Here is a 110,833-nt window from a genome sequence, read left to right as displayed (position 1 = left end):
CAGCGTCGGTCGATCACCGAGCAGCGAGACGCCAAAAGCGGCCTGGCCATTGGGAGGCGGCACGCCCAGCGCGTCCAGGATGGTGGGAAATATGTCAATCGTGCCCGAAAGCCCGGTGTGCGTTTTGGCAGGAACGCCAGCCCCCGACAGGGAGAAGAAGTTGCGTCGCTCATGCGTGTTCAGGCGATCCGTAACTTTGCTCGGCGCGCTGAGATGGTCGCTTTGCAACGCCAGGACGGTATTGGCCATCAGACCTTCGGCCTCGGCTTTGTGAATGAAGTCCGCGATGAGCATGTTCGTGCATTTCACGGCATGGAGAATGTTGGGGGTTTGTGGAGACAGTCCCGTCTTGCCGATACATTTGTCGGTGAGGTAGCCGTCCATCGCATGCCCACCACTGACGGCGATCGTCAGCGAGAACGGTTTGCCGTCCCGCTGCGCGCGCCGCAAAACGTCAAGGCTCAAATCGAGAACTTCGGCGTCATCGGCGCCAAAGGCGCTGCCGCGCCCGGCGACGGCAGCCACGACTTGGGATCCCCCAAAAAGCGATGAATAGCCATGGGTGGAATAGAATGTCCCCTGGCCGGTGAAGCTGAGCGCCCAACCGGTGACAAAGTTCTGCTGATAGCCCCGCGCCTTCAGGACATCGCCCAGGCAGGTCAGGCCTGGCAGGAACTGCGAATTCTCCTCCAGGTACTGGCGCGTCGTGAAGAACGTTATCAGCAGCGGCGTTCCGCAGTTCGCAGCGACCATCCCTGAGATGGAGTTGTTGGTGTAGGCAAGTTGCACCATGTTGGCCGCCGAAACACCCCGCCTCTCGAATTCGAGTAGCGGCCCCATGACGTCGCCGAACTCCTCGTCCATGTAGGTGCGCTCGGCGCTCTCGATGAAAATATGAATGAGGTTCTTTGGCCCCGCGGTGGCGGACGCTGCTTCTGCCTCCGGCTCTGTCAGAGAGCTGATGTCGACGAACCGCTTGGATAGGAAATCATGCAGCGGGTTGGGGTGGATCGCGGCGGCAATCGGCCGTGTCAGCATCGGGTTTGCCGCCAGGAAGAACGCCATCAGGGCGACATCCAATCCTCTTGTCAGCGTGCCGCGCGCCTTCAGGGCGCCGAGACCGAAAAGAACGACGAGAATGACCAGCATCGTGTTTCCGGTATTCCACAAATAGTCAAAAACGACACCAGGCGTGAGCATCCCGGCGCCGGCATGCATGAACATCGCACCCCAGTCAAAATAGCCAAAAACACTTTCGAGATAGACATAGACAAGGAAGAGAAAGCAGGGAATGAGCGAAAAATAGAGCCTGAACCACCTGCTTTCTCGCTGATCCGCCCTCTTGTCCCGGAGCCCGTCAAGCAAGACAAGCGCGACCAAAACCCCCAGGCCGAGAGCCGCAAGCAGCCCCTTCTCCTGAAAATAGATCAGCGACACAAGCCAGGTGAGCGATCCCACTGTTGTGACGCTGATCAATGACCCGGATACCGAATACCCATTCACGGTGAAGCCGCGCATCATTTTGCACCCGAACGACGCTCTGGGAAGAGAATATCGGGGACCACTTAAAACTATACTAAGACAATACCGAGCCGCCTTGCGTATCCAGCAATCAATTACTTGCGATATCGCTAATATATGCCGCCAAGACTCCATCGACTCTAGACTAGCGAACGAGATGTTTGGAAAAATGAAAAATGATCGGGCGCGGCCGGCGGCCGCCTGACAAGAGCAGGCCAAGCGAGGCGGACCGCTGCGCAGTCAGCGAGAACTGCCGAGCCATCTGAGCTGATCGCGTTCGACACGCGAGCCGGACATCAGCCGCACCAGCCTTTCTGCTCAAGCAGTTGGGCGCTTGGAGCATCCCCGCCGGCTGCCATCACCGGCTCCCGCCGTCTTCTGGGTGGCAGCGGCTCCGCATTGAGCGTCAGCGGATCCGACGGCAGCCCCTTCTTTCGACCTGCGAACCAGGTCTTCGATCAGAAGGACTGCCTTGGCCCCGCTAAACCCTTCTCTCCACCATCATCTTCTTGATCTCGGCGATCGCCTTGGCCGGGTTGAGGCCCTTGGGGCAGGTTTGCGCGCAGTTCATGATGGTGTGGCAGCGATAGAGCCGGAACGGGTCTTCGAGATTGTCGAGCCGCTCGCCCTTGGCCTCGTCGCGGCTGTCGATCAGCCAGCGATAGGCCTGCAAAAGCGTTGCCGGGCCGAGATAGCGGTCGCCGTTCCACCAGTAGCTTGGGCACGAAGTCGAGCAGCAGGCGCACAATATACACTCGTAGAGCCCATCGAGCTTCTCGCGGTCCTCATGGCTTTGCAGCCATTCCTTGGCCGGCTCCGGCGACACCGTCTTTAGCCAGGGCTGGATCGAGGCGTGCTGGGCATAGAAATTGGTGAGGTCCGGCACCAGGTCCTTGACCACCTGCATATGCGGCAGCGGGTAGACCTTGACGGCGCCGGAAATGTCGTCGCAGCCCTTGGTGCAGGCCAGCGTGTTGGAGCCGTCGATGTTCATGGCGCAGGAGCCGCAAATGCCTTCGCGGCAGGAGCGCCGCAAGGTCAGCGTCGGATCAATCTTGTTCTTGATCCACAGCAGCGCGTCGAGCACCATCGGCCCGCAATCGTCCATGTCGACGAAGTAGGTGTCGATGCGCGGGTTCTCGTCATCGTCCGGCGACCAGCGGTAGATGCGGTACTCGCGCAGATTGGTGGCGCCCTCCGGCTTCGGCCAGGTCTTGCCCTGCTGGATCTTCGAGTTCTTGGGAAGCGTCAGTTCGACCATTACCTGCGGTCCTTTCGGATGACGAGCTTCAGCCCGGACCAGATTTCATTGACGGCGGCGACCTTGACGTCAACAAGGTCGCGCTTCAGCGCCTCGGCGCGGACAACGCCCTCGGTGACGTCGGTGGCCACCTTCGATGCCTTCTTTGGCCAGGACACCCAGACCATGCCGTCGCGCTTGATCGCCGCCTCGACATCGCCGAGGCGATCCTCGATCTCGGCACGCTGCCGGGTGAAGGCATGGACGGCGTCATACTTCAGGGTCGTTCCCGAAATCCGCGACCAGTCTGCCAGCCGGTCGACTTGAGCGAAGTCCATGGATTCGGCGAGATCGCTGAGGTCGTCGGGGAGCGCGATGAAAGCGGCGGTCATGCCGTGCTTCAGGCCGAGCTTGGCCGGAAGGGGCGTGCCGGAATATCCCGAGGCCGCCAGCGCCATCGTCAATACACCCTGGCCTTCGGCGCGATCTTGGCGAGGCTGATGCCGCCGTCCTTTTCCGCCAGCTGCGGCTCGGTGTGCACCGGCCGATAGGAGAGCGTCACCTTGCCGTCTTCGCTGAGCCGCGCCAGCGTGTGCTTGCGCCAGTTGGCGTCGTCGCGGGCGGAAAAATCTTCCCGCGCGTGCGCGCCACGGCTCTCCTTGCGCGCCGCGGCGCCGTGGACCGTGGTGATGGCGTTGGCCATCAGGTTTTCCAGCTCCAGCGTCTCGACCAGGTCGGAGTTCCAGATCATCGAGCGGTCGTACACTTTGATGTCCTTGAGCTCGCTCCAGATCTGCGAAATGCGCTTGCAGCCACTGTCCAGCGATTCCTGCGTCCGGAACACCGCCGCATCTTCCTGCATAGCCTTCTGCATCTTCTCGCGCAGCACCGCCGTCGGCGTCGAGCCATTGGCGTGGCGAAGCCGGTCGAAGCGGTCCATGATCTTTTCGACCGAGGCCTCGTTGGGCGAAGGGATCGCCGAATTGCGGTCGATCACCTGGCCGGCCCGGATCGCCGCCGCGCGGCCGAACACCACCAGGTCGATCAGCGAGTTCGAGCCGAGCCGGTTGGCGCCATGCACCGAGGCGCAGCCGGCTTCGCCGACCGCCATCAGGCCGGGCGACACCTTGTCCGGGCTCCTGGCCGTCGGGTTGAGCACTTCGCCCCAGTAATTGGTTGGCACGCCGCCCATATTGTAGTGCACCGTCGGTAGCACCGGGATCGGCTCCTTGGTCAGGTCGACGCCGGCAAAGATCTTTGCCGATTCCGAAATGCCCGGCAGCCGCTCATGCAGGACGGCCGGATCAAGGTGGTCGAGATGCAGGAAGATGTGGTCCTTCTTCGGGCCGACGCCGCGGCCCTCGCGGATTTCCAGCGTCATGCAGCGCGAAACGACGTCGCGCGAGGCAAGGTCCTTGGCCGACGGCGCGTAGCGCTCCATGAAGCGCTCGCCCTCGGAATTGACGAGATAGCCGCCCTCGCCGCGCGCGCCTTCGGTGATCAGGCAGCCGGCGCCATAGATGCCGGTCGGGTGGAACTGCACGAACTCCATGTCCTGCAGCGGAAAGCCGGCACGCGCCGCCATGCCGCCACCGTCACCGGTACAGGTATGCGCCGAGGTGGCCGAGAAATAGGTGCGGCCATAGCCGCCGGTCGCCAGCACCACCATCTTGGCCGAGAAGCGGTGGATGGTGCCGTCGTCGAGATTCCAGGCGACGACGCCGGTGCAGGTGCCGTCCGGCTCCATGATGAGGTCGAGCGCGAAATACTCGATGAAGAACTGCGCATTGTGCTTCAGCGACTGGCCGTAGAGCGTGTGCAGCATGGCATGGCCGGTGCGGTCGGCGGCGGCGCATGTGCGCTGCACCGGCGGGCCTTCACCGAAATTCATCATCATGCCGCCGAACGGCCGTTGATAGATCTTGCCCTCTTCGGTGCGCGAGAACGGCACGCCGTAATGTTCGAGTTCATAGACCGCGGCGGGCGCCTGCTGGACCATGTATTCCTGCGCGTCGATGTCGCCCAGCCAGTCCGAACCCTTGACGGTATCGAAGAGATGCCATTGCCAATTGTCGGGACCCATATTGGCAAGCGAAGCGGCAATGCCGCCTTGCGCCGCCACAGTGTGCGAGCGCGTCGGGAACACCTTGGTGATGCAGGCGGTGCGCAGGCCCTGTTCGGCCATGCCGAGCGTGGCGCGCAGGCCGGCGCCGCCGGCGCCGACGACCACCACGTCGAACTTGTGGTCGACAAAGGTGTAGCCTGCCATGTTGGCTTGTTTTGCGTCCTTGGCCAACTCAGCCTCCGAATGTCAGCTTGAGCAGGGCGAAGATCGAGGCGACGCCGACCGCTATTGTGAAAAATGTGTTGAGCGCGATCAGCGCCAGCTTCATGCCTTCGCCATGCACGTAATCCTCGATGATCACCTGCATGCCGAGCCGCATATGGGTGAGCCCGGAGACGAGCACCAGGGCCATCACCAGCGCCACGAACGGATTGGCAAGGGCTGCCCGCACATGCTCATGGTCAGCGCCGTTGAGCGCGATCAGGAAACCGACGAAGAACAGCGTCAGCGGGATGTTGGCGATCGCGGTCAGGCGCTGGCGCCAGAAATGTCCGGTGCCCTCGCGGGCGGAACCCAGGCCGCGAACCTTCGCCAGCGGCGTGCGCATGTCGGAGTTGTTGCCGCTCATGATCAGGCCCCTCGCGCCATGTAGCCGGCGATCCAGATCAGCAGCGTGAGCAGGATCGAGCCGACCAGCGTCGCCCAGGCGATCTTCGAGGCCGTGTGCTTTTCGAGACCGGCGCCGGTGTCCCAGACCAGATGGCGCACACCACCCAGCATGTGATGCATCAGCGCCCAGGTGTAACCGAACAGGATCAACCTACCGAGCCAGGTGCCGAAGGCCCAGTTGACCCAATCAAAGGTCGCCTGCGAGCTTGCCGCCGCCATCAGCCACAGGGCGACCAGCAGCGTGCCGAAATACAGCGCGCCGCCGGTGATGCGATGGATGATCGACATCGTCATGGTGATCGGCGGCCGGTAGATCGTCAGATGCGGCGAGAGTGGCCGTTCACGTCTGGCAAATTCGCGGGTGGCTGGTGATTTGCTCATGGCTCCCCCAGTTCGACGTCCGGAGCCGCGATGGAAAGCGGCATTTGCCGCCTTATGTATGACTTCGGACAGCCGGTTTCTAATGCTCTTTTTGCACCGCGTCAAAGCCAGAAAATCGTTTTGGAAACGTCATTTAGTCTGACAAAAAGGCAGGCTCGGGCTTCAATCGATTAGGGGCTGATGGCCCGCAGCCGGCTCTGTATCGCTGCAGTGCAGCATACGCTGCTCATTAGCCGTGCGGCCTATCGCTTGCAGGTCTGCGGCGTCGAGCCCCTCTTCATCACCAGCGCCTCACGCCCGTCGATCACGATTGCGTTATGTGTGGCGGCCTCCTGGTAGCGGCTGGACTGGTTGGCGGGCGACGCCGCAAACTCTTCAGTCGCGCCATCCGGCTCGATCACACGCAACGATGAGCCGAGATTCTGAATGGTGATCGCGCTGCCATTGCCGCATCCATAGGTTGCCGTACCCACAGTGGATCGCGGCGCGGTGAGGTCGGTGGTGATCTTGGTTGAAGCTGCCGGGGGCGCCGCGGCTGCGATGGGTTGCTGAGCCGGCGCAGGCGAGACGACAGTATTGGCCGCTTTCGGTGCGCTGCCCTGTGGCACACAGGCAGCAACGATAACGAGCAACGGGAAAACGGACACCCAAATCGGCCGGCGTAGCGCCATATGCTGTCCTCCCGCGCGGCAAACCAGCCGCGATGCTCTGCCAAGATCAAGGTCATCCCGACGCCGGGACGGACACCGGCGCGATGGTGCGGTCAAGCATGGCCGAATGATGGCCACAGGGTTTTCCATCCAGTCGGATATTAACGGATATTAACCATGTTTACCGAGACATCGCCGCGAACCGCGTCAGCCTCTTAACAAAGGTTAAGAAAACGTTAATTTCTGATTCGAGGAGGCTTTCCTCAAGACACGGAGGACGCCATGCGTTCGAATTCGGGCAGATCGCGCCTTGCGGCGTTCATAGTGGCGGCCTCGGTCGTCGGCCTTGCAGTGCCAGCGCTTGCCGGCGCGCGGCACCAGGATCGCGTCTACGCCGATTCCTTCGGCAATCTCGTCATCGACAGCGCCGCCGGCTACAAGCGCATCCTCGTCGGCGAAGGCAGGTTGGCCAAGCAACTGTCCGACTACACCAGCGCCGGCCAGCCCAAGGTGATCTACGAGAACGAAGCCGACGAAATATCGGGCTACGGCGATTGCTACCGGCCGCCGGTGCTGGTGAAGGGCCGCTCCTATATGTACGGTCTCTCCGACGGCGAGATGCCCGAACTCAGCCCCTGCCGCTAGCTTCGATCCCGGCTGACGACCAGTTGCCGGCCGGCCCGACGGAGACGCGCACGCAATCGCGCCCGGCATTCTTGGCCTGATAGAGCGCCTGGTCGGCGCGCCGCATCAGATCGGCAAAGTCTTCGCTCGGATGAAGTTCGGCGACGCCGAAGCTCGCCGTGCAGCGGTTGTCCGCCGGCAATCCGTCGATGGGCAGCGCGCCGAAAGCGCTGCGCGTGCCCTCGGCGAACAGCCGCGCGGCGGCAAGGTTGGTTCCCGGCAGGATGATGGCGAACTCCTCGCCGCCGATGCGGCCGGCGACATAATGCCCGGCGGCGGCTTCGCGCAGGAAGCCTGCGAAAGTCTCGATCACCCGGTCGCCGGACGCATGGCCGAAACTGTCGTTGACGCTCTTGAAATGATCGAGGTCGGCGATGACCAGCGCGACCGGCACGCCTTGCCGCATCGCGCCTAGCACCGCCAGCTCCGCATGGCGGGTGAAGCCGCCGCGGTTGAGCAGGCGCGAAAGCGTGTCCGTCTCCGATTTCGACGTCACTTCGGCGAGCACGTCGCGAACCAGGATGGCCAGCATCAGCAGCGCCAGCGCCAACGCAAAGACAGTGCCGAGCGATTGCGACACCAGCGCGTAGTTGCTTTGTAGATAGGCCTGCGGATTGGCGCCCCAGCCGCCAAGCGCATGCGCGATGAACGGCTTGGAGGCGAACTGCAGGCCGCTGGCCGCCAGAACGGCCATCAATATGCGATCGAGACGGGCAGGCCTTTGCCTCGATGACCAGACGATGGCCAGCCCGATGAATTGCATGACCGCATAGGGAAGCTGGTAGGCCATCATGCGGACCAGCGACTGGCGCGGCAGGTCTTGCACGAAATACACAGCTATGGTGGTGGCGACGAGGAACAACAGCATCGGCTTCCAGGGCGGCGCCACGCCGTATTTGCGGGCAAGCCCGCCATTGAACGCAATGGTGGCGCAAAGGAAGACCGCGAAGGCGGCAACGACCGGGAGCCGCGCGTCACTGAAAGCGGGAATGCTGAATTCGATGGCCGAATAGGCCATGCCCAGCAGATAGCCAAATGCCAGCCAGCGCGCCGGTGCGCGGCCGACATCATGGAAGGCAACCGCCATGAAGGATGCCGCCAGCAGGCCGGCTACCGACAAATTGATCAACAGGATGAAGTTGGCGCCGCTCATGTTCTTCCCGCACCCGCGCCAATAGCTAAGCATCGACGGGCGAAGAAGACGTTAACGCCGGCACGGCACGGCCGGATCAGCCCACCTTGAGCGGCTCCGGCACGAACGCCGTTTCCGGCCGCTCATAGGACAGGCGCACACTGTCGCGGCCGTTCTTCTTGGCCTTGTAGAGCGCGTCGTCGGCACGGCGCATCAGCGGCTCCAAAGCCTCGTCGCCGCTGCGGGCCGCCACGCCGAAGCTGGCTGTCACCTTCGTCCCGGCGGGGAGCCCGTCGACGTGGCCGGCCGAATAGAGCGTGCGCACCGCCTCGGCGAACAGCCGCGCGGCGGCGAGGTCGCTGAGCGGCAGCAGCACGGCGAATTCCTCGCCGCCGATACGCCCGGCAACACCGCGCGTGCCCGCCGCCGACCGAAGCTTGGCGGCGAAGTCGGCGATCACGCGATCGCCCGCCGCATGCCCGTGCACATCGTTGAGCGCCTTGAAATGATCGAGGTCGGCCAGCACCAGCGCGACCGGGAACCGGGCCGAGGCGCAGTGCCGCAGCAGCAGCATGCCTCGCTCCTCGAAGCCACGCCGGTTGAGCAGGCCCGACAGCGGATCGGTATAGGTTTCGGTCTTCAGCGCCTTCATCACGTCGAGGGCCGCGGCGGAGAACAGGCACAGTGCAATGAGCAGCGACAGCAGTGCATGCGATAGCAGCGCGGTCGTCCAATAGGACGAGCCATAGAACCCGTCATAGCCGGTGAAGGGCCCATGCGCGATGACGACGACAAGGGTGCGCACGAAGAAGTTGACGCCCGACAGCAGCGACAGCACGAACAGGATGTTTTCGGTCGGACCGTTGCGGCGCACCGGGCGCAGTTCGGCGGCGACCAGAAGGCTGATCCCGCCGAAAGCGAAATTCATCGCCAGAATGCGCCAGGTGAGATCCGGCGCGACGAACAGGAACCAGCATAGCGACGCCAGGCCGCCGCCTGCCAACACGCCGATCCCCACATAGGGCACCTTGCGGCCATAGCGGTGGACGATGGCGCTGGACAGGCAGCAGCCGGCGATGGTGAAGCAGATGTTCGACGCCAGCTTGGTCAGCGGCATGCCGATCGGCAAGGTGAAATACTGCAGCAGAAAGCCGACCGCCGAGAGACCGTAGCTGATCCCCAGCACGGCCAGATAGGGGCGGTGGCGTTGATAGGACCATAGCACGAGGAACGCGGCGCCGAGCGCCAACGCGATCGTCGGGTTGAGCAGCGCTATGAGCAGACCCGTGTCCAAACGACTGTAATTTCCCCACTTACGTCGGGGAAGACCTTAGAGCGCAAGCCCAAACAAGCGGTTAAGCGAAAGCGAACATGTCGACGAACCGGATGAAAAAGGCCCCGGAGCTGCAAAGCGGTCCAGGGCCTGGTCTGTGTTGAAGCTGGGCGCTCTGGAGTTACTTCCACTCGCGGATGTCGACGAAGTGGCCAGCGATCGCCGCCGCCGCCGCCATCGCCGGCGACACCAGATGGGTGCGGCCCTTGAAACCCTGCCGGCCCTCGAAATTGCGGTTCGAGGTGGAGGCGCAGCGCTCATGCGGCTTCAGCCGGTCGTCATTCATGGCCAGGCACATCGAGCAGCCCGGCTCGCGCCAGTCAAAGCCGGCGGCGACGAAGATCTTGTCGAGGCCTTCGGCTTCCGCCTGTTCCTTGACCAGGCCAGAGCCCGGCACGATCATCGCATCGACATGCGGGCTGACCGTCTTGCCTTCGACCACTTTGGCGACGGCGCGCAGATCCTCGATGCGGCCATTGGTGCAGGAACCGATGAAGACGCGGTCGAGCGTGATGTCGGTGATCTTGGTCCCCGGCGTCAGACCCATATAGTCGAGCGCACGCTGCTTGGAGGTGCGCTTGTTCTCATCGGTGATGTCGTCCGGGTTCGGCACGATGCCTTGCACCGAGACAACGTCCTCGGGCGACGAGCCCCAGGAGACGATCGGCGGCAGCTTGGCCGCGTCGAGCACGATCACCTTGTCGAAATGCGCGCCCTCGTCGGACTGCAGCGTCTTCCAATATTCGAGTGCCGCATCCCAGGCCGCGCCCTTCGGAGCGCGCGGCTTGTCCTTGACATAGGCGAAGGTCGTCTCGTCGGCTGCGATCAGGCCGGCGCGCGCGCCGCCTTCGATCGACATGTTGCAGATCGTCATGCGGCCTTCCATCGACAGCGCACGGATCGCCTCGCCGGCATATTCGATGACATAACCGGTACCGCCGGCAGTGCCGATCTCGCCGATGATGGCCAGGATGATGTCCTTGGCGGTGACACCTTCCGGCAACTGGCCGTCGACACGCACCAGCATATTCTTGGCCTTGCGCTGGATCAGCGTCTGCGTCGCCAGAACATGCTCGACCTCAGACGTGCCGATGCCATGCGCCAGCGCGCCGAAGGCGCCGTGGGTCGAGGTGTGGCTATCGCCGCAGACGATGGTCATGCCGGGCAAGGTAAAGCCCTGCTCGGGGCCGATGATGTGGACGATGCCCTGGCGGATATCGTTCTCGGAGTAATATTCGACGCCGAAATCCTTGGCGTTTTTGGCTAGCGCCTCGACCTGGATGCGGCTTTCCTCGTTCTTGATGCCGAACTTGCGCTCGGGCGAGGTCGAGACATTGTGATCGACCACGGCCAGCGTCTTTTCCGGATGCCGGACTTTTCTGCCGGTCATGCGCAGGCCCTCGAAGGCCTGCGGGCTGGTCACTTCATGGACGAGGTGGCGGTCGATGTAGAGCAGGCAGGTGCCGTCGTCCTGGCGGTCGACGACATGGTCGTCGAAAATCTTGTCGTAGAGGGTGCGCGGTGCGCTCATGTGCGTAAATCCGTCGATATGAGAATGGGAAAGAGCAGACGCCTGACTTTCGGCCCGGCGAAACGACCTGGATAGGTCGGCCTAGGTAAGTCGGCTGGTCAGCGCCCCGGACACGCGCGCGGAGAAGCGCGACGGCAGGCGTTTCCTGTCCTGCAGCACGAACCCCTTGTAGGCCGGATCGCCAAAAAGCTCTTCCATGGCGTGGCTCATACCAATGTTTTGGGTTTTCGGCAATTGCGGCGTTCAGCGCCGAGACGGTTGAGGGGTGTTGGACGGAGTGCTGGCGGTGCCAAGCTGGAACACCCCTCATCCGACCTCGCTTCGCGGGGCCACCTTCTCCCGCAAGGGGAGAAGGGAAGTGGGGTCACAACACTTCAAACACAAAGGTCTTCACCAGCGCGTCAGGCTCGGCGATGGCGTAACACCTAAACCAAGAGCTTTCCTCGACCGGGCGCCATTTCCTCGCCTGCTCCAGTTCGTCGAACACTGCCTGGAAGCCGCCGCTTTCGAACACCTGGTCGCGCACGGTGAAGATGGCATGGCCGCCCTCGCGGGTGATGCGCACCAACTCGTGCAGGCCCGATGCCGGCGCATGGCTGATGGTGAACACGCCGGTCGAAAAGAAGGCGCGGAAATACCCGTCCGGCCATGGCAGCTTCCCGCCCAGCATCGCCTGTTTCAGCTCGCTGTAGGCATTGCGGCTGCCGGCGATCTTCAGCATGTCGTCGGAAAGGTCGAGCCCGGCAATGTCGCGGTAGCCGAGCGCCTTCAGCGACGGACCTGACAGGCCGGTGCCGCAGCCGGCATCGAGCAATGGTCCATCGCCCGCCGGCACATGCCGCGCTACCCAGGCGGTGATCAGGAACGGCAGGAGATAACCGAGCGAGGCGGTCTCGCTGTCATAGGTCGCGGCCCATGCGGCATAGGCCTCTTCAAGCGCTTCCGGCGTGTCGGCCGTATAGACGGAATCCAGCGCCGCGTTGGCTTTATCGACGATCATGGGATCTCCTCAACGAGAATGCTCAGGGATCGTAACGCTGTCTTCGCCGAAAAACTATTCCTCGTGCTGACGGCGTAGCCGCCGTTCCAGCGCCCGCAGCGCCAGCGACAGGCCGACGGTCAGGATGAGATAGATATAGGCGACGATCGAATAGGTCTCGAAGAAGCGGAACGAACCGGCGGCATAGACCTTGCCCATCTGCGTGATGTCGGCGACGCCGAGCACCGAGACCAGCGAGGAATCCTTGACCAGAGCGACGAAATCATTGCCGAGCGGCGGCAGGATGGTGCGGATCGCTTGCGGGAACACGATCAGCCGGAAGCGTTGCGCCCGGCTCAGCCCGAGCGCCTTCGCCGCTTCGATCTGGCCCTTCTCCACCGCCTGGATGCCGGCCCGGAAAACCTCCGAGATGAAGGCCGAATAGCCGATGGTCAGCGCCATGATGGCGCGCCACAACAGCGACACGTCGCGCACCAGCAACTCGCCGAACAGGCCGGCGCTTTGCAGCGGCGCGGTCAGCGCGTTCCAGGCCGCGACGAAGGCCGGCGCACCGGCAAAGGCGATCCAGAATAGAAGCACCAGGATCGGCACGCCGCGGATGATCTCGACATAGAAGCGAGCGATCTGCCGCAGCCAGCGCGAGCCGGACATTCCCATCAGCGCGATGCCGAGCCCAATGGCTGACGCCAGCACAAAGGCGATCACGGTAACGAAGATGGTGATGCCGATGCCCTTGGCGACCGTGGCGAAAACCTGGGCGTAGAGGTTGCTGGTGGCGACGAAGACGGCCACCGCGACCGCGATGGCTATGGCAACGACGAGCCACCAGGGGAAGTCGGCTTTGGAGGTGGAAGCGGGGGGCATCAATGCCCAACGCTGGTGAGCAGCTGCCTTCTTGTCAACCACCCCTGTTCATTGGCGTTTGCGATTAGCGAAACCCGTAGCGACAACAGGGCCTATTGCCCCATCTTGTAGTCAAGAAACCACTTCTTGTTGAGCGCATCGAGGGTGCCGTCGGCCTTGAGCGACGCGATCGCCGCGTTGACCGGCTTGACCAGATCCGAACCCTTCGGGAAGATAAAACCAAAATCCTCGGTGCCGAGCGGTCCGCCGATCAGCTTCAGCTTGCCTTCGGAGGCATCGACATAGCCCTTGCCGGCGGTGCCGTCGGTCAGCACGACATCGACGTCGCCGGACTTCAGCGCCTGCACCGTCGCGCCGAAGGTCTCGAACAGCTTGATGCGCGGGTTCTGCTCATTGCCGTCGAGCACGCTGTAGACGGCGGTGTAGAAGGGCGTCGTGCCGGCCTGCGCGCCGATCAGCCCATCCTTGAAGGCGCCGAAGGTCTTGGCGTCGGTGAAGCGGCTCTCGTCGCCGCGCACCAGCATGAACTGTTCCGAGCGCATATAGGGGTCGGAGAAATCGACCTTCTCCTTGCGGTCGTCCTTGATGGTGATGCCCGTCATGCCGATGTTGTACTGGTTGTCGGAAACCGCCTGGATCATCGCATCCCAGGATGTGTTCTGGTACTCGACGGCAAAATTCAGCCGCTTGGCGATTTCGTTCATCGCATCATATTCCCAGCCGATCTGCTTGCCGGTCTTGGCATCGATGAACTGCAGCGGCGGATAGGCGTTTTCGGTGACCACCACCACCTTCTTGCCGCCGAGGTCGGGCAAAGCCTGCGCGAAGGCGGCAACGGGTGCCAGAACGAGGGCAAGCAGGCTTGCCAGCAGCAGTTTCGATTTGGTCATGACACACTCCCCGGAAATTGAAGGACCCAGACATGGCCGGGCTTGTAGGAAAATCCGGCGCCGACTTTAGCTTTCCGCAAGCGTCATGCAAGACGGTGCGCTGCGTCAGCGCACGTGAAAACGGATTCCGATGCCTGCAATCCCGGGATTCCAGGACGATCCTTGCGATCCGCCGTCAATCGCGGACCGGCGCCGCGGCGCTGGCTTCACGCAAACCGTCGATCAGTCGGGTCAAGGTATGATGCAGGGATTTCAGCTCGTCGCCATCGAGCGGCGAATGGCACCGCATCGCGGCAGACACCGCTTTCGCGCCCTCGCGCAGCGCCCGGCCCTGCTGTGTCGGTTCGACCAGCACGCGGCGTTCGTCGGCGGCATCGCGCCGGCGCGTCACCAGGCCATTGCCTTCCAGGCGCTTGAGCAGTGGCGTCAGCGTTGCCGAATCGAGCCCCAGCGCATCGCCGAGGTCGCCAACGGTGCGCGGTGCATGCTCCCACAGCGCCAGCATGGTCAGATATTGCGGATAGGTCAGGCCGAGCGGCTCGAGCAGCGGCCGGTAGAGCCGCGTCATCAGCCCGCTTGCCGAATAGAGCGCGAAGCACAGATGCTGGTCGAGCTTCGGTATCCCGGCGAAATCCGCCGGGACATCGATGACATCGCTTGTCTGCTTCGTGGTCATGCTGCCTTTGCCGGAAGTGCCCTGGCCGAAAGCGCCACTTCAATGTTGCCTTTGATGGCGTTGGAATAGGGGCAAATCTGGTGCGCCGCCGATACAAGCGCTTCCGTCGCCGCCTGATCAAGACCTTTCGTTTCCGCCGAAAGCGAAACGCCAAGCACAAATCCGCCCTGCGCATTGGTGTGCAGGCTGACATTGGCCGTCACCGAAGCATCCTGCAAGGGCAGCTTCTGCTTGCCGGCGATGAAGCGCATTGCGCTTTCGAAACAGGCGGCATAGCCGGCGGCGAACAGTTGCTCGGGATTGGTCGCGCCGCCCTTGCCGCCCAGTTCCTTCGGCATGGCAAGGTCGAGGCTGAGCAGGCCATCGTCACTCTGGACATGGCCGGCGCGGCCGCCGACGGCGCGGGCTTGGGTGGAATACAATGCAGGCATTACGCTTCTCCATTTAAATAGCACACGATTATTTAGTGTACGATATTAATGGAGTCAATCACCGATTTCCTGCCAAACCCTTCCGGAAACGAAAAAAGGCGGCCGAAGCCGCCTTTTTGAACATGCTCGTCGAAAACCTTATTCGGCAGTGGCTGCTTCCGCTGCCTTGGCGGCTTCGGCTGCCTCGGCGGCGGCCTTCTTCTCGGCGGCGTCCTGGGCGGCCTTCTCGACGGCCAGAGCCTCGGCGGCTGCCACCTTCTCGGCCTCGATGCGGGCCTTCTCGGCGTTCAGCGCATCGCGCTCCTCGTCGTTCAGCTTGCGGGCGCGCACGCCGGTGTTTTCCGAAATACGGGCCGACTTGCCGCGACGATCGCGCAGATAATAGAGCTTGGCGCGGCGCACCTTGCCACGGCGAACGATCTCGACGCCTTCGACCATCGGCGAGTAGACCGGGAACACGCGCTCGACGCCTTCGCCGTAGGAGATCTTGCGAACGGTGAAGTTCTCCTGGAAGCCGGCGCCGGCGCGGGCGATGACGACGCCCTCATAGGCCTGGACGCGGGTGCGGGTGCCTTCGGTCACGCGGACCAGGACGCGCACGGTATCGCCGGGCTGGAATTCGGGAAGCTTGCGCTTGGCTTCGATCTTGGCGGCCTGTTCGGCCTCGAGCTGACGGAGGATATCCATCTCAAAAATCCACTTCTTGTTCTTCCGACAGTCAGAGCGTCCGACACTCGCCTTGCAGTTCCAATGACCGCTCGGCTATGCCCTCTGTCTCCAAGACATTTGTCTTTGAAACATCGGGCAGGGGCGACTACACCGTCATTGTTGACGGGTCCGGCAGATTCTTTCTGGCCGGTACGGGCGGGCACATACAGCTATTTCGCCGCTTTGTCACGCCTTGGCCGCGCATTTTCTGCTTGCATGGCACCATCGTAATCTTGCCGTGCCGGGTTGCGCCGCTCGTTCAGGCTTCCTAAGCCTGAAATAGCACAGTTTTGAGCGGCCGCATTCCATGTCTGTCTTCGACGCAATCCTGCTTTTTCTGGCGGGCTTTCTGTCAGGCGCCGCCAATGCGGTCGCCGGTGGCGGCACCTTCATCACCTTCGGCGCCATGACACTGGTCGGCCTGCCGCCTATCGTCGCCAACGCCACCTCCTCCGTGACACAGTTTCCAGGCTACATCACCTCGACACTCGCCTACTCGGCCGACATCAGGCATTTCTGGCGCGGCGCGCTGCTGCTGTGCCTGATCTCGGCGGTGGGCGCGCTGGCCGGCGCGCTGATCCTGCTGGCGCTCGACAATCCCTCGTTTCGCGCCTTGGTGCCGTGGCTGCTGTTGGGCGCAACCGCATTGTTTGCAGCCGGACCCTGGCTGAAGCCGGCGCCAAAACCCGGCCATGAAGCGGCGGTGGGTTCGCTGGCCGGTTCGCTGGCGCAGTTCGTCACGGCCATCTATGGCGGCTTCTTCGGAGCCGGCATGGGCGTGATGATGCTGGCGACGCTCGGACTGACGCAAGCCGGCGACTACCACCGGCTGAACGCTTTGAAGAACATGCTGGCCATGGTCATCGCCGCTGTCGCGATCGTCGTCTTCGTCTCGGGTGGCGTCGTCGCCTGGCCGCAGGCGATCATCATGATCCCGGGCGGCGCGCTGGGCGGCTATGCCGGCGTCTGGATCGCCAAGCGCGTGCCACAGAACGCGGTGCGCGGCTTTGTCGTCGCCGTCGGCCTGTTCCTCGCCTTCTACTATTTTGCCAAGGGGTGAGCAGCGGCAAGCAGGTCCGGACGCCTCTCGGCTGTCAGTCTCTCTGACTCCGCGCGCCGCCACGCGGCGATCTTCTTGTGATTGCCGGAAATCAGCACCTCAGGAATCTCGCGCCCCTCGAATTCCTGCGGCCTTGTATAGTGCGGGTGTTCGAGCAGGCCGTTTTCGAAACTCTCTTCTTCGCCCGATACAGCGTTGCCCATCACGCCGGGCAACAGCCGCACCACCGCATCGAGCAGCACAAGCGCCGCCGGCTCACCGCCCGAGAGGATGAAATCGCCGATGGAGACTTCCTCTAATCCTCGCGCGTCGATCACCCGCTGGTCGACGCCTTCGAAGCGACCGCACAGGATGACGGCGCCAGGCCCTGCGGCCAGTTCGCGCACACGCGCCTGGTTCAGCGGCTTGCCGCGCGGGCTCATCAGCAGCCGCGGCCGCGGGTCGCCTTCCGGCGAAGCATGGTCGATGGCTTTCGCCAGAACATCGGCGCGCATCACCATGCCGGCGCCGCCGCCGGCCGGTGTGTCGTCGACGGTGCGATGGCGGTCGGTGGCGAAGTCACGGATCTGGACCGCCTGCAGCGACCATGTGCCGGCCTCGAGCGCCCGCCCGGCCAACGACAGGCCCAGCGCGCCGGGAAACATCTCCGGATAAAGCGTCAGCACGCAAGCCGAAAAACTCACCGGTTGCCCCCGGCATCGCTCGGTCCGCGCGGCCTGCCCTTCGGGTCGAAGTCTTCCTCGCGCGGGCCATCACCATCCTCGTCGTCGACCAGCCCGGCCGCCGCCGGATCGACGCGGACGAAACCCTCGGCGATCGACACTTGTGGTACTGCGGCTTGCGTGAACGGGATCAGCACGCCCTTGCGCCCGCCCAATGTCACATCGAGAATGTCGCCACCGCCGAAATTGTGCACGGCGACGACCTTGCCGAGCGCGGCACCCGTGTCGTCCCGGACTTCGAGGCCGACGAGGTCGGCATGGTAGAATTCGTCTTCTTCGCCGTCGTCCGGCAGCATCGAACGGTCGACGAACAGCTCCGTGCCGGCCAGCGCCTCGGCCGCATTGCGGTCGGCAACGCCCTTGAAGCGGACCACGACGACGGTGTTGGCGGGCCTGATGTCGATGATCTGGAAGGCACGGCCGTCCCTGGAATAGAGCGGGCCGTAATCGGCCAGCGCCAGCGGCTCACCGGTGAAGGTCTTCACCCGCAATTCGCCCTTGATGCCGTGGGCGGCGCCGATCACGGCCATCTGGACAGGGTTCTGGGGCTTGCTCATGGCGCGACATCCTTTGGCTTTGCTCTAACGCTCCCCGATTGTCATTTCAATGACGCGCTCTTCACCGCTTCCTAACCCGGCTGCCGGAAAATGGCCGGGCATGCATGAAACAAAGGTCGAAAGCACGCCATGCAGGAATTCCTAATCCCCGCCAAACCCGATCTCCAAGCGGCACGCGAAAGCTGGCTGAAGATGCTCGCGCGAGAACGTCGGCTGTCACCTGAGACGGTGGAAGCCTATGAGCGCGACACGCGCCAGTTCCTGCATTTCCTCACCGGCCATTGCGGCGGCTCGCCCGGCATTTCGGACATCGCCAATCTGCGCCCGGCCGATCTGCGCGGCTTCCTCGCCGCCCGCCGCAACGCCGGTGCCGGTGCCCGCACGCTCGGCCGCGGCCTGGCCGGCATCCGCTCGCTGCTGCGTTTCCTCGAACGGCGCGGCCTTGCCAATGCAGCGGGTGCGGCAGCACTTCGCGCGCCGCGCCAGCCCAAATCGCTGCCCAAGCCGCTGACGGCAAGCGATGCCAAGCATATCGTTTCCATCGAGGGCCAATTGGCGGAAGAACCCTGGATCGCTGCCCGCAACGCCGCCGTACTGACGCTGCTCTACGGCTCCGGCCTGCGCATTTCCGAGGCACTCGGCCTCGCCGGCGCCGATCTGGCTTCGGCGGCCGACACCGTGCTGCGCGTTACCGGCAAGGGCGGCAAGACGCGGCTGGTGCCGGTGCTGCCGGTGGCGCTGCGGGCCATTGCTGAATACCGCCGGCTCTGCCCCTATCACCTCGACCCGAAAGGCCTATTGTTTCGCGGTGCGCGCGGCGGCCCGCTCAATCCGGCCATCGTCCAGCGCGACATGGCCAAACTGCGCTCGGCGCTCAACCTGCCCGATACCGCGACGCCGCATGCCTTGCGCCATTCCTTCGCTACGCATCTGCTCGGCCGCGGCGGCGATTTGCGCACCATCCAGGAGCTTCTCGGCCACGCCAGCCTGTCGACGACCCAGATCTACACCGGCGTCGACACCGCGAGGCTGCTCGAGATTTACGAGTCGGCGCATCCGCGGGCGTGAAGTATCCGGGATTGGACGAAGCCTCTCAGCTTCGTCATCCTAGGGCGAAGCAGGAGCGAAGCTCCGTCGCGCAGACCCTAGGATCCATGCCGTGACCTTAGCCGAAGAGTGCAGCGGAGCAGAGTTCTACACCGTGGCGTCGCTCAGAAGTCGCGGCATGGATCCTCGGGTCTGCGCTGCGTCGCTACGCTCCTTGCTCCGCCCGTGGATGACGAAGAGATGGGCGTTTCCGCTAATTCCCAACGACATTCCATCCATCCACGTAGGCGACTGATCAATAGCTAAATCAATAGCTACTGCGCCTGAACACCGAAACCAGTCCAAGACAATTTCGCAGTGCCGGTTAACCGTTTTGCCGCTTTTCGGTCCTAAGAAAGGACCATGAAACGCGTCATTGCCATCGCCGACCGCGCAGCGTCCGTATCGCTGAAGCTGCTTGTTGCGCTCAACGTCCTGTTTTTCCTGTCTTTCCTCGCTGTCTTGCTGTTCGCGGCCGGCAGGGCTCATGCCGAAATCCCGACCTGCACCGGCGCAGACATGCTGTCGGCCCTGCAGAAGAACGATCCGGCGGCCTACCGCAAGATCGAGACGGAAGCAGCCGGGACGCCGAACGGCAAGGGCTTGTTGTGGAAGCTGGAAAAGCCGGGCGAAAGGCCGTCCTTCCTGTTCGGCACCATGCACATGACCGACCCGCGCGTCACCACCCTGCCGCCGGACGCGCAGAAAGCCTATGACGCCGCCGGCACCATCGTCATCGAAACCACCGACGTGCTCGACAAGCAGAAGATGATGGTCGCGATGCTTAAAGAGCCGGACCTGATGATGTTCACCGATAGCACGACGCTGGCATCGTTGCTGTCGCCGGACGATGCGGCGGCCATGAACACCGCACTCGACGCGCGCGGTATCCCACCGGCAAGCGTTGCCAAGATGAAGCCGTGGATGCTGTCGGCCATGATGGCACTGCCGGCCTGCGAACTCGCCCGCCAATCCGGCGGCGCACCGGTGCTCGACGTCAAGCTGGCGGAGGGAGCAAAGGCTGCCGGCAAGCCGGTGGAAGGATTGGAGACGGCTGAAAGCCAGCTGCGCGCCATGGCCTCGCTGCCACTAGCCTTTCACATGAAGGGCCTCGTCGACACGCTGAAGCTCGGCGACAAGGTCAACGACATCAACGAAACCATGATCGTGCTCTACCAGCGCGGCGACACCGGCATGTTCTGGCCGCTGTTTCGTGCCGCCATGCCAGAGGGGCAGGACGACCCCGCGGGCTATGCGGCGTTCGAGGAAACCATGATCACCAGCCGCAACAAGGTGATGGTCGAGCATGCCGGGCCGATCCTTGCCAGGGGCAATGCCTTCATGGCGGTCGGCGCCCTTCACCTTCCCGGTCCCGAAGGCCTGGTCGAGGATTTCCGCAAGGCCGGCTATACCGTCACACCTGTCGGACTCTAGCTTTACTTGGACAGGATCTGGGCCAGCATCGCCGGAACGACGATCCGGTGAAACGGCATGATGATCGCGAGATAGGTGCGCCCGAGCCAATTATGCGTCTTGACGATCGTCGTTGCGGCCACTTCCTGCCGGCCCATGCCGAGATCCCTGACTTCGACCAGGACCCGGAAATCGAGATGCCAATCGTCGAGGCCAAGCACGACCTTGCCGGGAAGCTGGCTGAGGAGCGGAAATATCCCGATCTTTCCGGCCGGCAACACGGCAGGTTCCAGGCCCGTCTTCAGCCGGAATGGCCTGACGGCAAGATTGCGCAGTGCTATGAGCCTGCCGACCCAGCGCGGCGTTTGCCCCAAAGCCCGTTCGGCGGCGCCGAGAGCGGTCAATGAAAGACCTTCGGTGACCAGCAGATAGCGGTCGGCGAACTGGGCGCCGGCAAGAGCGTCGTGGGGATTCGGGACAATCTGCGCTGTGGAATTCATCGCGGCAAAATCCTCTGAATCGACCGTAGCAGGCACGGGCTTGGCGCGCTGCGTGGCGAAACGACGCCATTCCGGCCGCGGAAAGGCAGGATTGCCCTTGTTTTTGGCGTTTTCCAACCCTAGCGTGAAACCAGTTCAATGATTGCGCGTTGAATGGTGTTGATTGATATTTTTCATCCACGGAGGACACTTTTATGGCGAACGCACCGAATCCAAACGACCCGTTCAATTCGTCCACCAACGCTCCACGGCCAAGTAGCGGCGGCGGCGGTAGTGGTTGGCTGATTGCACTGGTCGTCGTTATTCTGGCGGTTGTCGCGTATTATGTTTTCGGAAGAAGTGGTGAGCATCCGGCACCAGCCGAGCCGCCGGCAGCCAGCACACCGGCCCCCGCGCCCGCACCGGCAGAACCGATGAAGCCGGCCGAACCTGCGCCAGCACCTGCTCCGGCCCCAGCTCCGGCTCCGGCCCCTGCACCAGCGCCCGCACCGGCCCCAGCGCCTGCGCCGGCACCTGCACCGGCCAACTGATCGGCTCGATATCAAATACGAACGGCCCGCTGAAAGCGGGCCGTTTTGTTTTGGGCGATGTCGCTACGTTCGTCATCCTCGGCTTGACCCGAGGATGACGAAGCGTTGGTTGGCTTTAGATGTGGATTGGCTTGAAGAACGTCGCCAGCGCCGCCTCCTTGACCGCTTCCGACATCGTCGGATGCGCGTGGCAGGTGCGGGCGAGATCCTCGGACGAGCCGCCGAATTCCATCAGCACAGCTGCCTCGTGGATCATCTCGCCGGCGCCGAAGCCGACGATATGCACGCCGAGCACGCGGTCGCTCGTCTTGTCGGCGAGGATTTTCACAAAACCGTCGGTGTGCAGCATGGCGCGCGCCCGGCCATTGGCGCTGAACGGGAATTTTCCGACCTTGTAGTCGATGCCGGTCTTCTTCAATTCTTCCTCGGTCTTGCCGACCGAGGCGATTTCCGGGCTGGTGTAGACGACGCTGGGAATGACGTCATAGTTCACATGGCCGGCCTGGCCGGCGATGGTTTCCGCCACCGCCACACCCTCGTCCTCGGCCTTGTGGGCCAGCATCGGCCCGGCGATGACATCGCCGATCGCATAGATGCCGGGGACGTTGGTCCTGAGGTGGCCATCCGTCTTGACCCGGCCGCGTTCGTCGACCTCGACGCCGGCTTCTTTCAGGCCGAGGCTGTCAGCATAGGCGCGGCGGCCGGTGGCAATCAGCACGGCATCGGCCTCGATGGTCTCGGCGGCCCCGCCCTTGACCGGCTCGAAGGTGACGATGGCACCCTTCTTGGCCTTGGCGACGCCGGTGACCTTGGCGCCGAGCTTGAACTCGAAACCCTGTTTCGACAAAAGCCGCTGGAACTGCTTGGAAACCTCGCCGTCCATGCCGCCGAGGATGGTGTCGAGGAACTCGACCACGGTGACCTTGGCGCCGAGCCGCGCCCACACCGAGCCAAGCTCGAGCCCGATGACACCGCCGCCGACCACCACCAGATGGCTGGGAACCTTGTCCAGCGACAGCGCGCCGGTCGACGACACGATCACCTTCTCGTCGATATCGACCTTGACGCCGGGAATACCGGCGACGTCCGAGCCGGTGGCGATGACGATGTTCTTGGTCTCGATTTCCTCGATCTTGCCGTCCTCGCCGGTCACCGAGACCTTGCCGGCGGCGATCACCTTGCCGGTGCCGCGAAAGCTGTCGATCTTGTTCTTCTTGAACAGGAAGGCGACGCCGTTGACGTTCGACGACACCGTCGCGTCCTTGTGCGCCATCATCTTCTTCAGGTTCAGCTTCGGCGCTGATATCTCGACGCCGAGCGTGTCGAAGGAATGACCGGCCTCGGCGAACATCTCGGAGGCATGGAGCAGCGCCTTCGACGGGATGCAGCCGATGTTCAGGCAGGTGCCGCCGAAGGTCGCGTTCTTCTCGACCACAGCAACCTTCAGCCCGAGCTGCGCTGCCTTGATGGCGCAGACATAACCGCCCGGTCCCGATCCGATGATAACGACGTCATAAGCCATGATACTGTCCTTCTGTTTGAGCATGATGCCGAAAAGTGTGACGCGGTTTTCGGATAACATCATGCTCGATCTGCTTGAGAGCGCTCAGCGGCCGCCGCTTACATTCAGGATCGCGCCCGTCGTATAGGACGCGGCGTCGGATAGAAGATAGAGAACCGCGCCCGCGACTTCATCAGCCGTGCCGGCTCTTTTCATCGGCAGTATGTCGCGGAACCGCTCTATCCTGTCCGGCTGCCCGCCAGAGGCATGGATCTCGGTGTCGATGAGGCCCGGCCGCACCGCATTGACGCGGATACCCTCAAGCGCCACCTCGCGGGCGAGCCCAATGGTGAAGGTGTCGATGGCGCCCTTCGAGGCGGCATAGTCGACATATTCGCCTGGCGAGCCCAGTGTCGCTGCCGCCGACGAGATGTTGACGATCGATCCGCCCTTGCCACCGTGGCGGGTCGACATGCGCTTGACCGCCTCACGGGCGCAGAGGAACGAGCCGACGACATTGATGCGCATCATGCGCTCCAGCCGCGCCACATCCATCTCGTCGACGCGCGCCTTGACGTCGACGATGCCAGCATTGTTGACGAAGGCATCGAGCCGGCCATAGGCGCGGTCGACAGCCTCGAACATGGCCACGATATCGGACTCAGCGCCGACATCGCCCTTGACGGCAAAAGCCTCGCCGCCGCCAGCCTTGATCTCGGTAACCAGTGCATTGGCGGCGTCCTGGTTCGAAGCGTAGTTGACCGCCACGCGATAGCTTGCCTTCGACCCGAGCCGGCAGATCGCAGCGCCGATGCCTCGGCTGCCGCCGGTGACCAGCAGCACCTTTTGCGTCCCGCTCATTCCTGGCATCCCTTCAAGGCAAACACATCCCACGGCACTTTCGAAAATCCGCTGCCGCCATAGGCGTTGGACTGCCGCAGCGACGGCCCGAGGTCCGGCAGGATCAGCGTCTTCGGCGCTTCGACACCTTCGGCCGGCAGCAGCCCGATATTGCCCTTGTCATCCGACGTGTAGATGACGCCATGCCAAGGCGTACAGGCGGCAAGCTCCTCGCCGGTGACGTCGCCCTCGGGGCATTTGTACATCAGCGCGCCGTTCGGCCGCGACACGCCCTCGTTCCACATGACGATGCCGTTGAGCACCACATTGTTGTCGAGGATCATGCGGAACGTGTTGGTGACGGTCGCCGAGGTTCTTGTCGGCGTGAAATCGATCTCGCTGCCGCTCTGGGTGTCGCCATAGACGGCAAGCTCGATCGGGCAGGCAGCATACGCTGTGGTGCTGGAGAACAGCGTTGCCAGCAAACCAGCCAGACATCTGATGGGGGGCGACGCGGCGCTTCGCATCAGGGTGACCTACTTGCTCTCGCGGCCATCGGCGTTTTCCAGCACGCCGAAATCGGTCAGCAGCAGCAACGGCTCGCCCGCTGCGTCCAGTCCCCAGAATGACGGATAAAATCCATCACCCCAGCCGCTCCAGAACATGGCGATGTTGAGCGGGTTGCCGGCAACCGGATGATGCATGACGAACCTGTCCTGGTTGGGTGCGAATTCGGCGGCCAGCACGTCGTCATAGTAATTCTCGTCGGCCTTGAGCTTGTCCTGTTCGGCCGACATCAGCGCCATCGCCGTCTTGTCCATGAACGAGCCAAGGCCGGCATCGACGGGATAGCCGAACATTTCGTCGTCCTTCAGCGTCGACACATCCTGGTCTGGCAAGGTCGCCAGTTCCCAGCGAACCGGCATACCAGGGCGAAAGCGAAGGAACGCAGCAGCCACACGGCCCTGCGCCTCGAATAGCGAAACCGGATAACTTCCGGGTTTGACCTTGCGGCTCAATGTTGGCCAGTCATCGCCTGTGACCAGAGGATCGCAGGCCATGATCTCGCCCGTCGGCAATTCGAGTTGGCCGATCGGGGTGACCGTTATCTTCCGCTCCGCCAATTGCGCGTCGCTAAGGGCAAAGATGCCGAGATTGCTGCTCACCTTTGCCGGATTCCATCCGGCGGCGATTGCCAGCGAAGGAACAGCAGTGGACAAGCCAAGCCAGAAAATGCCGCGCCGAAAAGTCCGCTGCGCGCCGCCCGCCGCCCGGCCCAGCTTGAGCCCGAACCGTTCCAGCCATCCGCTCACGGGACGGTCGGCCTTGCTCACAGATCGAGCACCAGCCGTTCCGGATCCTCCAGGCTTTCCTTGACGCGAACCAGGAAGGTCACGGCTTCCTTACCGTCGACGATGCGGTGATCGTAGCTCAGCGCCAGATACATCATCGGCCGGATGACGATCTGGCCGCCGACCACGACAGGCCGGTCCTGGATCTTGTGCATGCCGAGAATGCCCGACTGCGGAGCGTTGAGGATCGGCGTCGACATCAGCGACCCGTAAACGCCGCCGTTGGAAATCGTAAACGTGCCGCCCTGCATGTCCGCCACCGACAGTTTGCCGTCACGTGCGGCGATGCCCAGTCGGCCGATGTCCTTCTCGATCTCGGCGATCGACATCTGGTCGGCATCGCGCACCACCGGCACGACGAGGCCCTTCTCGGTGCCGACGGCGACGCCGATATGGGCATAGTTCTTGAAGATGATGTCGGTGCCGTCGATCTCGGCATTGACCGAGGGGATTTCCTTCAGCGCATGGGTCACGGCCTTGGTGAAGAAGCCCATGAAGCCGAGCTTCACGCCGTGCTTCTTCTCGAACACATCCTTGTATTTGGTGCGCAGCGCCATCACCGCTGACATGTCGACCTCGTTGAAGGTGGTCAGCATGGCGGCGGTCGACTGCGCTTCCTTGAGGCGGCGCGCGATGGTCTGGCGCAATTTGGTCATGCGCACGCGCTCCTCGCGCGACGCGTCGTCGCCCGAGGACGGCGCACGCACGGCAACCGGTGCGGCTTTCGGCGTCTCGGCCGGCTGCGACGGCGCGCCCTTGGAGATGGCGTCGAGCACGTCACCCTTCAGCACCTGGCCACGCTTGCCGGAACCGGAGAGTTGGTCGACCGAGAGATTGTTTTCGGCGATCAGCTTGGCTGCGGCCGGCGCCGGCGGCATGCTGCGCGGCTCGACCGCGCCGGCGTCGCCGGCGATCTTGGCGGTCTCGGCCGCGGCCTGCTTGCCGGTCGCTGCCGCATCAGGCGACGAAGCCTGCGACACCGCTTGCGGCTTGGTAGCAGGAGCCTCGCCACCCGCCGAAATCGATCCCAGCAAAGCGCCGACGCCGACCGTCTCGCCTTCCTTGACCGCGATCTCCGAAAGGATGCCGGCGGCGGCGGCGGGCACTTCCACCGTCACCTTGTCGGTCTCGAGTTCGACCAGCGGCTCGTCGGCGGCGATCGCGTCGCCGACCTTCTTGAACCATTTGCCGATGGTCGCTTCGGTGACGGATTCGCCGAGAGTAGGAACGCGGATTTCGGTAGCCATTGTGCCTGTCCGTTTTCTTTCGGTTCTGTTATTCGCCGAGCGCGTCTTCGAGCAAGGCGGCGAGCTGGGCGAGATGCTTCGACATCAGTCCGGTCGCCGGCGAGGCGGCAGCCGGACGGCCGGTGTAGCGCACCCGCTGATGCTTGGCGTCGATATGCGCCAGCACCCATTCCAGATACGGGTCGATGAACGACCAGGCGCCCATGTTCTTGGGCTCCTCCTGGCACCACACCATCTCGGCATTGCGGAAACGCGACAGTTCGGTGATCAGCGCCTTGGCCGGGAACGGATAGAGCTGTTCGACGCGCAGCAGATAGATATCGTTGATGCCGCGCTTCTCGCGCTCCTCGTAGAGGTCGTAATAGACCTTGCCCGAACACAGCACGACGCGGCGGATCTTGGAATCCTTGGTAAGCTTGATCGCCTGGTTGGGGAGCAGCTGGGCGTCATCCCAAAGCAGCCGGTGGAACGAGCTTTCGCCCGAAATTTCCGGCAGCGTCGACACCGCCCGCTTGTGGCGCAGCAGCGACTTCGGCGTCATCAGGATCAGCGGCTTGCGGAAGTCGCGCTTCAGCTGCCGGCGCAGGATGTGGAAGTAGTTGGCCGGCGTCGTGCAGTTGGCCACTTGCATGTTGTCTTCGGCGCAAAGCTGCAGGAAGCGTTCGAGCCGGGCCGAGGAATGTTCCGGACCCTGGCCTTCATAGCCATGCGGCAAGAGACAAACGAGGCCCGACATTCTGAGCCACTTGCGCTCGCCCGACGAGATGAATTGGTCGAACACCACTTGGGCGCCGTTAGCGAAGTCGCCGAACTGCGCTTCCCACAACGTCAGCGCCTTCGGCTCGGCAAGACTGTAGCCATATTCGAAACCGAGCACCGCCTCTTCCGACAGCATCGAGTTGATGACTTCGTAGCCCGCTTGAGCGGCAGACAGATTGTTGAGCGGGATGTAGCGGGTCTCGTCGCGCTGGTCGTAAAGCACGGAATGGCGCTGCGAGAAGGTGCCGCGTTCGGAATCCTGCCCCGAAAGGCGGATCGGATTGCCGTCGAGCAGGATGGCACCGAAGGCCAGCGCCTCGGCCGTCGACCAGTCGATGCCTTCGCCCGACTCGATCGCCTGGCGGCGGTTCTCGAGGAAGCGGATGATCGTCTTGTGCGCCTCGAAATCCTTCGGCACCTCGGTCAGCTTCTTGCCGATTTCCTTCAGCGTCTTGACCGGCACGGCGGTCTTGCCTCGCCGCTGTTCGTCCTGGTTGTCGGCCGTGCGCAGGCCCGACCAAGCGCCGTCGAGCCAGTCGGCCTTGTTGGGCTTGTAGTGCTGGCCGACTTCCCATTCGGATTCCAGATGCGCGCGCCAGTCGGCCTTCATCTGGTCGAACTCGGCCTGGGTGATGTGGCCCTCGGCAATCAGGCGGTCGGCATAGATCTGCACCGCCGTCTTGTGGGTGCGGATGTTGCGATACATGATCGGCTGGGTGAAGGCCGGTTCGTCGCCCTCATTGTGGCCGAAGCGGCGGTAGCAGAACATGTCGACCACAACAGGTTTGTGGAACTTCATGCGGAATTCGATCGCCACCTTGGTGGCGTGCACCACGGCTTCCGGGTCGTCGCCATTGACGTGGAAGATCGGCGCTTCGATCATCTTGGCGACGTCGGACGGATAGGGCGACGAGCGCGAGAAGCGCGGATTGGTGGTGAAACCGATCTGGTTGTTGATGATGAAATGCAGCGTGCCGGCGACGCGGTGGCCGCGCAGGCCGGACAGGCCGAGGATTTCGGCAATCACGCCCTGGCCGGCAAAGGCGGCATCGCCGTGCAGCAAGAGTGGCAGCACCTTGGCGCGCTCTTCCAGCGGCACGATTTCCTCGCGGCTGCGGCCGAACAGATAATCCTGCTTGGCGCGCGCCTTGCCCATCACCACCGGATCGACGATTTCCAGATGCGAGGGGTTGGCGGTCAGCGACAGATGCACCTTGTTGCCGTCGAACTCGCGGTCCGACGAGGCGCCGAGATGGTACTTGACGTCGCCCGAGCCTTCGACCTCGTCCGGGGCGGCCGAGCCGCCCTTGAACTCATGGAAGATGGCGCGGTGCGGCTTGGCCATCACCTGGGAGAGCACGTTCAGCCGGCCGCGATGCGCCATGCCGAGCACGATCTCCTTCATGCCGAGCTGGCCGCCGCGCTTGACGATCTGCTCCAGCGCCGGGATCAGCGCTTCACTGCCGTCGAGGCCGAAACGCTTGGTGCCCTTGTACTTGACGTCGATGAACTGTTCGAAGCCTTCGGCCTCGACCAGCTTCTGCAGGATCGCCTTCTTGCCGGTGGCGGTGAAGGTGATCTCCTTGTCAGCGCCCTCGATGCGCGCCTGGATCCAGGCCTTTTCCTCGGGATCGGAAATATGCATGAACTCGACGCCGAGCGTCGAGCAATAGGTGCGCGTCAGGATTTCCAGCATCTGCCGGATACTGCCGAATTCGAGCCCGAGGACATTGTCGAGGAAGATCGGCCGGTCGTAATCGACTTCGGTGAAGCCGTAATTTTCCGGCGACAGCTCGTTGTAGTCCTCGAGCGGCTTGGCGATGCCGAGCGGGTCGAGATTGGCGTGCAGATGGCCGCGCATGCGATAGGCACGGATCATCATGATCGCGCGCACCGAATCGCGCGTCGCCTGGTGCACGTCGGCGTCGGAGAGGACGATGCCGTTGGTGACCGCCTTGCCCTTGACCTTCTTTTCCAGATGCTTCTCGACGATGCCCCAATTGCCATCGAGCGCCGACACCAGCTCGCCATTGGCCTGCAGCGGCCAGGATGGCTTGGCCCATGAGGCGCCCTTGGCATTCTTGCGCACATCGCCGGCATCGTCCTTCAGCCCGGCGAAGAACTCCTGCCACTCGGGATTGACCGAGGCTGGATCGTCCTCATAGGCGGCGTAGAGCGCGTCGATGTAATCGGCATTGCCGCCATAGAGGAAAGAGGTGAGCGAAAACTGGTCGTTGGCCTGATCTTGTCTTGCCATTTTTGTCCGCGGAGCCTGGCTCCGTCTCCTGTTTTTGGAGGAGAGTAGGCAGTAGGGGAGTAAGGCAGTAGGGAAAGCAGCCGCGCTCGTCCCGTTCTTCCTATTCCCCTACTACCATACTGCCCTACTCCCTTACTGCCTTAACCCTTGATCGCCTCGACCAAGGTCGTGCCCAGCCTTGCCGGTGAGGGCGATACCTTGATGCCGGCCGATTCCATCGCAGCGATCTTGTCCTCGGCGCCGCCCTTGCCGCCGGAGATGACCGCGCCCGCATGACCCATGGTGCGGCCGGCCGGCGCCGTGCGCCCGGCGATGAAGCCGGCCATCGGCTTCTTGCGGCCACGCTTGGCTTCGTCCTTGAGGAACTGCGCGGCGTCTTCCTCGGCCGAACCGCCGATCTCGCCGATCATGATGATCGACTTGGTTTCGTCGTCGGCGAGGAACATCTCGAGCACGTCGATGAACTCGGTGCCCTTGACGGGGTCGCCGCCAATGCCGACGGCGGTGGTCTGGCCGAGGCCGACATTGGTGGTCTGGAACACTGCCTCATAGGTAAGTGTTCCCGAGCGTGAAACAACGCCGACCGAACCCTTGCGGAAGATGTTTCCGGGCATGATGCCGATCTTGCATTCGTTGGGCGTCAGCACGCCCGGGCAGTTCGGCCCGATCAGCCGCGAGGTCGAGCGATCGAGCCTGGCCTTGACCTTGATCATGTCCATCACCGGTATGCCTTCGGTGATGCAGATGATCAGCGGGATCTCGGCCTCGATTGCTTCGAGGATCGCTTCGGCGGCACCCGCCGGCGGCACATAGACGACGGACGCGTTGGCGCCGGTCTTTTCCTTGCCCTCGGCGACGGTGGCAAAGATCGGCAGGCTCTCGCCTTTCGAGCCGGTCCAGGTCTCGCCACCCTTCTTGGGATGGATGCCGCCGACCATTTTCGTGCCGTGATAGGCCAGCGCCTGCTCGGTATGGAATGTGCCGGTCTTGCCGGTCAGGCCCTGCACCAGCACCTTGGTGTTCTTGTCGACGAGGATGGACATGGGAGCCCTTTTCTAAAAACTGTTGATCGAGGAAGGCTGCGCGGTCACGGTCAGAGCCGCTTCAGATCGGCGACCGTGAGGTCGCTCTTGGCGTTGCCGGTGTTGAGCGTCGTCGCCGGCTCGAACATCAGCACGACAGGTTCTTCGCTGAGCGAGCGCGGGCGATGCTCGACGGCGCGCGGCACGACGATGAACTCGCCGCTGGAGAGCTCCACCGTGCCGTCGCGAAAATCGATGGCGATACGGCCGCGCAGCACGAGGAAGGCTTCGTCCTCATTGTCATGCGCGTGCCAGTCGAAGACGTCGCCGAATTTGGCGATCTTGACCTGAGACTCGTTGACGTCGCCGGCAATGTGCGGATCGAAGACCTTCTTGATCTTTTGATCCGCCGCCTCGACCAGGTTTATCTTGTGCGGAGGCACCAGATCAGCCCTTCACCGCCGCCACGATCTTCTTGGCCGCGTCGTCGAGATCATCGGCCGACACCACGTTGAGGCCGCTGTCGTTGATGATCTTCTTGCCGAGCTCGGCATTGGTGCCTTCCAGACGCACCACCAGCGGCACTTCCAGCCCGACTTCCTTGACCGCGGCAATGACGCCCTCGGCGATGATGTCGCACTTCATGATGCCGCCGAAGATGTTGATCAGGATGCCCTTTACCGCCGGGTCCCTGGTGATGATCTTGAACGCCGCCGTCACCTTCTCCTTGGACGCGCCACCGCCGACATCGAGGAAGTTGGCCGGTTCGGCGCCATAGAGCTTGATGATGTCCATCGTCGCCATGGCAAGGCCCGCGCCATTGACCATGCAGCCGATATTGCCGTCGAGGGCGACATAGGCGAGGTCGTATTTCGACGCCTCGATCTCCTTCTCGTCCTCTTCGGTGGTGTCGCGCAGTTCGAGCACGTCCGGGTGACGGAACAGCGCGTTGTTGTCGAACGACACTTTCGCATCGAGCACGCGCAGCCGGCCGTTCTTCATGACGATCAGCGGGTTGACCTCGAGCAGGCTCATATCCTTCTCGACAAAGGCCTTGTAGAGGATCGGGAACAGGGTGTTGCCGTCCTGTGCCGCGTCGCCGTCGAGCTTCAACGCGCCGTTGAGCGCCTTCAGATCGGTTGCAGTGACGCCTTTTTCCGGGTCGATGGCGACAGTGATGATCTTTTCCGGCGTATCATGCGCGACCGCCTCGATGTCCATGCCGCCTTCCGTCGAAACGACGAAGGCAACGCGGCCGACCGAGCGGTCGACCAGGATAGACAGATAGAGCTCGCGTTCGATGTCGGCGCCATCCTCGATGTAGAGGCGGTTGACCTGCTTGCCGGCCGGGCCGGTCTGCTTGGTCACCAGCGTGTTGCCGAGCATCTCGTTGGCGTTGGCAACGACTTCGGCCACCGACTTCGACAGCCTGACCCCACCCTTGGCATCGGGGCCGAGTTCAGTGAATTTGCCCTTGCCGCGGCCGCCGGCATGGATCTGGCTCTTCACCACATAGAGCGGACCCGGCAGCGCCTTGGCCGCGGCTTCCGCCTCGCTCGCCTTGAACACCGGCACACCTTCGGCCACTGGCGCGCCGAAAGACTTCAGCAGCGCCTTGCCCTGATACTCATGGATGTTCATCTGGATTTGCTCCGGTTCACTTCGAGGCGAGTTGCGGCGCGATCTTGACGCAGGCCTCGGTTAGGCCCTGCACCGTCGCCACCGAACTGTCGAACATCTTCTGCTCGGCCTTGTTGAGGTCGATCTCGATGATGCGCTCGACGCCACCGGCGCCGATCACCACGGGAACGCCGACATAGGTGTTCTTGACGCCATACTGGCCGGAGAGATACGCCGCGCAGGGCAGCACGCGCTTCTTGTCCTTGAGATAGGCCTCGGCCATCTGGATCGCGGAAGCGGCCGGCGCGTAATAGGCCGAGCCGGTCTTGAGCAGGCCGACGATCTCGGCGCCGCCGTCGCGGGTGCGCTGCACGATCTGGTCGAGCTTCTCCTTCGAGGTCCAGCCCATCTTGATGAGGTCGGGCAGCGGAATGCCTGATACCGTCGAATAGCGGATCATCGGCACCATGGAATCGCCGTGGCCGCCGAGCACGAAGGCGGTGACATCCTCGACCGAGACCTTGAATTCCTCGGCCAGGAAATAGCGGAAGCGCGCGCTGTCGAGCACGCCGGCCATGCCGACGACATGGCTCTTGGGCAGGCCGGAAAACTTCTGCAGCGCCCAGACCATGGCGTCGAGCGGGTTGGTGATGCAGATAACGAAGGCCTTCGGCGCGTATTTCTTCAGCCCGGCGCCGACCTGTTCCATGACCTTGAGGTTGATGCCCAAAAGGGCGTCGCGGCTCATGCCGGGCTTGCGCGGCACGCCGGCGGTGACGATGCAGACATCGGCACCCTCGATGCCGGCATAGTCGTTGACGCCGGTAAGCCTGGAGTCGAAGCCATCGACGGGCGACGACTGCGCGATATCGAGCCCCTTGCCCTGCGGGGTACCCTCGGCAATATCGAACAGCACCACGTCGCCGAGGTCCTTGAGGCCGATCATGTGGGCGAGCGTGCCGCCGATCATGCCAGAGCCGATGAGCGCTATTTTGTTGCGTGCCATGTGAGGATGTTTTCCCTTTGTCAGTGACGACGTCTCAAATCCTTAACGACTTGATGGCGGCGTCGAAGAAGAGGCCGGAATGCTGCGGGGGAACCGCGAATTTTCGCCGCACCCAATAGCCTTGGTGCGATATAAATTCAAACGATTATTTCGAGGCCAGCATTTTCAATCGGTTAGAGTGTTTGGGATTTACGTAAACGTCAAAGTTTGTAAGCCGACTTCTGGGAATTTACACAATGAGGATGAAGATCGTAAGGCAATACTCGGGTGATGACGCCCTTGTGATGCGGCACCAAATCTCCCCCTTGAGAGGGAGATGTCGCCAAAGGCGACAGAGGGGGTCGCCGCGCGTGAAGCGCTGGCGCCATCTGTGCCGCGCCCGGTCGAACCAACCTCCTCTGGCCTGCCGGCCATCTCCCCCTCGAGGGGGGAGATCGATCGTCGCGCCAGTTTTGCCAACCGTCAACGATGCAAGAGGGGAACCTACGTCTCTGAGCCTAAGCTTGCGTCTGCTGCGCTTCTGGCGCCGCCTTCGCCTTATGCCGCTCCGCCCAATCCTCCAGCCAGTCGCGGCTTTGCATCTCGATCAGCCGCGATGCCGTGCGCTCGAACTCGAAGACCTCGACGCCGCGTTTGGCCACATAAAGCTTCTGCGGCGGCGCTTCGGCACTCACCACCAGCCGCACATGATGGTCGTAGAGCGTGTCGATCAAAAGGATGAAGCGCTTGGCCTCGTTGCGCTTGCCATCGCCGAGCACCGGGACGTGGTCGATGAAGACGGTCGAAAAGCGTCCGGCAATCGCCAGGAAATCGCGGGCTCCGAGCGGCTTTTCGCAGAGATCGGCAAAGGAGAACCGCGCCGCATCGCCCGCCGCACGCGGCACGACCACGTGCCGGCCTTTGAGCGCCAGCGACGTATGCGCCTCTGGCGCCCCGCGCGTCATGGCTTGCCAGGCCTCGTCGAGCACCTGGGCGGCCGCCGCATCGGCCGGCGTGACATAGACCGGTGTGCGGACTAGCTTTTCCAGTCGGTAGTCCTTGTCGGCATCGAGCGTCAACACCTGTGCATGCCGCTCCAGAGTGCCGATGAACGGCAGGAAAAGCTGGCGGTTCAGCCCGTCGCGATAGAGATCTTCCGGCGCTACGTTCGAGGTGGCGACCAGCACCACGCCGCTGGCAAACAGCGCCGAAAACAACCGCGACAGGATCATCGCGTCGGCAATGTCGGTGACCGAGAACTCGTCGAAGCACAGCACCCAGGCCTGCTCGGCAAGCGCCTTGGCCACGGGCGGGATCGGATCGTCTTCCTTCACGTCGCCATTCTTGCGCGCCTGCCGGTGCTTCTGGATACGGTCCTGTACATCGGCCATGAAGTCGTTGAAGTGGACGCGGCGCTTGCGCCGCACCGGCAGCAAGTCGAAGAACATGTCCATCAGCATGGTCTTGCCGCGGCCGACGCCGCCATGGATGTAAAGGCCTTTGACGGCCTCATGCGTCTCGCGCTTGCGGGCAAACAGCCAGCCCAGCGCGCTCGACTTGTGCGCCAGCCGCTTGGCCGAGATCTCGTCGATCAGCCGATCGAGCGCAGCCGCGATCCACTCCTGCGCCGGATCGCGTTCGATCGCGCCGGTTTCCACCAGATGGTCGTAGCGCTGCCTGACGGTCGCATGGGTCTGGAGGCCGTCACGCAGATGCATCGGTCACGTCATTTGTTTTTATGCATGTCGCTGTCCCGAAACCGGGGCCACTTCTGCGCGACATGCATTCGGAAGGACTAGCCTACCTTGTAAGCGAAATCGGCTGGCCGTTGGAAGTCTGGCCGTCGAATTTCGAGCCGCCCGAAGAATAGAGCCGCGCCAGCGCGCCGCCACTCTCATCATAAAGCGTCAGCTGCTTGCCGGCGACGTTCCACGACTTGATGCCGTCGATCGGGGCCGGGCAATGCAGCGGCCCGGCGCGGAAGCCGGCGCCGAATTTGGTCTGCGGCGTCGCCACCTTGCAGCTCTGGCCGGAAACGCTGACGTTCCAGACACCGGCGACGCTGGCGGCGGTCACGTCCGAAGCGCCGGCCGGCGCCGCGCCGTCCGGCGGCAGCGAGGCTACCTGCGTGTTCGCCGGGGCAGTCGGGAATTGCGACGGGTCAGTGGTGCCGGGCGATGCCGGCGGCGGCAGCTGGTTGCCGGTCACCTTGCCGGCGGGCGCGGCCTCCAGCGGCGCGGGCTGCTGGTCATCCATCGACGAGAAACGTGAGGTCGAACAGCCGCTCGCAACGAGCGCGGCCAGCGATACGGCCACCAGACCGGTTTTCGAAAAAGTCATTCCAACCTCCGTCGGATCCGGCTGGGGGGAAGCCGTCCGCACAATCTCACCCCCACCAAGATGGAGAAGGTGGCGAAATTTCAACCCGATATGGTTAAAATACGGTTTGCGGCAAGATTTGTTGCAAATTTATCGCAATCGCGATGGCATGGGCCGCTTGTCACGCGTCGCCCAAGGACCCCAGTCAACGATCCCAGTCAACACAGTGCTGCCCTGGCATTCGGCGGTCAGATGCTTGCGCGAGCCGGCGTAGCCCCTATGTCTGGTGACGAAACCCTGCTGGAGCCGCAAAATTGGCCGCGAGAAAGACAGCCGCCAATCGCTACTACAGCGGCCCGCCGAGCGACCATTTCGACGGCACATTGTTCTTCAATCCCGACGGCCAGCCGCCTGGCCGTTTCGCCGACCTGCTGAAATGGCAGTTGAATGGCAAGCGCTCGAAATGGCCGGCGACCAATCCAAGCCCCTTTCCGCAGGCAAAACCGACCGCGAAGATCGAAGGCCCCGCGCTGGATGTGACGATGGTCGGCCATTCCACCTTGCTGATCCAGACGGCCGGTCTGAACATCCTCACCGATCCGGTGTGGTCGCTGCGCGCGTCGCCGCTTTCCTTCGCCGGGCCAAAACGCATCAATCCGCCGGGCATCGCCTTTGCCGACCTGCCGCCGATCGACCTCGTGCTGGTCAGCCACAACCATTACGACCATCTCGACCTCGCCACGTTGAAGCGGCTGAAGGCCAGCCACGACCCGCTGGTGCTCGCCCCGCTCGGCAACGACGCCATCATCGAAGCCGCCGTGCCCGGCATGCGGCTGTCGGCGCATGACTGGGGCGACAGGGTCGAGGTCGGTAACGGCGTCGCCCTCCATGTCGAGCCGGTGCATCACTGGTCGGCGCGTGGCGCCCGCGACCGGCGCATGGCGCTGTGGGCCGGCTTCGTCATCGAAACGCCTGATGGCAAGCTCTATTTCGCAGGCGACACCGGCTTCCACGATGGCATCAACTACCGGCTGATGGCTGAGAAACATGGCGGTTTCCGTTTCGCCATCCTGCCGATCGGCGCCTATGAGCCGCGCTGGTTCATGGCGCCGCAGCACCAAAACCCCAGGGAAGCCGTGCAAGGCATGACGCTTTGCAACGCCGCTTTCGCCGCCGGCTGCCACTGGGGCACCTTCCAGCTCACCGACGAACCGATCGACGAGCCGGCGCGGAAATTGGCCGAGGCGCTCGACGATCAAGGTGTCCCGCGCGAGCACTTTCGCGCCTTGCGGCCCGGCGAGGTCTGGACCGTGCCTGAGATCGGGCGCGGCTGACGTCTGCATTGGCCATTTACGGCCCGGTCATTTTCGCAGATGGTCCGCCCGACAGGCAAAGGGGAATGCAGATGAAATCGATCATGGCAGTTCTGATGGCGCTGGCGATCTCGACGCCGTGCGCTTTCGCAGGCGAAATCGGCGACCGCGCCGCGGAAGCCGAAAAACTGCTGCAATCGGGTGACGGCGCCGGCGCGCTGGACAAATTCCGCAGCGCCGAGGAAGCCTTTTGGCAAGCGATGCCGCTGGCCGTCCAGAACGTCAAACAGGTCGATACCGCAAGCGGTTTCGGCATCTACAGCGAGCGCGCCAATCACACCTACAAGCCCGGCGAGAAGATCGTGCTGTACATGGAACCCATTGGCTATGGCTACGGCTCGGACGGCCTCGGCAACAGCATGATCGCGCTTTCCGTCGACATCACGGTGGTTTCCGCAGCCGGCGAGACGCTAGGCACGAGCGAGAAGGTCGGCCGTGTCCAGGTCGCGTCCCGCTCGCACAACCGCGAACTGTTCTTCAAGCTGGACCTCTCCCTTGACGGCTTGCCGCCCGGCAAATACCGCTGCGACTTCCTTATGCACGACGAGAATTCGAACAAGACGGCGCCCTTCACCACCGATATCGAGATCGCCGGCTAGTTTTCGCCGCCAACATGGCCTCGCAACCGACGGGAACTCGAGCGCGGCAGCCGCGTTTTTATGCGGTTTGAAAAATCTGTCGGTTTGCGAGGCATTCCCATGCTCAAATGGATCATCATTCTCCTCATCGTCGCCGCTGCGGCGAGCCTGCTCGGCATGCCGGCGCTGGCAGGTGCCGCCGCCACCGGTGCGCGCATCCTAATCGGCATCGTTCTGGTCATCTTCCTGCTGGTGGTGCTGGGCATCTTCGCCGTCACGTAAGTCCGGCGCCTTCGCCGTGACCAAGCGGCTGCGCACTGGTAATTCCCGCCCGTTTCCGCCATATAGCGCCAAACGGACACGGAATTTTCGGAGCAATGGCCAGCACCGCCCCTTTCGCCAAGATGAACGGCATCGGCAACGAGATCATCGTTGCCGACATGCGTAGCCGTGCCGATCGGGTGACCGCAGCGGCAGCGATCGCCCTGAACGCCGATGCCGCGACCAGCTTCGACCAGATCATGGCGATCCACGATGCCAGGACGCCCGGCACCGCCTTTTTCATCGACATCCTGAATTCCGATGGCTCCAAGGCGCAGGCCTGCGGCAATGGCATGCGCTGCGTTGTCCAGGCGCTTGCCGCCGAGACCGGCCAGAAGACCTTCACCTTCGAGACCGTTGCCGGCATCCTCAACGCGCGCGAACATGCCGACGGGTCGATCTCGGTCGACATGGGCAAGCCGCGTTTCGGCTGGCAGGACATCCCGCTGGCCGAGGAATTCCGCGACACCCGCATGATCGAGCTGCAGATCGGCCCGATCGACGCACCCGTGCTGCACTCGCCCTCGGTTGTCTCGATGGGCAATCCGCACGCCATCTTCTGGGTCGACAACGACGTCTGGTCTTATGAACTCGACCGTTTCGGCCCGCTGCTCGAGAACCACCCGATGTTTCCCGAGCGCGCCAACATAACCATCGCTCAGGTCACCTCGCCTGAAACCATGATCATCCGCACATGGGAGCGTGGCGCCGGCCTGACCAAGGCCTGCGGCTCGGCCTCCTGCGCCGCCGTGGTCGCAGCCGCCCGCACCAACCGGACCGGCCGCAGCGTCAGCCTGCTGACCCCCGGTGGCGGCACGCTGCATGTCGAATGGCGCGATGACGACCACGTCATCCTCACCGGCGCTGCCGAATGGGAATTTTCCGGCAACTTCGATCCGTCGACCGGAACATGGGCCCGCGACACCGAAAGCGCGGCTTGATGTCCGCTCTGTCCAAGAGCCCGGTGTCCAAGGGCATCGACGTCGTCACCTTTGGCTGCCGGCTGAACACTTATGAATCCGAGGTGATGCGGCGCGAGGCTGAAACCGCCGGTCTTGGCGCGCTGGAGGGCGGCGCCGTGATCTTCAACACCTGCGCCGTCACCGGCGAGGCGGTGCGCCAGGCCAAACAGGCGATCCGCAAGGCGCGCCGCGACAATCCGCAGGCGCGCATCATCGTCACCGGCTGCGCCGCGCAGACCGAGCCTGAAAAATTCGCCGCCATGGACGAGGTCGATCTCGTGCTTGGCAATGAGGAGAAGCTGAAAGCCAATTCCTATCGCGCGCTGCCGGATTTCGGCGTCAACGACACCGAGAAGGCGCGCGTCAACGACATCTTTTCCGTCCGTGAGACCGCAGGCCACATGGTCGACGCCATCGAGGGGCGGGCACGCGCCTTCGTCCAGGTGCAGAACGGCTGCGACCACCGCTGCACCTTCTGCATCATTCCCTATGGCCGCGGCAATTCGCGCTCGGTGCCGATGGGCGCCGTGGTCGAGCAGGTCAAGCGGCTCGCCGGAAACGGCTATGCCGAGATCGTGCTGACCGGTGTCGACATGACCAGTTTTGGTGCCGACCTTCCGGGCGCGCCAAAGCTTGGCAGGCTGGTGAAGACCATCCTCAAGCAGGTGCCCGATGTGAAGCGCCTGCGGCTATCCTCCATCGATTCGATCGAGGCTGACGACGATCTGCTCGACACGATTGCCACCGAGCCGCGGCTGATGCCGCATCTGCATCTGTCGCTGCAATCGGGCGATGACATGATCCTGAAGCGGATGAAGCGTCGCCATCTGCGCGATCAATCGATCCGCTTCTGCGAGGATGTTCGCAAGCTGCGCCCCGGCATCGTCTTCGGCGCCGACATCATCGCCGGCTTCCCGACCGAAACGGATGAAATGTTCGAGAACTCGGAAAAAATCGTCGAGGAGTGCGGCCTGACCCATCTCCACGTCTTCCCGTTCAGCCCGCGCGAAGGCACGCCCGCCGCGCGCATGCCGCAGCTCCGCCGCGAGGTGGTCAAGCAGCGCGCCGCCCGGCTGCGCGTCGCCGGCGAGGCTGCGTATATCAGGCATCTGTCGTCGCTCACTGGTACGCGTCAGTCGATCCTGGTCGAACGCGACGGCCTTGGCCGCACCGAGGGTTTTACGCTTGCCGCACTCGGCACGGGCGCACCGGGTGAGATCGTCGAGGCCGATATATCAGGCCACGATGGTATGAGGCTGATCGCGGCGCCCCTTGCCGCCCGCGCCGCCTGAGAAACGCAAAGCATGGCTGGTTTTTTCAAGAAGATATTTTCGTTCGGCAAGAAAGAGGTTGTCGAGGAGCGGGTCGACGAAACCGCTCCGCTGCCGCCGATCAAATGGGAAGCACTCGATGCGCTGAAGCCGGCGGCCGAGCAGGTCGTTCCGGAGTTCTTGAAGCGCGACGAGCCGCAGCCCGAGGCGGAAACGACGCCGACGGTCGAGCCGGAGGTGATTCCTGCGCCGGAACCGGCGCCTGTCGAGGAACCGGTACCTGAGCCGGCGCCTTCAATTCCTGCCGAGCCGGAAATCCAGCCTGAGCCTGCCCCGGTTGAAGAGCCGCAGCCGGTTGAGCCCGAGGTTCCTGCCCCCGAGGTCCCAGCCAAAGAGCCAACGCCGGAGGAAGTCCCCGCCGCGCCCGCGGCGCCCGAGCCAGTTCCCGCACCTGAACCGGAGGAAATTCCTGGACCGGAGCGGCCGGAGGTCGTGCCGCAGCCGGAGAAGCAGCCAGAACCTGCGCCCGTCGAAGTGCCGGCGCCGCCGGTCGAGGCTCCACCGGCAAGGCCGGAACCCGAGATTCCGCCGGCGGAAATCCGAGCTCCCATTCGCCAGCCTCCACCGGTCGAAACGCAGCCGGTCCTCGCCGAGATTGCGCCTGAACCGCAGGCCGCGCCGACGCCCCACCCTCCCCTCGATGGGGAGGGTCGACGCGAAGCGGCGGGGTGGGGTGACAGCACCGGCGCCAGTCACCCCCACCCCCGAGCTGCGCTCGGGACCTCCCCCATCGAGGGGGAGATAAAGCCGGCGCCCGAAGCTCCGCCGGTCGATATCCCGGCGCCCATTCGCCAGCCATCGCCTGTTGAATCACAGCCTGTCATTGCCGAAATCGCGCCCGAACCGCAGGCCATTCCGCAACCTGCTCCAAAACCCGTTCCTGCGCCCGGCAAGGTGACCGTCACCAAGAAGGTCGAGCAGAAGGCCGAGCCCCAGAAGGCGCCGGAGCCGGCGCCGAGGCGTTCATGGTTCCAGCGCATGAAGGACGGGCTTGCCCGCTCGTCCAAGGAGCTCACCGGCAACATTGCCGGCGTCTTCACCAAGCGCAAGCTGGACGAGGAGACGCTGCAGGACCTGGAGGATGTGCTGATCCGCGCCGATCTCGGCATGGAAACCGCCCTGCGCGTCACCGATGCGCTGGCCGCCAGCCGCTACGGCAAGGATGTCTCGGACACCGAGGTTCGCGCCATCATGGCGGCCGAGGTGGAAAAGGTGCTGACCCACGTCGCCATGCCGCTGGAGCTCGATCTCTCGCACAAGCCGCATGTCATCCTGGTGGTCGGTGTCAACGGCACCGGCAAGACCACGACCATCGGCAAGCTGGCCGCCAAGCTCACCGATGGCGGCCTGTCGGTGATGCTCGCCGCCGGCGACACCTTCCGCGCCGCGGCGATCGAACAGCTGAAGATCTGGGGCGAGCGGACGAAATCGCCGGTCATCGCCTCCAAGATCGGCGCCGATGCCGCAGGCCTCGCCTACGACGCCTTCGAAAAGGCCAGGGAAGCCGGCTCCGACGTGCTGATCATCGACACCGCCGGCCGCCTGCAAAACAAGACCGAACTGATGGCCGAGCTCGAAAAGATCGTCCGCGTGCTCGGCAAGCTCGATCCGGAAGCGCCGCACACCGTTTTGCAGACGGTCGACGCCACCACCGGCCAGAACGCGCTCAACCAGGTCGAGATCTTCCGCAATGTCGCCGGCGTCAACGGCCTTGTGATGACCAAGCTGGACGGCACGGCACGCGGCGGTATTCTGGTGGCGATCGCGGCAAAGCACAAACTGCCGGTCTATTTCATCGGCGTCGGCGAACAGGTCGACGACCTCGAACCTTTCTCAGCAAGCGAATTCGCCAGGGCGATCGCTGGAGTGGCGTAGCAAGCATGTCCCAGAAAGTTGCAGACTTTTTGGATCAGATCATGCGTAAGAAAGAGATTCCATGAACCCACCCATTCTCGAACGCGATCCGTCCGACCCGCAAAAACAGAAGAAGGAAGGCGTCAATCCGCTGCTCAAGCTGGTGCTGGAGCTGGGGCCGTTGATGGTCTTCTTCTTCGCCAATGCGCGCGGCGAATGGCTGGTGCAGAAATTCCCTGCTTTGGCCGAATTCGGCGGCCCGATCTTCGTCGCCACCGGCCTGTTCATGGCCGCCACGGCCATCGCGCTGATCGCTTCATGGTTGCTGTTGCGCACCTTGCCGATCATGCCGATGGTGTCGGGCGTCGTCGTCTTCATCTTCGGCGCACTGACGCTCTATCTGCAGGACGACATCTTCATCAAGATGAAGCCGACCATCGTCAACACGCTGTTCGGCGGCGTGTTGCTCGGCGGCCTCTACTTCGGCAAGTCGCTGCTTGGCTATGTCTTCGATTCGGCCTTCAGCCTCGACGCCGAAGGCTGGCGCAAGCTGACCTTCCGCTGGGGCCTGTTCTTCCTGTTCCTGGCCCTTGCCAACGAAGTGGTGTGGCGGAATTTTTCCACCGACGCCTGGGTTACCTTCAAGGTCTGGGGCATCATGCCGATCACGCTTCTGTTCACCTTCAGCCAGATGCCGCTGATCCTGCGCCATTCGCTTGAGGACAAGACCGGGAAAGAAGAGAAGGCCGGGAAATAGAGCCTGCAATTAGGGGGAGAGCCATGGAATTCGTCACCACGCGCGACGAGCTGAGGACGATCTACAAGACGCCGCGACCGACCGACGGCTCGATCCGCAAGGAGCTGAAACTGCTCGATGGCCATTGCCGTTCCTTCATTGGCAAGAGCCCGTTCGTGCTGATCGGCTCGTCCGACGGCGCCGGCAATGCCGACGTGACGCCGAAGGGCGACAAACCGGGCTTTGCCGCCGTGCTCGACGACACCACCATCGCCATTCCGGACCGGCCCGGCAACAACCGGCTCGACACGCTGGAGAACATCCTCCTCAATCCCTCGGTCGGGCTGCTGTTCCTCATTCCCGGCATGAACGAGACGCTGCGCGTCAATGGCGAGGCCCGCATCACCGTCGACGGTGGCCTGCGCGAGCGGCTTGCCGTCGACGGCAAGGAACCGCAAAGCGTTATCGTGGTCACCGTTAAGGCCACCTATATGCATTGCGCCAAGGCCTTCATGCGCTCCGATCTGTGGAAGCCGGAAACCTGGTACGACCGCGCGACGCTGCCGACGCTTGGCCAGATCCTGCGCGACCAGTTGGCGCTGGCCGATTCGGCCGAGGCGACCGACCGCTGGCTGGACGACGGCTACAAGCAGACGATGTGGTAGGCTTTCGGGACCACGATTCGTCCTGACCGGTTCCACACCTTGCTGAACATCCTTGCCATTTCCGGCAGCCTGCGCGCGGCCTCCACCAATTCGGCACTGGTCGCCGCACTGGCGCACAACGCCCCGCCCGGCTGCCGTGTCACCGTCTATGACGGGCTTGGCCGTCTGCCGATCTTCAACCCCGACGATGAGGGCGAGCGGACGCCGCCCGCGGCGTCCGAACTGATCGACGCCGTCACTCAAGCCGACGGCGTGATCATCTCCTGTCCGGAATATGCCCATGGCGTGCCGGGCGGTTTGAAGAACACCCTCGACTGGCTGGTCTCGCGCGACGCCGCCGTCGAGAAGCCCGCAATGCTGGTGCACGCCTCGCCGCGCTCGCTGTTTGCCCGCGCCGCACTGGCCGAGGTCATGCGCACCATGTCGTTCGCGCTTTGCGACGACGTGCTGGAGATTGCCTTGCTCGGCAAGAAGCCGCCTGATGTGGAGGCCATCCTGGCCGAGCCGGAAAACCGGCGGGCGATGCATGATGCGCTGAATGCTTTCGCCGCTTTCATCCGCGCGCGTTGAGCGGCGGCCGCCATACCTTCGAACTAGCCCTTTCGCAGCGTCTCGACATCGGTCTTGCCGACATACCAGTCGCGCGCATTGACCTCCTCGAAGACCACCCAGACATCGTCATTGCCGAGGCCGGTGGCGTCCATGATGGCCGCCGTGACCTTTTTGGCGATATCCGCCTTCTTGCCCGCCGGATCGGCGGCGATCACTTCCTTGACGATACGGATGTTGACGAATGGCATTTTGTCCTCCCGGGGATGTTCGTGCTCGCGACCCACTTCGACGAAACTGTCGAATGATCGTCAGTGCTCTGGTCTCAATAAGTCTTGGCGCCGTTGACCATCAGCCGCACCATGTAGAGCGACGTGGTGCCGGCGATGTAGAGGCAATTCAGCTTGTTGCCGCCGAACACGCAATTGGCGGTGACTTCCGGCACCTTGACCTTGCCGATCAGCGTGCCGTCCGGATCGTAGCAATGGATGCCGTCGGCCGCACTGGTCCAGATGCGTCCGTCCTCGTCGAGCCGAAAGCCGTCGAACAGGCCGGCCGTACAGTCGGCGAAGATTTTTTCGCCGGAGACTTTCTTGCCGCCCTTGCCGACATTGAACACCCGCATATGCGCCGGATTCTGCGCGCCATGCGTGCGGCCGGTGTCGACGACATAGAGCTTGCTCTCGTCGAGCGAGAAGGCGAGACCGTTGGGCCTGACCATGTCGGTGATGACGGCTTCGACCTCGCCGGTGCCGGGGTCGACCCGGTAGACATGGCAGGCGCCGATCTCGCTCTCGGCCTTGTCGCCTTCATAGTCGGTATCGATGCCGTAGCTCGGATCGGTAAACCAGATCGAGCCATCCGACTTCACCACCGCATCGTTGGGTGAGTTCAGCCGCTTGCCCTTCCATTTGGCGGCGATGGTTGTGACCGAGCCATCGAACTCGGTGCGGCTGACGCGGCGGCCGGAATGCTCGCAGGTGACCAGCCGGCCTTGCCGGTCGACAGTGTTGCCGTTGGAGTTGCCGGACGGCTGACGGAAGACGCTGACATTACCGTCGGTCTCGTCGTAGCGCAGCATGCGGTTGTTGGGGATGTCGGACCAGACGACATAGCGGCCGGCGGCGAACCAGGCCGGCCCTTCCGCCCATTGGCATCCGGTGAACAGCTTCTCGACCTGCGCGTTGCCGCTGAACAGGCGCGCGAAGCGCGGATCGAGAATTTCATAGTAGTCTGCGGCCGCCATGCTTTTCCTCCCGGCATCAGTGACACCGGATCAAGCCAGCCGGCGGGACAGAAGGCAATGTGGGTACGCACAGTGTCATGCAAAAAGCCAAGACAGATCACTTGCCGGCTCTACGCATGACGTCAACGCAGCATTAACCGGCTATGCGCTGGGCGCAATGGTGCATTGCAACATCTTCTTTTTGCAACGCACCATTACTATGTCATGCTTCGTATCGATCAAGGGAGGAAGAAACCGCCGCCGAAATGCGGCGCCAAAAGGAACCTTGCTATGATCCTCGACAGTCTCATGACCCGCGCTCGCAACAGCATTGCCAAGCGCAAGCACTACAACCGCCTTGTCGCCGAAATCGACAGCTTTTCCAGCCGCGATCTGGCCGACATGCGCGCCGACCGCTCGGAAATGCTCTACCAGGTCCACAAGCAGATCTACGGCTGAGCCCCAGGTCCGATAAGACGCACCGCCAAGGTGCGTTGAGATTCAGGTCAGGCCGAGACGAAAACGGTGGTTTCCGAGAACCGGAGCGGAGCGTACTTAAGTACGTGAGCACCGGAAGCGCGGGAAGCCGCCGTTTGCAGGCCGGCATCACCTGAATATCAACGCGCCGCCAGCGCCTTGTCTATCTGTGGCAGCAAGAGGTCCCTCGCCGTCTCGGGCGTCAGCGGGCCGACATGCTTGTAGGCGATCTTGCCGTCCTTGCCGATGACGAAGGTTTCCGGCACGCCGTAGACGCCCCAGTCGATCGCCGTGCGGCCGGCTTCGTCGACGCCGATCGCCTGGAACGGATTGCCGAGATCGCCGAGGAACCGGCGGGCGTTTTCCGGCCGGTCCTTGTAATTCAACGCCGCCATGGTGAAACGCTTGTCCTGTGACAGCGCCAGCAGCACCGGATGCTCTTCGCGGCACGGCGCGCACCATGACGCGAAGACATTGACCAATGTGACCTTGCCGACGAAGGCTTTCGAATCGAGCCCCGGCAGGTTTGAGCCCTCCAGCGCTGGCAGATTGGTCTGCGGCGCCGGCAGGCCGATCAGAGCCGACGGCACTTCCGAAACATCGCGCCCCGACAACAGCTGCGACAGGAACAGTCCAGTCAGGCCGAGGAAGATCAACAGCGGCAAAAGCACAAACAGGCGACGAGTGGGTGGCGTCGGCGTTTCCGTTTCGGCGTTCATGGCTTGGCCGCCTTGTCGGAGCGCCGTCGTATGCCGGCCGCTTCCAGTTCGGCGAGTTCGCGCTTGCGCGCCCGCTGGTCTATCAGGATCCAGCCGATCAGCCCGATCAGCACCATGGCGGTGATGCCATAGGCGGCGGTCACGTAAAGTGCGTGCGCGCTCATGCCTGCCGCTCCATCGACATCCTTCTTCCCAACGGAATCCTTCCGCCTCGCTCGATCATGCTTTCCCTTAACGGCGTGCTGGCGGCTTCGCAATCGGCTGCCGCGCCGCGGCTTCCGAACTTATGCGGTCGCCGCGCTGCCGCCCTTGATGTCGCGCAAACCGCGCCTGACGTCACTCAATCCGTTCCGTGGCGCAGCGCCAGCGCCGCCGAGACCGGACCCAGCACGCTAAGAAACAAGGTCAGCGCGGCAAGAATGAGGAAGGGCTGCAGAAACGGATCGGGATTGGCGGTGGCCCCATAGCTCGCCGAAACGCCGAAGATCAGCACCGGGATGGTCAGCGGCAGCACCAGCACCGAGATCAGCAGCCCACCACGAGGCAGCGCCACCGCCACGGCGGCACCGGCGGCACCGATGAAGGTGATTGCCGGCGTGCCGACCAGAAGGGCCAGCGCCGTGGCGCCGATGCCGAGCGGCTCCATGTTCATGAACAGGCCGAGCAAGGGAGCCGCGATGACCAGCGGCAGCACGCTGCCCGCCCAATGCGCCAGGCATTTCGTCAGCACCGTCAGCGCCAGCATATGGCGGTCATTGCCGAGCACCAGCAAATCGAGCGAGCCGTCCTCGCGGTCGGCCTGGAACAGCCGGTCGAGGCCGAGCAGACAAGACAGCAGCGCGCCGATCCACAGGATCGCCGGACCGATGCGAGCAAGCAGCTTCAGGTCCGGCCCGACCCCAAACGGGATGGTGGCGATGACAGCGAGGAAGAAGATGACGCCCGTCAGCGCCCCGCCGCCGGCACGGATGTTGAGGCGGATGTCGCGCAGGAAGAGCGACCACATTAGGATGCGGTCCCTTGTTGAGGCAGGAGTTCCCCCATCACCAACCCCTTCGCGCCATCCAATCCAAGCGGCAGATGCGTCGCCGCGACAATCATTCCGCCATCCGCGCAATGTCTCGTCATCAACCCCGCGAACCGCCCCTCCGAAGCCTTGTCCAGCCCCGCTGTCGGCTCATCGAGCAGCCACAATGGCCGGTGGCTGACCAAAAGCTTGGCGATCGCCGACCGCCGCCGCTGCCCTGTCGACAGATAGCCGAACGGCAGGTGGCCGATGCCGCCAAGCCCGACGGTTTCAAGCGCCTCTTCGACGCCGAGTTGCCCATCGCCGTTGAAGTCGCGCCAGAAGCGCAGGTTCTCCGCCACGCTGAGCGCCGGCTTCATTGCGTTCTGGTGGCCAAGGTAATGACAGGCCGACGCGATCGACGGAAACGCTTCGCCGCCACCTTCAATCTTCACGCTGCCTTCCGCCACCGGCAGCAACCCGGCGATGACCCGCAGCAAAGTCGATTTGCCTGATCCGTTCGGCCCGGTGACAACAAGCGCCTGACCGTCTTCCAGGGCAAAGCCGATGCCGGCAAACACCGTGTCGCCGCCGCGTTCGCCGCCCAAATTTTCGGCGATCAGCCGCATCCCTCGCCTGTCCTGAAAACCATGTGCCGCGGCAGCTGCCGCATCGCACAAATTTGCTTTGCAACTGTCTAGAACTATTCCAGAAAATTCTCTATATGCGGTGCATCCGTGCCAGCGGTCGGCACGGGAACAGAATTAGCGCCGAACCAGCGCACGCGCCGCCTTGAACGGCTCGGGTTGCTTGGGAACGGACAGCGGAAATGGCCGTACCCGCACCTTTGCGCGTGATTGCATGCCATCGGCGTCCGTTCCCTTTCAGGCTGAACAGACAAGGATCGCACGTGTCAAAATCCCTCGACAGTTTCAATTGCCGCCGCACGCTGACCGCAAGCGGCGCCGAGTATGTCTATTTCGATCTCATCGAGGCCGAGAAGAACGGCCTGACAGGCATCGCCCAGCTGCCCTATTCGATGAAGGTGCTGCTGGAGAACCTGCTGCGCAACGAGGACGGCCGCTCCGTCACCAAGGAATCGATCCAGGCGGTGGCCGGCTGGCTGACCGACAAGGGCACCGCCGGCGTCGAGATCGCCTATCGCCCGGCCCGCGTGCTGATGCAGGATTTCACCGGCGTTCCGGCCGTGGTCGACCTTGCCGCCATGCGCGACGCCATGGCCTCGCTCGGCGGTGACCCGCAGAAGATCAACCCGCTGGTGCCCGTCGACCTCGTCATCGACCATTCCGTCATCGTCGATGAATTCGGCACGCCGATGGCCTTTGCCCGCAATGTCGAGCTCGAATATGAGCGCAACGAGGAGCGCTACAAGTTCCTGAAATGGGGCCAGCAGGCGTTCCGCAACTTCCGCGTCGTGCCGCCCGGCACCGGCATCTGCCACCAGGTCAACCTCGAATATCTCGGCCAGGTGGTGTGGACCAACACCGAGGACGGCGAAACCACCGCCTATCCAGACACCTGCGTCGGCACCGATTCGCACACCACGATGATCAACGGCCTTGGCGTGCTCGGCTGGGGCGTCGGCGGCATCGAGGCCGAGGCGGCCATGCTCGGCCAACCCGTCTCCATGCTGCTGCCGGAAGTCATCGGCTTCCGCCTCACCGGCAAGCTCAAGGAAGGCGTCACCGCCACCGACCTCGTGCTCACCGTCACCCAGATGCTGCGCAAGAAGGGCGTCGTCGGCAAGTTCGTCGAGTTCTTCGGCCCGGGCCTCTCCAACATGACGCTGGCCGACCGCGCCACCATCGGCAACATGGCGCCCGAATATGGCGCCACCTGCGGCTTCTTCCCGGTCGATGGTGAGACCATCCGCTACCTCACAATGTCTGGCCGCAGCGAGGATCGCATCGCGCTGGTCGAGGCCTATGCGAAAGCGCAAGGGTTGTGGCGCGACACCGGCTCGGCCGACCCTGTCTTCACCGACCTGCTCGAGCTGGAACTTGGCTCCGTCGTGCCGTCGATGGCCGGCCCCAAGCGGCCCGAAGGCCGCGTCGCGCTCGAAGGCATTCCGGAAGGCTTCGCCAAGGCGATGGAGACCGAATACAAGAAGGCCGCCGAGATCCACAAGCGCTATCCGGTCGAAGGCACCGACCATGATCTCGGTCACGGCGATGTCGTCATCGCCGCCATCACCTCGTGCACCAACACCTCGAACCCGAGCGTGCTGATCGGCGCCGGCCTCCTGGCCCGCAACGCCAACCGCCTCGGTTTGAGGCAGAAGCCGTGGGTGAAGACCTCGCTGGCACCGGGCAGCCAGGTGGTCGCCGAATATCTGGAGAAATCCGGCCTGCAGAAGGAACTCGACCAGATCGGTTTCAACCTGGTCGGCTTCGGCTGCACCACCTGCATCGGCAATTCCGGCCCGCTGCCGGCGCCGATCTCGAAAACCATCAACGAAAAAGGCCTGATTGCTGCCGCGGTCCTGTCCGGCAACCGGAACTTCGAAGGCCGTGTGTCGCCCGACGTGCAGGCGAATTATCTGGCGTCGCCGCCGCTGGTCGTCGCGCATGCGCTGGCTGGCACCGTCACCAAGGACCTCACGACAGAGCCGCTCGGCGAGGACAAGAACGGCAACCCGGTCTATCTCAAGGATATCTGGCCGAGCTCGGCCGAGATCCAGGAGTTCATCGAGAAAAACGTCACCCGCGAGCTGTTCGCCCGCAAATATGCCGACGTCTTCAAGGGCGACGAGTACTGGCAGAACGTCAAGGCGCCGGAAGGCCAGACCTATGCCTGGGACGACAACTCGACCTATGTGCAGAACCCGCCCTATTTCGCCGGCATGACCGCTGGTTTCGGCAAGATCGGCGACATCAAGGGCGCCCGCGTGCTTGGCCTGTTCGGCGACAAGATCACCACCGACCACATCTCGCCTGCGGGTTCGATCAAAGCGGCCTCACCGGCCGGCAAATACCTCACCGACCATGGCGTCGGCGTCGCCGACTTCAACCAGTACGGCACAAGGCGCGGTAATCACGAGGTGATGATGCGCGGCACCTTCGCCAACATCCGCATCCGCAATCACATGCTGGGCGAGAACGGTCGCGAAGGTGGCTACACCATCCACTACCCGTCGAAGGAAGAGGAATCGATCTACGACGCGGCGATGGAGTACAAGAGGGAAGGCGTGCCGCTGGTTGTCTTCGCCGGCGTCGAATACGGCAACGGCTCGTCGCGCGACTGGGCGGCCAAGGGAACGAATCTGCTTGGTGTCCGCGCCGTCATCGCCCAGTCCTTCGAGCGCATCCACCGCTCGAACCTGGTCGGCATGGGCGTCATCCCCTTCGTCTTCGAGGATGGCACTTCCTGGGCCACGCTTAATCTCAAAGGCGACGAGCTGGTCGAGATCGACGGACTGAGCACGATCAAGCCGCGCCAGACGATGATCGCCAAGGTCACCTATGGCGACGGCACGGTGAAGAACGTGCCGATCATCTGCCGCATCGATACGCTGGACGAGCTCGACTACTTCAAGAACGGCGGCATCCTGCAATACGTGTTACGGGATCTGGCCGCGTAGTCCGTTCTTCTAGCTCAAATAACAACGCCGGCCTGACGGGCCGGCGTTTTTTATTGCGTCGGCGAATATTTTGGAGTTGTATTCTCTTCGAGAGAGGGGAATTCCAATGCAGAAATATTTGCGCGTTTTCGCGAGCGGCATCCTATTGTCCGGATGTGCAAGTGGATATTTCATTCCTACACAAGCCGACAGCGCCGTGGACTATGGCCTACTGGTCAAAGGGCTGCGATGCGAGGTGGAAAGCGTCATGGCCTTTGATCGTGGGCAAACGTCACCAAAATACTTCTACGACAGGACCAAGCCGCGCTACGCTTCAATCGCCATACAGATTGACGGACATCTGGACCGTAACGCCGGGATTTCTGCTTCGATCGCCGACCATGGCCTGGGCAAACACGGTATTCTTTCCGCTTCGACAGGGCTTACCGCCTCCACGAATGATGTTGGCACAGTGATCATGGGCGACAGCGTCCTGCCCGACGAGCTTGCTTGCAAGGGCGGCGACAGAACCAAATACGATATGAAGCGGCTTGGCTTGCTGGAGTGGTACAAACACATTTCTGCGAATGTCCAATCGGCGGATACAAGCGGCTATCTGGACGAAATGAAATTTGTCCGCACGGGCACTGTCGTTTTCGGCCCTAACGGAGCATCGGTGGCATTTTTCAACCCTGTCACGGTCACGCCGAGTGCCGGGTTCCAAGTCGCGAGAGTTGTGCAAATAGAAATCGATTTCACCGATCAACCAAAAAAGCCAACAATCGCTCTGGATCAGGGCAGCCTGAACGCACTTGCGGAAATCATTCGAACAGGCGGCAAAAGCGGCGGCGGGAAAAAGAAACATGGCAAGGCTGCGGGGGGCACTGATCTACCTAGCCCCGCAGAGGTGTTGAGAGACGGACAAATTGAGAGACTGGACAAAAGCTTAAACAATATCGACACGTTGATCCGCCTCAATGGTCTATGACGATCCGTTGCGTCTAAGGTTCTAGCGGAATAGGCCCCTATCTGTACTCAGCCCTCGGCTTCCCAAAACGCGCCGCCGCCGCCAGAAGCACGCCGAGCATCAGGCCGTTGAAGATGTGCCAGAGGAAGTGCGTGCCGAGCGGAAAGCTGCCGCAGACCAGTGGATCGATCATCCGGCAGATGACGGACACCACGAAGATCGCCGATCCCGCCAGATTGTACCAGCCGGCGCGATTGCCGCTGGCCGCCACCAGCGCGCCGAAGAAGGCGAGCGCCAGGAACGGCGGCAGATAGCCCGTCGTGCCGTTCGACGCCTGGCGCAGCCAGTCCGGCACGGCGAAGGTTATCGCCCCGGCAACCACATAGAAGACAATGAAGATGGCGATGGCCTTGCCCCATCGCAGGCCGAGGAAGCGACGCAGGTTGAACAGCGTGTAGGCCAGCGTGAAGCCGGCGATCGGCAATACGTCGGCCCAGATCGTGCCCTTGGTGGCAAAGGTGTGGAAGATCGTCGAGCCGATGCCGATCGCTACCACCCACCAGGCCAGCACCTCGGCGAAGGTGCCGGTGCCCAGCCTTCGCACCTCGCGCACGCCCCACAGGCCGGCGGCGATGAAGGCGAGGTTCGTCAGGGCGTTGACCGGCTCGGACCAGAATTCCGGCCCGGTCCGCTCGCAATAGAGGTCGACCGGCGCCAAAAGAGTTTGCCACATCGTGATTGCCGCCCGAATCGGTTTCTATCCTGAAGCGCAAGCCTTCTCCTAGAGCAATTACAGGAAAAGTGTGAAGCGGTTTTCCCGGGAAAAGCGCATAGCGCTTTCCCTTGGAAATTGCGTCAAACCAAAGAGATAGAGCGGTTCGGCGTTTCGGTGAAACGATGAACCGCCCTATCGTGCCGTTGCTGTCGGCTGCAATGGCAAATTTCACCGCAACGTGACTTCCCGTTGACTTCCGCTTCTGCCACATATTTTAGCAATCAAGATAAAGCCGGCACCACCGGCGGGAATCGGAATGGCCATGGCCTCGCGAAAATCATTGTGGCTGGCAGCCTTTGCGCTGGCCTTCTCGGCGTCTGCCGGCGCCGGGTATGCCGGCGAGCCCGACCGAGCCCAGGCCGACAAGCCACAACTCGAAAAACCATTGGGCGTGGTCGAACTGTTCACCAGCCAGGGCTGCAATTCCTGTCCGCCGGCCGATGCGTTGTTCGCCGAACTTGTCGCCAAGGAGGACATCGTCGCGCTCGCCTATCATGTCGACTACTGGGACTATCTCGGCTGGCAGGACACACTGAGCCGCAAGGAGAACACCGAGCGGCAATATGACTATATGCGTGCCTTCGGCAGCCGCTCCGTCTACACGCCGCAGGCCGTCATCAACGGCCGCGTCCACGTCAACGGCGCCAGCCGCGGCGAGGTCGATGGCGCGCTCGCCCGCATGGCCAAGAGCGGCGAAGGCATGCGCGTCGCCATCAAGGTCAGCCGCACCAGCGACCGGGTGATGATCGACGCCGGCGATGCCGGTAGCGGCCCCAGTGACGCCCATGTCGTCATCGTCTATTTCGACCCCCCGCAGACGGTCAAGATCGGTGAGGGAGAGAACAACGGCCGCAAGATGACCTACTGGAATGCGGTCACCGGCATCCAGACCGCCGGCATGTGGCACGGCAAGGCGCAGCGCTACGAACTGCCGATGAGCGAGATTGCCAAGAAGGGCGGCTGCGCCGTGCTGCTGCAGTCGGTCGGCAAGGACGGCATGCCCGGTCCCATTCTTGGCGCTGCGTTCATCCACAAGCCGTAACAGAATCGCTGAAACGATCCCTGCCTTCGTCATCCTGGGGAGAAGCAGGAGCGAAGCTCCGTCGCGGAGACCCGGGATCCATGCCGTGACATCGGCTACGCACGAAATCGGTCCAGAATCGAGAGGCGGCCCGCTTAAGCTGTCCCGTTTGAGACAGCTGGCTATTCTGATGGGCAGCATGCTTCGACAAACGTCGTGGCATGGATCCTCGGGTCTGCGCGTGCGCTTCGCTTCCGCTCCGCCCGTGGATGACGACGTCGCGGTAGCGCGAACCGCTTCTCACCCAATAAAAAACCGACGTCAGCTTGCTTCTGACGTCGGTCATTTAGGTTTTGGGATCGTCGCACCCGGTTCTTCCGAGGAAGAGCCGAGGTTGGTTCGATCCGACGCAGACCCGTGGGCGGGGGGCTTGGGGTTTACGAGCCGGTGCCGGACCGAACCGTCTCAGGCAACGCCGGTAAATTCGTCGGACATTGGGGCATGAGCGCGGATAAAAAAAGGCAGAAATGTGGCGAAGCATCACCAATTCCAACACGGCGTTTCATAAAAGTGACTGGACGTGGCGGAAACAGCGCGGCGCCGCCGTGCTTCGCCGGGTCTTGCAATTCAGCTGCGAACACGCCAACTTTGGCTGGCAAAGATTCATTTTGAAGGATCGAGGCATGACCGATGACAGCGGCGGGACGGGGGATGGTGACGCATCCGCAATATTGATCCCGCTGCACGAGGCGCGACGCGAGCGCCTTGATCAGCCGGTGCGGTTCGACCGGCGCGAGCTGGATCAGATCCTCAGACTCTACGGACGCATGGTCGCCGCCAATGAATGGCGCGACTACGCTATCGATCATCTCACCGACCGCGCTGTTTTTTCCGTGTTCCGCCGCACCAGCGAAGTGCCGCTGTTCCAGATCGTCAAGGATCCGAAACTGGCCCGCAAGCAGGGCGCCTTTGCCGTCATTGCCGCCGGCGGCCGCATCTTGAAGCGCGGCCAGGAACTCGGCCGCGTGCTTGGGATTTTCGACAGCAAGTTGAAAGTGGTCGAGGCCTGAGGGGAATTGGAGCAGGAGAATTGAAGAACTGGAGAATTGAAGAACTGGAGAATTGATGAGTTGAAGAAAAGGCCCGCAACGATATATATAGCCGCTGTTTCTTTTATTCTTCAGTTCATCAATTCTTCAATTCCTCAGTTCATTTCCCTCCAAGGCCCTCGCGGAACTTCCGCTCCGGCAGCGATTCGGGATCGGGCGGCGTCACTGCCCCGCCATTCAGCGACAGCTGCATGAACACCGTGTCCAGCCAGCGTCCGTGCTTGTAGCCGGAGCCTTCCAGGCGGCCTGAATGGCGAAAGCCGAGCTTTTCGTGCAGCCGCACCGAGGCGCTGTCGGGACGGCCATCGCCGATCACCGCGATGATCTGGCGGAAGCCCGCGCCCCGCACCGCCTCGATCAGCTGCTGCATCAGCAACAAGCCAACGCCCTGGCCCTTCGCCCAGGGCGCGATATAGACCGAATCCTCGACGATGAAGCGGTAGGCCGGACGCGGCCGGAAGGCACCGGCATAGGCGTAGCCAAGAACGGCGCCATCCTTCTCCGCCACCAGATAAGGAAATCCGCCGGCCATCAAACTATCGAATCGAGTGCCCATCTCCGCTCGGCTGGGTGGCTCCAGCTCATAGCTCGCCGTGCCTTGAGTCACCGCGTCGGCATAGATGTCCGTGATTCGGTCAAGGTCGGCCACCGTCGCGGGTCGAATCGTAATACTGCTCATAATTTATGCATGCCATTTCTCTGCTCGCAATAACAGCAAAGACCGGCACAAAAGAAAAGGGCGGCCGTTGGGCCGCCCTTTTGGAATTCGATGGTCCAGTCAGATCATGAGCCGGACAAAACCTAGCGGCGATCGCCCATGAACTGCAGCAGGAACATGAACAGGTTGATGAAGTCGAGATAGAGCCTCAGCGCACCCATGATCGCCTTGCGGCCAGCGACATCCGAGGCGTCGCCATCGAAGTACATTTCCTTGATCTTCTGCGTGTCATAGGCGGTGAGGCCCGAGAAGATCAGCACGCCGATCGCCGAAACGGCGAAGGACAGGGCCGACGACTGCAGGAAGATGTTGATGACCATGGCGATGATCAGACCGAACACGCCCATGATCAAGAACGAGCCCATCGCGGTCAGGTCGCGCTTGGTCGTGTAGCCGTAGAGCGACAGCGCGCCGAAGGCCGCTGCGGTGGCGAAGAAGGTCTGCGAAATGCTGGCCGCCGTGTAGACCAGGAAGATCGACGACAGCGACAGGCCGACGAGGCCGGCGTAGACCCAGAACGTCGTCTGCGCCGCCGCAACGCTCATCGACTGGACCCGGAACGACAGGAACAGCACCGCGGCCAGCGGGGCAAAGATCACCACCCAGCGCAGCGGCGAGCCGAAGATCGCGTAGCCGAACGAGGTCAGCATCTCGCCGCTTGGCAGCGTCGCGACAGCCGAAGCCGGATCGGTGGTGGTGGCCAGCATGATCGTGCCGACAGCGGCAAGACCGGTGATGAGGAGGCCAAGCCCCATCAGATTGTAGACCTTGATCATGTAGGCGCGCAGGCCCTGATCGATGTCAGCACCGACGCCGACGCCGGGCACGGCGCGCGTCTGGTAGTTGCGAATGGGATCAGCCATTGTAGTCCTCTATTGCTTCTGCCCCGTCCGGTGTCAGGCCCAGTCGGAATAAATCCACCGGACCCAGGCGCCGCTGGCAGGGCTCCAGCATGCCTGTGGCGAAATATGATGGTTATTCGCGTCAAGAACAAGACCGTAACCGGATGTAACGGTTCGTGAGACAACGAAGTGCCGATTCCTCGGCTTTGCGGACGGCATTCTTACCAAGATTTAATCCAGGGTGGCCGTTGCGGACCTAAGGTCACAGGTTGCGCAGCACGGGTGCTGCCTTCTGGCCAAGCACCCGCCAGGTGCCGGCGAGGCCGATGCCGACCGTGATCACCAGCGAGAACAGAATGGTCGCCACCGCCACCTCGGGCATGAAATGCGACGGCAATGTCATGATGCGCGCGACGACGAACCAGGCAGCGGCACTGCCTGCCGCCAGCGCGAAGATCGCGGTAGCGAGCCCGATCAGCATGTATTCGAGCGAGAAGGCTGATATCAGCGTCCTGCGGGTAGCGCCAAGCGTCTTCAGCACCACCGCGTCATGGATGCGCGCCCGGTTGCCGGCGGCTAGCGCGCCGGCTAGCACCAGCACCGAAGCGATCAGCGCCACGCCGGCCGCGGCGCGGATCGCCGTGCCAAGCTGCCCGACCAGCCGGTTGACGACATCGAGCGCATCCTTGACCCGGACCGACGTCACCGCCGGGAAGGCGCGGGTGACGGCATTGAGGATACGAGCGTCGTCCGCCGTCGAGGCATTCTTTTCGGTCAACGTCGCCATCCAGCCATGCGGGGCGCCTGCGAATGTGTTGGGCGAGAACACCATGACGAAATTGATGCCCATCGTCTCCCATTCGACCTGGCGGAAATTGGCGATCCTGGCCGTGACATTGCGGCCGAGCACATTGACGGTGATGGTGTCGCCGAGCTTCAGCCCGATCTCCTTGCCTTCTTGCGCCGAAAACGAGACCAGCGGTTCGCCGCTATACTTGTCCGGCCACCAGCTGCCCTCGGTCAGCGTCGTGTTTTCCGGCTGCCTGGCGTCATAGGTCAGGCCACGATCACCCTTCAGCACCCAGGCGCCTGCCGCCGGCACCTTCACCTTGTCGACATCGACACCGTTCAGCGCCATCACCCGGCCGCGCAGCATGGGCACCTTGGCCAGCGTTCCCCGCGGTGCCTCCTTGCCGATCAGCGCGGAGAAGGAATCGACATCGCTGCTCTGGATGTCGACGAAGAAGAAGTTCGGCGCCCGCTCCGGCAGGCTGCCGGAGATCTGGCGCCGCAGATTGCCGTCGATCAGCGCCAGCGTCACCAGCAGCGTCAGCCCGAGCCCCAGCGACAGCACCACCGATGGCGTCAATGCGCCGGGCCGATGGATGTTGCCTACGGCGAGCCGCAGCGCGACGAAGCGCACACGCGGGCTCTTCCTGGCCGCCCATTGCACCAGCGCGCCGACCAGGCGCAGCACCAGGAAAGCGAAGATGGTGGCGCCGACGAAGATCGAGGCGATGCGCTGGTCGCCCGAGAACAGAATTGCCAGCGCCGCCAGCAAGAGCGCGATGCCGATGGCCGCCACGACATAGACCGGGCGCGGCAAGCCACGGCCTTCCAGCCCCATCTCGCGAAACAGCGCGGTGGCCGGCACGTCGCGAGCGCGGCCGAGCGGCAGCAAAGCGAAGGCCAGCGTCACCAGCAGGCCGAACAGCGCCGCCATGCCGAGCGCGCCGGGATAGAAGCCGCCTTGCGCCGGCACCGGAATGACGGACTGAAGTGCGGCACTCGCCGCGAATGGCATCAGCGCCCCCAGCACAAGTCCCAGGATGATACCGAGTGCGGCTATGATCAGGATCTGCACGAGGTAGACGGCAAAGACGAAGCCGCCCGAAGCGCCCAGGCTCTTGAAAGTGGCGATGACGCCGCGCTTGCCGTCGAGATAGGCGCGCACCGCATTGGCAACGCCAACACCGCCGACCACCAGCGCCGTCAGCCCGACCAGGGTCAGGAACTGCGAGAAGCGTTCGATGTTGGACGACAGCGCGGGAGCGGCGTTGCTGCGCGTGCGGATCGACCAGCCGGCCTCGGGAAAATCGCTGGCCGCCTGATCCTGGATGGCCTTGAGCCGCGCCTCGTCGGCGTCCGCCGGCAGCCGGATCTTGTAGGCATTCTCGACCAGGCTGCCCGGCTGGACCAGTCCGGTGGCCGCCAGCCCTTCGGTCGAGATCATCAGCCTCGGCGCGAAGCCGAAACCGTCGGACACGGCGTCCGGTTCGGTGACCAGCCTGGCTCGCAGTTCGAAGGTGGCGGTGCCGAGCTTCAGCCGGTCGCCGAGCTTGAGATGCAGGCGCTCGAACAGCAGATCGGGGGCCGCGGCGCCGAAAACACCGAACTCTTCGCCGAACAGTTCCTGCTTCGACAGCGCCGGCTCGGTCTCGAGCGTGCCATAGAGCGGATAGGCATGGTCGACCGCCTTGGCCTCGACCAGCGCCTGGTCGGTTCCGTCGGCGAGACGCGCCATCGAGCGCATGCTGGCGGTTCTGGAAATCTCGCCCAGCCCATCAAGGAAGCCGCGTTCGGGCTGGCTGGCGTCACGCTGGTTGATCTGGAAGCGAAGATCGCCGCCAAGCAGCGTCTGGCCCTGATTGGCGACACCGGCGGTGATCGAACGCGCCACCGAGTTGACGCCGCCGATGGCCGCAACGCCGAGCGCGATGCAGGCGAGGAAGATCAGGAAGCCGGACAGGCCGCCGCGCATCTCGCGCAGCGAAAAGCGGACCGCGAGCCTCAGCGTCTGCGACAATGGCATCAGGCCGTCACCTTGACGGGCGCCTCGATCCGGCCGGACCGCATCGAAACCTGGCGCGAACAGCGTGCCGCAAGGGCCGGATCATGGGTGACCAGCACCAGCGTCATGCCGCGCTCGGCCGCCTTGGCGAACAGCAGGTCGGCGACCTGCCGCCCGGTCGCCTGGTCGAGATTGCCGGTCGGCTCGTCGGCGATGAGAATGCGCGGCGACGGCGCCAGCGCCCGGGCGATCGCCACGCGCTGCTGCTCGCCGCCCGACAATTCGCCGGGATAGTGGGTGACGCGGTCGCTCAAGCCAACCGCCGCCAGCTCGCGCGCCGCCACCGAAAACGGATCGGCGTGCCCGGCCAGTTCCAGCGGCACCGCGACATTTTCGAGCGCCGTCATGTTGGGAATGAGGTGGAAGGACTGGAACACGATGCCAATGTTTCGGCCACGAAACGAAGCAATCTGGTCTTCGCTTTTGCCGTTGAGCAACTCGCCGGCGATTCGAACCGTACCCGAATCGACCCTTTCCAGACCAGCCAGAACCATCAGCAATGTCGACTTGCCGGAACCCGAAGGACCGACGATGCCGGTCGCCTCACCAGCCGCCACATCGAGGCTGACGCCCTTCAGCACATGGACGGAAGAGGCCCCTTCGCCGAGCGTCAGCGATACGTCTTTCAGCGCGATGACGGCTTCTGTCAAAATGAAAGCGTCCTATATGGAGGATGAAGGCTCTGCTTTGCCGGAAGCCGTCGCCGGAAGAATTCCTTGTTCATATGGGGCCTGCCGCATGTCTTTCAAACGCAGTATTGCCGCAGGCTTCATGGTTTTCCTCGCCATTTGCGGCGCCATGTCGTCGGCGCGTGCAGAGCCGTTCAAGATCGTCGGCTTCGGTGACAGCCTGATGGCGGGCTTCGGCCTTGGGCCGGACCAGGGCTTTACCGACAGGCTGCAGGCAGCGCTTGGCACCAAGGGCCATGATGTGACCGTCGCCAATGCCGGCGTCTCCGGCGACACGACGAGCGGCGGCCTGGCGCGGCTCGACTGGTCGGTGCCGGACGGCACGCAGCTGGTCATCCTCGAACTCGGTGCCAACGACATGCTGCGCGGCGTCTCGCCCGACATCACCAAGAAGAACCTCGACGAGATGCTGGGTAGACTGAAAGAGCGCAAGATTGCCGTGCTTTTGGCCGGCATGCGCGCCGCACCCAATCTTGGTGCCGACTACCAGAACGCCTTCGACGCCATCTTTCCGGACCTGGCCGGCAAATATGGCGTTGCGCTCTACCCGTTCTTTCTCGACGGCGTCGCCGGCCAACCGGGCATGCGGCTCGAGGACGGCTTGCATCCGAACGCGCGAGGCGTCGACCAGATGGTCGAACGCATCCTGCCCACCGTCGAGAAGGCCATCTTGGCGGTGCCGGGCGGCTTGTAAGGCGGGACTGGAGCTGTTTCCGTTGGGGAAGCTTTTTAACAAAGACTGTGACCAACAAACATCTTGCCCCGTTTGACTATCGATGATTCGCTATGGGTACAGTTCGATTCGAGGAAGGGAGGCTCTTCATGCCGCGTCTTTTCACCGCCCTCGAAATTCCGCGTGACGCCGCCCTTTCGCTGTCCCTGCTGCGGGGCGGCCTGCCAGGCGCCCGCTGGATCGACGTCGAGAACTACCACCTGACGCTGCGTTTCATCGGCGATGTCCCAGGCCATGTCGCCGACGAGATCGCCAACGCGCTCGACCGTGTCCATCGCCCTTCCTTCTCGCTGGCGCTGTCCGGCGTCGGCGCTTTCGGCCAGAAGAAGCCGCATGCGGTGTGGGCCGGTGCTTCCGCCTCGCCCGATCTTGCCGCCCTTCAGGGCGAGATCGACCGCATCTGCCAGCGGCTCGGCATCCCCGCCGACCCGCGCAAGTTCATGCCGCATGTCACGCTTGCAAGGCTGCGCAATTCGACCCCGTTGGACGTCGCCCAATATCTGTCGGCGCGCGGCAATTTCTCGACGCTGCCGTTCCGCATCGGCCGTTTCGTGCTGATGTCGTCGCGCGATTCGGTCGGCGGCGGCCCCTATATCGTCGAGGAAGCCTGGCCGCTGTCAGGCACGGACGCCCGCACCTCCAGCCTTGTCGCCAGCGCCTCCGACGCCTCGCGGATCATGCGGTAGACCGAAGCGAAGGCTTCCGCACCGTCATAGTAGGGGTCCGGCACATCACCCGCCTTGCCGTGCGCGAATTCCAGGAACAGTTGCACCCGGTCGCGCATGGCTGCCGGCGCCAGCGCTTTCAGATCAGCAACATTCGACCGGTCCATGCCGAGGATCAGGTCGAAGCGGTGGAAATCCTGCGGCGTGACCTTACGCGCCGTCTGCCCGGAAATGTCGACGCCGTGGCGCACCGCAACCGCGATCGAGCGTGGATCGGGAGCGGAGCCGACCTCCCAGCCGCTGGTTGCCGCCGAATCGAGCAAGATATCGTGGCCCAAACCGCGCTCCGCCAGGACGGCTCGAAGGACACCTTCCGCCAGCGGCGAGCGGCAGATGTTGCCGAGGCAGACGAAAAGAATGGAATTTATGGGCTTCGCGCTCATCGATCCGGATTTGTCTTTGTGCATGTCGCTATCCCAAAACCGCAACGCACTTTTGGGCGACATACACTATGGTGAGAGTCATTTTTGGAAATAGCACGGGAAGCTGACATGACGAGAGAGAAACTGGGCAAGGACGCAATCGCCGCCGCGCTGGTCGGGCTCGAAGGCTGGGCACCGGCGGCGGATGGCGCCTCCATCAGGCGCACATTCACCTTCGCGAATTTCTCCGAGGCCTTCGCCTTCATGACCCGCGTCGCGCTTGCCGCCGAGAAGATGGACCACCATCCCGACTGGTCGAATGTCTACAAGACCGTCGACGTGACGCTCAACACCCACGATGCCGGCGGCGTCACCGCGCTCGATATCGATCTGGCGAAGAAGATGAACCGCTTTGCCGGCGGCTGACCCCCGCTATCGCCTCGGGTATCGCCCCGGGTGTTGCGACGTCCACGATGCGGCAGCAAACCCAAATTGGCGCCGGCATCTTGCAGCGGGGGTCGGGTTTCACCACATTTTCGCTCGCGGGCATGCGCCGGGATGCGCATGGGCCCTGCAAGGAGAAACTGATGGCGCAACAATCCGGTTTTGATTTCTTCGGCTTTGGCGGCAAGCTCGGCGACGAGGACGAAGTGCGCGAGAAATTCTGGCGCACGGCCAAGAAGGCCGCGCGGCAGATCCCCTTCATGGAAGAGGTCGTGGCCGCCTATTACTGCGCCATGGACAAGAACACGCCGATGCGCGCCAAGGGCATTCTGCTGGCCGCGCTCGGCTATTTCGTGCTGCCGGTGGATGTCATCCCCGACTTCGTCTTCGGGCTTGGCTTCACCGACGACATCGCCGTGCTCACCGCCGCGATCACCGCCGTCAGCGCCCACATCACCCCGGCGCACCGGCAGGCCGCCAAGGACGCCATCGCCGACAAGGGCTGAACGCGCACGCGAAACGCCGTTGAAGCCGGCTTCCGGCGGCAGCGCAAAAAGTCAAACTCTTGCCGCTTTCGTGGCCTCCAAGTCGCCGAAGGGACGTCGCGCCACCCGCTGTGAGGGCGGCGGCGCGGGAATGGCGGCGGTTTCCTCGGGTGCGGGTCCTTTTCTCAAAGGAAATTCACCGTTTGGTAACCCAGATTAAATCAAAATGAAGCGACGGGCAGGACGCCAAGCCGGCCTGCCGCCGCACCAGTTGGAATACGGGAAAAGCGATGCGCGGATTGATTGCACTAGTTTCGAGCCTGGTCCTGGTGGCCGTGGCAGCGCCGGCACTGGCGCAGTCGGCGACCAAGATCGGCCAGCACAATGCCTGGGGCACCTACAGCTACCAGGCCTCGGGCGGCAAGGTCTGCTATGTCCTGACCGTGCCGACCGACAAGCAGCCGCCGACGCTCGACCATGGCGACATGTTCTTCTTCGTCAGCCAGCGGCCAGGCCAGCAGGTCTCCTACGAGCCGCAATTCATCGCCGGCTACAACTTCCAGGAAGGCTCCAAGGCCACCGTCACCATCGACAAGAAGACCTTCTCGATGTTCACGCGCGGCAAGTCGGCCTGGGTCGAGAATGCCGCCGAGGAGCCGGTGCTGATCGCCGCTATGAAGACCGGCACCGATATGAAGGTGACGGCGAAGTCCGGCCGCGGCAACCCGACCAGCTATGTCTTCTCGCTGAAGGGCATTTCGGCGGCGCTGACGTCGATCGCCAAGTGCAAATAGGCAAAGTGCAAATAGGCAAAGCTTCGTTTTGAGGGAAAGGCCGGGCCGCGAAGCCCGGCCTTTTTTCTTTCAGCCTTGCCCCGGCGCGACTTCCGCCCGCCGCCGCCGGATCGCCTCGGCGATGAAGACCCGCGACAGCGCGTGATAGAGCGGCTCGTGCGAGATCATGCGCGCCGTGCCGTAGCCCAGCATCGAGGCCAACATCAGCGCGATGACATTGTCGTGATTGCCGGTCATCTCCAGGATGATGACGAAGGCCGTCATCGGCGCTTGCACCACGCCGGCGAAATAACCGGCCATGCCGAGCAGCGCCGCCGCCCCCGTGCTGGCGCCGAAGAGAAGGCCAAGCGAACTGCCGATGCCGGCGCCGACCGCCAGTGAGGGCGCGAAGATGCCTCCCGGAATGCCCGAGATCATCGACAGCAGTCCGGCCAGGAACTTTTCGGCAAAGAAGAACCATGGCAGCGGCGTGCCTTCGACGGCGCCCCGCGCCTGCATGTAGCCGGTGCCAAAGGTCAGCCCGCCCGACGCGATGCCGATCACCGCCACCGCAAGTCCGCAGACCGCCGCCACGATCAGGGCGCGCCGCAGCGGCTGCTGTGCGTTCCAGCGCCGGATCCGCCGTGTTGCCTTCAACGCCAGCAGCGAGAACAGCGCGCCGAACCCGCCGCCAATGACGCCGCAGGCGATCACCAGCGGCCACTCAGCGGCAAACGAGATGGTGTCTTTGGCGACGCCGAAATAGGTGTAGTTGCCGAGCAGCCCGAGCGAGGCGAGACCGGCCAGGATCACCGCCGTCAGCACCAGCCCGTTGGTGCGTGCCTCATAGGTGCGGCCCATTTCCTCGATGGCGAAGACGATGCCAGCCAGCGGCGTGTTGAAGGCCGCCGCGATGCCGGCCGCCGAGCCGGCCAGGATCAGGCCGCGCGCCTGCGCCATGCCGCCCCAGCGCGCCACCTGCAGCATCAGTGACGCGCCGACCTGCACGGTCGGACCTTCGCGGCCGATGGAGGCGCCGCAGAACAGGCCGACGATGGTGAGCGCGATCTTGCCGACGACGAGCCGCAGCGACAGGATGTGGCTTCGGTCTTCATCGTCGCGCAGGTGGCGGGCGGCGATCGCCTGCGGAATGCCGCTGCCTTGCGAACCGGGGAAGAAGGCGTACGCCAGCCAGGCGCACAGCACGAAACCGAGCGGCGTGACAAGGAGCGGCAGATAGAAACGCCCGCCCCCTTCGCTGCCGATCATCGCGTGGAACAGGCCTTGCGCCCGGTCGGCCAGCACCGCGAACAGCACGCTGATCAGGCCTATGCAGACGGCGCCGGCCCAGAACACCAGCCGCGGCTGCCAGACGCGCCGCGAGCCCCACATCGCCTGCGTGCGCCGCAGCATGGGATATTTTCGCGATATGCCGGCCATGTCTGTCCTCGGGATGGGATGTTCGGACCTAACATGGCGATGGCTATTTGGGCCAGCCTTAGGGGCGATGGATGAGGGAGCTGCAGTTCGACACCGCCGGTATTCCGTATGGCCCCGCCGGCTTCCATGCCGGCGGGGCAGGTCGACGAGGTCTCACATGGCCATTTTTTCACATTCGGCCTGAGCCTTCTTGGTCGACGTATCGATCATGAAGGCCTTGCCCTTGGCGTCGGTCATCATCATCATGCAGTGCTTGATCGGCTTTGCCATTTTCATCATCTCGGCGCCCATCTTTGCATCCGGCATCATGGTGCCCATGTGCCCGTCCGGCATGATCGCCATCACTTCTCCACCCTTCATCATGGTCATCGTGCCCATCGTGTCTTCGGCAAATGCCTGCGAGGTGGAAAGGCCAACGAGGCCGGCAATGACGGCGAGCTTGATAGAGTTCATTCTGCATACTCCCATTTTGTAGGGGCATGGTTGCCCCCTTCGGATTTCGACGGCGCGATGGGAATCGTTACGCAAACACGACGATGTGATCGGTTCCTTTACGTGGAAAGATAGGGCAAGGCTGCCAGATGGTCGTAGCAGCCTGTCAGCCGGCGTGCATGCGGTTGTATTCCCGCCGCATGACTTCGCCCTCAACCTGTGCTATGCGCCGCGCTTCCTTTCCGGCACGATGCGTGAAATCGGCCGCAAACCGCTTATATCAGTGCAAACCATGACCCTTTCATTTGATCTTACCATTGACGGCGCCCGCGATGCGTTGCGCGCCCGCGCGGCACAGCCCGAAAAGCCGTCGCTGATCGGCCTGACGCGGGTCGAACTCGCCGAGGCTCTGGTTGCATCAGGCACCGTGCCCGAGCGCCAGGCCAAGATGCGTGCCCAGCAGCTCTGGCACTGGATGTATGTGCGCGGCGTCTCCGACTTCGCCGGCATGTTCAACATCTCCAAGGATCTGCGCGCCGAGCTCGACAAGCATTTCACCGTCGCCAGGCCCGAGATCGTCGAGGAGCAGATTTCTTCCGACGGCACGCGCAAATGGCTGTTCCGCTTTCCGCCGCGCGGCGCCGGCCGGCCCGTCGAGATCGAGACCGTCTACATTCCCGAGGAAGGCCGCGGCACGCTGTGCATCTCCTCGCAGGTTGGCTGCACGCTGACCTGCTCGTTCTGCCACACCGGCACGCAGAAGCTGGTGCGCAATTTGACCGCCGAGGAAATCCTCGCCCAGCTGCTCACCGCCCGCGACCGGCTCGGCGATTTCCCCGACCGCGACACGCCCGACGGCGCCATCGTGCCGGCCGAGGGCAGGAAAGTGTCCAACATCGTCATGATGGGCATGGGCGAGCCGCTCTACAATTTCGAGGCGGTGAAAAAGGCGCTGCTGATCGCTTCCGACGGCGACGGTCTTTCCTTGTCGAAGCGGCGCATCACGCTGTCGACCTCCGGTGTCGTGCCGGAAATCTTCCGCACCGGCGAAGAGATCGGTGTCATGCTGGCGATCTCGCTGCATGCCACCAATGACGATTTGCGCGACCTTTTGGTGCCGATCAACAAGAAGTATCCGCTGAAGGAACTGATCGCCGCCTGTCGTGCCTATCCCGGCCTGTCGAACGCCAAGCGCATCACCTTCGAATATGTGATGCTGAAGGACGTCAACGATTCCATCGAGGACGCCAAGGGGCTGATCAAGCTGCTCAAGGGCATTCCGGCCAAGATCAATTTGATCCCGTTCAACCCGTGGCCAGGCACCAACTACCAGTGCTCGGACTGGGAGACGATCGAGAAATTCGCCGACTACATCAACAATGCCGGCTATGCCTCGCCGATTCGCACGCCACGCGGCCGCGACATCCTGGCCGCTTGCGGCCAGCTCAAGTCGGACTCCGAGCGCATGCGCAAGGTCGACCGGCTGGCCCTGGAGGCCATGATGATCGCGGGGCACGGCGAGGCGTGAGCCGCCGCTTCGCCTGGCTGAAACGCCTCGCCGTGATGGCCGTCGGTTATATCGCCGGTGTGCTGACCTCGATCCTGGTGCCCGTGCTGCTGATCGCGCTTCTGGAAGGCATCGAGGACGGGAACTGGTCCATCATTTTCGCATTCGACTGGTTGGGCTCCTTCCCGCTCGCCGTCTTGACCGTGATGATCGGCGCGCTGTTGATCGTCGGCCCCGCGCTCTTTGTCGCCGAATGGTTTTCGCTTCGGGGATGGTTCTACTTTGCCGCCACGGGCGCGATCACCTCGACGGCGTTTGGCGTTTCCATGCCGCGCTCGGCAGGCAGCTTTGTTTTCAATCCGGGTTTTCTCGGTTTTCTGGCCACGGCCGGCATTGCCGCCGGTTCGGTCTACTGGCTTCTGGCCGGGCGCAAGTCTGGCATGCGCCGGGATTTGGGCCGAGATTTGGGATGACCCGCCTCGTCGGCTACCTCGTCCGTTTCACTGTTATCCTGTTCGGCTATGCTGTCGCCTCGCTGGCGGCGAGCGCCTTCCTCAACGTCCTGTTCCTGGCGTCACTTGGCTACACGCCGGAGCACGGGCACCCCACAGCGACGGCTTCCCTGTATTTCTCAATTCCCTTCGTCGCCTTGTTCGTCGCTTATTTCGCCCTGATGCCGGCTTGCGTCGTTATCCTGGTTGCCGAGATCCTCGGCCGGCGCGACTGGCTGTTCTATGCGCTGGCGGGTGCGGTGGTTGCGGCGGTTTTCCTCGGCCTCGTCGACCACAGCGGTGACACCACCTTCGCGGTCAGGGACACCAGCGCCATCATGGCAGTGATCGGCAGCGGCATGGTCGGCGGCATTTTCTACTGGCTCAGCGCCGGGCGCTGGGCCGGAAGCTGGTGGCAGGGCGAGCCAGGATCCGAAGAGGATGGTCGAACAGGATGACGGGCCCCTACTTCGCCTGCGCCGTCAGGATCTTGAGCGCGAAGGCGGAGAACACGCCGGCAAAGAGATAGTCCACCACCCGCGTCACGCGCGGGCTGGCCTTCATCGCCGCCGAGAACCTTTCCGCCGCCAGCACCATCGGCACGGTCACCGGGATCGACAGCACGATGAACATGAGCCCAAGGAAAAACAGCTTTCCCGGTGCGCTCGGATCATGCGCGGACACGAACTGCGGCAGGAAGGTCATGAAGAACAGGATGATCTTCGGGTTGAGCAGATTGACGCCGAGGCCCGCCGCCCAGCTGCGCAACAGCGAAATTTCGGGGCCGGTTTTCTTCTCCGGCGAAAAGGCCGAGCCCCTGGTGATCGCCTGCCAGGCCAGGAAGACGAGATAACCGGCACCAAAAATCTTCAGCACGAAGAAGGCCATCGGCGAAGCGACGAACAGCGCCGAGACGCCGACCACCACCAGCGTGGTGTGGATCAGCGTGCCGCACAGCGCACCCGCCATCGAGGCAAAGCCGGTGGCGCGGCCCTGGCTCAGCGTGCGCGAGACGAACAAGGTCATGTCCGGCCCCGGCGTGATCGCCAGGATCACGGTGGCAATGGCAAACTGGATCAGCGTGGCGGTGTCCGGAATGAACGACATGAGCGGCCTCAGGAGATTGGAGGCGCCTATACAGGATGAGCCGCGACGGTGCCAGACGCAGGAGCGATCCGATGGTCGATCCAGCAGGCGTATGGCGAAGGCGTCAACGGGCGCCCAGCCGCCGTAAATCCTATGCCTGCCTGCTCAGCCGCATCCTGGCGGGTTCCGTAGCGGCAGGCTGATCGTTCCGGACGTCGGGGCCGCCAATAAGCAGGATTTGATCGATCGGCTTGGGCCGGCCGAGGAAATAGCCTTGCGCCTCGTTGCAGCCCTCGACCTGCAGGATGGTGAGCTGGACATGCGTCTCGACGCCTTCGGCGAGCACCGGAATATCGAGGCTGCGGCCCAGCGTCAGCACCGCCCGGATGATCGCCTTGGCTTGCGGGCTTCGCTCGACATCGGCCATGAACGAGCGATCGAGCTTGATCTTGTCGAAGGGAAACGAGCGCAGCGTGTCGAGCGAGGAATAGCCGGTGCCGAAATCGTCGATCGCGATCGTCACCCCCAGCGCCTTGATCTGGCGCAGGACATGCAGCGTGCGCACCTTGTCGGCGACGATCGTCGATTCGGTCAGCTCGAGCTCCAGGCGTTTCGGCGACAGCCCGGTCTCGACCAGGATCTGGTGGACGAGCTTGGCGAGATCGGCATGGGCGAACTGCACCGGCGACAGATTGACCGCGATCTTGTGGCTATTGTCCCACGAGGCTGCCTGGCGGCACGCGGTCCGCAGCACCCATTCGCCGATCGCCATGATCGAGCCGTTCTCCTCGGCAATCGGAATGAATTCGACCGGCGGGATCATGCCATGCACGGGATGGGTCCAGCGCAGCAGCGCCTCGTAGCCGCAGGTGGCGCCGGTCGGGACGGAGGTCTGCACCTGATAATGGAGCGAAAGCTCGCCGCGCTCGATCGCCTGCCGAAGGTCGGTGGCCAGCGCGCGGCGCGCCCGCGCCGTCTCGTCCATGGCGGATTCGTAGAAGCAGACGGCCCGCGTCACATCGTTCTTCGCCCGGTACATGGCGAGGTCGGCATTGCTGACCAGCCGCTCGCGATCAGCCCCGTCGCGCGGATAGACGGCGACGCCGATGCTGGCGCCGGCGGCGATTTCGAAATCGTCGAGCCGCAACGGCTCGAACAGGGATTTCTCCAGCCGCGAGACCAGGCCGAGAAGGTCGTTCTGATCCTTGAAGCGCTTGATCGCGGCGAACTCGTCACCGCCGAGCCTTGCGGCGAATTCGCCCTCGCCGATGAGTTTCGACAGCCTGCGGGCGACGATCTTGAGCGCCTGGTCGCCGGCCGCGTGCCCCCTGAGGTCGTTGATCTCCTTGAAGCGGTCGAGATCGATGACGATGACGGCCGTCATCGTGTCCTTGTCTTCCCGCGCCCGTTCGATCTCATGGTCGAGGCGGTCGTTGAAGGAGACCCGGTTGGGGAGACCGGTAAGGGCGTCGTTGAGGGCAAGATGCTGAAGCCGCTCGAAGCTCTCCAGGCGGCCGCGTTCGTCGATCAGGTAGCTGGCGAAGCCGGTGGCTGCGACGATCAGGCCGACAACGGCAACGGCGACCGCCATCGCCACCAGAATGTCGGGGTTGGTGCCGGTGGTGATGAAGGACAGCGGCGTCACGGCCACCGCCGCCATCGCCGTGAAATGCAGGCCGACGATCGCCAGCACCTGCAGCCCGATGGCGAGATAGTGCGACCAGCGGTATGGCCGACGCACGGCATGGCCGACGGCCACGGCGGAAAACGCCGCCGAAATCACCAGTGAAGCGGCAATATAGGAGCTGTCCCATTCGACGATGCCGGCAACGTGATAGGCCATCATGCCGATGTAGTGCATGGCCGAGATCGCCAGCCCGACGACGCATCCGCCCCATTCCGGGGCAAGACGCCGGCTCTTGTCGGAGGCTAGGGTGAAGCCGGCTCCGGTGCCCGCGATGGCGATGACCAGCGACACCATGGTCAGGACCGGATCGAAGGTGATCGGCGCGCCGGGCTGATAGGCCAGCATGGCGATGAAGTGCGTGCACCAGATCGAGGAGCCGGCGGCAACCGCTGTCAGGAACAGCCAGCCCCGCATCTGCACGCCGGCGGTTTTCCTGGCACGGTCGAAGAGGCCGATCGTCACCCAGCAGCCAGTGACGCACATCAGCGCCGCCAGCAGGACAAGCCACAAATTATGCTCCGTGGCGATACATGATATAACGCGCATCAGGAATGGCCCAAGCCCGAGGGTGCCCGCGACGAGGCAGGCAAGGCCGTCCCGGCACGTCGCCGACACAGCTTGTCGTTATATTAGCGACGGAGCGTGAAAACTTGATTAAATCCCTCCAGCAAATGCAGCCCTTGATTGCAGCCGGTTGTTTCCCCTGTCGGCACCAGCCCTCGCCATGCGCTGGACCAGAAGCCATGCACGCGCGCGTGCTTGCTCGCTTTGCCGTTCCTGCTAAAAGGCCCTCCGACAATCCATGACGCCTCGGCTGGGGCGTCCGCCATCGACGGGGTAAAAATGTCCAAGGCCAAAGACGTCAAGAAAGTCGTGCTCGCCTATTCCGGCGGCCTCGACACATCCATCATCCTGAAATGGCTGCAGACCGAACTCGGCGCCGAAGTCGTGACCTTCACCGCCGATCTTGGCCAGGGCGGCGAACTCGAGCCGGCGCGCCGCAAGGCCGAGATGATGGGCATCAAGGACATCCGTGTCGTCGACGTGCGCGAGGAATTCGTCTCCGACTTCGTCTTCCCGATGTTCCGTGCCAATGCCGTCTATGAAGGCACCTATCTGCTCGGCACCTCGATCGCGCGGCCGCTGATCTCCAAGCATCTGGTCGAGATTGCCAAAGAGACGGGCGCCGACGCGATTGCGCATGGCGCCACTGGCAAGGGCAATGACCAGGTCCGCTTCGAGCTTTCGGCTTACGCGCTGAACCCCGACATCAAGGTCATCGCGCCATGGCGCGACTGGTCGTTCAAGTCGCGTACCGACCTGATCAATTTTGCCGAGCAGCACCAGATCCCGGTGCCGAAGGACAAGAAGGGCGACGCGCCGTTCTCGGTCGACGCCAACCTGCTGCACTCCTCTTCCGAGGGCAAGGTGCTGGAAGACCCGTGGAGCGAGCCGCCGGAATTCGTCCACCAGCGCACCGTTTCGCCGATGGATGCGCCTGATACCGTCACCGAGATCGAGATCGAATTCCTGAAGGGCGATCCGATCGCGCTCAACGGCAAGAAGCTGTCGCCGGCAACGATGCTGGCCGCGCTCAACGATCTCGGCCGCGACAACGGCATCGGCCGGCTCGACCTGGTCGAGAACCGCTTCGTCGGCATGAAGTCGCGCGGCGTCTACGAGACGCCCGGCGGCACGATCCTGATCGCAGCTCACCGCGCCATCGAATCGATCACGCTCGACCGCGGTGCTGCACACCTCAAGGACGAGTTCATGCCGCGCTATGCCGAGCTGATCTACAACGGCTTCTGGTTCGCGCCCGAACGCCTGATGCTGCAGGCGATGATCGACAAGAGCCAGGAAGACGTCGAAGGCACGGTGCGGCTGAAGCTCTACAAGGGCAACGTCATCGTCACCGGCCGCAAGTCGAAGAAGACGCTCTATTCCGACGCGCTGGTCACCTTCGAGGACGATCGCGGCGCCTACGACCAGAAGGACGCTGCCGGCTTCATCCGCCTCAACGCGTTGCGGCTGCGCACGCTGGCCGCGCGCAACCGCAACAAGTAACGCGGATGCGCGGTCTCGGTCGCTGCCTGGCGCCGCTGGTTCTTCTGGCGACGCCGGCGGCCGGCCAGGAGTTCGACCCGGCCTCCGTCGACCTGGCCGGGTTGATCGAGTGCAAGGCAAGCGTCTCCGCCTACAATAATTTCGCCTTCTGGATCAGCGACGGCCCAGTTGCACTGGAAAAGCTCGGTTGGAAGGAAGCCACGTCCGGCAACCTCTTTCTCAAGCAGTACGACTTACCGGAGCCGGTTCGTACCTTCGGGCGCGAAACAAGCTCGATCGTCTTTACCGCGACCGGGCCGATGGCGGTCCTTGACGGGGTTTCGGCACCGGATCTGGCGCATGAATTGGAAATAGTTCCAACGGTGTCGACTGCGGAAAAATTCCTGGGCGAGAAAATCGTCGTCGAAAGCACCGAGGACGCCAACGGCATGAAGATCGAAACGCGCATAGCGCTCAACGTCTCGACTGTTGATTCGCATCCGGGCAAGACGCTGGCAGGCTGCTCCTATGCACTCAATGTGACCGTGAATTGAGAGTGACTGTGAATTGAGACGGGGCCTCGCACAGCTTGGCGCGAGGCAAGTCTTGCTCAATTAAGACCCTGCTAAGACCCTGCATCCGCGCCGCGTTCGGGACCATCAACAAAAAGCCCGGCGCAAGGCCGGGCTATTCTGTCGAACAGAGACTGCTATCCGTTATCAGTCGCCATCGATCGCCGTGGCGATGCGGGCGATCGCCTGCTGATAGACGCTTGCGGAATTCCAGCCGGCAATTGCGCCCATATTCGCGCTCGCGCTCGCGCCGGCACGCCAGCCATGACCCTTGAGGAAGTTGGCGGTGGAAGCCAGCGCAGTGCCCTTGTCGCGCAGGTTTCCGCTGCCGACGCCATACTTCAAGACATTTCCCGGCAGGAACTGCGTGTGGCCAATCTCGCCATGCGCGGCGCCGACCGACGAGGCTGTCAACGCCCCGCGGTCAACCAGCTTCAGGGCCGCAATGGCATGTGGGTAAAAGAAACCCGGACGGCGGCAATCATAGGCAAGCGTCAAAATGGCTGAGACCGTATTCTGGTTGCCCATGGCGGAACCGAACCCGGTTTCCATACCCCAGATGGCGAGCAACACACCCGGCGACACGCCGTAGTTCGCTTCGATCTGGGAAAACAGTGCCGCGTTCGACTTCTTCAGCGACCGGCCCTTGGAAATGATCGCGGCCCCGCCACGGCGCTTCATGAAATCATCCACCGAGCCGCTGAAAGCCTTGTGAATGCCGCGGTCGACGGAGATCGTCTTTGTTGCGTAGCTCGCGCCGGCCAGAGCGGCCAGACCCTTGGGGCCTACACCTTCGGACTTGGCTTCCGCGGCGAACTCCGGCTTCCAAGCCTCGAATCCGGCGCCGGTCTTGCCGCAGCTGGCCGCCGCCTGCGCGCCCGTAGCCAGCGCAAGCACCGCCACCACGGCCGATGCAAACATCTTTCCCTTGGCAAGTAATGCCATGCTTTTTTCTCCTGATTGCCTGAATCACGTCCCGGTTGCGAATTTGCCAGTGAAACGCGCAATTGTCACCGTCCCCCGGCGCTACGCTGGCCAATGAAGGGGAATTTGCCTACGATCAAGTGATTATTGTGGCGGAAACGCAATGGAAGACGTTGATGTCGTGATCATCGGCGCCGGTTCGGCGGGTCTTGCCGCCGCCAGGCCCTGCAGGCGGCAGGCCTTTCCTTCGCCCAGCTTAAATAGCTTCGAGAGATGCGGAACGCCGGCCGGCGGTTGGCGTTGGGCACGTGCCGCCCCACATATGCTGGCTCTGAAGGTTTGAGATCGAGATGAAACTCTTCGACTGCCCGCATTGCGGCCACCGTCTCTACTTCGAGAACGCCCAGTGCCTGAACTGCAGGAGTCTCGTGCTCTACGATCCCGAGCACGCCCGCTTTGCGCTGTCTGATATCGACGGCATCTTCCAGTGCACCAATGCCGACGAATGCGCCTGCAACTGGATGGCCGAGCCGGGACAGGGTTTTTGCCGCGCCTGCGTGCTGAACCAGCTGATCCCCAACCTCTCCGTCGACGGCAACCGCCGCCGCTGGATCCGCGTCGAGGCGGCGAAGAAGCGCGCCATCTACTCGCTTCTGGCCTTCGGCCTGCCGGTGGCGCCCAAGCAGACCCCCGCCGACGAGATCGGCCTGGCCTTCGACTTCCTCGCCGACCCGATCGGCGGCGGCCCCGGCGGCGAGCGCATCCTGACCGGCCACGACAATGGCCTGATCACGCTCAACGTCGCCGAGGCGGACTCGGCCGAGCGCGAGAAGCGGCGTGTCGAGATGGGCGAGAACTATCGCACCTTGCTCGGCCATTTCCGCCATGAGCTCGGCCATTATTACTGGGACCGCCTGATCCGCGACGATCCGCAAAGGCTGGAAGCTTTCCGCGCGCTGTTCGGCGATGAGCGCGCCGACTACGAGCGGGCGTTGAAGACCTACTACGTCAATGGTGCCGCGCCCGACTGGCAGCAAGGCCACATCTCGGCCTATGCCACCTCGCATCCGTGGGAGGACTGGGCCGAGACCTGGGCCCACCACCTGCACATCACCGACACGCTGGAAATGGTCCACGCGCTGAACTTTCCGCTCGGCCGGCTGGAGACAGTGGAGGCCAACGACTTGCCGCAGGGCGACACCGGCGGCGGGCTGCAGGCCGCACCTTCGGAGCCGGCGACCGCGCCCGAGCCTTTCGAAAAGATCCTTGCCCGCTGGCTGGTGCTGTCGGAAGCCTCCAATTCGATCAACCGCTGCATGGGCCTGCCCGACCTCTACCCCTTCGTCATTTCGGACGTCACGGCGCGGAAATTGGCCTTCGTTCACGAACTTCTGACCGGCTTGCCGAAAGAACAGGGAACAAATCGTGAGTTGGCGCAGGCGTTTTAGCGGGAACGCATAAGCCGCTGACCCGTTTTCGCTGGCGAGGGCCCATGAAAACGGAGAGAAACCATGAAATCTCTATTGTTTCCGGCGGTCGCCGGAATGCTGACCGCGATGTCGGGCGCCGCCTTTGCCGACACCGCCGTCTCCGCCGTCACCGATCTCAACGTCCGAGCCGGGCCTGGTCCGCAATATCCTGTCATCGGCGTGCTCGCCGCCGGGCAGTCGGCGACGCTCAATGGCTGCATGGAAAACAGCAAATGGTGCACCATAGCCGAGGCCGGCGGCCAGGGTTGGGTCTATTCCGACTATGTGACGGCTGATTTCGGTGGCAGCCGGGTCGTGCTGACGCAGCGGCGTTCCAGCGTTGCTGTCGTCTCGCCGCCGGAAGACATCGGCAACTACTCGACCGATTATACCGGCGCGATCGTTGGCGGTGAGCCGGTCGAGGACGCCTTCCCCCCGCCTCCGCCCGAAATCAGAACCTATGTCGACACGCATCGCCTCGACCCCGTCTATCTCGACGGCGAGGTGGTGACCGGCGCGACCTTGCCCGACACCGTCGAACTGCGCGAGATTCCGGACTACAACTACCGCTATGTCTATGTGAACGGCCAGCCGGCGCTGATCGATCCACAGACGCGGCGCATCATGTACGTCGTGCGCTGACATGAATTAGCACAGGCGGCCGCCGCGACAGCAGCGACCGCCCGGTGACCTGCAGGCGGTCGATCCGGCAGGGCCACGCATGTCTGGACGTGCGGCGGTCATCCGTGCGTGATTCCTTTGCGAAAATCGATTCCGATTTTCCGGACCATCGGCTAGATCAACAGGCGATGAATTGGGCAAAGGAGCCAGCGTGACGATCGATTCGGCCGCCTTCGAGCGCTATAGGCGCTCGCCGAACGCCAGGACGACGTTGCCGCGCCTTTTCCTCGGAACGGCGATCGTGGTCCTGTTCTGGGCCGCCACGACCGCGGCCGTGCTGTTCTGCGGCACCTACGTTTTCTTCACCTGGCAGGCATCAGCGGCTCCGCCACCAGGCGGGGTAATGCAGGACTTCCTCGCCTCGCCCATCGGCATCCTCACCGCGCTCGTCTCGTTCGCCGGCATCTGGATCGGCCTGTGGGTTGCCATGCGCTGGGTGCATGGCGAGAAGCTATCGGCGCTGATCGGCGTCAGCCATCGTATTTCATGGTCGGGCTTCCTCAAGGGGCTGATCGCGGTGCTGATCACCTCGCTCATATCCGAGATCCTGCTCTATCTGCTGCAGCCGCAGATCGCGCGCGGCACGATCAGCCTGTCGTCCTGGCTGCTGTTCGCGATCCCGATCGCCGCGCTCACTTTGTTGCAGACCTCGTCCGAAGAAATGCTGTTTCGCGGCTATCTGCTGCGCGGCCTGGCCAACCGGTTCAGGAGCCCGTTCATCTGGGCTCTGTTGCCCGCCTTGCTGTTCACGTCGCTGCATTGGAGCACAGGCGCGTCGCCCGCCATCAACGCCTGCGTGCTCGCCTCGATCGCCGCTTTCGTGCTGCTGCTGACGCTTGTCGTCTATGCCACCGGCAATCTCGGCGCCGCCTTGGGCGCTCATCTCGGCAACAATCTGACCGGGTTTCTGCTGATCTCGCATCAGGAGAGCTACAATTCCTTCGCTTTGTTCACCGCCAGGCCGCTCGAAGGGCCGGGCTGGACGACATATGATGCGGTTCTCATCGCCTTCATCGGCATCGCCTGCAGCCTGCTGACGATTGTGCTGCTTTTGCATCCGCGCTCGCCGCTCAGGGTTGCCGCTGAGTTGCCCGACCGGTCGAGCACGGCCTGAATGCAGCCTGGGGACGGCCCGATATGGGCCTTGTCTTGACTCCGTGGCCGATTTCCTGTCTACACGCCCCGAATTCCGCGACGAGTATCACTCCGAGCAAGCCGACCAGGACGCCGAAACCTCTTTGAGGTGAAGTGCTGTAAATCGATCCTGGAGGCCAACACCCGGCAGCGCTGAGCGCCCCCGGGTGCTTTTTGGTTTTGGGCTTTTGCTTGGACACTTGGCGCGAACGCATTACCTCTCGGGTCGAATGAACCGAGATTGAAGGAAGATCGATGTTTGAATCGCTTCAGGAGCGCCTTGGCTCCATCCTGAACGGCCTCACCGGCCGCGGTGCCCTGTCGGAGGCTGATGTCTCGGCGGCGCTGCGCGAGGTGCGCCGTGCGCTGCTCGAAGCCGACGTGGCGCTGGAAGTGGTGCGCTCCTTCACCGACAAGGTGCGCGAGAAGGCCGTCGGCGCCGCCGTGGTCAAGTCGATCAAGCCCGGCCAGATGGTCGTCAAGATCGTCCATGACGAACTGGTCGAGATGCTCGGCGCCGAAGGCGTCGCCATCGATCTCAATGCCCCGGCCCCGGTCGTCATCATGATGGTCGGCCTGCAGGGGTCCGGCAAGACGACCACTTCGGCCAAGATCGCCAAGCGCCTTTCCGAGCGTCAGAACAAGAAGGTTCTGATGGCCTCGCTCGACACGCGGCGCCCCGCCGCGCAGGAGCAGCTGCGCCAACTCGGCGAACAGGTCAAGGTCGCCACGCTGCCGATCATCGACGGGCAGTCGCCGGTCGACATCGCGCGCCGCGCCGTGCAGGCGGCCAAGCTCGGCGGCCATGACGTCGTCATCCTCGACACCGCCGGCCGCACCCATATCGACGAACCGCTGATGGTCGAGATGGCCGACATCAAGAAGGTGTCGAGCCCACACGAAATCCTGCTGGTCGCCGACTCGCTGACCGGCCAGGACGCCGTCAATCTGGCCAAGAGCTTCGACGAGCGCGTCGGCATCACCGGTCTCGTGCTGACCCGCATGGACGGCGACGGCCGCGGTGGTGCAGCCCTTTCGATGCGCGCCGTCACCGGCAAGCCGATCAAGCTGATCGGCACCGGCGAAAAGATGGACGGGCTGGAGGAATTCCACCCCAAGCGCATCGCCGACCGCATCCTCGGCATGGGCGACATTGTCTCGCTCGTCGAAAAGGCCGCAGAAAACATCGACGCCGAACAGGCGGCGGCGATGGCCAAGAAGATGCAGTCGGGCAAGTTCGACCTGAACGACCTCGCCAGCCAGCTTCAGCAGATGTCGAAGATGGGCGGCATGGGCGGCATCATGGGCATGATGCCCGGCATGGGCAAGATGAAGGACCAGATGGCCGCCGCCGGTCTCGACGACAAGATGTTCGGCCGCCAGCTCGCCATCATCTCGTCGATGACCAAGGCCGAGCGCGCCAACCCCGACCTTCTCAAGCATTCACGCAAGAAGCGCATCGCCGCCGGTTCCGGCACCGACGCGGCCGAAATCAACAAGCTGCTCAAGATGCATCGCGGCATGGCCGACATGATGAAGGCGATGGGCGGCAAGGGCAAAGGCGGCGGCCTGATGCGCGGCATGATGGGCGGTCTCGCCTCCAAGATGGGCCTCGGCGGCATGATGCCTGGCGGCATGGGCGGCATGATGGGCGGCGGCATGCCGGACCTGTCGAAGATGGATCCCAAGCAGCTCGAAGCCTTGCAGAAGCAGGCGCAGGCGGCCGGTCTCGGTGGCGGCATGAAAGGCCTTCCCGGCGGCGGTGGCCTGCCCGGTCTGCCCGGCGGCATGAAACTTCCCGGGCTTCCCGGTCTCGGCGGCGGCGGGCTGCCCGGCCTTGGCAAGAAGAAGTGAGGACGCCATGAACGAAGAGAAAGATATGGCCGACGCCCGCACCATCCTGGCCGATTACCGCGCCTCGATCGACAACATCGACGCAGCCCTCATCCACATGCTGGCCGAGCGCTTCCGCTGCACCAAGGCGGTTGGCGTGCTGAAGGCGACGCATGGCCTGCCGCCGGCCGACCCGGCGCGCGAGCAGCAGCAGATCGCCCGGCTGCGCCAGCTGGCGAAGGATGCCCATCTCGACCCGGATTTCGCGGAAAAATTCCTCAACTTCGTCGTCCGCGAAGTGATCCGCCACCACGAACAGATCGCCGCTTCCACTTCCAACGGCGTGACGAAAACCAACTGAAACCCAATCAACGAACTTAGAGTTTTTAGGAGAAAAGAAATGCCCTTGAAGATCCGACTGGCCCGTGCGGGCTCGAAGAAGCGTCCTTACTACCACGTCGTCATCGCCGACGCCCGTTCGCCGCGCGACGGCCGGTTCATCGAGTCGATCGGCTCCTGGAACCCGCTGCTGCCCAAGGATGGCGAACGCGTCAAGGTCGACGCCGACCGCGTCAAGCATTGGCTGGCGCACGGCGCCCAGCCGACCGACCGCGTGCTGCGCTTCCTCGACGAAGCCGGCCTCGTCAAGCGCGATGCCCGCTCCAACCCGAAGAAGGCCGAGCCGGGCAAGAAGGCGCAGGAACGCGCTGCCCTTCTGAAGAAGGCGCAGGAAGACGCCGCAGCCGCTGTTGCCGCCGCCGCAGCAGCACCGGCCGAGGCGGAAGCCGCCACCGCCGAATAAGTTATTTCTCTATCGCATCCAGCAAAACGGCGGGCCCCAGGGCCCGCCGTTTTGCTATGTCGACTTCATTTTTCGAACGCGGCCCGATCAATAGCCGCTCGGGCAGCGGTCGATGTAGACGCGGCCACGGTTATCACGGTAGCGGCATTCGCCACGCTCGCTCGCCCGGCCGATCAGCGCACCGGCAACAGCGCCGACAGCGCCACCAACGACGGCACCCTGAACCGGGTCTCCGGCGACAGCAGCTCCGACCGCAGCCCCGCCCAGTCCGCCGACAGCCGCGCCTTTTTCCGTTTGTGAACAAGCGGCGAGCGGCACCAGCAGGGCCATCAAAAGCATCGTTTTCTTCATTGTCGTTCCTCTCCGATAGGGAAACGCCTCCGCCGCCAAGCGAGTCTCTAACTCGCAACTCGGCGATTTGATCCCAAAGAGATGCCGGCAAAGGATTCAGGTTCCCCAGCAGCGGAACAGCACTCCAATGCATGCGGCTCCCGCCACGGCGCGCTGGCTGGTCGATGCCGTGCTGAACAATAACGGCCAGATCACCCGGTCGTGGCTAAGCCCAGATCGCTTTACCGGATGGGGCAGCTGACGTCACTTTTCGCCGAGACGCTTCAGATTGGCGAGGCCGACCTCGAAATCCTTGCCGATCAGCGTGTCGAAGTTCATGAACAGGCCCATCAGCTTGGCGATGAAGGGCCGGCCGCCTCGCATCGCCCAGGTGACGGCGGTGTTGTCGCCCGACGGCGTCAGGGTGAAGTCGACATTGTTGTTGGCCCTGAACGGCTTCTCAAAATCGAGTTTCAGCGACACCAGCGAGGACGGCACCGAATTGACGATCTCCATGCGCCCCTTGCCGGCCTTGGCGTTGCCCTCCCAGGCATAGGCCGCGCCCTTGCCGCTGTCGGTGCCGGAGAGCGTGCGCTTCATCTGCGGGTCGAGCTTTTCGTAGGGCGACCATGTCGGCCAACGGCTGAAATCATTGATCAGCGGGAAGATCGCCTCCGGCGGAGCCTTGATCGTGGCGGTGCGGGTGACGACGAAATCATTCGGCCGAGTCACGGCATAGAGGAGCACGGCGGCGATGATGACGAGCAAGATAATGAGGATGGTGCTGAACATTTTTCTCTCCCTAAGGCAATTCCAGGAAAAGTGTGAAGCGGTTTTCTGTTCGGAATTGCTTCAAAACAATGAGACTATCGGCTGAACGGGATCAGCGCGCGCACGCGTGGGTCGCGCAGATACAGGCCACCCCACAGGATGATGCCGAGATAGACGCCGAACAGCGTGTGCGAGAACAGCGGATTATCGACGCGGAGATTGGTGGCGATGGCGCCGCCGATATAGGCGGTGAGCAGGATGGCGCCGAGCACCGCAGTGCGCGGCAAGGCGTAGAGCGCCGTCGAGATCAGGCCGATGATGCCGAGCATGCGCGCGACATTCGGATCCGCCGGCCAACCGAGCGGCACCATCGTCTGGGTGACGATGTCGAGCGGCGGCAGCTTGATGACGCCGTCGAAGATCATGAACAGCACGATGACGCCGCTGAGCGCGCGGCCGGTCCACAGAGCGCCCGGCGATACGGGCACGGTTTCGGAAATGCTCATGGTGGTCCCTCCTGATGGTTCGAGCCCTTTTCGCTGGGGTCGAACCAAGGACGCGGCATGAGGCTGCGATCCTACAGGCTGCGGATTCTTTTTGGCGTTGTTCTGCCTACGAAAAATAAAATTTCTCGGCCGGCAGCATTTTCGGCGGCGTTTCGTCCAGCGCCTCGAACACCGAGATCTCGCAGACACGGCAGAGGCCGTCGAGAGCGAGGTCGTTGGCCTCGGTGCCGAACGGGTCCTCGAGTTCTTCCGACAGCGCGTCGAGGCCAAAGAAGGTGTAGGCGATCAGCGCGGTGAACAGCGGCGTCGCCCAGCCGGCGGCGGAGACCAGCCCGAAGGGCAAGAGCAGGCAAAAGATATAGGCGGTGCGCTGCAGAAGCAGCGTATAGGCAAACGGCAAGGGTGTTCCCATGATGCGCTCGCATCCGGCCTGCGCGGCGGCGATTTCCGACAGGCGCTCGTCGAGGATGCGGTAGCCGATCGTATCGATCGCGCCGGCCTTGCGCAGCGCGGCGATGCGGCGGCCCATGCCGCGTACCATCGCATCGGGTGCGTTCGCTGCCTTGGCGACGATCTCGGTTTCGTCACCGATGAAGGCGCGGGCTTGCGGCGCCGCGTCGACCCGCCTGAGCAGCCCGCGCAGAAAGTGGCAGAAGGCGATCGCTTCCATCAGCAGGCCGCGCAATTCCGTCCGGTCGTCGACCAGCCCGGCGGAGGCGCGCGCCAGATTGCGGATATCGAAGACCAATTGGCCCCACAGTTTGCGCGCCTCCCACCAGCGGTCGTAGGCGGCGTTGTTGCGGAAGCCGAGATAGATCGACAGCGCCACACCGAGCAGCGCGAAGGGTGCTGTGCCGGCATTGCCGAAGTCGAGCTTCAGCGCCCGCACGACCACCACCACCAACGCGCCATAGGCTGCAAAGCCAAAGATCTGCGGCAGGATGCGCGGCACCACCGAGCCGCGCATGATGAAGAACAGATGCAGAAGACGTGGGCGCGGGCGGACGATCATCAGAAGCCTTTCGCGGACCGGCGCTGGTCCTCATCTCCTCTATTGTGCGATGCAACAGGCCCGCAAGCCCAGCCGCCAGCGACATCGCCATGTCGTGGGTACAGCGTCGGACTATCGGCACGCGCCGGTCGCGGATATTGAGGAGCAGGTGGGCTGCGGCCCGCTTCTGCAGGCGAGAGAAGACGAATGACCGGCGAAACCGATCTGAAGACACTGCTGGCATCGATGACGCCGGAACTGCTCGCCGGCACCTATGTCTTCGCCACGCTGGCGCCTGGCGTTCCCCAGCCGGAAGGCTTCGAGCCGGTGATGGTGTTTCGCGAGCGCGAGGGCGTGACGCTGATCGTGACCGAGGAGGCGGCCAGCGCAGCTGCACTGACCGCTTCCTTCCGCTGCCGCATGCTGACCTTGAACATCCATTCGTCGCTGGAAGCCGTCGGCTTCCTCGCCGCCATCACCACGCGCCTCGCCGCCGCCGGCATGGGCGTCAATCCAGTCTCGGCCTTCTACCACGACCATCTGTTCGTGCCGGCGGATAGGGCTGAGGAGGCAATGGAGCTGTTGGTTGGGTTGGCGGCTGAGAATCGAAGCTGAGGCTGGTGCTGCCCCTCATCCCCTCTGCCGGGACCTTCTCCCCGTGAACGGGGAGAAGGGGGCTAACGGCCAGAGGCAGAGCCCGCGACTGCGGGCCGCCGGTTGTCCGGCGCCCCCGCGGAGGGCCAGCCGCGTCAGCGGCGGTGCGGCCCGTGAGCGAAAAACAGGTCGGCCGCAGGCCGAGCCCGCGAGCGAGAACTAAGCCGCCTTCTTCTTCGGCTGGATCAGGCCGCGCTCGACCAGCAGCTCAGCGATCTGCACCGCGTTCAGCGCCGCGCCCTTGCGCAAATTGTCGGAGACGATCCACATCGACAGGCCGTTGTCGATGGTCGAATCCTCGCGGATGCGCGAGATGAAGGTGGCGTCCTCGCCGGCTGATTCCAGCGGCGTGATGTAGCCGCCGTCCTCGCGCTTGTCCAAGACCTGGCAGCCCGGCGCCTCGCGCAGGATATCGCGCGCCTCATCGGCGGTGATCGGCTTTTCGAACTCGATGTTGACCGCTTCCGAATGACCGATGAACACCGGCACGCGCACGCAGGTCGCCGTCAGCTTGATCTTGGGGTCGAGCATCTTCTTGGTCTCGGCGACCATCTTCCACTCTTCCTTGGTGGAGCCATCGTCGAGGAAGACGTCGATGTGCGGGATGACGTTGAAGGCGATGCGCTTGGTGAACTTCTTGACCTCGACGCCATCGGCGACGAAGACCGCGCGGGTCTGGGTAAAGAGCTCGTCCATGCCTTCCTTGCCGGCGCCGGATACCGATTGATAAGTGGCGACGACGACGCGCTTGATGGTGGCGAAGTCGTGCAGCGGCTTCAGCGCCACCACCAGCTGCGCCGTCGAGCAGTTCGGATTGGCGATGATGTTCTTGCGCGTGAACAGCGAGATCGCGTCCGGGTTCACTTCCGGCACGATCAGCGGCACGTCCTGATCGTAGCGGAAGGCCGACGAATTATCGATGACGACGCAGCCCTGCTTGCCGATCTTCGGCGACCATTCCTTGGAGACGTTGCCGCCGGCCGACATGATGCAGATGTCGGTGTCGGAAAAGTCATACTGGTCGAGCGTCCTGACCTTCAGCGTGCGGTCGCCGAACGACACTTCAGTGCCCTGGCTGCGCCGTGAGGCCAGCGCCACGACTTCGCTCACCGGAAAGCCGCGCTCTTCCAGTATGTTGAGCATTTCCCGGCCCACATTGCCCGTGGCGCCGACGACTGCAACCTTGAAACTCATCGAAAAATCTCCTGTCCCTCTCCGCTTGGTTTTTGGAGAAACCCGCTGGCCGATGCGGGTTCCGTCCCCCGGGCCGAACCCGGGAGAGGGTGGTTAGGCCAAGGGAATCACACCGTTTTAGTGGTGGTTTTGGCCATAGTTTTGTTGGAACGGGGAGACGTGCCGACCCGCCCGGCCCAATGATGTGCATTGAGGCTGGGGGCATCGAATGCAAGAAGAGCCATCAAAAGGCCGCGCATCTAAAGACGATCCCGTTCGAAGCGGGCTTTTACGCGGTTTGCGTCAAGAGTCAATTGCGATGAGCGCCCTGTTGCCCTGTACAATGGCGGCGGCACGAAGTACGAACGGCATGACTATCCGGCTCATGGAGCGTCCCGACGCCCGCCGAAGACAGGCCCATTGCTGGGCATATAAGAATCCGAATTCCGAAAGAGTAAGATGTCCAACTTCGATGCACTCGTTCCCGCGCTGGCAAAGGCGCTGGAAAAACGCGGCTATTCTGAGCTGACGCCCGTACAGAAGGCGGTTGTGGCGCCCGAACTCGGTGAGGCCGATGCGCTGGTTTCGGCGCAGACCGGCTCCGGCAAGACGGTGGCCTTCGGCCTCGCCTTGGCGCCAACCCTGCTCGGAGGCGCGGAGCGCTTTGGCCACGCGGCGGCACCGCTGGCGCTGGCGGTGGCGCCGACGCGCGAACTGGCGTTGCAGGTGACGCGCGAGCTGGAATGGCTCTACGAGCTGACCGGCGCCACGGTGGCATCCTGCGTCGGCGGCATGGACATGCGCTCAGAGCGGCGTGTGCTGGAGCGCGGCGCCCATATCGTCGTCGGCACACCCGGCCGGCTGCGCGACCACATCACCCGGCATTCGCTCGACATGTCGGCACTCAAGGCGGTGGTGCTCGACGAGGCCGACGAAATGCTCGATCTCGGCTTTCGCGAGGACCTCGAATTCATCCTCGACGCAGCACCCGCCGAGCGCCGCACGCTGATGTTTTCGGCCACGGTGCCGCGCTCGATCGCAACGCTCGCCCAGGGCTACCAGCGCAATGCCGTGCGCATTTCGGCCGCCGGCGAGGAAAAGCAGCATCTCGACATCGAATACCGGGCGCTGAGCGTTGCCCAACCCGACCGGGAAAACGCCATCATCAACGTGCTGCGCTATTACGAGGCCAAGAACGCGCTGGTGTTCTGCAACACGCGTGCCGCCGTCAATCATCTGACCGCGCGCTTCAACAACCGCAACTTCTCCGTCGTCGCACTCTCCGGCGAACTCAGCCAGAACGAGCGCAGCCATGCCTTGCAGGCAATGCGCGACGGTCGCGCCAAGGTCTGCATCGCCACTGATGTCGCGGCGCGCGGCATCGACCTGCCCAACCTCGAACTGGTGATCCATGCCGACCTGCCGACCAACCCGGAAACGCTGCTGCACCGCAGCGGCCGCACCGGCCGCGCCGGGCGCAAGGGCGTCAGCGCGCTGATCGTGCCCAACAGCGCCCGCAAGCGCACCGAACGGCTGTTGCAGAATGCCGGCCTCAAGGCGACATGGGCGAGCCCGCCCTCGGCCGACGACGTGATGCGGCGCGACGACGAGCGCATCCTTGCCGATCCGGCTTTCGACGAGCCGGTGAAGGAGGACGAGCGCGGTTTCATCGACGCGCTGCTCGCCAGGCATGGTGCCGAACAGGTGGCCGCTGCCTTCGTGCGCCAGTGCCGCGCCAGCCGCTCGGCGCCCGAGGACTTGATGGAAATTGCGCCGTTCACGCCATCGCGTGAAAGACCGGCGGGCGAAAACTTCACACGCCGGGACGAAGCGCCCAGCCGCCGAGACGATTTCGGCGACAGCGTCTGGTTCTCGCTGTCGATCGGGCGCCGGCAGAATGCCGAGCCGCGCTGGCTGATCCCGATGCTGTGCCGCACCGGCAGCATCTCGAAGCGCGAGATCGGCGCCATCAAGATGCAGCCGGAAGAGACCTACGTGCAGATCGCGGCGGACTGGGCCGACCGCTTCCTGGCCGCGATCGGTCCCGACCGCAAGCTGCAAGGCAACATCCTGGTGAAGCGGCTGGACGGCACGCCCGATCTGTCGCGCGCCGGCTACCAGCCGCCAAGCCCCGACAAGAAACCGCATCGCGGCAAGGCGCCGTTCGACCCCAACGCGCCGAAGCGCAAATTCGAGAAACGCGCACCGGCTTCAGCCGATCAGCGCCCGGCAGTCGCGCATGAGGCAAAGCCGTGGGCGAAGCCGGGCAAGCCGAAATTCGACGCCACCGGCGCGCCCAAGCACAAGAAGGCGAAGAAGCGGCCCGCCTAAAACCTTGATCGGCTCGACGCACTCGCCTGCAGGCCTGCCTTGATGGCAGCCCAGCTAGCAGCCGCCGGCGTCGGCCGATGCTTCTCCGCGATGCGCTCGACCAGAGAGGATCGCCACGCATGGTCCTGCGCCATCCTGCGGATCGCCGCATACCAGCCTTGCTGATCTTGTGAATCGATCGCCGGCATCAGGCCGCCGGTCGCTTCGATCAGCGACGGCGCTGTCGAGACGATGACCGGAACGCCGAAATCGAGGCATTCCGAGGCGCCGTAGCCCCAGCCCTCGATATGCGAGGGAAAGACGCCGAAGGAAGCGCGGCGATAGTAGCCGATGAGTTCCTCGTCGCTGACCAGCCCGGTGAACGTGACCGACTGGAGGAGCTCGGGATGCGCCTTCAAATAAGCCCGCAGCGGCTCGATCATCCAACCCCAGCGCCCAGCGCAGACAAGCCGCGGCAGCTTGACGCCCTCGTCGAGCGCCTGCTGCCAGATCCGCGCCAGCAGGATGTGGTTCTTGCGCACTTCGATGGTCGAGCAGTAGAGCACGAACGGCTCGTCGGTCTCGATGCGCGAGGTCGTGCCAGCGCGTGATGCCGTCTCGTGCAGGATGGAGGGCATCGGAAAACGATACACGACCGGCGCGGCGACGCCTGCCTTGTGCATATGATCGGTCAGCGTCGCACCAACTTCCTCGGATGCACAAAATGCCGGCGCACCGGAACGCACGAGGTGTTCGAGATATGACCCGTAACGTCTCTCGCGAGGGGTCATACCAACCAGGTCGGGGCGCAGTGTCGGGATGAGGTCGTGGCAAAGAAACGCGAGGCCACCGGCGCGCGCCGAGACGGCGGCTCGGTCATCCCCGGTCAGAATGTGATGGCTGATCAAGACAAGGCCGCGTTCGGTCTCGGCCGCTCGGCTTGGAACGTCCTGGCGCAGGCCCGACCGGATCCTCGCCCGCTGGTACAGGCGATAGGCACGGATCAGCAGCTTCGTCGCCTGATAGGCAATCCCTTTGCGGCCATTGGTCACCGTCTTGGCGAGATGGCGGTCAGCGTCGCGCTTGCCCCATGGTTGCAGCGCCACTGCCTCGAAAGCCTGCGACAGCGCCGTGCGTCTCCCCGGCCACCTCTGGACCTGATGCGGTGAAATCTCGCCCGCCGCGACATGGTCCTGCTCGTAAGGGGCAAGTGGGCGGAACCGGGCTTCATCGGCTCTGAACGCCACCACCTCCACGCAAGGGTCGGGATCCGCCAACGCCGCGTTGATGAGAAAGCTTTCTACCCGTGGGATGCCGGCCAGGCCCTCGCCGGGTGGCCAGAACATCAGGCCGGTGGCATCGATGGCCAGCCTCGGAGGCCTTGCGGCCTCTCTGTCCTCTATCGCGACGCTGGTATCGGAACACTCGGCTGTCATTGTCTGCTTTTGGGTCTGCTTTGGCGACGGCGGTTGTACTTGATGCCTTATGCTTCATCTGCCGGCAAGACGGTAGCCATGCTGCCCGGTATTGCCCATCGGCTCGGCCCTGTGCCACACGTTCGGCAGGGACGTGGCGAGCGGGGGTGGCAAATGCGCGGCGAAGTGCTTCACTATGACGAGGATCAGGGGTTTGGCTTCATCACCGGAGCCGACGGCAACCGCTACACCTTCACCCGCGAGAACCTGCGCCGGGAAACCGCCATGCCCAACGGCACGGCCGTCGAGTTCCAGCCGGGCGGCGGCCAGGCGCGCGACGTCTTTTCGATCGCCGCCCCGACTGCCGCTGCGGCCGCCGCCGACCCCGGCATCGAGGCCGCCCCTGCCCAGGCCGGCGTTCCGCCCCCAGCAGCCCCACCTCCTGCGCAGCATTTCGGTCGGTCTTCCGAGACAGCCGAGCCCAGCGATCTCTGGGGCTATTTCTGGCGTGGCGTGACGCAGAACTATTTCAATTTCGCCGGTCGCGCGCGTCGCAAGGAGTATTGGGGCTACTGCCTATTCTGGACGGTTTGCCTGCTGATCATCGGCGGCATCGGCCTGTACACCGATATGGATATGGGCGGTTTCGACAGCGATATCTCGGGCACGATAACGGTCGGGCTGTGCGGCACTTTCCTGCTGGCGACAATTCTTCCCAGCCTCGGCATGATCGTGCGCCGGCTGCACGACATCGGCCTGTCAGGCTGGCTCTGCCTGCTGATCCTGATCCCGACCATCGGCAGCCTGATCATCCTGGTCTTCGCGCTGATCCCGACGCAGGCCAGGGAAAACCAGTGGGGGCCGGTGCCGGCAGGCGTCAGGGTTTAGTATAGCGTGCATATTGCAATCTATGGCAACCCTGGGTAGTATTCTCATCGCAGCATAGATGGGGGTACGCATGCAGGGCGCGGTGCTTCACTACGACAAGGATCAGGACTACGGCTACATCAATGGAGTTGACGGCAAGCGTTACTTCTTCGTCCGTAACGATGTGACCCAGGGGGCGGCCCTCGTCAGCGGTACCCTCGTCGAATTCCAACCGGATGACGGCACGGCACACAATATCGTCGCCGTGAATTCGACCACAACCTCGTCACCCCCCGGCCAGCCCGGCCGTACCGCCGAAAACCAGCCCACTCGTCCCACGGGACTGTGGGCATACTTCGGGAACACGGTGAGCGTGAACTATTTTAATTTCAACGGACGCGCCCGCCGCAAGGAATTCTGGGCCTTTTGGCTATGCTTTAATCTTGTGCTGGTGGCGCTTCTTGGCTTCGGGATACTCGTCAATTTGGCCATCAACGGCTTCGGCATCAATGCGGGTAGGACGTCGATCGGATTGCTACCCGCCGCTGTCTTCGTCTTGGCATTCGGCCTGCCATGGATCGCGCTTACCGTGCGGCGTTTGCACGATGTCGGTCTGAGCGGCTGGTTTGTCTTGCTCTGCTTCATTCCGGTTATCGGCGGAGCGGGCTTGCTGGTCTTGGGGCTCGTGCCGTCTCACCTGGGCGAAAACCCTTGGGGGCGGATGCCGGCGGGCGTCAGGATTTAGCCGCCTTCAGCGCCTCGCCTGAAAGCCTGAGGAAGACCTTCTGGCCGTGGCGCTCGGCGCCAAGCCGGTCGTAGAAGCGCAGGGCGCCCTTGTTCCAATCTTCGGTGGTCAGGTCGATACGGCCAATGCCGTGGCTGAGGCAATGATCGGCGAGAAAGCCGATCAGCGCCCGGCCGACGCCGGCGTTGCGTATGTTGTCGCGCACGAACAGGTCCTTAAGGAACAGCAGCCGCTCGAGATCGATACCTGGATGCGCGATCGCCACCGACGCCAGGCCGCTGACCTCGCCGTCGACGAAGGCGAGCGCGAAATGCGGATAGGCCGGGCTTTCCTCGCCAAGCCATTTGCGTGCAGCAGACAGGGTCCGGTCGGCATCGAGAGGCGGCTGCCGGTAATGCTCCGCCATCTCGCACAGTATGGCCGCGAGTGCCGCGGCGTCCTCGATCGTCGCCCAGCGGACGTCGACCGCCATGGGGATCAGCTCAGGAATTTGGCGATGATCGCGTCGCCCATCTGAACCGTACCGACCTCGGTCATGCCATCGGACATGATGTCTTTCGTCCGCAGGCCTGCATCGAGCACGGCAGCGATCGCGCTTTCGACACGGTCGGCTTCATCAACCATGCCGAAGGAATAGCGCAGGCACATGGCGAAGGAGGCGATCATGGCGATCGGGTTGGCAATGCCCTTGCCGGCGATATCGGGCGCCGAGCCGTGCACCGGCTCGTAGAGCGCCTTGCGCTTCTTGGTCTTCACGTCAGGCGCGCCGAGCGAGGCCGACGGCAGCATGCCGATCGAGCCGGTCAGCATGGCGGCAATGTCGGACAGCATGTCGCCGAACAGATTGTCGGTGACGATGACGTCGAACTGTTTTGGCCAGCGCACCAGCTGCATGCCGCCGGCATCGGCCAGCATGTGGTCGAGCTTGACGTCGGAATAGCGCGCCTTGTGGGTCTGGGTGACGACCTCGTTCCACAGCACGCCCGACTTCATCACATTGCGCTTTTCCATCGATGTGACGTGGTTCTTCCGGGTCCGCGCCAGCTCGAAGGCGACGCCGGAAATGCGCTCGATCTCGAACGTGTCATAGACCTGCGTGTCGATGCCGCGCTTCTGGCCGTTGCCCAGATCGATGATCTGCTTGGGCTCGCCGAAATAGACGCCGCCGGTCAGCTCGCGCACGATGAGGATGTCGAGACCCTCGACCACCTCCTGCTTGAGCGAGGAGGACGCCGCCAGCGCCGGATAGCAGATGGCGGGGCGAAGATTGGCAAACAGCTCCATGTCCTTGCGCAGCCGCAGCAGGCCAGCCTCGGGACGCACCTCATACGGCACCGCATCCCATTTCGGACCGCCGACGGCGCCGAACAGCACCGCGTCGGCCGCCATCGCCTTCTCCATGTCGGCATCGGAAATCGCCGCGCCATGCGCGTCATAGGCGCAGCCGCCGACCAGACCGTCCTCGGTGGTAAAACCGCTGCCGAGCTTGTCGTTCATGGCTGATATCAGTTTCTTGACCTCGGCCATGGCCTCCGGACCGATGCCGTCGCCGGGGAGCAGGAAAAGATGCTTCGTTGCCATGGAGAAACCGTCCCAGAAAGAATGCGTTTCGATTTGGGGTCTTGCTAAACGCCAAGCGCCGGGCGCGCAAGCCTGCACGCCACAACCATGATCACCGATGCGAGAGAATGTTGATCAGCCGGCCGAACGGATCGCGGACATAGAAGCGCCGCACGCCCCAGGGTTCGTCGGCCGGTCCGTATTCGATGGCGAAGCCGGCCGTCTTCATGGCATCGAGCGCCGCATCGACATCATCGACCTCGATCGAGAGAGCCGGCACCGGCGTTCCGGAGCCGCCTTGCGCCATGAAGCTGACCTGGACATCCATCTTTGCTTGCGAGCCGTAGGTTGTGATCCAGCCGAGGTCCATGAGCATGTCGAGGCCGAGCACGTCCTGGTAGAAGCGCTTCGCCGCGGCGACATCCGATGTCTCGATGTTGGCAACGATGCGCTGGACTTTCATCGTCGGCCTGCCTTTTACGCTGTGCGCCGCAGCGCCGTGACTTCGATCTCGATCTTCATTTCCGGTTTGTTGAGCTGGCAGACGATCATCGTCGCCGCCGGTCTGATGTCACCGAACGTCTCGCCGAGGATCGGGAAGACGATGTCCACGAAGGTCTGATCGGTGATGTAGTAATGCGCCCGCACCACATCGGCCATCTCGAAGCCACCATCATGAAGCGCCTTGCCGATCGTCGCCAGGCAATTGCGTGTCTGCGCCTCGACAGTGTCCGGCATCGTCATCGTCGCATAATCATAGCCGGTCGTGCCGGAGACGAAGCACCAGTCGCCCTGCACCACGGCACGCGAATAACCGGCGGTCTTTTCGAAGGAGGAACCGGTTGAGATGAGTTTGCGCATATGAGGGGCCTTGCTTGGGTTGTCGGCCAGCATTAGCAGGCGGAACGGCGCGGGTCGTGGGCCAAGCCAGGCGAACTGTTATCCCGGAAGCGAAGCGCGAACCTCCGAGATTGGTTGAAGCATCCCTTCCGTCGTCATCCTCGGGTCTGCGCTCCGCTGCGCGTCGCTCCGCCCGTGGATGAAGAAAGCGCGGGGGGCGCCGCGCACCGCTAATGCTTTAATTTGCCGACCCCTGCGCCTTGTCCAGCGCTTCCTTGATATCCGCCGGCCAGCTCGCCACCGCCGGCCAGGCGTTCGGCTCGCCATTGTCGCCGCGACGGGCGAAGTAGAGCTTGTGCTTGGCCGGGTCGACCGCCATGAAGCCGTCGTTACCACCGCAGTCATGCGGCACGCAGCCGCTGGCGTAGAAGGCGCCCGAAGCGGTCTTTTCCGTGCCGCCGCCGACCAGCAGGCTGGTCGCCATGTCGGGCATGTCCTTGCCGAGCAGCTTTTGCGCTTCCTTGTAGACGGCCTCGTTGTGGAAGGCGTCGATGATGTTCTGGTACTTTTCCGGATCGATGTCTTTCCAGTCCGTGCCGGGTTCCGGTATGTAGGTCAGATTGCCCGAGATCGTCAGCCCGTCGGTCGGCGACCATTGCAAAGCCGGCTTCTCATCGCCCGGCAACAAATAGGGCACGAAATAGATGGCGTTGTCGGACACCGCCGAGGGCGGCGCGCCGCAGTCGTCCTGTTCGACCGTCGTGCTCTGGATGGTGCCGCCTTCCGGCTTCCAGACGATCACTGTCGCCGGCCCGCATTGATTGCCGCCGTCGCCGACATCGAACAGCGCCACCTTGACGCCGCCGACCTCGACTATTCTGTCGAAGAAGACGTCATAATTGGTGGCCAGCTGCTTGCCGTCGAAGGCAAGCACCTTCTCACCGTCCTGTTCCGGTTGGGTGATGGTCAGCGTGCCGCCCTCGAAGGGCACAGGCGCCTGCTTGTCGTCATCGGAGGCGTCGGCGGCGTCTGTCCCCTGGTCGGTGGCAGGCTTCTCGGCCGCAGGTGCCGGCTGGGCGGCGGGCGTCTGTGTTTGCGCATAGGCGCCCGCCACCGGCACCAGCAAAAGGGCCAGCCCGCAGGCGCCGGCAAGAAGCGAACGTGTCATGGTGGTCCTCCGTTTCGTCAGATCATAGCCGGCCGAAACCGAAACGCCAGTCCGCGCTCTGCGCAGGAGCCTTCGCGTTTTCGTCATCACCTTCGCGGAATGGTGGCCTAGTTCGGCGAGCCAAGCGCCTTGTCCAGCGCCGCCTTGATGTCGGCGGGCCACGTCTCCACCGCCGGCCAGACATCCATCCTGGGCTTGCCGCTGCTGCGGGCAAAATAGAGTTTGTGGTTGGTCTGGTCGACCGCCATGAACCCGTGGTTGCCGCCGCAATTGTGCGGCGCGCAGCCGTCGAAATAGACGATGTCGGACGCCGTCTTTTTCGTACCGCCGGCGGCCAGGAAACTGGCCGCCAGGATGGCCATGTCCTTGCCGAGCAATGTTTCGGCGTCCCTGTAGACAGCCTCGTTGTGGAAGGCGTCGATCATGTCTTCGTATTTCGACGCGTCGACATCTTTCCAACCCGTGCCAGGGTCCGGCATGTAGGTGAGATTGCCCGAAATCGTCAGCCCGTCCTGGGGCGACCATTGCATCACACGCTTCGAAGCGCCCGGTAAGAGATAGGGGACGAAATAGAGGGAATTGTCGGTCACCGACGCCGGCGCGCCGCAGCCGTCCTGCTCCACCGTGATGCCCTGGACCGTGCCGCCTTTCGGCTTCCACACGATCATCACAGGAGGACCGCAGAGATGGTCGATGTTGCCGTCGCCGACATCGACCAGCGCCACCTTGGCGCCGGCGATATTGACGATCCTGTCGAAGAAGACGTCGTAATTGCTCGCCAGCTTCTGACCGTCGAAGGCGAGCACCTTTTCGCCGTCGGGCTCCTGCTGGGTGACGGTGGTGACCGCCCTCGAACGGGATCGGCGCCTGCTGATCGATGGCAGGCGCCTGCGTCTGGGCATGCAAGCTAGTCGTCGGAAGCAGCATCAACGCCAGCCCGCAGGCGCCGGCAAAAAGCGAGCGTGTCATGACAGGTCCCCGTTCTACCCGAAGCGAAGACCGGCCATCGGTGCGGCCTTGGTACTCAGGCGGCGTCTATCAGGCCCAGGGGCGCTGTTCGGCGTTGCGCTTCTCGAACAAGGCGATGGCGCCGGCCTTTTCCATGGTCAGGCCGATGTCGTCGAGACCGTTGAGCAGGCAGTGCCGCTTGAAATCGTCGAGGTCGAATTTGACCACGCCACCATCCGGTCCGCGGATTTCCTTGGCCTCGAGGTCGACCGACACCGTGGCGTTGGAGCCGCGCGACGCGTCGTCCATCAGCTTCTCGAGATCCTCGGGGCTGACAGTGATGGGCAAGATGCCGTTCTTGAAGCAGTTGTTGTAGAAGATGTCGGCGAACGAGGTCGAGATGACGCAGCGAATGCCGAAGTCGAGCAGCGCCCACGGCGCGTGCTCTCTGCTCGAGCCGCAGCCGAAATTATCGCCGGCAACCAGGATCTGCGCCTTGCGGTAGGCCGGCTTGTTGAGCACGAAATCCGGATTTTCCGAACCGTCGTCATTGTAGCGCATTTCGGCGAACAGGCCGGTGCCAAGTCCGGTGCGCTTGATCGTCTTCAGATAATCCTTGGGGATGATCATGTCGGTGTCGACATTGACGATCGGCATCGGAGCGGCGACGCCGGTGAGCTTGGGGAATTTTTCCATGGCTTTTGCCCGTGTTTTCGTTGCGGGAGGATTTGCTGAGGCACGGTTTACACAAAGCCGGCGGCAAATAAAAGGCAACTGTTTGTGCGCGGTGGCACAAGCCAGCCCGATGGTGCAGTCTGGCGACCATGGCAGAAAACTCGCACGTCCTCTATGCACGCGAAGCCGCGCTCGACATCGACGAATTCCGCCGCGTTCTGATCGAATCCGGCCTCGGCGAGACACGTCCCGTCGATGACAACGTCAGGCTACAGGCAATGCTGTCGGGCGCCAATCTGGTGCTGACCGCACGCCTCGACGTCGAAGGCAGGCCACTGATCGGCGTTATCAGGGCGATGACCGACTTTTCCTGGGTCTGCTACATCTCCGAACTCGCCGTTTCCCAATCGGCGCAGGGGCTCGGCATCGGCAAGGGCCTGATGGACGAGGCCCGCCGGCAACTCGGTCCGTCCGTCGCCATCAGCCTGATCTCCATGCCCGACGCCGTCGGCTTCTACGAACGCATCGGCATGAAGCGCATGGCCGACGCCTTCTGGTTCTCCCGCAAGGGCTGAAGCCTCTCTGGTTAGGGGGACGGGAGAAGCGCGTCTTCCTTCTCCCCCTGTGGGAGAAGGTGTCGCCAGCCTAAATCACATTCAATTCCCGAAACGCCCGTCCTTCCGCGACACGGCCATAGCCAAACGCCGAGCAGTCCACCGTGCGATAGCCGCCATGCACGATCAGCTCGGCCAGCGCCTTGCCGACCGCCGGCGCCTGCTGCAGGCCGTGGCCGGAGAATCCGTTGGCGAAGATGAAATTCCCGACTTCAGGATGCGGGCCGATCACCGCGTTCTGATCCAACGTGTTGTAATCGTAATGCCCGACCCAGGCGCGGGTCGGCTTGATCGCCTCGAAAGCCGGAATGCGGGTCGCCAGCACCGGCCAGATCACCTCCTCGAACAGCGGCCAATCGACCTCGAAATCCCCGGGGGCGGCCGGGCCGTCACCCTCTTCCGGTTCGGCGCCGCCAGTGAGGTAGACCGAGCCTTCCGGGCGCACATAGATGCCAGAGGGGTCGACCAGCAGCGGCATGTCGGCATATTTCTCGCGCGCCTCGAAAACGAAGACGTTGCGCTTGCGTGGCTCGACCGGCAGCGCTAGCCCGGCCATGCCGGCTACCTTGCCGGCATTCGGCCCGGCGGCGTTGACGACGATGCCGGCTTCCAGCCTGTCGCCACTGTCGAGACTGACGCTGGTGACGCGGTCGCCTTGCCGCTCGATGCCAGTGACATAAGCGGTGATGAAATCGATCTTCTTCTGCCGCAGCGCCTTGCGGAACAGCATCAGCATCGCATGCGCGTCGAACCAGCCCTCGCCGCTGCGGCCATAGGCGCCGGCGGTGATGCCCTCGGCCGACAGCCACGGGAAGCGGCGCACCAGCTGGTCTGCGTCCTCCAGCACGATGTCGGCGCCCTCGGCCATCTGCGCCTCGTGATTGCTCTTGAGGATCGGCAAGCCGTTCTCGCCGGCAAGGATGAGATAGCCACCTTCGCGAAAGCCGATATCGGCGTCCGCGCCGAACTCCTCCTTCAGCCGCCGGAACAGCTTTAGCGTGAACTGCGACAGGCGGATGTTTTCCGGGATCGAGAATTGCTGGCGGATCGAGGCCAAGGACAGCGTCGTTGCCGCGTGAGCGAACTGCGGATCGCGCTCGACCAGCGCGATCGAGCCGGAAAACCCTTCCTCGCGCAGGTAATAGGCAACCGAGGAGCCGACGATGGCCCCGCCGATAATGACGATGTCGTAGCGCACGCTTTATGCCCTTTCCGATTTCGAGCCGCTGATCGGGATTCACGCGACCGGCAAAATAATCTCGAAGCGCGTGCCGCGTTCGGAGTCAACCAGCGCGATCATACCATCATGCGCTTTCAGGAGGGCCAGCACGATGCCGAGGCCCATGCCGGTGCCGCCGGTAGAGCGTCGCGTGGTGAAGAACGGTTCGAAAATGCGCGCCCGGTTGCTCGGCGAAATGCCGGCGCCATCGTCGCTGACCAGGATGATCGCCTTGCCGCCAGGGCTCGCCGCAGCAATCGAAACCAGCGTCGCGCCGTGCCTAGCCGAATTGTCGATGAGATTGGCAAGCACGATTGCGGCGTTCTCGGCCGACATGCGCAAGGCCAGATCGCCCCCGGCCTCGACGCGAACCGCCAGCCGGTTGTCGACGGGCAGCAGCGCCAGTGCCGCACCGATCGAGGTGCTTTCGCCGCTCGGCGCCAGGTTTTCGGCGCGCGCCAGATCGAGCAGGCGCCGCACCAGCAGATTGAGCCGCCCGGCATCGGTGACGATGTTGTTGGAAAAACGCCGCCGCTCCGTATTGTCCATCGCCGCGCCGGAATCACGCAGCAATTCGGCCGCGCCCTGGATCGCCGTCAGCGGCGATTTGAGCTCATGCGAGACATGGGTAGCAAAAGTCTGGATGCTGTCGGAGCGCGCCTGCAGTTTTTCGGCCATGTCGAGGAAGGCGGCGGAAAGCTCCGCCATCTCTCGAGTGCCGTGATGGTCGAGCGGTCGGATCGCCGCGCGGTCGCCGGCGGCAATACGCTCCGTGCGATCGATCAGCGCATAGATCGGCCGGCTGACGGTGCGCAGGAAGACGAGGCCGATGAGCAGCGTGCCGCCGAGAATGGCGATGGCCGCCAACGTCACCTTGCCGCGCTCGCCATAGAGATGTTTGATGATGTTGTTGGGCGTCCGCGACACATAGACCACGCCGGCGACCTGGCCATCGACGGCCACCGGCAAGGCGACGAAGACACGCACCCTGGTGCCGCGGCTGACCGAATAGAGCGGCGGCGCCGGCTGGTCGGGGATACGCAGCCTGAGCGCGCTGGCATAGCGGCCGGCAAGTGCGGCGCGCACCTCCTCGACCTCGCCAAGCGACTGCCCAACCTCGTCGCGCCCGGCAATGACAACGCCCCGGGGATCGAGCAGCCGGAAGCCGGCCAGCGTGGTTTTCTGCGTGGCGTCGAGAATGCCGGACAGCCGCGCGCCGATCGCGGCGAAGGCGGGATCGGCGGTGCCTGGCATGGCCGCCGGCCGAGTGGGCAGGACATGATCGGAAGCGAGATCGAGTTGCGGCTCGATCGGCCTGTACAGCGGGTCAGGATTGACGTTTCGGCTTGAATCCCCGCTTGGCCCCGGCATCGGCGCACCGAGTTTTTCCGCGGCAATGCCGGCGTCACGCACATCCTGCGCATAGATGGCGGCGATGGCCGCCCCTTGCGCGATCAGCTCCGCTTCGGTCTGGCGGATCAGCTGGTTTTCGTAGAGCCGGAAGAAGAACAGGCCGACCAGCGGCAAGGCCATCACCAGGATCAGGATGGCGACGACGACCGTGGCGAGGCGAGGCCGCCATTTGCGGCCGATCCATTTGCTCGTCAGCCGCATCGGCCGAGCCGGAAGCCGACGCCATGCACCGTCTCGATGACATCAGGGCAACCCAATGCTGCCAGCTTGGCGCGGATGTTGCGGATATGGCTGTCGACGGTGCGGTCGGCGACATGGATCCTGCCCGCATAGGCGCTGGCCATCACCGCGTCGCGGTCGAGCACATGCGTCGGCCGCGCCAAAAACCCTTTCAGGATCGAGAACTCTATCCCCGTCAGGGCAAGCGGCTTGCCGTCGAAGCTGGCGGCGTGGCTGGCCGGCGCCAGAGCCAGTTTGCCATGCGAAAACTGCCTGTCGTCGGCCGGTTCGGGCACCGCCGGGCGCGCGCGCCGCAGGATGACGTTGACGCGGGCGACCAGCTCGCGCGGGCTGAACGGTTTTGTCACATAGTCGTCGCCGCCCATTTCGAGCCCGAGGATGCGGTCTATCTCCTCGTCGCGCGCGGACAGGAACAGCACCGGCACATCGGATGTGTGCCTGAGCCGCCGGCAGACCTCCAGTCCGTCCATCTCCGGCATGCCGATGTCGAGCACGACCAGGTCGGGTGTGCGCCGTCCGATCGCTTGCAGGGCAGCCGCGCCGTCGGCCACACCTTGCGTCTTCATGCCAGCCTTCTCCAGCGCAAAGCAGATCACCTCGCGGATGTGCGGATCATCGTCGGCGACGAGGATATGATGCGGCATGGATCAGTGGCCCGGCATGTGGGGTTCGATACGGTCAGGAACCACAGGCGGCCCCTTCATGTCGAGAGTGCGCAACAGCCGCCAGTCGCGAAAGCTCCAGGCCCGCCAGTTCTGCTGCAGGGTGCGATACCAGCCTTCGTCGCTGCTGCGCAACCCGACGAGTTCGCGCAAGACCGGATCATTGGCGACGGCCGTCCGGCTCTGATGATCGAGGAAGCGATCGAGCGCCGGAAACGCGCCCGGGCCGAGCGAGCGCAGATACCAGGCGTCGAGGGAAATGCCCTGGCCGGTCATTTCGAACGAATGGTCGACATTGTAATTGGCGATCAGCGCTGCGAAGTTGATGAAACAGCCGGCATAAAGCGTCAGAGATAACGTCAGAAGATTGGCGGACAGCAGCCATTCGTTGGATTTTCCCAGCGCGATGCGGGCAATGATGAGCGCAAGGCCTGATGCCACCAGCCCCATCCAGACGAAGGCGGCGACGCGCCAATAGGTCAGCGCATAGATGCCGATATAGAGGTCGAGCCGCAGGATCGACGAGATGACCAGCATGATGTTCTGCGCCACCCAGGCATAGACCAGACGGCGGATGAGCGGATCGGCCGATGTCTCGCTGCCCGGCCGCAGCGCCGCCAGCACGAAGCCGGCGGCAAGCAACGCGGTGACAACAAGGGGATAGGCGCCGCGATGCGCGTAGGCGGCGTAGCTCAGCCCGTCGGGAAGCGTCACCCCACCCCACAGATAGGTGGCGTCGAGCGCCGTCTGCAGCGCAAACAGGATGTTGAAGACAACAAGCGCGCGAAGGATGGCAGCCTTGCCGAACAGCATGTCCTCGATGGTGGTGACGGTTCTCTCGGCTTGGATGCTGGCGGCCGGCGCCGCGCGCGGGATGCGGCGAATCAGGCGCGGCACCCGTGGCCGCAGAAAAGCCCAGACGCCGGCGAGCACGAACAGCCAGAAGGCAATCCGCGCAAGCTGGATGAGATCGAGCAGTTTCAGAAGGTCGATCAGCGACAACCAATAATCGATGACCGGATTGGCGGCACCGAACAGCGCCAGGAAGACCGCGCCCAGTGTCAGCGGCATCACCCAGACGGCGATGGCGGCGAGGCGGACGCGGCGCCGGCCGAAGCGGCGCGCCGTCTTGCGCCAGCGGATGAAATCACTGGCGAAGCGGAACGGCGCCGCCAGCCCGAACAGCGCGATCTGGCCGGCAATGCGGGCGATGCTGTGCCGCAGCCGCCCGCTCAGCGAAAGCGCGAAAACGACTAGCGCCGCCAGCGCTGTTGACACCGACAAGGCGCTGACGGTCTCGGCGAGCGGCAGCAGCGCGACAAGCAGGGCGATGGGCTTGAGCCAGACCCTGCCATCGCTGAAAGCCGCCGGATGCACGGCGACGACCGCGGCGGCAATCACGAGGGCGAACAGGAAAACCGTGATCCCGGCGGGCTGGCCGTAGAACAGAAAATCCGCCAGCGCGACCAGCAGGGCGGCAACGCCAAGGCGGCTGCAACAGCTCGGTGCGGCGGAGAACAACGCTGTCATGACCTGGCTTTCCTGATGACGTTCCGCCGGATTGCCGGCGGGCTCTTGCGGACAAAGGGGATGAGGATCGCCGTCGGATTCGCGCGCGGCGGATCGGCCAGCCACCAGCCTTCGCTGCGCAGCCGGTGAGGCAGACGGGGTTTTGCTCGCTTTTGCATGCCGCCTGTCTCGCAGGCCGGCGGGGAGATCGCAGGGCGGATCCGAGGAGGTTTTCCGCAAGCGTATGCAGTTTTCGTGCAGAGGCCAGAGCTGGCAGGCCCCCTCTGTCCTGCCGGACAGCGCCCCCCACAAGGGGGAGATCGAGCCTTAATGCACGCGCTTGCCTCCACCAACCACACGCGGCATAGATCACCCATGGAAACCTATCGCCCGCGCCGCTCGGTGCTCTACATTCCGGCATCCAACGACAAGGCGCTGGCCAAGATCGCGCAGCTTTCCTGCGACGCAGTCATCATCGACCTCGAGGATGCCGTCGTCCCGGCGGACAAGATCGCCGCGCGCGAAAAACTGGCCGGCATTTTCGCCAACCGACCGGTTGCCGACCCTATTGGCAAGCGCTGCGAGATGGTCGTGCGCATCAATGCGCTGGCCAGCGAATGGGGCGCCGACGACCTGCTGGCCGCGGCAAGCTGCGAACCCGACGGCATCCTGTTGCCCAAGGTCGACACGCCGCGCGACCTGCTCGAGGCCGGCGATGTGCTCGACGACAATTTTGCCCTCGACAGCGTGAAACTATGGGCGATGATCGAGACGCCCAAGGCGCTTCTCAACATCGGCGCCATCGCCGAACTTGGCCGCGATCCTGCCTCTCGATTGGCTTGTTTCGTTGCCGGAACGAATGATCTGGTCAAGGGCACCGGTGTGCTGGCGACACCGGACCGGCGCTATCTCGTGCCATGGCTGATGCAGATGGTGCTGGCCGCGCGCGCCGGCGGCATCGACATGCTCGATGGCGTCTCCAACGATTTTCGCGACCTCGACGCTTTCGCCCATGAATGCACCGAGGCGGCGGCCATGGGGTTCGACGGCAAGAGCCTCATCCATCCGGCCCAGGTCGAAGCCGCGAACCGTGCCTTCGCTCCATCCAAGGAAGCGGTGGCCGAGGCCCGCCTGGTCAAGGATACGTTCGCGCTGCCGGAGAATGCCGGCAAGGGCGTGATCGCGCTGAACGGCAAGATGGTCGAGCGGCTGCACCTGGCGCAGGCCGAAAAACTGCTGGCGAAGGCCGCCGCCATCGGCGCATGATCAAGCATGATCCCGAAAAGTGGGAACCGGTTTTCTCGGACAAACGGTCCGTTTGTCCAGAGATCATGCTAAACTAAAAATCGGCTAAGGTTATTCACGACAGGACTTGAGACATGAAACTCTACCGCTTTCTGACCGGCCCGGACGACGCCAGCTTTTGCCACAAGGTGACGGCGGCGCTCAACAAGGGCTGGCACCTGTTCGGCTCGCCGACCTATGCCTACGACAAGAAAGCCAAGACGATGCGCTGCGGTCAGGCCGTGGTCAAGGATATCGACGGTCAGGAATACGGGCCGGATACCAAGCTGAGTGATTGGTAGATTTGCAAAGCGCCGGCGCAGGCTGTGTCGAGATTCAGGTCAGGCCGAGTCGAAAATGGTGGTGCCCGAGAACCGGAGCGGAGCGTACTTTTGGGTACGTGAGCACCGGAAGCGCAGGGGACCGCCATTTGCAGGCCGGCCTCACCTGAATATCGGCACAGCCTACTCCGCTGCCTCTTCGATCTTCTCCATGTCATCGTCCGACAGCCCGAAATGGTGGCCGATCTCGTGGATCAGCACGTGGGTGACGATGTCGCCCAGCGTTTCCTCGTTTTCGGACCAGTAGTCGAGGATGGCGCGGCGGTAGAGCGTGATGCGGTTCGGACCCTCGCCGGTCTGCGGATTCCAGCGTTCGGCGATGCCGCGCCCCTCGAACAGGCCGAGCAGGTCGAACGGCGTCTCCAGCGACAGATCGTCCATGATCTCGTCGGTCGGGAATTCGGCGATCTGGATGACGATCTCGCCGGTCAGCTTGCGAAAATCCTCCGGCAGATGGGCGTACGCCTCCAGCGCCAGGAACTCCATTTCGTCCATTGAGGGCGAGAGTTCGTCGTGCCAGGTGCGGGTCTTGTAGATGCGAGCCATGCTTTGTCCTTTGATCCCGGCATATAGGCTTTCACGCCGTGATCGGCAAATGAACGGGCTGATGCGCCTGCACCATCCAGGCGGAGAGGAATAAATTCCCCACGACTCCGCTTGACTCTTCCAGCACCCTCTGGAATCTATAGGAACATAACAGGAACAATTGTGAGTGGAAGCTGACCGTCATGGCGATGACCGCCGTGGCGCGGGAGACTGTTTTTGCCCTGCGCCGCCAGATCGCGAAAATCGAGGGAACGCTGCCCGAGCGCTTGGCTGCGCCGGCTGCCGCGACCTCCGATGCTGACGTCAACACCGATCTCACAATCGTCCGGCGCGGCATTGCCGCGGCGTTGCCGGATGCTTTCCTGCCCATCGGCGTCGAGCGCCTCGATGTCGCCCTGAGCGGCGGTCTGCCGAAGGCCGCCTTGAGCGAAATCCATGGCACGCAAACCCGCGATGCCGGGGCCGTCGCCGGTTTCGCTTTGTCGCTCACCAGCCTGATCCTCAAGCAAACGCCGGGGTTGCCGGTGCTGTGGATCGGCACCACGGAGATTTTCCGCGAGGCCGGTTTTCCCTATGCCCGGGGGCTTCACGGCTCCTTCGGCATCGGGCCGGAGCAATTGCTGTTTTCCGAGGCGCCCCGACTTGTCGATGCGCTGTGGGTCGCCGAGGAGGCGGCCCGGATGACGGCGCTCGCCGCGGTCATCCTGGAAATTCGCGGCAATCCGCAGCGGCTGGACCTGACCGCGACACGCCGGCTGCATGCAAGGGCGCAAGGTGCCGGCCGGCCGGTGTTCCTGCTGCGGCAGGCGGCCGAGCCCGAGCCGACGGCCGCCCCCGTCCGCCTCATCGTCGCCTCGGCGCCGGCCGCGCCGCGCGACACCATCGCCGGGCCGCTCGCCGGCTCGATCGGCCGCCCGGCCTTCACCCTCACCATCGGCAAGAGCCGCACGGCCCTGCCTGGACAATTCACACTGGAGTGGAACCCCGATGAACGCGCATTTGACGAAAGAGCGGGCGACGAAAGAAGGGGCGAGGGAAGACAACGGGCAAAGAATCCTGTCCCTGTGGTTTCCCTATCTGGCCGTGGAAAGGATCCTGCGGCAGCGTCTGGGGCGGTCCTGGCGTTCCCGGCCGTCGGATCACCTGCCGCCATCTCACCCACCGCTCGTGATCAGCCATCGCGACCGCAACGCGCAGCGCATCTCGGCCCTCGACGAGCGGGCTGAAGTACTACACCTGAAGCGCGACATGGGCATCGCCGATGCGCGCGCCATGCATCCGTCGATCGACGTCGTCGAGGCCGATCCAGAGGCCGACCGCCGCTTGCTCGAAGGTCTTGCCGACTGGTGCGACCGCTACACGCCGCTGGTGGCGCTCGACGAGGCAGATGGCCTGTTTCTCGACGTCACCGGCTGCACCCATCTGTTCGGCGGCGAACGCGCCATGCTGGACGACATCCTGTCGCGCTTCTTCCACCAGGGTTTCGATGTCCGTGCCGGGCTTGCCGCGACGCCCGGTGCTGCCTGGGCGGCGGCACGCTTTTGCGGCGACCGCATCGTCGAGGGCGGCGAGGAAGAAGCGCTGCTGGCACCCCTGCCGCTGGCCGCACTGCGCATTGAACTCTCGACCCGCGCCAGCCTGGAAAGCGTCGGCCTGCGCACGGCGGGCGCCGTCATGGCGGCGCCGCGCGCACCGCTCGCCCGCCGCTTCGGCGCCTTGCTGCTCCTGCGCCTCGACCAGGCGCTTGGCCGTCTCGACGAAGCGGTGTCGCCGCGCCTTCCCGTCGCGCCGCTTTCGGTCGAACGCCACCTTGCCGAACCCGTCACCTTGACCGAGGACATCGAACGGCTGGTGGGCATGCTGGCGGCGACTTTGAAGACCGATCTCGAGCGCCGCGGCGAGGGCGCCAGGACGCTGGCGCTGCTGCTCTTCCGCGTCGACGGCGCTGTCAGCCGCATCGCCATCGGCACCTCGCGGCCGATGCGCGAACCCCGGCTGATCCAGCGCTTGTTCCATGAGCGGCTGGCCGCACTCGAACAGGATATCGATGCCGGCTATGGCTTCGATCTGGTGCGGCTTTCGGTGCTGACATCAGCCGCCTTCGACATGCAGCAGGCTGATCTGACTGGTGAAACGATCGATGACGGCGCCGATATCGCGCTGTTTGCCGACCGCATCCGCGCCCGGCTCGGGGAGGGCGCGGTGCTGCAACCGGTCATGGTCGAAAGCCATCTGCCGGAGCGCGCCGTCGCCATGATCCCGTTCACCGAGGCGCCGCGCCGGATCACGCCGCCGAAGAAGCCGGACAGGCTGCAGGCGCCGAAAACCATCTTCCCGCCGGAACGGCCGATCCGGCTGTTCCGCTCGCCCGAACCCATCGATGTGCCGGCCACCGAAATGCCCGAAGGGCCGCCGCTGAACTTCCGCTGGCGGCGCGCGCTCTACCGGGTCACGCGGGCCGAAGGGCCGGAACGCATCGCCGCCGAATGGTGGCGGGAAGCGCCAAGCGACGAGGCGGCATCGACGCGCGACTATTTCCGCATCGAGGATGCCGACGGCCGCCGCTACTGGCTCTACCGGCAAGGCCTCTACGGTGGCGCCTCGCAGGTGCCGCCGCGCTGGTTCCTGCATGGGGTCTTCGCATGAACGCGCTGACCGTCATTCCCTATGCCGAGTTCGGCATCCAGTCGAATTTCTCCTTTCTGCGTGGCGCCTCCAAGCCGGAGGAGCTGGTGGTCGCGGCCAAGCTCCTGGGTTTCTCCGCGATCGGGCTTGCCGACCGCAACACGGTGGCCGGCGTGGTGCGCGCCTGGCAGCAGGCCAAGGTCGAAAAGCTCTCCTATCATCCCGGCTGCCGGCTGGTTTTTGGCGACGGCACGCCGGACATTCTCGCCTACCCCCAGGACCGCAAGGGCTGGGGGCATCTCTGCCGCATGCTCACCCAGGCCAATCTGCGCGACGAAAACGAAAAGGGCGCCACCCTTCTCCAGCGCAGCGACCTGCTCGAATGGGGTGACCTGATGTCGCTGGCGGTCCTGCCCGATCTGTCGGCGGGCGCGGAAGATAGTCTTGCCCTGCTTGGTGAGCTCAAGGACCGCTTCGGCAAAAGCCTGCGGCTTGGTGTTTCGCCCGACTATGCCGGAAATGACCGTTTCCGGATCGAGCAGGCTGCGGCGATGGCCGAGAGCGCTGGCATTCCGTTGATGGCGACCAACGACGTTCTCTACCACACGGCCGAACGGCGCCCGCTGCAGGACGTGCTGACCGCGATCCGCCTCAACACCCCCGTCGCCGAGGTCGGGCTGGAACTGACCGCCAATGCCGAACGCCATCTGAAGCCGCCGATGGAAATGGCCCGCCTGTTCCGCCGGCATCCACAGGCGCTGGCCGAGACCTTGCGGTTTGCGCAAGAGCTGACCTTTTCGCTCAGCGACCTCCAGTACAATTATCCGGACGAGCCGACGGAATCGGGTCTTGGTCCACAGGCTGAGCTGGCGAGACTGGCTCGGGAGGGGGCGGCGAACCGCTACCCGGCGGGAGTGCCGGCTTCCGTGATCAAGCGCATCCAGGAAGAGCTCACTCTCATCGAGCGCCTCAACTACGCCCGCTATTTCCTGACCGTCTACGACATCATCAAATTCGCCCGTGGCCAGGGCATTCTCTGCCAGGGACGTGGGTCAGCCGCCAATTCGGTCATCTGCTTCTGCATCGGCATCACCGAAGTGGGGCCAGACAAGATCGATACGCTCTTCGAGCGCTTCATTTCCGAGGAGAGAAACGAGCCGCCGGATATAGACGTCGACTTCGAGCATGAGCGACGCGAAGAGGTGATGCAGTACATCTATACGAAATACAGCTCCAAGCGCACGGCCCTCGCCGCCGCCGTGATCAGCTATCGCGGCCGCTCGGCGCTGCGCGAGGTCTCCAAGGCGATGGGTCTGTCCGACGATATCAGGGCGTCCCTTTCCGGCTCGATCTGGGGCTGGTCGACCTCGGAGCTTGGCGAGAAGGAAGCTCGCGCCGGCGGCCTCGATCGCACCGATCCGGTGTCGCGGCATGTGATGGAACGCGCCAACGAGATCATGGGGTTTCCCCGCCATCTGTCCCAGCATGTCGGCGGCTTCGTGATCACCAGGGATCGGCTCGACGAGATCGTCCCCATCGTCAAGACGGCGATGGACCAGCGCAAGATGGTCGAGTGGGACAAGGACGATCTCGACGCTGTGAAGATCCTGAAAGTCGACGTGCTGGCGCTCGGCATGCTGACCTGCCTCCAGCGCGCCTTCACCTTGCTCACGGACCACTATCCCAAGGCGCGGGACCCATACGGGCAACCCTATGTGCTGGCCACCCTGCCGGCAGAGGACCAAAATGTCTATGATATGATCTGCCGCGCCGACACGCTCGGCGTCTTCCAGATCGAGTCTCGCGCGCAAATGTCGATGCTGCCGCGGCTCCAGCCGCGCGATTTTTATGACCTTGTCATCGAGGTGGCGATCGTTCGGCCAGGCCCGATCCAGGGCGATATGGTCCATCCCTATCTGCGCCGTCGGCAGGGCAAGGAAAAACCCGAATATCAAAAACCGGAGCTGGAGGCGATCCTCAGCAAGACGCTTGGCGTTCCGCTGTTCCAGGAACAAGCGATGAAGATCGCCATCGTCGCTGGCGGCTTCAAGCCGGGCGAGGCCGATGAACTGCGCCGCGCCATGGCCACCTTCAAGCGCACCGGCACCATCGGCAATTACCGAGACCGTATGATCAATGGCATGGTCGGCAAGGGCTACACGAAGGACTTCGCCGAGCGCTGCTTCAAGCAGATCGAGGGTTTTGGCGAATATGGCTTTCCCGAAAGCCATGCTGCTTCCTTCGCCCTGCTCGTCTATGCCTCCTGCTGGTTCAAGACCTTCTATCCCGACGTGTTCTGCGCCGCGATCCTGAACTCGCAGCCGATGGGGTTTTACCAGCCGGCCCAGCTCGTGCGCGACGCACGCGACCATGGTGTCGACATCCGCGACGTCGACGTCAATTTCTCGGTCTGGGATTGCACGCTGGAGGAATTCCCTTTCGATCCGGCCCGCATCCTCCCTCGCCACGCCGAAATGCGCGGTGTCATCCAGACATATCATGCGGTTCGGCTCGGCTTCCGCCAGATCAAGGGCCTGTCGAAGGAACGCATGGAGGCTTTCGTCGAGCGGCGCGGCTCAGGCTACTCAACCGTGAGAGATGTCTGGCTGCGCTCCGGCCTCGATGTCGACGAGATCGAGAGGTTGGCGCAGGCCGATGCCTTCCGTTCGCTCGGCCTCGACCGCCGCGAGGCGCTGTGGGCGGTGCGCGCGCTCGACGGCAAGAGTGCCGCCGAAAGACTGCCGCTGTTCGACCAGCCGGCGATCCACCTGCGCGAGCTGGAGCCCGAGACGAGGTTGCCCAAAATGCCGCTTGGCGAGCATGTCATCCACGACTACCGCGCGCTTGGCCTGTCGCTGAAGGCGCATCCGGTCGCCTTCCTGCGCGAGCGGCTCGACCGGGCCGGCGTCACGCCCAATGCGAACCTGCCTTCCGTGCGCGACGGCAGGCGTGTCTCCGTCGCCGGCCTCGTGCTGGTGCGGCAGCGCCCCGGCAAGGGCAACGCGATCTTCCTGACGCTGGAGGACGACAAGGCTGTCGCCAACGTCATTTTCTGGCAAAGAACCTTTGACCGATACCGGCCTGTTGTCATGGGAGCACGGTTCGTGAAGGTCACCGGCAAATTGCAGTCGGAATCGGGTGTGGTCCACATCGTCGCCGAGAAGATCGAGGATCTGACACCCTGGCTGACCGTGCTTCTGGAGAAGGTCAGCGAGGCTGCGCCGGCAGCTGTCAGTTCTCCGGAGCGCGCTGCCAGGGTCCCTGATCGCTCCAGCCGCCCCGCGATACAAGACAAGCCGATCCGGCAGGATCTCGCAACGCTGTCGGAAGAAGCGGAGAGGGTCATGCCCAAGGGGCGTAATTTTCAGTAGGCATGGCCATGCCAAGAGCGACACGTCGGCGATCCCTTCGCGCCCCTCAAGCAGGTCCGCTCAGGCGCGGCGGCGGTGGGGCCAGCACGTCCTCCACCGACAGCGTCCGCGCTTCCGAGGGCAGCATGATCGGGATGCCGTCACGCACCGGATAGGCGAGCTTGGCGACCCGCGAGACCAGTTCACCGCGCTCCGGGTCCCAGGCCAGCGGCCCTTTGGTCAGCGGGCAGGCAAGCAGCTCCAGCAGCTTGGGGTCGACATTGGCCTTCTTCCCGTCACGTCCATCCGCCGCCATCGCGCCCTCTTATTGTAAACTCGAACCAAAATCCTCATTCTCGCGTGCCAGCGCCATTTCGGTGATGGCGATCAGCGTTTCGGCCCGTGTCTTCAGGTCGGCCGCTTCGAGCAGCGCCTGTTTTTCGGCCGGCCCGTAGGGCGCCATCATCGACAGCGCGTTGACCAGCATGGCATTTTCGGCCCGGCTGACGCTTTCCCAGTCGGCCTCCAAATCGTTGGCCTGCAGATAGGCGCGAAATGCCTTGAGCAGCGATGGCCGGTCGATCTCGTTGGCCGCCTGATCCTCATCGAGATCGGCGAGGAAAGCCGCCGGCTTGCACTGGCGAAACGGCGTCTTGACTGTCAGTTCGTGGGCGATGCGGAACCGGCACACGCCCTGCAGCGAAATCAGATACCGGCCATCTCCGGTCTCGGAAAAGGCAATGATGCGCCCGGCGCAGCCGACATTGCAGAGCTCCGGCTCGCCGTCGTCGCGCAAGGCGCCGTCGAGACTGGGCTGGATGATGCCGATGAGCCGCGAGCCGGCGATGGCCTCGTCCACCATCTGCAGATAGCGCGGCTCGAAGATGTTGAGCGGCATGCGGCCTCCCGGCAGCAAGAGCGCACCCTCGAGCGGAAAGATCGGGATCGTCGACGGCAAATCCTTGGCGAGCCGATAATGCGCGTTTCCCGCTTGCACCTCATTCCTCCGATCGCGCCACCAGGAAGCGCGTCAATTCCCTTAAAGCGCGTCGCAGGTGACGCGCTTTAGTCTTTGTTTATGCATGTCGTTCTCCCAAAACCGGGACCCACTTTTGGGCGACATGCATTAATCTGGCGCGGTCATCGCCGACGCCAAGCCCGTGCGGCAAAACAGCCGGGCTCAGGAAAACAGCAATGCCGACAATTTTCGGCGCGCGCTAAGCGTCGCCTCGTCGGTCATGCCCCAGGCCTCGAACAGCTGCAGCAATTGCGTCCTTGCGCCATCCTCGTTCCAGGCCCGGTCAGCCTTGATGATGGCCAGCAGATTGTCGGCGGCCGCCGTGCGGTCGCCATTGGCATTCTGGATCATGGCCAGATCGAAGCGCGCCTGATGGTCTTTGGGATTTTCCGCCAGGCGCCGCTCGAACTCGGCCGGATTGCCAAGCGCTGCCGCTTGTGCGGCCAGCGCCATCTTGGCGCGCAGGGCGGCCAGCGGCGGGGTATCTTTCTTGGCTTCCGGCGCTGTTGCCAAAAGCGCCTCGGCGCCTTCCGTGTCGCCGGCCTCGAACAGCAGCTCGCCCAGCCCGGCGATCGCCTCGATCGTCTCAGGCGCCTGCGCCAGGACGGCGTCATAGATGTCAGCCGCGGTCTGCATATCGCCGGCGTCGCGCGCTTCTGTAGCCGCGGCCAGGGCCTCGGCCACCGGCGGCGCGCCATCACCCTTGCCGCCGACCTTGGTGATGAATTCATTGATCTGGCTCTCCGGGATCGCACCCATGAAGCCATCGACCGGCTGGCCGTCCTTGAAGGCGATGACCGCGGGGATCGACTGGATGCCGAGCTGGCCGGCGATCGAAGGATGGTCGTCGATGTTCATCTTCACCAGCTTGACCTTGCCGCCGGCGGCCTTCACCGCCTTCTCCAGCTGCGGCGTCAGCTGCTTGCAAGGTCCGCACCAGGGCGCCCAGAAATCGACCAGCACCGGCTGGCGGCGCGATTCCTGGATGACGTCGGCGGCAAAGGCGGCGGTCGTCGTGTCCTTGATGACATCGGCAGCCGGGGCGGCGGGAACGGCGGGCACATCGCCAAGCGCCACTTTCGCCGGCGCCGGCGCGGTTCCACCATACTGCACGGATGTGGTGTACTGGCCGCCATTGCCGCCAAAGGGGCCGCCAAACGGATTGTTGTCGCTCATCTCTTTAACCCTTCCATGACCCGGCCGGCCGGCAGCCAGGCGCCACATGCTTCAGACCATCTGACTCAAGCCATCCATGTGGCGATCACGCGGAGACTTTCAAGATAGCAGCATCGTGCCCGGTTGCCTCGACGAATTTGATCAGGTCGCTCGCTGCGATCGATGTCGTCGCCTCATTGGTCAGCGGATGCCCATTGATCACCGCATGCTCCATCAAATTCTTGTCGAGCACGAGCTTGACCCTGTTTGCCGTATCGTTGATGACGCCAAAGACCGTGACAGCGCCTGGCGTGACGCCGAGCAGCTCCATCAGCATCTCCGGCTTGCCGAAGGAAACGCGGCCGGCCGCGCCGATCACCTGGTG

Annotated in this window: 115 protein-coding genes (2 of these 115 running past the window's edge); 44 read left to right on the top strand and 71 right to left on the bottom strand. The window is 63.6% G+C overall.

Annotated elements, in window-relative coordinates; all coding sequences use genetic code 11:
* The 7 genes from C8D77_RS14525 to C8D77_RS14495 form a co-directional block, all read right to left on the bottom strand.
* A protein-coding gene (locus tag C8D77_RS14525) for a sulfatase-like hydrolase/transferase (RefSeq protein WP_109665350.1) crosses the window boundary here: on the bottom strand, positions 1-1,518 show its 5' portion. Its footprint begins 123 nt before the window's first position; the window shows 1,518 of its 1,641 coding nt (coding positions 1-1,518); it begins with the start codon at positions 1,516-1,518; its stop codon lies beyond the left edge, outside the window.
* Between the two features lie 484 nt (positions 1,519-2,002).
* Positions 2,003-2,782: a succinate dehydrogenase iron-sulfur subunit gene (locus C8D77_RS14520; RefSeq protein WP_109663877.1), complete on the bottom strand. Its 780-nt coding sequence runs from the start codon at positions 2,780-2,782 to the stop codon at positions 2,003-2,005.
* Entirely contained in the window at positions 2,782-3,219 is a 438-nt protein-coding gene (locus C8D77_RS14515; RefSeq protein ID WP_109663873.1) for a DUF3052 family protein, read from the bottom strand. Before C8D77_RS14515 ends, C8D77_RS14520 begins: the two co-directional genes overlap by 1 nt.
* Before the next feature lie 2 nt (positions 3,220-3,221).
* Positions 3,222-5,057, bottom strand: coding sequence for a succinate dehydrogenase flavoprotein subunit (gene sdhA / locus C8D77_RS14510; protein WP_109663869.1), 1,836 nt, complete (start codon positions 5,055-5,057; stop codon positions 3,222-3,224).
* 1 nt (position 5,058) lies between these two features.
* A complete protein-coding gene (gene sdhD, locus C8D77_RS14505) occupies positions 5,059-5,454 on the bottom strand; it encodes a succinate dehydrogenase, hydrophobic membrane anchor protein (protein ID WP_109663865.1) in 396 nt (131 codons plus the stop codon).
* 2 nt (positions 5,455-5,456) lie between these two features.
* Positions 5,457-5,876 carry a succinate dehydrogenase, cytochrome b556 subunit gene (sdhC, locus tag C8D77_RS14500; protein WP_109663862.1) on the bottom strand — a complete coding sequence of 140 codons (420 nt, stop codon included), beginning with the start codon at positions 5,874-5,876 and terminating at the stop codon, positions 5,457-5,459.
* Positions 5,877-6,118: 242 nt separating this feature from the next.
* Positions 6,119-6,547 (bottom strand): hypothetical protein, encoded by a 429-nt coding sequence (locus C8D77_RS14495; RefSeq protein WP_109663858.1) that lies wholly within the window; start codon positions 6,545-6,547, stop codon positions 6,119-6,121.
* Between the two features lie 261 nt (positions 6,548-6,808).
* On the opposite strand from C8D77_RS14495, the gene C8D77_RS14490 reads away from it, so the two are divergent.
* Positions 6,809-7,171, top strand: coding sequence for a hypothetical protein (locus C8D77_RS14490; protein ID WP_109663855.1), 363 nt, complete (start codon positions 6,809-6,811; stop codon positions 7,169-7,171).
* Here the strand turns inward: C8D77_RS14490 and C8D77_RS14485 are convergent.
* The 9 genes from C8D77_RS14485 to rplS all read right to left on the bottom strand — a co-directional run bounded on the left by C8D77_RS14485 (position 7,155) and on the right by rplS (position 15,754).
* Positions 7,155-8,363, bottom strand: a complete 1,209-nt coding sequence (locus tag C8D77_RS14485) for a GGDEF domain-containing protein (RefSeq protein WP_109663852.1) — start codon at positions 8,361-8,363, stop codon at positions 7,155-7,157. The genes C8D77_RS14490 and C8D77_RS14485 overlap by 17 nt on opposite strands.
* 76 nt (positions 8,364-8,439) lie before the next feature.
* On the bottom strand, positions 8,440-9,636 hold the full coding sequence (locus C8D77_RS14480; protein WP_109663848.1) for a GGDEF domain-containing protein: 1,197 nt from the start codon (positions 9,634-9,636) through the stop codon (positions 8,440-8,442).
* A gap of 160 nt (positions 9,637-9,796) precedes the next feature.
* Positions 9,797-11,206, bottom strand: coding sequence for a 3-isopropylmalate dehydratase large subunit (leuC, locus tag C8D77_RS14475; protein WP_109663845.1), 1,410 nt, complete (start codon positions 11,204-11,206; stop codon positions 9,797-9,799).
* A 364-nt stretch (positions 11,207-11,570) separates the two neighbouring features.
* Complete coding sequence (locus C8D77_RS14465; RefSeq protein ID WP_109663841.1) at positions 11,571-12,206, bottom strand: class I SAM-dependent DNA methyltransferase; 636 nt, start codon at positions 12,204-12,206, stop codon at positions 11,571-11,573.
* A 54-nt stretch (positions 12,207-12,260) separates the two neighbouring features.
* Positions 12,261-13,070 carry an amino acid ABC transporter permease gene (locus tag C8D77_RS14460; protein ID WP_109663838.1) on the bottom strand — a complete coding sequence of 270 codons (810 nt, stop codon included), beginning with the start codon at positions 13,068-13,070 and terminating at the stop codon, positions 12,261-12,263.
* A gap of 92 nt (positions 13,071-13,162) precedes the next feature.
* Entirely contained in the window at positions 13,163-13,960 is a 798-nt protein-coding gene (locus C8D77_RS14455; protein ID WP_109663835.1) for a transporter substrate-binding domain-containing protein, read from the bottom strand.
* A gap of 175 nt (positions 13,961-14,135) precedes the next feature.
* A complete protein-coding gene (locus tag C8D77_RS14450) occupies positions 14,136-14,636 on the bottom strand; it encodes a MarR family winged helix-turn-helix transcriptional regulator (RefSeq protein WP_109663832.1) in 501 nt (166 codons plus the stop codon).
* Entirely contained in the window at positions 14,633-15,067 is a 435-nt protein-coding gene (locus C8D77_RS14445; protein ID WP_109663829.1) for an organic hydroperoxide resistance protein, read from the bottom strand. Before C8D77_RS14445 ends, C8D77_RS14450 begins: the two co-directional genes overlap by 4 nt.
* A gap of 138 nt (positions 15,068-15,205) precedes the next feature.
* Positions 15,206-15,754, bottom strand: coding sequence for a 50S ribosomal protein L19 (rplS, locus tag C8D77_RS14440; RefSeq protein WP_109663826.1), 549 nt, complete (start codon positions 15,752-15,754; stop codon positions 15,206-15,208).
* Between the two features lie 328 nt (positions 15,755-16,082).
* Between rplS and C8D77_RS14430 the strand changes: the two genes are divergently transcribed.
* A complete protein-coding gene (locus tag C8D77_RS14430; protein ID WP_109663824.1) occupies positions 16,083-16,835 on the top strand; it encodes a sulfite exporter TauE/SafE family protein in 753 nt (250 codons plus the stop codon).
* On the opposite strand, the gene trmD is transcribed toward C8D77_RS14430, so the two are convergent.
* Both trmD and rimM read right to left on the bottom strand, forming a co-directional pair.
* On the bottom strand, positions 16,817-17,518 hold the full coding sequence (gene trmD / locus C8D77_RS14425) for a tRNA (guanosine(37)-N1)-methyltransferase TrmD (RefSeq protein WP_109663821.1): 702 nt from the start codon (positions 17,516-17,518) through the stop codon (positions 16,817-16,819). The genes C8D77_RS14430 and trmD overlap by 19 nt on opposite strands.
* Positions 17,515-18,114, bottom strand: coding sequence for a ribosome maturation factor RimM (rimM, locus tag C8D77_RS14420; protein WP_109663818.1), 600 nt, complete (start codon positions 18,112-18,114; stop codon positions 17,515-17,517). Before rimM ends, trmD begins: the two co-directional genes overlap by 4 nt.
* Positions 18,115-18,243: 129 nt before the next feature.
* Here rimM and C8D77_RS14415 point away from each other — a divergent pair, with 129 nt between their 5' ends.
* Together C8D77_RS14415 and C8D77_RS14405 are read left to right on the top strand one after the other, a co-directional pair.
* Positions 18,244-19,182, top strand: a complete 939-nt coding sequence (locus C8D77_RS14415) for a tyrosine recombinase XerC (RefSeq protein WP_109663815.1) — start codon at positions 18,244-18,246, stop codon at positions 19,180-19,182.
* A 381-nt stretch (positions 19,183-19,563) separates the two neighbouring features.
* Entirely contained in the window at positions 19,564-20,634 is a 1,071-nt protein-coding gene (locus tag C8D77_RS14405; RefSeq protein ID WP_109663806.1) for a TraB/GumN family protein, read from the top strand.
* A 2-nt stretch (positions 20,635-20,636) separates the two neighbouring features.
* Here C8D77_RS14405 and C8D77_RS14400 read toward each other — a convergent pair whose 3' ends face one another.
* The 14 genes from C8D77_RS14400 to C8D77_RS14335 all read right to left on the bottom strand — a co-directional run bounded on the left by C8D77_RS14400 (position 20,637) and on the right by C8D77_RS14335 (position 35,566).
* A complete protein-coding gene (locus tag C8D77_RS14400) occupies positions 20,637-21,113 on the bottom strand; it encodes a DUF2867 domain-containing protein (RefSeq protein ID WP_164548533.1) in 477 nt (158 codons plus the stop codon).
* Between the two features lie 300 nt (positions 21,114-21,413).
* Complete coding sequence (locus C8D77_RS37615; protein ID WP_170136740.1) at positions 21,414-21,719, bottom strand: hypothetical protein; 306 nt, start codon at positions 21,717-21,719, stop codon at positions 21,414-21,416.
* 39 nt (positions 21,720-21,758) lie between these two features.
* On the bottom strand, positions 21,759-23,189 hold the full coding sequence (gene lpdA, locus C8D77_RS14390; protein WP_109665348.1) for a dihydrolipoyl dehydrogenase: 1,431 nt from the start codon (positions 23,187-23,189) through the stop codon (positions 21,759-21,761).
* 60 nt (positions 23,190-23,249) lie between these two features.
* Positions 23,250-24,005, bottom strand: coding sequence for an SDR family oxidoreductase (locus tag C8D77_RS14385; protein ID WP_109663799.1), 756 nt, complete (start codon positions 24,003-24,005; stop codon positions 23,250-23,252).
* Positions 24,002-24,511, bottom strand: coding sequence for a hypothetical protein (locus tag C8D77_RS14380; RefSeq protein WP_109663797.1), 510 nt, complete (start codon positions 24,509-24,511; stop codon positions 24,002-24,004). The genes C8D77_RS14385 and C8D77_RS14380 overlap by 4 nt, the downstream gene beginning before the upstream one ends.
* A 9-nt stretch (positions 24,512-24,520) precedes the next feature.
* Positions 24,521-25,219 (bottom strand): DUF4241 domain-containing protein, encoded by a 699-nt coding sequence (locus C8D77_RS14375; protein WP_109665345.1) that lies wholly within the window; start codon positions 25,217-25,219, stop codon positions 24,521-24,523.
* A 95-nt stretch (positions 25,220-25,314) separates the two neighbouring features.
* A complete protein-coding gene (gene odhB / locus C8D77_RS14370) occupies positions 25,315-26,583 on the bottom strand; it encodes a 2-oxoglutarate dehydrogenase complex dihydrolipoyllysine-residue succinyltransferase (protein ID WP_109663794.1) in 1,269 nt (422 codons plus the stop codon).
* Positions 26,584-26,611: 28 nt separating this feature from the next.
* A complete protein-coding gene (locus C8D77_RS14365) occupies positions 26,612-29,599 on the bottom strand; it encodes a 2-oxoglutarate dehydrogenase E1 component (RefSeq protein ID WP_109663792.1) in 2,988 nt (995 codons plus the stop codon).
* Between the two features lie 140 nt (positions 29,600-29,739).
* Complete coding sequence (sucD, locus tag C8D77_RS14360) at positions 29,740-30,642, bottom strand: succinate--CoA ligase subunit alpha (RefSeq protein ID WP_027042853.1); 903 nt, start codon at positions 30,640-30,642, stop codon at positions 29,740-29,742.
* A gap of 50 nt (positions 30,643-30,692) precedes the next feature.
* Positions 30,693-31,064 (bottom strand): cupin domain-containing protein, encoded by a 372-nt coding sequence (locus tag C8D77_RS14355; RefSeq protein ID WP_057145194.1) that lies wholly within the window; start codon positions 31,062-31,064, stop codon positions 30,693-30,695.
* Positions 31,065-31,068: 4 nt separating this feature from the next.
* Complete coding sequence (gene sucC, locus C8D77_RS14350) at positions 31,069-32,262, bottom strand: ADP-forming succinate--CoA ligase subunit beta (protein WP_109663789.1); 1,194 nt, start codon at positions 32,260-32,262, stop codon at positions 31,069-31,071.
* Between the two features lie 16 nt (positions 32,263-32,278).
* Entirely contained in the window at positions 32,279-33,247 is a 969-nt protein-coding gene (gene mdh / locus C8D77_RS14345) for a malate dehydrogenase (RefSeq protein ID WP_109663787.1), read from the bottom strand.
* Between the two features lie 497 nt (positions 33,248-33,744).
* The gene (zapE, locus tag C8D77_RS14340) at positions 33,745-34,944 is read right to left on the bottom strand and encodes a cell division protein ZapE (RefSeq protein WP_109663785.1); all 1,200 of its coding nucleotides are present in this window, start codon (positions 34,942-34,944) and stop codon (positions 33,745-33,747) included.
* A gap of 82 nt (positions 34,945-35,026) precedes the next feature.
* Entirely contained in the window at positions 35,027-35,566 is a 540-nt protein-coding gene (locus C8D77_RS14335) for a protease inhibitor Inh/omp19 family protein (RefSeq protein WP_109663783.1), read from the bottom strand.
* Positions 35,567-35,859: 293 nt separating this feature from the next.
* On the opposite strand from C8D77_RS14335, the gene C8D77_RS14330 reads away from it, so the two are divergent.
* From C8D77_RS14330 to C8D77_RS14290, 9 genes are all read left to right on the top strand, one after another.
* A complete protein-coding gene (locus C8D77_RS14330) occupies positions 35,860-36,879 on the top strand; it encodes an MBL fold metallo-hydrolase (protein WP_109663781.1) in 1,020 nt (339 codons plus the stop codon).
* A gap of 71 nt (positions 36,880-36,950) precedes the next feature.
* The gene (locus C8D77_RS14325) at positions 36,951-37,517 is read left to right on the top strand and encodes a hypothetical protein (RefSeq protein WP_109665341.1); all 567 of its coding nucleotides are present in this window, start codon (positions 36,951-36,953) and stop codon (positions 37,515-37,517) included.
* Between the two features lie 99 nt (positions 37,518-37,616).
* Positions 37,617-37,778, top strand: a complete 162-nt coding sequence (locus tag C8D77_RS14320) for a DUF1328 family protein (RefSeq protein ID WP_082525393.1) — start codon at positions 37,617-37,619, stop codon at positions 37,776-37,778.
* Between the two features lie 95 nt (positions 37,779-37,873).
* Positions 37,874-38,758, top strand: coding sequence for a diaminopimelate epimerase (dapF, locus tag C8D77_RS14315; RefSeq protein WP_109663779.1), 885 nt, complete (start codon positions 37,874-37,876; stop codon positions 38,756-38,758).
* Positions 38,758-40,071 (top strand): tRNA (N(6)-L-threonylcarbamoyladenosine(37)-C(2))-methylthiotransferase MtaB, encoded by a 1,314-nt coding sequence (mtaB, locus tag C8D77_RS14310; RefSeq protein ID WP_109665339.1) that lies wholly within the window; start codon positions 38,758-38,760, stop codon positions 40,069-40,071. Before dapF ends, mtaB begins: the two co-directional genes overlap by 1 nt.
* Before the next feature lie 12 nt (positions 40,072-40,083).
* Complete coding sequence (gene ftsY / locus C8D77_RS14305; protein WP_109663777.1) at positions 40,084-41,985, top strand: signal recognition particle-docking protein FtsY; 1,902 nt, start codon at positions 40,084-40,086, stop codon at positions 41,983-41,985.
* 61 nt (positions 41,986-42,046) lie between these two features.
* Entirely contained in the window at positions 42,047-42,721 is a 675-nt protein-coding gene (locus C8D77_RS14300) for a septation protein A (RefSeq protein WP_109663774.1), read from the top strand.
* Between the two features lie 23 nt (positions 42,722-42,744).
* Entirely contained in the window at positions 42,745-43,365 is a 621-nt protein-coding gene (locus tag C8D77_RS14295; RefSeq protein WP_109663772.1) for a pyridoxamine 5'-phosphate oxidase family protein, read from the top strand.
* Between the two features lie 39 nt (positions 43,366-43,404).
* Positions 43,405-43,935: an NADPH-dependent FMN reductase gene (locus C8D77_RS14290; protein WP_109663770.1), complete on the top strand. Its 531-nt coding sequence runs from the start codon at positions 43,405-43,407 to the stop codon at positions 43,933-43,935.
* 23 nt (positions 43,936-43,958) lie between these two features.
* Here the strand turns inward: C8D77_RS14290 and C8D77_RS14285 are convergent, their stop codons facing one another.
* Positions 43,959-44,165 (bottom strand): tautomerase family protein, encoded by a 207-nt coding sequence (locus C8D77_RS14285; protein WP_013892236.1) that lies wholly within the window; start codon positions 44,163-44,165, stop codon positions 43,959-43,961.
* Between the two features lie 74 nt (positions 44,166-44,239).
* Entirely contained in the window at positions 44,240-45,160 is a 921-nt protein-coding gene (locus tag C8D77_RS14280; RefSeq protein WP_109663768.1) for an SMP-30/gluconolactonase/LRE family protein, read from the bottom strand.
* Between the two features lie 270 nt (positions 45,161-45,430).
* On the opposite strand from C8D77_RS14280, the gene C8D77_RS14275 reads away from it, so the two are divergent.
* Positions 45,431-45,598 carry a hypothetical protein gene (locus tag C8D77_RS14275; protein WP_081738754.1) on the top strand — a complete coding sequence of 56 codons (168 nt, stop codon included), beginning with the start codon at positions 45,431-45,433 and terminating at the stop codon, positions 45,596-45,598.
* 158 nt (positions 45,599-45,756) lie between these two features.
* On the opposite strand, the gene C8D77_RS14270 is transcribed toward C8D77_RS14275, so the two are convergent.
* From C8D77_RS14270 to ccmA, 4 genes are all read right to left on the bottom strand, one after another.
* A complete protein-coding gene (locus C8D77_RS14270; RefSeq protein WP_109663766.1) occupies positions 45,757-46,335 on the bottom strand; it encodes a DsbE family thiol:disulfide interchange protein in 579 nt (192 codons plus the stop codon).
* Entirely contained in the window at positions 46,332-46,499 is a 168-nt protein-coding gene (gene ccmD / locus C8D77_RS14265; RefSeq protein ID WP_109663763.1) for a heme exporter protein CcmD, read from the bottom strand. Before ccmD ends, C8D77_RS14270 begins: the two co-directional genes overlap by 4 nt.
* A 176-nt stretch (positions 46,500-46,675) precedes the next feature.
* A complete protein-coding gene (gene ccmB / locus C8D77_RS14260; RefSeq protein WP_109663761.1) occupies positions 46,676-47,341 on the bottom strand; it encodes a heme exporter protein CcmB in 666 nt (221 codons plus the stop codon).
* Positions 47,341-47,970 carry a heme ABC exporter ATP-binding protein CcmA gene (ccmA, locus tag C8D77_RS14255; RefSeq protein WP_109663759.1) on the bottom strand — a complete coding sequence of 210 codons (630 nt, stop codon included), beginning with the start codon at positions 47,968-47,970 and terminating at the stop codon, positions 47,341-47,343. Before ccmA ends, ccmB begins: the two co-directional genes overlap by 1 nt.
* Positions 47,971-48,251: 281 nt before the next feature.
* Here ccmA and acnA point away from each other — a divergent pair, with 281 nt between their 5' ends.
* Both acnA and C8D77_RS14245 read left to right on the top strand, forming a co-directional pair.
* Positions 48,252-50,942: an aconitate hydratase AcnA gene (gene acnA / locus C8D77_RS14250; RefSeq protein ID WP_109663757.1), complete on the top strand. Its 2,691-nt coding sequence runs from the start codon at positions 48,252-48,254 to the stop codon at positions 50,940-50,942.
* Positions 50,943-51,048: 106 nt separating this feature from the next.
* On the top strand, positions 51,049-51,909 hold the full coding sequence (locus tag C8D77_RS14245) for a hypothetical protein (protein WP_109663755.1): 861 nt from the start codon (positions 51,049-51,051) through the stop codon (positions 51,907-51,909).
* A 37-nt stretch (positions 51,910-51,946) separates the two neighbouring features.
* On the opposite strand, the gene C8D77_RS14240 is transcribed toward C8D77_RS14245, so the two are convergent.
* Positions 51,947-52,621, bottom strand: a complete 675-nt coding sequence (locus C8D77_RS14240) for a ceramidase domain-containing protein (protein WP_109663753.1) — start codon at positions 52,619-52,621, stop codon at positions 51,947-51,949.
* 298 nt (positions 52,622-52,919) lie between these two features.
* Here C8D77_RS14240 and C8D77_RS14235 point away from each other — a divergent pair, with 298 nt between their 5' ends.
* Together C8D77_RS14235 and C8D77_RS14230 are read left to right on the top strand one after the other, a co-directional pair.
* Positions 52,920-53,705 (top strand): DUF1223 domain-containing protein, encoded by a 786-nt coding sequence (locus C8D77_RS14235; protein ID WP_109663751.1) that lies wholly within the window; start codon positions 52,920-52,922, stop codon positions 53,703-53,705.
* Positions 53,706-54,367: 662 nt separating this feature from the next.
* Positions 54,368-54,754, top strand: a complete 387-nt coding sequence (locus tag C8D77_RS14230) for a DUF2794 domain-containing protein (protein WP_109665336.1) — start codon at positions 54,368-54,370, stop codon at positions 54,752-54,754.
* A gap of 139 nt (positions 54,755-54,893) precedes the next feature.
* Here the strand turns inward: C8D77_RS14230 and C8D77_RS14225 are convergent, their stop codons facing one another.
* The 4 genes from C8D77_RS14225 to C8D77_RS14210 all read right to left on the bottom strand — a co-directional run bounded on the left by C8D77_RS14225 (position 54,894) and on the right by C8D77_RS14210 (position 59,854).
* Positions 54,894-55,472: a GNAT family N-acetyltransferase gene (locus C8D77_RS14225; protein ID WP_109663749.1), complete on the bottom strand. Its 579-nt coding sequence runs from the start codon at positions 55,470-55,472 to the stop codon at positions 54,894-54,896.
* Positions 55,473-55,594: 122 nt separating this feature from the next.
* Complete coding sequence (locus tag C8D77_RS14220) at positions 55,595-56,374, bottom strand: Bax inhibitor-1/YccA family protein (protein ID WP_109663747.1); 780 nt, start codon at positions 56,372-56,374, stop codon at positions 55,595-55,597.
* A gap of 241 nt (positions 56,375-56,615) precedes the next feature.
* Positions 56,616-59,165, bottom strand: coding sequence for an ABC transporter permease (locus C8D77_RS14215; protein ID WP_109663745.1), 2,550 nt, complete (start codon positions 59,163-59,165; stop codon positions 56,616-56,618).
* Complete coding sequence (locus C8D77_RS14210; protein WP_109663743.1) at positions 59,165-59,854, bottom strand: ABC transporter ATP-binding protein; 690 nt, start codon at positions 59,852-59,854, stop codon at positions 59,165-59,167. Before C8D77_RS14210 ends, C8D77_RS14215 begins: the two co-directional genes overlap by 1 nt.
* 88 nt (positions 59,855-59,942) lie before the next feature.
* Between C8D77_RS14210 and C8D77_RS14205 the strand changes: the two genes are divergently transcribed.
* Both C8D77_RS14205 and thpR read left to right on the top strand, forming a co-directional pair.
* The gene (locus tag C8D77_RS14205; RefSeq protein WP_109663740.1) at positions 59,943-60,587 is read left to right on the top strand and encodes an arylesterase; all 645 of its coding nucleotides are present in this window, start codon (positions 59,943-59,945) and stop codon (positions 60,585-60,587) included.
* A gap of 128 nt (positions 60,588-60,715) precedes the next feature.
* Positions 60,716-61,312 (top strand): RNA 2',3'-cyclic phosphodiesterase, encoded by a 597-nt coding sequence (gene thpR / locus C8D77_RS14200; protein ID WP_109663738.1) that lies wholly within the window; start codon positions 60,716-60,718, stop codon positions 61,310-61,312.
* On the opposite strand, the gene C8D77_RS14195 is transcribed toward thpR, so the two are convergent.
* Positions 61,216-61,734 (bottom strand): low molecular weight protein-tyrosine-phosphatase, encoded by a 519-nt coding sequence (locus C8D77_RS14195; protein ID WP_109665334.1) that lies wholly within the window; start codon positions 61,732-61,734, stop codon positions 61,216-61,218. The two genes, thpR and C8D77_RS14195, sit on opposite strands and share 97 nt — an antisense overlap.
* A 108-nt stretch (positions 61,735-61,842) precedes the next feature.
* Here C8D77_RS14195 and C8D77_RS14190 point away from each other — a divergent pair, with 108 nt between their 5' ends.
* From C8D77_RS14190 to C8D77_RS14180, 3 genes are all read left to right on the top strand, one after another.
* Positions 61,843-62,139, top strand: coding sequence for a 4a-hydroxytetrahydrobiopterin dehydratase (locus tag C8D77_RS14190; protein ID WP_109663736.1), 297 nt, complete (start codon positions 61,843-61,845; stop codon positions 62,137-62,139).
* A gap of 161 nt (positions 62,140-62,300) precedes the next feature.
* On the top strand, positions 62,301-62,663 hold the full coding sequence (locus C8D77_RS14185) for a YkvA family protein (protein WP_109665331.1): 363 nt from the start codon (positions 62,301-62,303) through the stop codon (positions 62,661-62,663).
* Positions 62,664-62,932: 269 nt separating this feature from the next.
* The gene (locus C8D77_RS14180; RefSeq protein ID WP_056585679.1) at positions 62,933-63,436 is read left to right on the top strand and encodes an invasion associated locus B family protein; all 504 of its coding nucleotides are present in this window, start codon (positions 62,933-62,935) and stop codon (positions 63,434-63,436) included.
* Between the two features lie 69 nt (positions 63,437-63,505).
* Here the strand turns inward: C8D77_RS14180 and C8D77_RS14175 are convergent, their stop codons facing one another.
* Together C8D77_RS14175 and C8D77_RS14170 are read right to left on the bottom strand one after the other, a co-directional pair.
* On the bottom strand, positions 63,506-64,855 hold the full coding sequence (locus tag C8D77_RS14175; protein ID WP_109663733.1) for a chloride channel protein: 1,350 nt from the start codon (positions 64,853-64,855) through the stop codon (positions 63,506-63,508).
* Positions 64,856-65,008: 153 nt separating this feature from the next.
* Complete coding sequence (locus tag C8D77_RS14170) at positions 65,009-65,308, bottom strand: hypothetical protein (RefSeq protein ID WP_109663731.1); 300 nt, start codon at positions 65,306-65,308, stop codon at positions 65,009-65,011.
* A 271-nt stretch (positions 65,309-65,579) separates the two neighbouring features.
* Here C8D77_RS14170 and rlmN point away from each other — a divergent pair, with 271 nt between their 5' ends.
* Genes rlmN through C8D77_RS14155 form a run of 3 tightly spaced genes read left to right on the top strand, consistent with a single transcriptional unit; the run spans position 65,580 to position 67,743 of the window.
* Positions 65,580-66,815, top strand: coding sequence for a dual-specificity RNA methyltransferase RlmN (gene rlmN / locus C8D77_RS14165; protein WP_056585676.1), 1,236 nt, complete (start codon positions 65,580-65,582; stop codon positions 66,813-66,815).
* 59 nt (positions 66,816-66,874) lie between these two features.
* The gene (locus C8D77_RS14160) at positions 66,875-67,267 is read left to right on the top strand and encodes a hypothetical protein (protein WP_245951785.1); all 393 of its coding nucleotides are present in this window, start codon (positions 66,875-66,877) and stop codon (positions 67,265-67,267) included.
* Positions 67,264-67,743: a hypothetical protein gene (locus C8D77_RS14155; protein ID WP_109663727.1), complete on the top strand. Its 480-nt coding sequence runs from the start codon at positions 67,264-67,266 to the stop codon at positions 67,741-67,743. Before C8D77_RS14160 ends, C8D77_RS14155 begins: the two co-directional genes overlap by 4 nt.
* 7 nt (positions 67,744-67,750) lie before the next feature.
* Here C8D77_RS14155 and C8D77_RS14150 read toward each other — a convergent pair whose 3' ends face one another.
* On the bottom strand, positions 67,751-68,392 hold the full coding sequence (locus C8D77_RS14150; protein WP_109663724.1) for a LysE family translocator: 642 nt from the start codon (positions 68,390-68,392) through the stop codon (positions 67,751-67,753).
* Between the two features lie 130 nt (positions 68,393-68,522).
* Positions 68,523-70,568, bottom strand: coding sequence for a putative bifunctional diguanylate cyclase/phosphodiesterase (locus tag C8D77_RS14145; protein WP_245951783.1), 2,046 nt, complete (start codon positions 70,566-70,568; stop codon positions 68,523-68,525).
* A 333-nt stretch (positions 70,569-70,901) separates the two neighbouring features.
* On the opposite strand from C8D77_RS14145, the gene C8D77_RS14140 reads away from it, so the two are divergent.
* Both C8D77_RS14140 and C8D77_RS14135 read left to right on the top strand, forming a co-directional pair.
* Complete coding sequence (locus C8D77_RS14140; RefSeq protein WP_109663722.1) at positions 70,902-72,125, top strand: argininosuccinate synthase; 1,224 nt, start codon at positions 70,902-70,904, stop codon at positions 72,123-72,125.
* Positions 72,126-72,130: 5 nt separating this feature from the next.
* Positions 72,131-72,658 carry a hypothetical protein gene (locus C8D77_RS14135; protein WP_109663720.1) on the top strand — a complete coding sequence of 176 codons (528 nt, stop codon included), beginning with the start codon at positions 72,131-72,133 and terminating at the stop codon, positions 72,656-72,658.
* A 165-nt stretch (positions 72,659-72,823) separates the two neighbouring features.
* Here C8D77_RS14135 and C8D77_RS14130 read toward each other — a convergent pair whose 3' ends face one another.
* Positions 72,824-73,621 carry a lytic murein transglycosylase gene (locus tag C8D77_RS14130; RefSeq protein ID WP_109663718.1) on the bottom strand — a complete coding sequence of 266 codons (798 nt, stop codon included), beginning with the start codon at positions 73,619-73,621 and terminating at the stop codon, positions 72,824-72,826.
* Between the two features lie 329 nt (positions 73,622-73,950).
* On the opposite strand from C8D77_RS14130, the gene C8D77_RS14125 reads away from it, so the two are divergent.
* The 6 genes from C8D77_RS14125 (at position 73,951) to rpsP (ending at position 79,519) form a co-directional block, all read left to right on the top strand.
* Positions 73,951-75,048, top strand: a complete 1,098-nt coding sequence (locus C8D77_RS14125; RefSeq protein WP_109663716.1) for a zinc-binding metallopeptidase family protein — start codon at positions 73,951-73,953, stop codon at positions 75,046-75,048.
* A gap of 63 nt (positions 75,049-75,111) precedes the next feature.
* Positions 75,112-75,711 (top strand): DUF1236 domain-containing protein, encoded by a 600-nt coding sequence (locus C8D77_RS14120; RefSeq protein ID WP_109663714.1) that lies wholly within the window; start codon positions 75,112-75,114, stop codon positions 75,709-75,711.
* Positions 75,712-75,901: 190 nt separating this feature from the next.
* Positions 75,902-76,864 carry a CPBP family intramembrane glutamic endopeptidase gene (locus C8D77_RS14115; RefSeq protein ID WP_109665328.1) on the top strand — a complete coding sequence of 321 codons (963 nt, stop codon included), beginning with the start codon at positions 75,902-75,904 and terminating at the stop codon, positions 76,862-76,864.
* A gap of 275 nt (positions 76,865-77,139) precedes the next feature.
* A complete protein-coding gene (ffh, locus tag C8D77_RS14110) occupies positions 77,140-78,738 on the top strand; it encodes a signal recognition particle protein (RefSeq protein ID WP_109663712.1) in 1,599 nt (532 codons plus the stop codon).
* Positions 78,739-78,745: 7 nt separating this feature from the next.
* Entirely contained in the window at positions 78,746-79,078 is a 333-nt protein-coding gene (locus tag C8D77_RS14105) for a chorismate mutase (RefSeq protein ID WP_109663710.1), read from the top strand.
* 39 nt (positions 79,079-79,117) lie between these two features.
* Positions 79,118-79,519, top strand: a complete 402-nt coding sequence (rpsP, locus tag C8D77_RS14100) for a 30S ribosomal protein S16 (RefSeq protein WP_013528800.1) — start codon at positions 79,118-79,120, stop codon at positions 79,517-79,519.
* A gap of 87 nt (positions 79,520-79,606) precedes the next feature.
* Here rpsP and C8D77_RS14095 read toward each other — a convergent pair whose 3' ends face one another.
* From C8D77_RS14095 to C8D77_RS14080, 4 genes are all read right to left on the bottom strand, one after another.
* The gene (locus C8D77_RS14095) at positions 79,607-79,870 is read right to left on the bottom strand and encodes a glycine zipper domain-containing protein (protein ID WP_109663708.1); all 264 of its coding nucleotides are present in this window, start codon (positions 79,868-79,870) and stop codon (positions 79,607-79,609) included.
* Positions 79,871-80,113: 243 nt separating this feature from the next.
* On the bottom strand, positions 80,114-80,641 hold the full coding sequence (locus C8D77_RS14090; protein WP_109663706.1) for an SRPBCC family protein: 528 nt from the start codon (positions 80,639-80,641) through the stop codon (positions 80,114-80,116).
* A 74-nt stretch (positions 80,642-80,715) separates the two neighbouring features.
* Positions 80,716-81,126 (bottom strand): DoxX family protein, encoded by a 411-nt coding sequence (locus C8D77_RS14085; protein WP_109663704.1) that lies wholly within the window; start codon positions 81,124-81,126, stop codon positions 80,716-80,718.
* A 106-nt stretch (positions 81,127-81,232) separates the two neighbouring features.
* Positions 81,233-82,138: a bestrophin family protein gene (locus tag C8D77_RS14080; protein ID WP_109663702.1), complete on the bottom strand. Its 906-nt coding sequence runs from the start codon at positions 82,136-82,138 to the stop codon at positions 81,233-81,235.
* A 186-nt stretch (positions 82,139-82,324) separates the two neighbouring features.
* Here C8D77_RS14080 and C8D77_RS14075 point away from each other — a divergent pair, with 186 nt between their 5' ends.
* A complete protein-coding gene (locus C8D77_RS14075; protein ID WP_109663700.1) occupies positions 82,325-82,732 on the top strand; it encodes an ACT domain-containing protein in 408 nt (135 codons plus the stop codon).
* Positions 82,733-82,930: 198 nt separating this feature from the next.
* Here C8D77_RS14075 and C8D77_RS14070 read toward each other — a convergent pair whose 3' ends face one another.
* On the bottom strand, positions 82,931-83,965 hold the full coding sequence (locus C8D77_RS14070; protein ID WP_027059343.1) for an aspartate-semialdehyde dehydrogenase: 1,035 nt from the start codon (positions 83,963-83,965) through the stop codon (positions 82,931-82,933).
* Positions 83,966-84,403: 438 nt separating this feature from the next.
* Here C8D77_RS14070 and C8D77_RS14065 point away from each other — a divergent pair, with 438 nt between their 5' ends.
* Positions 84,404-86,275: a DEAD/DEAH box helicase gene (locus tag C8D77_RS14065; protein WP_109663698.1), complete on the top strand. Its 1,872-nt coding sequence runs from the start codon at positions 84,404-84,406 to the stop codon at positions 86,273-86,275.
* On the opposite strand, the gene C8D77_RS14060 is transcribed toward C8D77_RS14065, so the two are convergent.
* Positions 86,272-87,690, bottom strand: a complete 1,419-nt coding sequence (locus C8D77_RS14060) for a glycosyltransferase (RefSeq protein ID WP_109663696.1) — start codon at positions 87,688-87,690, stop codon at positions 86,272-86,274. The two genes, C8D77_RS14065 and C8D77_RS14060, sit on opposite strands and share 4 nt — an antisense overlap.
* Before the next feature lie 153 nt (positions 87,691-87,843).
* Here C8D77_RS14060 and C8D77_RS14055 point away from each other — a divergent pair, with 153 nt between their 5' ends.
* Entirely contained in the window at positions 87,844-88,557 is a 714-nt protein-coding gene (locus C8D77_RS14055) for a DUF805 domain-containing protein (protein ID WP_109663694.1), read from the top strand.
* Positions 88,558-88,627: 70 nt separating this feature from the next.
* A complete protein-coding gene (locus tag C8D77_RS14050; protein ID WP_109665325.1) occupies positions 88,628-89,281 on the top strand; it encodes a DUF805 domain-containing protein in 654 nt (217 codons plus the stop codon).
* On the opposite strand, the gene C8D77_RS14045 is transcribed toward C8D77_RS14050, so the two are convergent.
* The 7 genes from C8D77_RS14045 to leuD form a co-directional block, all read right to left on the bottom strand.
* Complete coding sequence (locus tag C8D77_RS14045; protein ID WP_109663692.1) at positions 89,271-89,753, bottom strand: GNAT family N-acetyltransferase; 483 nt, start codon at positions 89,751-89,753, stop codon at positions 89,271-89,273. The two genes, C8D77_RS14050 and C8D77_RS14045, sit on opposite strands and share 11 nt — an antisense overlap.
* A gap of 5 nt (positions 89,754-89,758) precedes the next feature.
* Positions 89,759-90,862 carry a 3-isopropylmalate dehydrogenase gene (gene leuB / locus C8D77_RS14040; protein WP_109663690.1) on the bottom strand — a complete coding sequence of 368 codons (1,104 nt, stop codon included), beginning with the start codon at positions 90,860-90,862 and terminating at the stop codon, positions 89,759-89,761.
* Positions 90,863-90,953: 91 nt separating this feature from the next.
* Positions 90,954-91,304, bottom strand: a complete 351-nt coding sequence (locus C8D77_RS14035; RefSeq protein WP_109663688.1) for a VOC family protein — start codon at positions 91,302-91,304, stop codon at positions 90,954-90,956.
* Positions 91,305-91,318: 14 nt separating this feature from the next.
* A complete protein-coding gene (locus tag C8D77_RS14030) occupies positions 91,319-91,702 on the bottom strand; it encodes a RidA family protein (RefSeq protein ID WP_109665322.1) in 384 nt (127 codons plus the stop codon).
* Between the two features lie 217 nt (positions 91,703-91,919).
* Positions 91,920-92,849: a hypothetical protein gene (locus C8D77_RS14025; RefSeq protein WP_109665320.1), complete on the bottom strand. Its 930-nt coding sequence runs from the start codon at positions 92,847-92,849 to the stop codon at positions 91,920-91,922.
* A gap of 107 nt (positions 92,850-92,956) precedes the next feature.
* Positions 92,957-93,751 carry a hypothetical protein gene (locus tag C8D77_RS14020; protein ID WP_342770039.1) on the bottom strand — a complete coding sequence of 265 codons (795 nt, stop codon included), beginning with the start codon at positions 93,749-93,751 and terminating at the stop codon, positions 92,957-92,959.
* 136 nt (positions 93,752-93,887) lie between these two features.
* Positions 93,888-94,493, bottom strand: a complete 606-nt coding sequence (gene leuD / locus C8D77_RS14015; protein WP_109663686.1) for a 3-isopropylmalate dehydratase small subunit — start codon at positions 94,491-94,493, stop codon at positions 93,888-93,890.
* A 128-nt stretch (positions 94,494-94,621) separates the two neighbouring features.
* On the opposite strand from leuD, the gene C8D77_RS14010 reads away from it, so the two are divergent.
* Complete coding sequence (locus tag C8D77_RS14010) at positions 94,622-95,047, top strand: GNAT family N-acetyltransferase (protein ID WP_109663684.1); 426 nt, start codon at positions 94,622-94,624, stop codon at positions 95,045-95,047.
* Between the two features lie 70 nt (positions 95,048-95,117).
* On the opposite strand, the gene C8D77_RS14005 is transcribed toward C8D77_RS14010, so the two are convergent.
* The 4 genes from C8D77_RS14005 to C8D77_RS13990 are packed head-to-tail and all read right to left on the bottom strand — an operon-like array spanning position 95,118 to position 100,150.
* Positions 95,118-96,284 (bottom strand): NAD(P)/FAD-dependent oxidoreductase, encoded by a 1,167-nt coding sequence (locus C8D77_RS14005; RefSeq protein ID WP_109663682.1) that lies wholly within the window; start codon positions 96,282-96,284, stop codon positions 95,118-95,120.
* A 39-nt stretch (positions 96,285-96,323) separates the two neighbouring features.
* Complete coding sequence (locus C8D77_RS14000; protein WP_109663679.1) at positions 96,324-97,919, bottom strand: ATP-binding protein; 1,596 nt, start codon at positions 97,917-97,919, stop codon at positions 96,324-96,326.
* On the bottom strand, positions 97,910-98,602 hold the full coding sequence (locus C8D77_RS13995) for a response regulator transcription factor (protein WP_109663677.1): 693 nt from the start codon (positions 98,600-98,602) through the stop codon (positions 97,910-97,912). The genes C8D77_RS14000 and C8D77_RS13995 overlap by 10 nt, the downstream gene beginning before the upstream one ends.
* Positions 98,603-98,605: 3 nt before the next feature.
* Positions 98,606-100,150 (bottom strand): DUF4153 domain-containing protein, encoded by a 1,545-nt coding sequence (locus tag C8D77_RS13990; RefSeq protein ID WP_109663675.1) that lies wholly within the window; start codon positions 100,148-100,150, stop codon positions 98,606-98,608.
* A gap of 354 nt (positions 100,151-100,504) precedes the next feature.
* Between C8D77_RS13990 and C8D77_RS13985 the strand changes: the two genes are divergently transcribed.
* Complete coding sequence (locus C8D77_RS13985) at positions 100,505-101,395, top strand: HpcH/HpaI aldolase/citrate lyase family protein (protein WP_170136746.1); 891 nt, start codon at positions 100,505-100,507, stop codon at positions 101,393-101,395.
* 113 nt (positions 101,396-101,508) lie between these two features.
* Positions 101,509-101,715 (top strand): DUF1737 domain-containing protein, encoded by a 207-nt coding sequence (locus C8D77_RS13980; RefSeq protein WP_027032001.1) that lies wholly within the window; start codon positions 101,509-101,511, stop codon positions 101,713-101,715.
* A gap of 162 nt (positions 101,716-101,877) precedes the next feature.
* On the opposite strand, the gene C8D77_RS13975 is transcribed toward C8D77_RS13980, so the two are convergent.
* Positions 101,878-102,300 (bottom strand): metallopeptidase family protein, encoded by a 423-nt coding sequence (locus C8D77_RS13975; protein WP_023763026.1) that lies wholly within the window; start codon positions 102,298-102,300, stop codon positions 101,878-101,880.
* A 182-nt stretch (positions 102,301-102,482) separates the two neighbouring features.
* Here C8D77_RS13975 and C8D77_RS13970 point away from each other — a divergent pair, with 182 nt between their 5' ends.
* The 3 genes from C8D77_RS13970 to C8D77_RS13960 are packed head-to-tail and all read left to right on the top strand — an operon-like array spanning position 102,483 to position 108,296.
* Positions 102,483-103,526: an ImuA family protein gene (locus C8D77_RS13970; RefSeq protein ID WP_109663671.1), complete on the top strand. Its 1,044-nt coding sequence runs from the start codon at positions 102,483-102,485 to the stop codon at positions 103,524-103,526.
* Positions 103,468-104,946 carry a DUF6504 family protein gene (locus tag C8D77_RS13965; protein ID WP_109663669.1) on the top strand — a complete coding sequence of 493 codons (1,479 nt, stop codon included), beginning with the start codon at positions 103,468-103,470 and terminating at the stop codon, positions 104,944-104,946. Before C8D77_RS13970 ends, C8D77_RS13965 begins: the two co-directional genes overlap by 59 nt.
* Positions 104,943-108,296 (top strand): error-prone DNA polymerase, encoded by a 3,354-nt coding sequence (locus tag C8D77_RS13960; protein ID WP_109663666.1) that lies wholly within the window; start codon positions 104,943-104,945, stop codon positions 108,294-108,296. The genes C8D77_RS13965 and C8D77_RS13960 overlap by 4 nt, the downstream gene beginning before the upstream one ends.
* A gap of 46 nt (positions 108,297-108,342) precedes the next feature.
* Here C8D77_RS13960 and C8D77_RS13955 read toward each other — a convergent pair whose 3' ends face one another.
* From C8D77_RS13955 to C8D77_RS13940, 4 genes are all read right to left on the bottom strand, one after another.
* Complete coding sequence (locus C8D77_RS13955; RefSeq protein ID WP_109663664.1) at positions 108,343-108,591, bottom strand: Trm112 family protein; 249 nt, start codon at positions 108,589-108,591, stop codon at positions 108,343-108,345.
* Positions 108,592-108,600: 9 nt separating this feature from the next.
* Positions 108,601-109,272, bottom strand: coding sequence for an LON peptidase substrate-binding domain-containing protein (locus tag C8D77_RS13950; RefSeq protein WP_109663661.1), 672 nt, complete (start codon positions 109,270-109,272; stop codon positions 108,601-108,603).
* Between the two features lie 183 nt (positions 109,273-109,455).
* A complete protein-coding gene (trxA, locus tag C8D77_RS13945) occupies positions 109,456-110,469 on the bottom strand; it encodes a thioredoxin (RefSeq protein ID WP_109663659.1) in 1,014 nt (337 codons plus the stop codon).
* 85 nt (positions 110,470-110,554) lie between these two features.
* Positions 110,555-110,833, bottom strand: partial view of a prolyl-tRNA synthetase associated domain-containing protein gene (locus tag C8D77_RS13940; RefSeq protein WP_109663657.1) — the 3' portion only. The gene runs 219 nt beyond the window's last position; the window shows 279 of its 498 coding nt (coding positions 220-498); its start codon lies off the right edge, out of view; the stop codon is at positions 110,555-110,557.

The organism is Mesorhizobium loti, from assembly GCF_003148495.1.
Classification (GTDB): domain Bacteria; phylum Pseudomonadota; class Alphaproteobacteria; order Rhizobiales; family Rhizobiaceae; genus Mesorhizobium; species Mesorhizobium loti.
This window is presented reverse-complemented; position numbering and strand designations above follow the sequence as displayed.

Bases quoted from the DNA above. Each gene is read 5' to 3' on its own strand.
- C8D77_RS14520 (WP_109663877.1), bottom strand. From the start codon at position 2,782: ATGGTCGAACTGACGCTTCCCAAGAACTCGAAGATCCAGCAGGGCAAG.
- C8D77_RS14515 (WP_109663873.1), bottom strand. From the start codon at position 3,219: ATGGCGCTGGCGGCCTCGGGATATTCCGGCACGCCCCTTCCGGCCAAG.
- sdhD (WP_109663865.1), bottom strand. From the start codon at position 5,454: ATGAGCGGCAACAACTCCGACATGCGCACGCCGCTGGCGAAGGTTCGC.
- sdhC (WP_109663862.1), bottom strand. From the start codon at position 5,876: ATGAGCAAATCACCAGCCACCCGCGAATTTGCCAGACGTGAACGGCCA.
- C8D77_RS14495 (WP_109663858.1), bottom strand. From the start codon at position 6,547: ATGGCGCTACGCCGGCCGATTTGGGTGTCCGTTTTCCCGTTGCTCGTT.
- C8D77_RS14490 (WP_109663855.1), top strand. From the start codon at position 6,809: ATGCGTTCGAATTCGGGCAGATCGCGCCTTGCGGCGTTCATAGTGGCG.
- C8D77_RS14485 (WP_109663852.1), bottom strand. From the start codon at position 8,363: ATGAGCGGCGCCAACTTCATCCTGTTGATCAATTTGTCGGTAGCCGGC.
- leuC (WP_109663845.1), bottom strand. From the start codon at position 11,206: ATGAGCGCACCGCGCACCCTCTACGACAAGATTTTCGACGACCATGTC.
- C8D77_RS14465 (WP_109663841.1), bottom strand. From the start codon at position 12,206: ATGATCGTCGATAAAGCCAACGCGGCGCTGGATTCCGTCTATACGGCC.
- C8D77_RS14460 (WP_109663838.1), bottom strand. From the start codon at position 13,070: ATGCCCCCCGCTTCCACCTCCAAAGCCGACTTCCCCTGGTGGCTCGTC.
- C8D77_RS14455 (WP_109663835.1), bottom strand. From the start codon at position 13,960: ATGACCAAATCGAAACTGCTGCTGGCAAGCCTGCTTGCCCTCGTTCTG.
- C8D77_RS14450 (WP_109663832.1), bottom strand. From the start codon at position 14,636: ATGACCACGAAGCAGACAAGCGATGTCATCGATGTCCCGGCGGATTTC.
- C8D77_RS14445 (WP_109663829.1), bottom strand. From the start codon at position 15,067: ATGCCTGCATTGTATTCCACCCAAGCCCGCGCCGTCGGCGGCCGCGCC.
- rplS (WP_109663826.1), bottom strand. From the start codon at position 15,754: ATGGATATCCTCCGTCAGCTCGAGGCCGAACAGGCCGCCAAGATCGAA.
- C8D77_RS14430 (WP_109663824.1), top strand. From the start codon at position 16,083: ATGTCTGTCTTCGACGCAATCCTGCTTTTTCTGGCGGGCTTTCTGTCA.
- rimM (WP_109663818.1), bottom strand. From the start codon at position 18,114: ATGAGCAAGCCCCAGAACCCTGTCCAGATGGCCGTGATCGGCGCCGCC.
- C8D77_RS14415 (WP_109663815.1), top strand. From the start codon at position 18,244: ATGCAGGAATTCCTAATCCCCGCCAAACCCGATCTCCAAGCGGCACGC.
- C8D77_RS14405 (WP_109663806.1), top strand. From the start codon at position 19,564: ATGAAACGCGTCATTGCCATCGCCGACCGCGCAGCGTCCGTATCGCTG.
- C8D77_RS14400 (WP_164548533.1), bottom strand. From the start codon at position 21,113: ATGAATTCCACAGCGCAGATTGTCCCGAATCCCCACGACGCTCTTGCC.
- C8D77_RS37615 (WP_170136740.1), bottom strand. From the start codon at position 21,719: ATGACGAACGTAGCGACATCGCCCAAAACAAAACGGCCCGCTTTCAGC.
- lpdA (WP_109665348.1), bottom strand. From the start codon at position 23,189: ATGCTCAAACAGAAGGACAGTATCATGGCTTATGACGTCGTTATCATC.
- C8D77_RS14385 (WP_109663799.1), bottom strand. From the start codon at position 24,005: ATGAGCGGGACGCAAAAGGTGCTGCTGGTCACCGGCGGCAGCCGAGGC.
- C8D77_RS14380 (WP_109663797.1), bottom strand. From the start codon at position 24,511: ATGCGAAGCGCCGCGTCGCCCCCCATCAGATGTCTGGCTGGTTTGCTG.
- odhB (WP_109663794.1), bottom strand. From the start codon at position 26,583: ATGGCTACCGAAATCCGCGTTCCTACTCTCGGCGAATCCGTCACCGAA.
- C8D77_RS14365 (WP_109663792.1), bottom strand. From the start codon at position 29,599: ATGGCAAGACAAGATCAGGCCAACGACCAGTTTTCGCTCACCTCTTTC.
- sucD (WP_027042853.1), bottom strand. From the start codon at position 30,642: ATGTCCATCCTCGTCGACAAGAACACCAAGGTGCTGGTGCAGGGCCTG.
- sucC (WP_109663789.1), bottom strand. From the start codon at position 32,262: ATGAACATCCATGAGTATCAGGGCAAGGCGCTGCTGAAGTCTTTCGGC.
- mdh (WP_109663787.1), bottom strand. From the start codon at position 33,247: ATGGCACGCAACAAAATAGCGCTCATCGGCTCTGGCATGATCGGCGGC.
- zapE (WP_109663785.1), bottom strand. From the start codon at position 34,944: ATGCATCTGCGTGACGGCCTCCAGACCCATGCGACCGTCAGGCAGCGC.
- C8D77_RS14335 (WP_109663783.1), bottom strand. From the start codon at position 35,566: ATGACTTTTTCGAAAACCGGTCTGGTGGCCGTATCGCTGGCCGCGCTC.
- C8D77_RS14325 (WP_109665341.1), top strand. From the start codon at position 36,951: ATGAAATCGATCATGGCAGTTCTGATGGCGCTGGCGATCTCGACGCCG.
- C8D77_RS14320 (WP_082525393.1), top strand. From the start codon at position 37,617: ATGCTCAAATGGATCATCATTCTCCTCATCGTCGCCGCTGCGGCGAGC.
- dapF (WP_109663779.1), top strand. From the start codon at position 37,874: ATGGCCAGCACCGCCCCTTTCGCCAAGATGAACGGCATCGGCAACGAG.
- mtaB (WP_109665339.1), top strand. From the start codon at position 38,758: ATGTCCGCTCTGTCCAAGAGCCCGGTGTCCAAGGGCATCGACGTCGTC.
- ftsY (WP_109663777.1), top strand. From the start codon at position 40,084: ATGGCTGGTTTTTTCAAGAAGATATTTTCGTTCGGCAAGAAAGAGGTT.
- C8D77_RS14300 (WP_109663774.1), top strand. From the start codon at position 42,047: ATGAACCCACCCATTCTCGAACGCGATCCGTCCGACCCGCAAAAACAG.
- C8D77_RS14295 (WP_109663772.1), top strand. From the start codon at position 42,745: ATGGAATTCGTCACCACGCGCGACGAGCTGAGGACGATCTACAAGACG.
- C8D77_RS14285 (WP_013892236.1), bottom strand. From the start codon at position 44,165: ATGCCATTCGTCAACATCCGTATCGTCAAGGAAGTGATCGCCGCCGAT.
- C8D77_RS14280 (WP_109663768.1), bottom strand. From the start codon at position 45,160: ATGGCGGCCGCAGACTACTATGAAATTCTCGATCCGCGCTTCGCGCGC.
- C8D77_RS14275 (WP_081738754.1), top strand. From the start codon at position 45,431: ATGATCCTCGACAGTCTCATGACCCGCGCTCGCAACAGCATTGCCAAG.
- C8D77_RS14270 (WP_109663766.1), bottom strand. From the start codon at position 46,335: ATGAACGCCGAAACGGAAACGCCGACGCCACCCACTCGTCGCCTGTTT.
- ccmD (WP_109663763.1), bottom strand. From the start codon at position 46,499: ATGAGCGCGCACGCACTTTACGTGACCGCCGCCTATGGCATCACCGCC.
- ccmB (WP_109663761.1), bottom strand. From the start codon at position 47,341: ATGTGGTCGCTCTTCCTGCGCGACATCCGCCTCAACATCCGTGCCGGC.
- ccmA (WP_109663759.1), bottom strand. From the start codon at position 47,970: ATGCGGCTGATCGCCGAAAATTTGGGCGGCGAACGCGGCGGCGACACG.
- C8D77_RS14245 (WP_109663755.1), top strand. From the start codon at position 51,049: ATGCAGAAATATTTGCGCGTTTTCGCGAGCGGCATCCTATTGTCCGGA.
- C8D77_RS14240 (WP_109663753.1), bottom strand. From the start codon at position 52,621: ATGTGGCAAACTCTTTTGGCGCCGGTCGACCTCTATTGCGAGCGGACC.
- C8D77_RS14235 (WP_109663751.1), top strand. From the start codon at position 52,920: ATGGCCATGGCCTCGCGAAAATCATTGTGGCTGGCAGCCTTTGCGCTG.
- C8D77_RS14230 (WP_109665336.1), top strand. From the start codon at position 54,368: ATGACCGATGACAGCGGCGGGACGGGGGATGGTGACGCATCCGCAATA.
- C8D77_RS14225 (WP_109663749.1), bottom strand. From the start codon at position 55,472: ATGAGCAGTATTACGATTCGACCCGCGACGGTGGCCGACCTTGACCGA.
- C8D77_RS14220 (WP_109663747.1), bottom strand. From the start codon at position 56,374: ATGGCTGATCCCATTCGCAACTACCAGACGCGCGCCGTGCCCGGCGTC.
- C8D77_RS14215 (WP_109663745.1), bottom strand. From the start codon at position 59,165: ATGCCATTGTCGCAGACGCTGAGGCTCGCGGTCCGCTTTTCGCTGCGC.
- C8D77_RS14205 (WP_109663740.1), top strand. From the start codon at position 59,943: ATGTCTTTCAAACGCAGTATTGCCGCAGGCTTCATGGTTTTCCTCGCC.
- thpR (WP_109663738.1), top strand. From the start codon at position 60,716: ATGCCGCGTCTTTTCACCGCCCTCGAAATTCCGCGTGACGCCGCCCTT.
- C8D77_RS14195 (WP_109665334.1), bottom strand. From the start codon at position 61,734: ATGAGCGCGAAGCCCATAAATTCCATTCTTTTCGTCTGCCTCGGCAAC.
- C8D77_RS14190 (WP_109663736.1), top strand. From the start codon at position 61,843: ATGACGAGAGAGAAACTGGGCAAGGACGCAATCGCCGCCGCGCTGGTC.
- C8D77_RS14185 (WP_109665331.1), top strand. From the start codon at position 62,301: ATGGCGCAACAATCCGGTTTTGATTTCTTCGGCTTTGGCGGCAAGCTC.
- C8D77_RS14180 (WP_056585679.1), top strand. From the start codon at position 62,933: ATGCGCGGATTGATTGCACTAGTTTCGAGCCTGGTCCTGGTGGCCGTG.
- C8D77_RS14175 (WP_109663733.1), bottom strand. From the start codon at position 64,855: ATGGCCGGCATATCGCGAAAATATCCCATGCTGCGGCGCACGCAGGCG.
- C8D77_RS14170 (WP_109663731.1), bottom strand. From the start codon at position 65,308: ATGAACTCTATCAAGCTCGCCGTCATTGCCGGCCTCGTTGGCCTTTCC.
- rlmN (WP_056585676.1), top strand. From the start codon at position 65,580: ATGACCCTTTCATTTGATCTTACCATTGACGGCGCCCGCGATGCGTTG.
- C8D77_RS14155 (WP_109663727.1), top strand. From the start codon at position 67,264: ATGACCCGCCTCGTCGGCTACCTCGTCCGTTTCACTGTTATCCTGTTC.
- C8D77_RS14150 (WP_109663724.1), bottom strand. From the start codon at position 68,392: ATGTCGTTCATTCCGGACACCGCCACGCTGATCCAGTTTGCCATTGCC.
- C8D77_RS14140 (WP_109663722.1), top strand. From the start codon at position 70,902: ATGTCCAAGGCCAAAGACGTCAAGAAAGTCGTGCTCGCCTATTCCGGC.
- C8D77_RS14135 (WP_109663720.1), top strand. From the start codon at position 72,131: ATGCGCGGTCTCGGTCGCTGCCTGGCGCCGCTGGTTCTTCTGGCGACG.
- C8D77_RS14130 (WP_109663718.1), bottom strand. From the start codon at position 73,621: ATGGCATTACTTGCCAAGGGAAAGATGTTTGCATCGGCCGTGGTGGCG.
- C8D77_RS14125 (WP_109663716.1), top strand. From the start codon at position 73,951: ATGAAACTCTTCGACTGCCCGCATTGCGGCCACCGTCTCTACTTCGAG.
- C8D77_RS14120 (WP_109663714.1), top strand. From the start codon at position 75,112: ATGAAATCTCTATTGTTTCCGGCGGTCGCCGGAATGCTGACCGCGATG.
- ffh (WP_109663712.1), top strand. From the start codon at position 77,140: ATGTTTGAATCGCTTCAGGAGCGCCTTGGCTCCATCCTGAACGGCCTC.
- C8D77_RS14105 (WP_109663710.1), top strand. From the start codon at position 78,746: ATGAACGAAGAGAAAGATATGGCCGACGCCCGCACCATCCTGGCCGAT.
- rpsP (WP_013528800.1), top strand. From the start codon at position 79,118: ATGCCCTTGAAGATCCGACTGGCCCGTGCGGGCTCGAAGAAGCGTCCT.
- C8D77_RS14095 (WP_109663708.1), bottom strand. From the start codon at position 79,870: ATGAAGAAAACGATGCTTTTGATGGCCCTGCTGGTGCCGCTCGCCGCT.
- C8D77_RS14090 (WP_109663706.1), bottom strand. From the start codon at position 80,641: ATGTTCAGCACCATCCTCATTATCTTGCTCGTCATCATCGCCGCCGTG.
- C8D77_RS14085 (WP_109663704.1), bottom strand. From the start codon at position 81,126: ATGAGCATTTCCGAAACCGTGCCCGTATCGCCGGGCGCTCTGTGGACC.
- C8D77_RS14080 (WP_109663702.1), bottom strand. From the start codon at position 82,138: ATGATCGTCCGCCCGCGCCCACGTCTTCTGCATCTGTTCTTCATCATG.
- C8D77_RS14075 (WP_109663700.1), top strand. From the start codon at position 82,325: ATGACCGGCGAAACCGATCTGAAGACACTGCTGGCATCGATGACGCCG.
- C8D77_RS14070 (WP_027059343.1), bottom strand. From the start codon at position 83,965: ATGAGTTTCAAGGTTGCAGTCGTCGGCGCCACGGGCAATGTGGGCCGG.
- C8D77_RS14065 (WP_109663698.1), top strand. From the start codon at position 84,404: ATGTCCAACTTCGATGCACTCGTTCCCGCGCTGGCAAAGGCGCTGGAA.
- C8D77_RS14060 (WP_109663696.1), bottom strand. From the start codon at position 87,690: ATGACAGCCGAGTGTTCCGATACCAGCGTCGCGATAGAGGACAGAGAG.
- C8D77_RS14055 (WP_109663694.1), top strand. From the start codon at position 87,844: ATGCGCGGCGAAGTGCTTCACTATGACGAGGATCAGGGGTTTGGCTTC.
- C8D77_RS14050 (WP_109665325.1), top strand. From the start codon at position 88,628: ATGCAGGGCGCGGTGCTTCACTACGACAAGGATCAGGACTACGGCTAC.
- C8D77_RS14045 (WP_109663692.1), bottom strand. From the start codon at position 89,753: ATGGCGGTCGACGTCCGCTGGGCGACGATCGAGGACGCCGCGGCACTC.
- leuB (WP_109663690.1), bottom strand. From the start codon at position 90,862: ATGGCAACGAAGCATCTTTTCCTGCTCCCCGGCGACGGCATCGGTCCG.
- C8D77_RS14035 (WP_109663688.1), bottom strand. From the start codon at position 91,304: ATGAAAGTCCAGCGCATCGTTGCCAACATCGAGACATCGGATGTCGCC.
- C8D77_RS14030 (WP_109665322.1), bottom strand. From the start codon at position 91,702: ATGCGCAAACTCATCTCAACCGGTTCCTCCTTCGAAAAGACCGCCGGT.
- C8D77_RS14025 (WP_109665320.1), bottom strand. From the start codon at position 92,849: ATGACACGTTCGCTTCTTGCCGGCGCCTGCGGGCTGGCCCTTTTGCTG.
- C8D77_RS14020 (WP_342770039.1), bottom strand. From the start codon at position 93,751: ATGCCCAGACGCAGGCGCCTGCCATCGATCAGCAGGCGCCGATCCCGT.
- leuD (WP_109663686.1), bottom strand. From the start codon at position 94,493: ATGGAAAAATTCCCCAAGCTCACCGGCGTCGCCGCTCCGATGCCGATC.
- C8D77_RS14010 (WP_109663684.1), top strand. From the start codon at position 94,622: ATGGCAGAAAACTCGCACGTCCTCTATGCACGCGAAGCCGCGCTCGAC.
- C8D77_RS14000 (WP_109663679.1), bottom strand. From the start codon at position 97,919: ATGCGGCTGACGAGCAAATGGATCGGCCGCAAATGGCGGCCTCGCCTC.
- C8D77_RS13995 (WP_109663677.1), bottom strand. From the start codon at position 98,602: ATGCCGCATCATATCCTCGTCGCCGACGATGATCCGCACATCCGCGAG.
- C8D77_RS13990 (WP_109663675.1), bottom strand. From the start codon at position 100,150: ATGACAGCGTTGTTCTCCGCCGCACCGAGCTGTTGCAGCCGCCTTGGC.
- C8D77_RS13985 (WP_170136746.1), top strand. From the start codon at position 100,505: ATGGAAACCTATCGCCCGCGCCGCTCGGTGCTCTACATTCCGGCATCC.
- C8D77_RS13980 (WP_027032001.1), top strand. From the start codon at position 101,509: ATGAAACTCTACCGCTTTCTGACCGGCCCGGACGACGCCAGCTTTTGC.
- C8D77_RS13975 (WP_023763026.1), bottom strand. From the start codon at position 102,300: ATGGCTCGCATCTACAAGACCCGCACCTGGCACGACGAACTCTCGCCC.
- C8D77_RS13970 (WP_109663671.1), top strand. From the start codon at position 102,483: ATGGCGATGACCGCCGTGGCGCGGGAGACTGTTTTTGCCCTGCGCCGC.
- C8D77_RS13960 (WP_109663666.1), top strand. From the start codon at position 104,943: ATGAACGCGCTGACCGTCATTCCCTATGCCGAGTTCGGCATCCAGTCG.
- C8D77_RS13955 (WP_109663664.1), bottom strand. From the start codon at position 108,591: ATGGCGGCGGATGGACGTGACGGGAAGAAGGCCAATGTCGACCCCAAG.
- trxA (WP_109663659.1), bottom strand. From the start codon at position 110,469: ATGAGCGACAACAATCCGTTTGGCGGCCCCTTTGGCGGCAATGGCGGC.